Origin of the sequence: Pseudonocardia humida, from assembly GCF_023898865.1 — a bacterium.
In the GTDB taxonomy this organism is placed as follows: domain Bacteria; phylum Actinomycetota; class Actinomycetes; order Mycobacteriales; family Pseudonocardiaceae; genus Pseudonocardia; species Pseudonocardia humida.
This window is the reverse complement of the sequence record NZ_JAGSOV010000044.1, coordinates 1-82,302: the sequence shown is the minus strand read 5'-3', so window position 1 is coordinate 82,302 and position 82,302 is coordinate 1. Positions and strand designations below refer to the sequence as shown.

Annotated in this window: 92 protein-coding genes; 62 read left to right on the top strand and 30 right to left on the bottom strand. The window is 74.5% G+C overall.

All coding sequences use genetic code 11. From position 1 onward, the window contains the following. On the bottom strand, window positions 1–286 hold a 286-nt coding region (locus tag KDL28_RS21555; protein ID WP_252441258.1), incomplete at its 3' end, for a hypothetical protein. Window positions 287–560: 274 nt separating this feature from the next. Between KDL28_RS21555 and KDL28_RS21550 the strand changes: the two genes are divergently transcribed. Together KDL28_RS21550 and KDL28_RS21545 are read left to right on the top strand one after the other, a co-directional pair. Continuing rightward, window positions 561–797 (top strand): DUF8847 domain-containing protein, encoded by a 237-nt coding sequence (locus tag KDL28_RS21550; RefSeq protein ID WP_252441257.1) that lies wholly within the window; start codon window positions 561–563, stop codon window positions 795–797. A 255-nt stretch (window positions 798–1,052) separates the two neighbouring features. Further along, window positions 1,053–1,220, top strand: a complete 168-nt coding sequence (locus KDL28_RS21545) for a hypothetical protein (protein WP_252441256.1) — start codon at window positions 1,053–1,055, stop codon at window positions 1,218–1,220. A 122-nt stretch (window positions 1,221–1,342) separates the two neighbouring features. On the opposite strand, the gene KDL28_RS42160 is transcribed toward KDL28_RS21545, so the two are convergent. Further along, window positions 1,343–1,633, bottom strand: coding sequence for a hypothetical protein (locus tag KDL28_RS42160; RefSeq protein ID WP_372497037.1), 291 nt, complete (start codon window positions 1,631–1,633; stop codon window positions 1,343–1,345). Window positions 1,634–2,137: 504 nt separating this feature from the next. Here KDL28_RS42160 and KDL28_RS21535 point away from each other — a divergent pair. The 4 genes from KDL28_RS21535 (at window position 2,138) to KDL28_RS21520 (ending at window position 5,698) form a co-directional block, all read left to right on the top strand. After that, the gene (locus tag KDL28_RS21535) at window positions 2,138–2,968 is read left to right on the top strand and encodes an SAM-dependent methyltransferase (protein ID WP_252441255.1); all 831 of its coding nucleotides are present in this window, start codon (window positions 2,138–2,140) and stop codon (window positions 2,966–2,968) included. 34 nt (window positions 2,969–3,002) lie between these two features. Beyond that, on the top strand, window positions 3,003–3,470 hold the full coding sequence (locus KDL28_RS21530; protein WP_252441254.1) for an HIT family protein: 468 nt from the start codon (window positions 3,003–3,005) through the stop codon (window positions 3,468–3,470). 507 nt (window positions 3,471–3,977) lie between these two features. Further along, window positions 3,978–4,805: an alpha/beta fold hydrolase gene (locus KDL28_RS21525; protein WP_252441253.1), complete on the top strand. Its 828-nt coding sequence runs from the start codon at window positions 3,978–3,980 to the stop codon at window positions 4,803–4,805. Window positions 4,806–4,831: 26 nt separating this feature from the next. Further along, the gene (locus KDL28_RS21520; RefSeq protein ID WP_252441252.1) at window positions 4,832–5,698 is read left to right on the top strand and encodes an alpha/beta hydrolase; all 867 of its coding nucleotides are present in this window, start codon (window positions 4,832–4,834) and stop codon (window positions 5,696–5,698) included. Between the two features lie 7 nt (window positions 5,699–5,705). On the opposite strand, the gene KDL28_RS21515 is transcribed toward KDL28_RS21520, so the two are convergent. Together KDL28_RS21515 and KDL28_RS21510 are read right to left on the bottom strand one after the other, a co-directional pair. Further along, window positions 5,706–6,671 (bottom strand): helix-turn-helix domain-containing protein, encoded by a 966-nt coding sequence (locus KDL28_RS21515; RefSeq protein ID WP_252441251.1) that lies wholly within the window; start codon window positions 6,669–6,671, stop codon window positions 5,706–5,708. 155 nt (window positions 6,672–6,826) lie between these two features. Beyond that, window positions 6,827–7,594, bottom strand: coding sequence for a TspO-related membrane protein (locus tag KDL28_RS21510; RefSeq protein ID WP_252441250.1), 768 nt, complete (start codon window positions 7,592–7,594; stop codon window positions 6,827–6,829). A 68-nt stretch (window positions 7,595–7,662) separates the two neighbouring features. Here KDL28_RS21510 and KDL28_RS21505 point away from each other — a divergent pair, with 68 nt between their 5' ends. Together KDL28_RS21505 and KDL28_RS21500 are read left to right on the top strand one after the other, a co-directional pair. Next, a complete protein-coding gene (locus tag KDL28_RS21505; RefSeq protein ID WP_252441249.1) occupies window positions 7,663–8,157 on the top strand; it encodes a MarR family winged helix-turn-helix transcriptional regulator in 495 nt (164 codons plus the stop codon). 144 nt (window positions 8,158–8,301) lie between these two features. Next, entirely contained in the window at window positions 8,302–8,880 is a 579-nt protein-coding gene (locus tag KDL28_RS21500; protein WP_252441248.1) for a dihydrofolate reductase family protein, read from the top strand. Here KDL28_RS21500 and KDL28_RS21495 read toward each other — a convergent pair. Genes KDL28_RS21495 through KDL28_RS21485 form a run of 3 tightly spaced genes read right to left on the bottom strand, consistent with a single transcriptional unit; the run spans window position 8,862 to window position 11,061 of the window. After that, complete coding sequence (locus KDL28_RS21495; protein ID WP_252441247.1) at window positions 8,862–9,572, bottom strand: helix-turn-helix domain-containing protein; 711 nt, start codon at window positions 9,570–9,572, stop codon at window positions 8,862–8,864. The genes KDL28_RS21500 and KDL28_RS21495 overlap by 19 nt on opposite strands. Before the next feature lie 47 nt (window positions 9,573–9,619). Further along, a complete protein-coding gene (locus tag KDL28_RS21490) occupies window positions 9,620–10,219 on the bottom strand; it encodes a dihydrofolate reductase family protein (RefSeq protein WP_252441246.1) in 600 nt (199 codons plus the stop codon). Beyond that, window positions 10,216–11,061, bottom strand: a complete 846-nt coding sequence (locus tag KDL28_RS21485; protein WP_252441245.1) for a metalloregulator ArsR/SmtB family transcription factor — start codon at window positions 11,059–11,061, stop codon at window positions 10,216–10,218. The genes KDL28_RS21490 and KDL28_RS21485 overlap by 4 nt, the downstream gene beginning before the upstream one ends. A 152-nt stretch (window positions 11,062–11,213) precedes the next feature. On the opposite strand from KDL28_RS21485, the gene KDL28_RS21480 reads away from it, so the two are divergent. Both KDL28_RS21480 and KDL28_RS21475 read left to right on the top strand, forming a co-directional pair. Beyond that, window positions 11,214–11,570: a YciI family protein gene (locus tag KDL28_RS21480; protein ID WP_252441244.1), complete on the top strand. Its 357-nt coding sequence runs from the start codon at window positions 11,214–11,216 to the stop codon at window positions 11,568–11,570. Next, window positions 11,570–12,805 (top strand): RNA polymerase sigma factor, encoded by a 1,236-nt coding sequence (locus KDL28_RS21475; RefSeq protein WP_252441243.1) that lies wholly within the window; start codon window positions 11,570–11,572, stop codon window positions 12,803–12,805. The genes KDL28_RS21480 and KDL28_RS21475 overlap by 1 nt, the downstream gene beginning before the upstream one ends. On the opposite strand, the gene KDL28_RS21470 is transcribed toward KDL28_RS21475, so the two are convergent. Further along, a complete protein-coding gene (locus KDL28_RS21470; protein WP_252441242.1) occupies window positions 12,793–13,965 on the bottom strand; it encodes an MFS transporter in 1,173 nt (390 codons plus the stop codon). The genes KDL28_RS21475 and KDL28_RS21470 overlap by 13 nt on opposite strands. A gap of 53 nt (window positions 13,966–14,018) precedes the next feature. Here KDL28_RS21470 and KDL28_RS21465 point away from each other — a divergent pair, with 53 nt between their 5' ends. After that, window positions 14,019–14,765, top strand: a complete 747-nt coding sequence (locus tag KDL28_RS21465; RefSeq protein WP_252441241.1) for an AraC family transcriptional regulator — start codon at window positions 14,019–14,021, stop codon at window positions 14,763–14,765. A gap of 39 nt (window positions 14,766–14,804) precedes the next feature. Here KDL28_RS21465 and KDL28_RS21460 read toward each other — a convergent pair whose 3' ends face one another. The 6 genes from KDL28_RS21460 to KDL28_RS21435 form a co-directional block, all read right to left on the bottom strand. Continuing rightward, on the bottom strand, window positions 14,805–15,206 hold the full coding sequence (locus KDL28_RS21460) for a type II toxin-antitoxin system VapC family toxin (protein ID WP_252441240.1): 402 nt from the start codon (window positions 15,204–15,206) through the stop codon (window positions 14,805–14,807). 55 nt (window positions 15,207–15,261) lie between these two features. Beyond that, window positions 15,262–16,050 carry a maleylpyruvate isomerase family mycothiol-dependent enzyme gene (locus KDL28_RS21455; protein ID WP_252441239.1) on the bottom strand — a complete coding sequence of 263 codons (789 nt, stop codon included), beginning with the start codon at window positions 16,048–16,050 and terminating at the stop codon, window positions 15,262–15,264. A 112-nt stretch (window positions 16,051–16,162) separates the two neighbouring features. Next, a complete protein-coding gene (locus KDL28_RS21450; RefSeq protein ID WP_252441238.1) occupies window positions 16,163–17,485 on the bottom strand; it encodes an MFS transporter in 1,323 nt (440 codons plus the stop codon). Between the two features lie 186 nt (window positions 17,486–17,671). Beyond that, complete coding sequence (locus tag KDL28_RS21445; protein WP_252441237.1) at window positions 17,672–18,691, bottom strand: LLM class flavin-dependent oxidoreductase; 1,020 nt, start codon at window positions 18,689–18,691, stop codon at window positions 17,672–17,674. 123 nt (window positions 18,692–18,814) lie between these two features. Further along, the gene (locus tag KDL28_RS21440) at window positions 18,815–18,976 is read right to left on the bottom strand and encodes a hypothetical protein (protein WP_252441236.1); all 162 of its coding nucleotides are present in this window, start codon (window positions 18,974–18,976) and stop codon (window positions 18,815–18,817) included. 180 nt (window positions 18,977–19,156) lie between these two features. Next, a complete protein-coding gene (locus tag KDL28_RS21435; RefSeq protein ID WP_252441235.1) occupies window positions 19,157–19,369 on the bottom strand; it encodes a helix-turn-helix domain-containing protein in 213 nt (70 codons plus the stop codon). 193 nt (window positions 19,370–19,562) lie between these two features. Here KDL28_RS21435 and KDL28_RS21430 point away from each other — a divergent pair, with 193 nt between their 5' ends. The 7 genes from KDL28_RS21430 (at window position 19,563) to KDL28_RS21400 (ending at window position 23,515) form a co-directional block, all read left to right on the top strand. Beyond that, window positions 19,563–19,844 (top strand): hypothetical protein, encoded by a 282-nt coding sequence (locus tag KDL28_RS21430; RefSeq protein WP_252441234.1) that lies wholly within the window; start codon window positions 19,563–19,565, stop codon window positions 19,842–19,844. A 31-nt stretch (window positions 19,845–19,875) separates the two neighbouring features. Further along, window positions 19,876–20,247 carry a hypothetical protein gene (locus KDL28_RS21425; RefSeq protein WP_252441233.1) on the top strand — a complete coding sequence of 124 codons (372 nt, stop codon included), beginning with the start codon at window positions 19,876–19,878 and terminating at the stop codon, window positions 20,245–20,247. A 108-nt stretch (window positions 20,248–20,355) separates the two neighbouring features. Beyond that, window positions 20,356–20,691 carry a YciI family protein gene (locus KDL28_RS21420; RefSeq protein ID WP_252441232.1) on the top strand — a complete coding sequence of 112 codons (336 nt, stop codon included), beginning with the start codon at window positions 20,356–20,358 and terminating at the stop codon, window positions 20,689–20,691. Beyond that, window positions 20,688–21,935, top strand: a complete 1,248-nt coding sequence (locus KDL28_RS21415; RefSeq protein WP_252441231.1) for an RNA polymerase sigma factor — start codon at window positions 20,688–20,690, stop codon at window positions 21,933–21,935. The genes KDL28_RS21420 and KDL28_RS21415 overlap by 4 nt, the downstream gene beginning before the upstream one ends. A 148-nt stretch (window positions 21,936–22,083) precedes the next feature. After that, entirely contained in the window at window positions 22,084–22,497 is a 414-nt protein-coding gene (locus tag KDL28_RS21410; RefSeq protein WP_252441230.1) for a pyridoxamine 5'-phosphate oxidase family protein, read from the top strand. A gap of 110 nt (window positions 22,498–22,607) precedes the next feature. Further along, the gene (locus KDL28_RS21405) at window positions 22,608–23,036 is read left to right on the top strand and encodes a hypothetical protein (protein WP_252441229.1); all 429 of its coding nucleotides are present in this window, start codon (window positions 22,608–22,610) and stop codon (window positions 23,034–23,036) included. An 89-nt stretch (window positions 23,037–23,125) separates the two neighbouring features. Further along, window positions 23,126–23,515 (top strand): ATP-binding cassette domain-containing protein, encoded by a 390-nt coding sequence (locus KDL28_RS21400; protein WP_308216038.1) that lies wholly within the window; start codon window positions 23,126–23,128, stop codon window positions 23,513–23,515. Here KDL28_RS21400 and KDL28_RS21395 read toward each other — a convergent pair. Further along, on the bottom strand, window positions 23,503–24,855 hold the full coding sequence (locus KDL28_RS21395) for a glycoside hydrolase family 16 protein (protein ID WP_252441228.1): 1,353 nt from the start codon (window positions 24,853–24,855) through the stop codon (window positions 23,503–23,505). The genes KDL28_RS21400 and KDL28_RS21395 overlap by 13 nt on opposite strands. Before the next feature lie 217 nt (window positions 24,856–25,072). Next, on the bottom strand, window positions 25,073–26,143 hold the full coding sequence (locus KDL28_RS21390) for a 3-deoxy-7-phosphoheptulonate synthase (RefSeq protein WP_252441227.1): 1,071 nt from the start codon (window positions 26,141–26,143) through the stop codon (window positions 25,073–25,075). A gap of 325 nt (window positions 26,144–26,468) precedes the next feature. Here KDL28_RS21390 and KDL28_RS21385 point away from each other — a divergent pair, with 325 nt between their 5' ends. Then, window positions 26,469–26,690: a hypothetical protein gene (locus tag KDL28_RS21385; RefSeq protein ID WP_252441226.1), complete on the top strand. Its 222-nt coding sequence runs from the start codon at window positions 26,469–26,471 to the stop codon at window positions 26,688–26,690. Window positions 26,691–26,699: 9 nt separating this feature from the next. Here KDL28_RS21385 and ppk2 read toward each other — a convergent pair whose 3' ends face one another. The 5 genes from ppk2 to KDL28_RS21360 form a co-directional block, all read right to left on the bottom strand. Next, window positions 26,700–27,491: a polyphosphate kinase 2 gene (gene ppk2, locus KDL28_RS21380; protein WP_252441225.1), complete on the bottom strand. Its 792-nt coding sequence runs from the start codon at window positions 27,489–27,491 to the stop codon at window positions 26,700–26,702. Between the two features lie 49 nt (window positions 27,492–27,540). Next, a complete protein-coding gene (locus KDL28_RS21375; RefSeq protein ID WP_252441224.1) occupies window positions 27,541–27,864 on the bottom strand; it encodes an ArsR/SmtB family transcription factor in 324 nt (107 codons plus the stop codon). 109 nt (window positions 27,865–27,973) lie between these two features. Continuing rightward, window positions 27,974–28,270, bottom strand: coding sequence for a 4a-hydroxytetrahydrobiopterin dehydratase (locus KDL28_RS21370; protein WP_252441223.1), 297 nt, complete (start codon window positions 28,268–28,270; stop codon window positions 27,974–27,976). Between the two features lie 98 nt (window positions 28,271–28,368). Continuing rightward, complete coding sequence (locus KDL28_RS21365) at window positions 28,369–29,781, bottom strand: sensor histidine kinase (RefSeq protein ID WP_252441222.1); 1,413 nt, start codon at window positions 29,779–29,781, stop codon at window positions 28,369–28,371. Further along, entirely contained in the window at window positions 29,781–30,464 is a 684-nt protein-coding gene (locus tag KDL28_RS21360) for a response regulator transcription factor (RefSeq protein WP_252441221.1), read from the bottom strand. Before KDL28_RS21360 ends, KDL28_RS21365 begins: the two co-directional genes overlap by 1 nt. Window positions 30,465–30,557: 93 nt before the next feature. Between KDL28_RS21360 and KDL28_RS21355 the strand changes: the two genes are divergently transcribed. From KDL28_RS21355 to KDL28_RS21290, 14 genes are all read left to right on the top strand, one after another. Then, a complete protein-coding gene (locus KDL28_RS21355) occupies window positions 30,558–31,646 on the top strand; it encodes a LolA family protein (protein WP_252441220.1) in 1,089 nt (362 codons plus the stop codon). Next, complete coding sequence (locus KDL28_RS21350) at window positions 31,643–32,638, top strand: ABC transporter ATP-binding protein (protein WP_372497036.1); 996 nt, start codon at window positions 31,643–31,645, stop codon at window positions 32,636–32,638. Before KDL28_RS21355 ends, KDL28_RS21350 begins: the two co-directional genes overlap by 4 nt. Beyond that, complete coding sequence (locus tag KDL28_RS21345; protein WP_252441219.1) at window positions 32,635–33,504, top strand: ABC transporter permease subunit; 870 nt, start codon at window positions 32,635–32,637, stop codon at window positions 33,502–33,504. The genes KDL28_RS21350 and KDL28_RS21345 overlap by 4 nt, the downstream gene beginning before the upstream one ends. Window positions 33,505–33,665: 161 nt before the next feature. Beyond that, complete coding sequence (locus tag KDL28_RS41125; RefSeq protein ID WP_308216037.1) at window positions 33,666–34,469, top strand: NUDIX domain-containing protein; 804 nt, start codon at window positions 33,666–33,668, stop codon at window positions 34,467–34,469. Window positions 34,470–34,628: 159 nt separating this feature from the next. Then, the gene (locus KDL28_RS21335) at window positions 34,629–35,603 is read left to right on the top strand and encodes a type IV toxin-antitoxin system AbiEi family antitoxin (protein WP_252441268.1); all 975 of its coding nucleotides are present in this window, start codon (window positions 34,629–34,631) and stop codon (window positions 35,601–35,603) included. Next, the gene (typA, locus tag KDL28_RS21330; protein ID WP_372497035.1) at window positions 35,600–37,528 is read left to right on the top strand and encodes a translational GTPase TypA; all 1,929 of its coding nucleotides are present in this window, start codon (window positions 35,600–35,602) and stop codon (window positions 37,526–37,528) included. The genes KDL28_RS21335 and typA overlap by 4 nt, the downstream gene beginning before the upstream one ends. Before the next feature lie 241 nt (window positions 37,529–37,769). After that, on the top strand, window positions 37,770–39,599 hold the full coding sequence (locus KDL28_RS21325) for an ABC transporter substrate-binding protein (protein ID WP_252441218.1): 1,830 nt from the start codon (window positions 37,770–37,772) through the stop codon (window positions 39,597–39,599). A gap of 230 nt (window positions 39,600–39,829) precedes the next feature. After that, entirely contained in the window at window positions 39,830–41,602 is a 1,773-nt protein-coding gene (locus KDL28_RS21320; RefSeq protein WP_252441217.1) for an ABC transporter family substrate-binding protein, read from the top strand. Between the two features lie 209 nt (window positions 41,603–41,811). Continuing rightward, window positions 41,812–42,792, top strand: coding sequence for an ABC transporter permease (locus KDL28_RS21315; protein WP_252441216.1), 981 nt, complete (start codon window positions 41,812–41,814; stop codon window positions 42,790–42,792). Next, complete coding sequence (locus tag KDL28_RS21310; RefSeq protein WP_252441215.1) at window positions 42,785–43,738, top strand: ABC transporter permease; 954 nt, start codon at window positions 42,785–42,787, stop codon at window positions 43,736–43,738. The genes KDL28_RS21315 and KDL28_RS21310 overlap by 8 nt, the downstream gene beginning before the upstream one ends. A gap of 116 nt (window positions 43,739–43,854) precedes the next feature. Continuing rightward, window positions 43,855–44,856 carry an ABC transporter ATP-binding protein gene (locus KDL28_RS21305; protein ID WP_308216039.1) on the top strand — a complete coding sequence of 334 codons (1,002 nt, stop codon included), beginning with the start codon at window positions 43,855–43,857 and terminating at the stop codon, window positions 44,854–44,856. Between the two features lie 70 nt (window positions 44,857–44,926). Further along, window positions 44,927–45,982, top strand: coding sequence for an ABC transporter ATP-binding protein (locus KDL28_RS21300; RefSeq protein WP_252441214.1), 1,056 nt, complete (start codon window positions 44,927–44,929; stop codon window positions 45,980–45,982). A 19-nt stretch (window positions 45,983–46,001) separates the two neighbouring features. Then, window positions 46,002–46,898 carry an N-acetyl-1-D-myo-inositol-2-amino-2-deoxy-alpha-D-glucopyranoside deacetylase gene (gene mshB, locus KDL28_RS21295; RefSeq protein ID WP_252441213.1) on the top strand — a complete coding sequence of 299 codons (897 nt, stop codon included), beginning with the start codon at window positions 46,002–46,004 and terminating at the stop codon, window positions 46,896–46,898. Further along, a complete protein-coding gene (locus KDL28_RS21290; RefSeq protein WP_252441212.1) occupies window positions 46,895–47,359 on the top strand; it encodes a hypothetical protein in 465 nt (154 codons plus the stop codon). The genes mshB and KDL28_RS21290 overlap by 4 nt, the downstream gene beginning before the upstream one ends. Here KDL28_RS21290 and KDL28_RS41610 read toward each other — a convergent pair. Next, complete coding sequence (locus KDL28_RS41610) at window positions 47,332–48,291, bottom strand: GNAT family N-acetyltransferase (protein ID WP_252441211.1); 960 nt, start codon at window positions 48,289–48,291, stop codon at window positions 47,332–47,334. The genes KDL28_RS21290 and KDL28_RS41610 overlap by 28 nt on opposite strands. Window positions 48,292–48,425: 134 nt before the next feature. Here KDL28_RS41610 and fdxA point away from each other — a divergent pair, with 134 nt between their 5' ends. From fdxA to KDL28_RS21270, 3 genes are read left to right on the top strand one after another with little or no spacing between them, the layout of a single operon-like run. Beyond that, window positions 48,426–48,752 carry a ferredoxin gene (fdxA, locus tag KDL28_RS21280; protein ID WP_252441210.1) on the top strand — a complete coding sequence of 109 codons (327 nt, stop codon included), beginning with the start codon at window positions 48,426–48,428 and terminating at the stop codon, window positions 48,750–48,752. Window positions 48,753–48,803: 51 nt separating this feature from the next. Next, entirely contained in the window at window positions 48,804–49,925 is a 1,122-nt protein-coding gene (gene dapC, locus KDL28_RS21275) for a succinyldiaminopimelate transaminase (RefSeq protein WP_252441209.1), read from the top strand. A 12-nt stretch (window positions 49,926–49,937) separates the two neighbouring features. After that, window positions 49,938–51,173, top strand: coding sequence for an MFS transporter (locus KDL28_RS21270; RefSeq protein ID WP_252441208.1), 1,236 nt, complete (start codon window positions 49,938–49,940; stop codon window positions 51,171–51,173). 37 nt (window positions 51,174–51,210) lie between these two features. Here KDL28_RS21270 and dapD read toward each other — a convergent pair whose 3' ends face one another. Further along, the gene (gene dapD / locus KDL28_RS21265) at window positions 51,211–52,149 is read right to left on the bottom strand and encodes a 2,3,4,5-tetrahydropyridine-2,6-dicarboxylate N-succinyltransferase (protein WP_252441207.1); all 939 of its coding nucleotides are present in this window, start codon (window positions 52,147–52,149) and stop codon (window positions 51,211–51,213) included. Between the two features lie 41 nt (window positions 52,150–52,190). Here dapD and dapE point away from each other — a divergent pair, with 41 nt between their 5' ends. The 9 genes from dapE to KDL28_RS21220 all read left to right on the top strand — a co-directional run bounded on the left by dapE (window position 52,191) and on the right by KDL28_RS21220 (window position 58,424). Beyond that, window positions 52,191–53,264: a succinyl-diaminopimelate desuccinylase gene (dapE, locus tag KDL28_RS21260; protein ID WP_252441206.1), complete on the top strand. Its 1,074-nt coding sequence runs from the start codon at window positions 52,191–52,193 to the stop codon at window positions 53,262–53,264. 42 nt (window positions 53,265–53,306) lie between these two features. Then, window positions 53,307–54,098: an LOG family protein gene (locus tag KDL28_RS21255; RefSeq protein WP_252441205.1), complete on the top strand. Its 792-nt coding sequence runs from the start codon at window positions 53,307–53,309 to the stop codon at window positions 54,096–54,098. 70 nt (window positions 54,099–54,168) lie between these two features. After that, a complete protein-coding gene (locus tag KDL28_RS21250) occupies window positions 54,169–54,744 on the top strand; it encodes an LOG family protein (protein WP_252441204.1) in 576 nt (191 codons plus the stop codon). 88 nt (window positions 54,745–54,832) lie between these two features. After that, the gene (gene folP / locus KDL28_RS21245) at window positions 54,833–55,648 is read left to right on the top strand and encodes a dihydropteroate synthase (protein ID WP_252441262.1); all 816 of its coding nucleotides are present in this window, start codon (window positions 54,833–54,835) and stop codon (window positions 55,646–55,648) included. A gap of 56 nt (window positions 55,649–55,704) precedes the next feature. Further along, window positions 55,705–56,634, top strand: coding sequence for a glucosyl-3-phosphoglycerate synthase (locus KDL28_RS21240; RefSeq protein WP_256502306.1), 930 nt, complete (start codon window positions 55,705–55,707; stop codon window positions 56,632–56,634). 74 nt (window positions 56,635–56,708) lie between these two features. After that, window positions 56,709–57,098 carry a DivIVA domain-containing protein gene (locus tag KDL28_RS21235; protein ID WP_256502305.1) on the top strand — a complete coding sequence of 130 codons (390 nt, stop codon included), beginning with the start codon at window positions 56,709–56,711 and terminating at the stop codon, window positions 57,096–57,098. Beyond that, the gene (locus KDL28_RS21230; protein WP_252441203.1) at window positions 57,095–57,565 is read left to right on the top strand and encodes an SRPBCC family protein; all 471 of its coding nucleotides are present in this window, start codon (window positions 57,095–57,097) and stop codon (window positions 57,563–57,565) included. The genes KDL28_RS21235 and KDL28_RS21230 overlap by 4 nt, the downstream gene beginning before the upstream one ends. Continuing rightward, on the top strand, window positions 57,558–58,115 hold the full coding sequence (locus KDL28_RS21225; protein WP_252441202.1) for a DNA-3-methyladenine glycosylase I: 558 nt from the start codon (window positions 57,558–57,560) through the stop codon (window positions 58,113–58,115). The genes KDL28_RS21230 and KDL28_RS21225 overlap by 8 nt, the downstream gene beginning before the upstream one ends. Window positions 58,116–58,256: 141 nt before the next feature. After that, window positions 58,257–58,424 (top strand): DUF3117 domain-containing protein, encoded by a 168-nt coding sequence (locus KDL28_RS21220; protein WP_075944083.1) that lies wholly within the window; start codon window positions 58,257–58,259, stop codon window positions 58,422–58,424. A gap of 132 nt (window positions 58,425–58,556) precedes the next feature. Here KDL28_RS21220 and KDL28_RS21215 read toward each other — a convergent pair whose 3' ends face one another. Then, on the bottom strand, window positions 58,557–58,745 hold the full coding sequence (locus tag KDL28_RS21215; protein ID WP_252441201.1) for a hypothetical protein: 189 nt from the start codon (window positions 58,743–58,745) through the stop codon (window positions 58,557–58,559). Window positions 58,746–58,788: 43 nt separating this feature from the next. On the opposite strand from KDL28_RS21215, the gene KDL28_RS21210 reads away from it, so the two are divergent. Next, window positions 58,789–59,343: a CGNR zinc finger domain-containing protein gene (locus KDL28_RS21210; protein ID WP_252441200.1), complete on the top strand. Its 555-nt coding sequence runs from the start codon at window positions 58,789–58,791 to the stop codon at window positions 59,341–59,343. A gap of 16 nt (window positions 59,344–59,359) precedes the next feature. Here the strand turns inward: KDL28_RS21210 and glgA are convergent, their stop codons facing one another. Beyond that, a complete protein-coding gene (gene glgA, locus KDL28_RS21205; RefSeq protein ID WP_252441199.1) occupies window positions 59,360–60,529 on the bottom strand; it encodes a glycogen synthase in 1,170 nt (389 codons plus the stop codon). 197 nt (window positions 60,530–60,726) lie between these two features. Here glgA and glgC point away from each other — a divergent pair, with 197 nt between their 5' ends. Continuing rightward, window positions 60,727–61,977, top strand: a complete 1,251-nt coding sequence (gene glgC, locus KDL28_RS21200) for a glucose-1-phosphate adenylyltransferase (RefSeq protein WP_252441198.1) — start codon at window positions 60,727–60,729, stop codon at window positions 61,975–61,977. A gap of 592 nt (window positions 61,978–62,569) precedes the next feature. Here glgC and KDL28_RS21195 read toward each other — a convergent pair. Next, window positions 62,570–63,220 carry an O-methyltransferase gene (locus KDL28_RS21195; protein WP_252441197.1) on the bottom strand — a complete coding sequence of 217 codons (651 nt, stop codon included), beginning with the start codon at window positions 63,218–63,220 and terminating at the stop codon, window positions 62,570–62,572. 228 nt (window positions 63,221–63,448) lie between these two features. Between KDL28_RS21195 and sigE the strand changes: the two genes are divergently transcribed. The 4 genes from sigE to tatB are packed head-to-tail and all read left to right on the top strand — an operon-like array spanning window position 63,449 to window position 66,830. Further along, entirely contained in the window at window positions 63,449–64,072 is a 624-nt protein-coding gene (sigE, locus tag KDL28_RS21190) for an RNA polymerase sigma factor SigE (protein WP_252441196.1), read from the top strand. Beyond that, a complete protein-coding gene (locus KDL28_RS21185) occupies window positions 64,069–64,827 on the top strand; it encodes an anti-sigma factor (RefSeq protein WP_252441195.1) in 759 nt (252 codons plus the stop codon). Before sigE ends, KDL28_RS21185 begins: the two co-directional genes overlap by 4 nt. A 43-nt stretch (window positions 64,828–64,870) precedes the next feature. Next, window positions 64,871–66,358: a S1C family serine protease gene (locus tag KDL28_RS21180; protein WP_252441194.1), complete on the top strand. Its 1,488-nt coding sequence runs from the start codon at window positions 64,871–64,873 to the stop codon at window positions 66,356–66,358. Between the two features lie 55 nt (window positions 66,359–66,413). Further along, window positions 66,414–66,830: a Sec-independent protein translocase protein TatB gene (tatB, locus tag KDL28_RS21175; RefSeq protein WP_252441193.1), complete on the top strand. Its 417-nt coding sequence runs from the start codon at window positions 66,414–66,416 to the stop codon at window positions 66,828–66,830. A gap of 1 nt (window position 66,831) precedes the next feature. Here tatB and KDL28_RS21170 read toward each other — a convergent pair whose 3' ends face one another. After that, window positions 66,832–68,223, bottom strand: coding sequence for an amidase (locus KDL28_RS21170; protein ID WP_252441192.1), 1,392 nt, complete (start codon window positions 68,221–68,223; stop codon window positions 66,832–66,834). Between the two features lie 67 nt (window positions 68,224–68,290). Further along, window positions 68,291–69,439 (bottom strand): Mrp/NBP35 family ATP-binding protein, encoded by a 1,149-nt coding sequence (locus KDL28_RS21165; protein ID WP_252441191.1) that lies wholly within the window; start codon window positions 69,437–69,439, stop codon window positions 68,291–68,293. 87 nt (window positions 69,440–69,526) lie between these two features. On the opposite strand from KDL28_RS21165, the gene KDL28_RS21160 reads away from it, so the two are divergent. Beyond that, the gene (locus tag KDL28_RS21160) at window positions 69,527–70,006 is read left to right on the top strand and encodes a MarR family winged helix-turn-helix transcriptional regulator (RefSeq protein WP_252441190.1); all 480 of its coding nucleotides are present in this window, start codon (window positions 69,527–69,529) and stop codon (window positions 70,004–70,006) included. On the opposite strand, the gene KDL28_RS21155 is transcribed toward KDL28_RS21160, so the two are convergent. Together KDL28_RS21155 and KDL28_RS21150 are read right to left on the bottom strand one after the other, a co-directional pair. Beyond that, window positions 69,984–70,487, bottom strand: a complete 504-nt coding sequence (locus KDL28_RS21155) for a DUF1003 domain-containing protein (RefSeq protein ID WP_252441189.1) — start codon at window positions 70,485–70,487, stop codon at window positions 69,984–69,986. The genes KDL28_RS21160 and KDL28_RS21155 overlap by 23 nt on opposite strands. Further along, complete coding sequence (locus tag KDL28_RS21150; RefSeq protein ID WP_252441188.1) at window positions 70,480–71,829, bottom strand: magnesium transporter MgtE N-terminal domain-containing protein; 1,350 nt, start codon at window positions 71,827–71,829, stop codon at window positions 70,480–70,482. The genes KDL28_RS21155 and KDL28_RS21150 overlap by 8 nt, the downstream gene beginning before the upstream one ends. A gap of 118 nt (window positions 71,830–71,947) precedes the next feature. Between KDL28_RS21150 and KDL28_RS21145 the strand changes: the two genes are divergently transcribed. The 10 genes from KDL28_RS21145 to KDL28_RS21100 all read left to right on the top strand — a co-directional run bounded on the left by KDL28_RS21145 (window position 71,948) and on the right by KDL28_RS21100 (window position 82,251). Continuing rightward, entirely contained in the window at window positions 71,948–72,439 is a 492-nt protein-coding gene (locus KDL28_RS21145) for a MarR family winged helix-turn-helix transcriptional regulator (protein WP_252441187.1), read from the top strand. Next, entirely contained in the window at window positions 72,432–73,589 is a 1,158-nt protein-coding gene (locus KDL28_RS21140; protein ID WP_252441186.1) for an MFS transporter, read from the top strand. The genes KDL28_RS21145 and KDL28_RS21140 overlap by 8 nt, the downstream gene beginning before the upstream one ends. Before the next feature lie 52 nt (window positions 73,590–73,641). Then, a complete protein-coding gene (locus tag KDL28_RS21135) occupies window positions 73,642–74,526 on the top strand; it encodes a PhzF family phenazine biosynthesis protein (RefSeq protein ID WP_252441185.1) in 885 nt (294 codons plus the stop codon). A gap of 179 nt (window positions 74,527–74,705) precedes the next feature. Beyond that, on the top strand, window positions 74,706–75,632 hold the full coding sequence (locus KDL28_RS21130) for an HpcH/HpaI aldolase/citrate lyase family protein (RefSeq protein ID WP_256502312.1): 927 nt from the start codon (window positions 74,706–74,708) through the stop codon (window positions 75,630–75,632). Between the two features lie 46 nt (window positions 75,633–75,678). Further along, window positions 75,679–76,872 (top strand): acyl-CoA dehydrogenase family protein, encoded by a 1,194-nt coding sequence (locus KDL28_RS21125; RefSeq protein WP_252441183.1) that lies wholly within the window; start codon window positions 75,679–75,681, stop codon window positions 76,870–76,872. Window positions 76,873–77,162: 290 nt separating this feature from the next. Further along, on the top strand, window positions 77,163–77,684 hold the full coding sequence (locus tag KDL28_RS21120) for a YflT domain-containing protein (protein ID WP_252441182.1): 522 nt from the start codon (window positions 77,163–77,165) through the stop codon (window positions 77,682–77,684). Between the two features lie 196 nt (window positions 77,685–77,880). Next, the gene (locus KDL28_RS21115) at window positions 77,881–79,239 is read left to right on the top strand and encodes an ABC transporter substrate-binding protein (protein ID WP_252441181.1); all 1,359 of its coding nucleotides are present in this window, start codon (window positions 77,881–77,883) and stop codon (window positions 79,237–79,239) included. Next, window positions 79,236–80,201, top strand: a complete 966-nt coding sequence (locus KDL28_RS21110) for a carbohydrate ABC transporter permease (RefSeq protein WP_252441180.1) — start codon at window positions 79,236–79,238, stop codon at window positions 80,199–80,201. Before KDL28_RS21115 ends, KDL28_RS21110 begins: the two co-directional genes overlap by 4 nt. Before the next feature lie 37 nt (window positions 80,202–80,238). Further along, the gene (locus KDL28_RS21105) at window positions 80,239–81,045 is read left to right on the top strand and encodes a carbohydrate ABC transporter permease (protein ID WP_372497038.1); all 807 of its coding nucleotides are present in this window, start codon (window positions 80,239–80,241) and stop codon (window positions 81,043–81,045) included. A gap of 6 nt (window positions 81,046–81,051) precedes the next feature. Continuing rightward, a complete protein-coding gene (locus KDL28_RS21100; protein ID WP_308216036.1) occupies window positions 81,052–82,251 on the top strand; it encodes an ABC transporter ATP-binding protein in 1,200 nt (399 codons plus the stop codon). Window positions 82,252–82,302: the final 51 nt, after the last annotated feature.

Here is an 82,302-nt window from a genome sequence, read left to right as displayed (position 1 = left end):
GGGCGTGTGGGGTTTGTGTCGCGTCGGCCCCCCCCCCCCCTCCCCCCCCCCCACGACTCCTGACCAGCACCGGCAGGAGCAGCAGTGCCGTGGCGCTGAGGCCCAGCTGCGCGAGCGGCGGACGGGGTCCGAACCAGTCGGTCTCGAACGGCGCGGCTTGCGGGACCACGGCCAGGACCAGCGGCGCGACCACCAGGACGAGGTCCGCGACGAGCAGCAGGCCGGTGGCGGCGCTCGCCCAGGTCAGCAGCAGCGCGTACCCGGCGCGCAGTGGCGGGCAGGTCACCGGGCGGACGGTAGCGGCGGCCGGGGGAGGCGGCGATGGGGCGAGCCCCCCTCTTCCACGGTGCTGAGGGTGGCCAGCAGTGCGCAGCTCGACCGTTCGATCACGGTGCGCCGACTCCGGCGTCGATCGCGGCGAGCGCGTGCTTGGCCACCGCGGCCCCGGTGACCACGGGGCGGCGGGCGATGGCGGGATCCGGGGATCCGCCCGGGAGCGCGACGTTCCGCGTCGCGGCCGGCGATCGCGGCCGAACCGCGCGGTGTGCCACGCTCGTCCCGTGTCGTCGACCGTGGAGGAGACCCCCCGGGGTGCCCTCGTGCGCTTCCGCGGTGGCCCGCTGGACGGCCGGGTCCAGCGCTTCGAGTACCTCGTACACGCCGATGGTCGACCACATGAGCGCCTGGCCAGGCGCGACGGCGGTGGCAGGCACGTCTACCTCGTGTCAGCGGGCCCGCTCGAAGACGGCTCGTGGGAGTTCGCGTTCGCCGGCTCGCGACCGAGGCCGATCGGCTGACCTCCGCCACTCGCGCCGGCTGCTCGAGCTCGAGGGACGTCCCCACGTGCCTGCTGATCTCGTTCCCGACGCGGCCGGGCGTGCGGTCGACCTGCTCGACGTGGGAGCGGTCGCGGCGTCCCTGCGCGACTGCGACGCGATCATCCACTGCGCCGGCGTCCCCAGCCCGGAGGACATCGAGCCGGTCGAACCGGTCCGGATCTCACCACCTTCACCGCCCTGGAGGAGGCGCGGCGGGCCGGTGTGCGCACGGCGGTGCTCGCCTCGAGCGGCTCGATCTACGGCCCCGCCTGGGCGCCGGAGCCCCCCGCCCAGCCCTACCTGCCCGTGGACGAGGACAGCCCGCTGCAGTACGTCGACCCCTACGCGCTCACCGAGGACTTCCTGGAACGCACGGGGCAGATGTACGCGCGGCGGGGATGACGCGGCGTCGCCACCTCGGTGCCGGCGGCCGACCAGGTGCGCCACCTCTTCGGCTACGTCGGTCTCGAGGACGCGGCGAGGACATGCCTGCTCGCACTCCGCCCGCGCCCCGGGACCGGTCCCTACGAGGCGCTCGTCATCGCGGTCGATGACACGACGAGCGAGACCCCGACCGAGCAGTCGCTGGCCCGGTTCTGCCCGCAGTCGGAGGTCCGCCGTCCGATCGCCGGCGAGCCGGGTGCATTCGACGTCAGCAGGGCGAGGGACGCCATCGGATGGGAGCCGCGCGCCACCTGGCGGCGGAGGTGACGTCCCTCCCCGCCTCCGTCCGGCGGCGTGTGCCCGGCCAGCCGGAAGAGGTGGGCCCGCTCGTCGCCGGTCAGCCGCAGCGCCGCCGAGATCGCCGACAGCACGGTCGCCGATGGCCGCGGCCCCGTTCGAGGCGCTCGTAGTAGGTGGTCGACCGGTGGCCAGTGCCGCCACCTCCTCGCGACGCAGTCCCGGTGTGCGCCCCGGCGCCCGCGCGGGCAGCCCGGCCTCCGTCGGCGACAGGCCCTCCCGGCGGCGCCGCAGGAACCCGCCCAGCAGTGCGCGATCGTCCACCGGTCACGCTATCGGGGCCCCGCGGGCGCATCTGGCACCAGATCGACAGTGCTCGGCCGGTGCCTCCGATCCACGCCGCGACGGTCCGGGGACATGAACCGCCCCAGCGCGGCTGATGTCCCCCGACCCATCCCGTCCGTCGGCGCACCGTGCACGGCCTGCTCGTCCTGCGGCGTAGCCCGATCGAGCAATGGAGGCGTCTTCGCGTGAGCCGATCGGGCGCACGCGGTGGCGACCTCGTCACCGTGCGTCAGTGCCGGGCGTAGGGTCTTCACCCTCGAGGCTTTCCTGCATAGGAAGGGCGGCGAAGACCCATGACCATGCCCGACGAGGACCCGGTGGCGGATCTCGACACCACGACGCCGCACTCGGCCCGCATCTGGAACTACTGGCTGGGCGGCAAGGACAACTTCGCGGTGGACCGGAAGGCGGGCGACGAGTACGCCGCAGTCTTCCCGCAGATCATCACCATCGCCCGCGAGTCACGGGCCTTCCTGGGCCGCGCGGTGACCTACCTGGCCGCCGAGGCGGGCATCCGGCAGTTCCTCGACGTCGGCACCGGCCTGCCCATCGCGGACAACACCCACGAGGTGGCCCAGCGGGTGGCACCCGGTTCCCGCGTGGTGTACGTCGACAACGACCCGCTCGTGCTGGCGCACGCCCGCGCGCTGATGGTGCCCACGGGCCACGAGGCGGGCACGACGGAGTACGTCCACGAGGACATGCACAACCCGGAGGTGCTGCTGGACAAGGCGTCGAAGGTGCTCGACCTGACCCGGCCCGTCGCGGTGATGCTCATGGGCTCGCTCGGGCACGTGCAGTCGCTGGAGGAGGCCCGGCGGGTGGTGCGCGTGCTGCTCGACGCGGTCCCGTCCGGTAGCTACCTGGTGGCCGAGGACGGGTCGGCGGCGGAGTCCGCCGAGACGTTCCAGGAGGCGCAGGACGGCTACGACGAGACGGGCGCCACGCCCTACGTCCTCCGCACCCCCGACGAGATCGAGTCGCTGTTCGACGGCCTGGAGTGGGTGCCGCCCGGGTTCACCTCCCTCCCGCTGTGGCGGCCCGACCCCGACCCGGACGTGTCGCGGATCGGGACGTCGGTGGAGCCGCTCGACGTCTACGGCGGGGTGGCCCGCAAGCCGTAGCGCACCGGACTGCACCCCCGGTACGGTCCGAGCGGTGGCCGACTGGCGGGACGACCGCATCGCGTCGGCGTTGCGGGGCGACAACCCCACCGTCCTCGCCCGGATGCCCGGCGGGTTCGCCGTCATGGGGGACCCGCAGTGGCTGCCCGGGTACTGCCTGCTCCTGACGGACCAGCCGGGCGTCGAGCGCCTGTCGGAGCTCTCCCGCGCCGAGCGATCGGACTTCCTGCACAGCATGGCCGACCTCGGTGAGGCGGTGGAGCGGGCCTGTCGCGCGTCGGACCCGGCGTTCCGCCGCGTGAACCTCGAGATCCTCGGCAACGCCGACCCCTACCTGCACGCGCACGTCTGGCCGCGCTACGGCTGGGAGGACGCCGAGCTCGTCGGCCGGCCGGTCTGGCTGTACCCCGCCGGGAAGTGGCGGGATCCGAGCACCCGGCTGGGGCCGCGGCACTCCGCGCTGCGAGCGGCGATCGCGACCGAGCTGCTGGCCATGCGATGAGGATGGGCATGCCACCGCGTCCCCGACCTCACGGGCAGTACAGCCAGTCCACCCGAGCGCCTGGGCTAAGAACGCGCGCAGCCCCGGCTGGTCGAGGTCCCGGTGGGAACCCCAGGCCGAGTCCAGTGCGACCGGCAGCGCGTTCATCGACGATCTCCCGAGGCCGGTCGGGGTGCGGTGGGCTTCGCGGCGGGAGCGGGTCGAGGCGGCTCTGCGTGGTCTGCGACCCACACCGCGTGCGACGGTAGGTGGCCGGGACCGGCCGGTTCGACGTCCAGCCGGCCGGACCGCGCCCGATGCGCGCTGCGGTCCATCGTTCTCCTCCGCCGCCGCCCGTCGGCGCCCGGCGGTGGGAGTAGGCCCGAGGCCGCTTCACGGCCGCTGTGGTCCGCCCTGCACGCTCGGCCAAGAGCCGTGCGTGGTGGGAACAGTCGGCGCCCCCGCTCGGTGCGACGTTGGACCTCGTCGATCCGCACCGCGATCGACCGGGCTCACAGAAGGCGACCCATGCCCTTCATCACCGCCGCCGACGGCGCGCAGATCTACTACAAGGACTGGGGGACCGGCCGCCCCGTCCTGCTCAGCCACGGCTGGCCGCTCAACGCCGACAGCTGGGAGGCCCAGCAGCTGTTCCTCGCCGCGAACGGCTACCGCGCCATCGCCCACGACCGGCGCGGTCACGGACGCTCGTCCCAGACCTGGGACGGCAACGACATGGACACCTACGCCGCCGACCTCGCGGCGCTGCTCGAGGCCCTGGACCTGCGGGACGTGACGCTGGTCGGCTTCTCCACCGGCGGCGGCGAGGTCACCCGCTACATCGGCAACCACGGCACCGGGCGGGTCGCCCAGCTGGTGCTGGTCTCGGCGGTGCCGCCGCTGATGGTCCGGCGCGAGGACAACCCCGCCGGCGTGCCCGTCGAGGTCTTCGACGGCATCCGGGCCGGGTCGCTGACCGATCGCTCCCAGACCTACCAGGACCTCGCCGACGGACCGTTCTTCGGGAACAACCGCCCGGGCGCGGAGGTCTCACGGGGCGTCCGGCAGGCCTTCTGGCTGCAGGGCCTGCAGTCGGGCCACCGCAACGCCCTGGAGTGCATCGCCGCCTTCTCCGAGACCGACTTCCGCGGCGACCTCGGGAAGGTCGACGTCCCGACGCTGGTCATCCACGGCGACGACGACCAGGTCGTCCCGTTCGCCGTCGGCGGCCAGGCATCGGCGCGGCTCGTCGAGGGCGCCCGGCTCGTCACCTACTCCGGCGCGCCGCACGGCATCACCGACACGCACAAGGAACAGCTCTCCCACGACCTGCTCGAGTTCCTCCAGACCGCCTGACCACGCCCGCACCGGAGAGGCCCACCATGACGCACGCCCGCCCGACCCCCGACACGATCGTCCTCGTCCACGGCTTCTGGGTCACCCCGCGCTCCTGGGAGCAGTGGATCGCCCACTACGAGGCCAAGGGCTACCGGGTCATCGCCCCGGCGTACCCCGGCTTCGAGGTCGAGGTCGAGTCCCTCAACGCCGATCCCGCGCCCGTCGCGGCCGTCACGGTCGCCGGGATCATCGAGCACTTCGAGTCGGTCCTGCGGGAGCTGGAGTCCCCGCCGATCATCATCGGGCACTCCGCGGGCGGGGCGTTCACCCAGATCCTGCTCGACCACGGCTTCGGCGCCGCGGGCGTCGCCCTGAACTCCGCGCCGACCGAGGGCGTCCCGGTGCTGCCGCTGTCGCAGGTGAAGGCCACGTTCCCGGTGCTGAAGAACCCGGCCAACCGGCACCGGGCGGTCCGCTACGACTTCGAGCACTGGAACTACGCGTTCACCAACACCTTCCCCGAGGACGAGGCGCGGCGGCTCTACGAGCGATACGCCATCCCGGTGTCGGGCCACATCCTGTTCGAGAGCGCGCTGGCCAACCTCACCCCCGGCCACGGCGGGACGTACGTCGACTACCGCAACGAGGACCGGGCACCGCTGCTGCTGGTCGCCGGCACCTGCGACAACATCATGCCGCCGAAGGTGCAGTGGTCGAACGCCGCGCACTACAAGGCCCGGAACACGCTCACCGAGGTGGTCGAGTTCGGCAGCAAGCCGCACCTGCTGCCGGCCGCGCCGGGCTGGGAGGAGATCGCCGACTTCGTGCTCGCCTGGGCCGTGCGCCACGCGACGACCCCGCCGCCCGTCGTCGATCCCGCTGTCGCGCCGGCCGAGCCGATGACCGTCTGACCGGGCGTCACTCCCCGGCGGTGGCCGAACGGCACCGGCGCACCCACTCCCGCGGCGCGACGCCGTAGGCCGCCCGGAACCGCCGGGTGAAGTGCCCCTGGTCGACGAACCCCCACCTGCGGGCGACGGCGAAGATCGTGGAGTGCGCCGGCATGCGGGCCAGGTCGCGGTGCACGCGCTCCAGCCGCTCCCGGACGATCCACTCCGCCAGGGTCTCGCCCCGGTCGCCCCACACGTTGTAGAGGGTGCGCAGCGAGATGTGGTGCGCCGCCGCGATCCGCGCGGGGGTGAGGTCGCGCTCGTCGAGGTGGGCCCGGATGTGGGCGACGACGCGGGCGCGCAGCGTCTCGTGCAGGACGTCGCGCTCCCGACGGCCGCCGGCCGCCGAGGCGACCACGGCCCGGGTCAGGTCGACCACCGCCGCACCCAGGTCCGTCGCCACGGCGGGGCTGGCGGTGACCTCGTCCATCATCGCCGACATCCGCAGCAGGTGCCCCTGGAGCAGGGTCAGCAGGGGGCTGGCCGCCAGCCGGGGGACGGCGGCCCGCACGACGTCGACGCCCAGGCCGAGGTCGGCGTGGGAGATGTGGGTCGTGAACGCGTGCATCCGCGGACCGGCGTGGGAGAACGCGTACGGCGTGGCGAAGTCGATCAGGGTCAGCCCGTTCGTCCCCAGCACCTGCTCGGCGCCGCAGGCGGAGTACGCGCACCCGCTGCCGGCCAGGGCGATCGCGATGAGCTCGGGTGCGTCCGCCCGCACGTCGCGGGCGGTGCGGGTCAGCGTCATCGACGTGCCCACGGTGCGCAGGACCTGCGTGGGACCCACCGTCCAGGCCTCCACCGTGAGGTCCACCGACTCCGGTGGCCCCTTCAGCTGCAACCGCCGCCGCACGCCGCTGCCGGCGATCACCTCGTGGATCAGGTCGACCCGGTCTCCCGCCGGGTGGTCGGAGGCCTGCAGGACGACGGCCATGCCCGCGCTCCTCCCGTGCGACCGAGCGATGTCCGAGCACGTCGTCGTGGCTCACCGGACGGCGCACCGCCGCCGGGAACCGATGGTAGAGCCGAGCGCGCGGCCCGGGAAGCACTCGTCCCGCGGTGCCGACCCACCTGCTCGCCGGCAGGTCGTCAGCGGAGGGCGGACGCCCGCGCTCCAGCACCGGCGGCCGCGAGCGCGAGGCCCGCGAGGCCGGCCGCGATCGCCACGGGCGTCCGCCGGTGCCGCAGCGCCTTCACCGCGATGCCGCCAAGGCCCCAGCCCGCGGCCAGGGTGAACAACGGGTTGCCGCGCACGGCGACGGTGGCCGCGCTCCCGATGGCCGAGGCCGTCGCGACCAGCAGGACCGCCCGGCGCTCCTCCGCGGCGGCGTCGCGGGGGCGTCCCCGGCGGAGGTTGAGGGTGGTCTCGACGTTGGCGACGCCCGCGACGCAGAGCCATCCGGCGAGGGGGCCGAAGGAGCGGGCGAGGCCGGTGCTCGCCGGGCCGGCGCGGCCGCGTTCGGCGAGGGCCGCTGCCGTGGTCGCCGCGGCGGCCGAGCCGAGGATCAGCGCGACGCTGACCTCGTCCAGCCGGCGGAACTGGGAGTTCAGGCTCCACGCGACGTTCCCGGCCAGAGCCGCGTTCGCCCACCAGCCCGCGGCGCCAGCAGAAGGCAGGCCGGCCCGCACCCGACCGGCTTCGGCGCTCGCGTGGGCGAGGCTCCCGGCGAACAGGGGAGCCCAGATCACGAAGGCTCCGCCCGCGGGCGTGACGGGGCCCTCCGTGGCCGCCGCCTGCTCGACCTCGGGCGTCCCGCGCCCGGTCCACCGGGCCAGCCGCGTCGACAGCGGCTGCGCCACGGCGAGCGCCAAGGCGGTGGCGGCGCGGACGGCGTCCGCCCGGGGATCGGTCGACATGGGCTCGACTCCCTCAATCGCTCGATATCAGAGCAGCGCTGATATCGAGCGAATGTAGGGTGCGGGGCGTGGCTCGGCAACCGAAGGCACCCGCGCCCGGCTCCGCGGGACCAACCGCCGATCAGCTCGCCTGGGCCGTGCACGACCTCGCCGTGGCGATCGCGGAGGCGGACGTCGCGCTGAGCGCCGCGCTCGGGACCACCACCGGCGACTACCTCGCGGTGAAGCACGTCCTGCTGCGCCCCGGCGAGCTGGGCCCGGTCGAGCTCGGGCGGCTGCTGGGCATGTCCTCCGGCTCCGCCACGGCCCTGGTCGACCGGCTCGCCGCGGCCGGCCACGTCGTCCGCCTGCCCCACGACCACGACCGACGACGGCGCGTCCTGCTCGTCTCCGACGGAACGCGGGCGCGGCTGCTCGCGGAGCTGGAGCGGCGAGCGGCCGACATCGAGGACCTCGCCCGCGCCTACGACGACGACCAGCGGCGCGCGATCACGTCCTTCCTCGGCGCCCTCGCGGCGCGCCACCGCGCGCGCCCTGGCCCCAGGGGGCGACCAGGACCGTGATGCCCGTCCGGACCCCCGGTCGGGGACGACGGGCCCGCCGGCTGTCGGTTCTGTGCAAGACCCGGCCGGCACCCGCCGCATAGCGTCCGCATGTCGAGGACGTCGGCGGCAGTGCGTCGCCGGATCGAGGAGGGGAACCGCAAAATGCGCGAGGTCGTCTACACCGCTTTCACGTCGCTGGACGGCGTCGTGGACTCCCCGGGCGGTGGGCCGGGCGAGGAGCACCGCAGCGGCGGGTGGGTGTTCAAGGGCGTCGACTTCCTGCCCGAGGCGTTCGCGCTCAAGGGCGAGGAGCTCGCCGAGACCACGGCGTTGATGTTCGGCAGGCGCAGCTACGAGGCCTTCGCGCAGACCTGGCCCGACTCGCCCGACCACGTGGCGTACAAGGACCTGCCCAAGTACGTGGTCTCCTCGACGATCTCCGAGGACGCCATCGTGCCGGGCTGGGGCGAGACCACGATCCTGCGCTCCGACTCCGACGTCGCGGAGCTCAAGCGGGGCGACGGCGGCGCGATCTTCATCCACGGCAGCGCCGAGCTGGCCCGCAGGCTCTCGGACGCCGGCCTGGTCGACCGCTACCACCTGCTGGTGTTCCCGGTGCTGCTCGGGGCGGGCAAGAGCCTGTTCAGCGCGGCCGACCGCGACAAGCAGATGCTGCGGTTGCGCGAGTCGCAGGGCTACCCGAACGGCATCGTGAAGCTGATCTACGACGTCGTCGGCTGAGGCAGGTCGAGCCCGAGTGCGCCGCCGGTGCCCTCGCGCAGCTGCGTGGCCGTGCGCCCGACGTAGCGCCGCAGCGCCCGCGCCAGGTGCGGCTGGTCGAAGTAGCCCAGCGCGGCGACGACGTCGGTGGGCGCCTTCCCGACGGCCAGCAGGTCGGCCGCGTCGCGCGCCCGCTCGATCTGGCGCACCGCGCCCCGGGTGAGGCCGGTCATGGCCCGGAACCTGCGTTCGAGGGTGCGGTCCGACACCTCGGGTCGGCGGCCCCGCAGCACCTCGCCGACCACCGGGTCGCGGACGATCGCGTCGTCCCGGACGAGGCGCTCGACCAGGGCCTCGGCGTCGTCGCGGCCCGGTGTCGGCCAGCGCGACCCGGCCAGCCGGAAGGATCCCCGCGTCGTGTCCGGCAGCTCCACACCGCCGTCGGTGAGCGAGGAGCCCGGCAGGGCGCGCAGCGAGGTGCCGATCGCGAACTCGATGCCCACGAACGTCGCCCCCTCCGGGACCGGCGCGGTCCCGGCCGCGGTCCCGGGACCGCTCACCGCGGCGTGCGGCCGCCCTCCGCACTCCCAGAAGACCAACCCCCACCGCGCCCCCGCCACCGAGGTCATCTCGTTGACCTCCTCGCTGGTGCAGGTCCACACGAGGTCGACCCACGGGGAGTCCGAGCGGCGCGTGCTGAACCGCAGTCCCATGCGGACAGTGTCGCGGCCCCGGCGCGGCCCGTTCAACGCCCGTGGTGTCAGCGGACCCGGTCGTAGACGAGGGCCAGCTCGCCGTGCTCGCCGGCGGACTGGCCGACCAGCGCCCACTTCCCGGCGGGCAGGCCGTCGTCGAAGAGGCGCGGCCCGTCGCCGAGGAAGATCGGGAAGATCATCAGGGCCAGCCGGTCGACCTCGTCGGCGGCCAGCAGCGCCTTGATGACGCTCGCGCTGGAGAGCACGAGGACGTCGCCGCCCCCGGCCGCCCGCAGGCCCCCGACCACCTCGGTGGCCGGCCCGTCGACGACCGTCGTCCGCTCCCAGGGGGCCTCGTGGAGGGTGGAGGAGAGGACGACCTTGTCGGTGTCGACGAGCCACTTGGCGAAGGCCTCGTCGCGCGGGTCGGCGCCCGGCGCGCCGATCACGGTGGGCCAGAAGCCGAGGAACCCCTCGGCGTTGACCCGCCCGAGCAGGGCCGTGGTCGCCGGCTCCCAGAGACCGGTCAGGTGGTCGCGGGCGACGTCGCTGACGGCGTAGGGCAGCACCCAGCCCATGTCGAGGGCGTCCGTCCGGGCGTAGCGGCCGTCGAGCGAGAGGCTCATGTTGGTGACGACCCGGCGGCCGGTGGTCTGCTCGGTCATGTCGTGCTCCTCGTGTCGGTGGTGTCGGGACCCGCGGCGAGCGCCGCCGCGAGGTTGTCCAGGCTCTGGCCGAAGCCGATCTCGATGCCGGCGACGGCGTCCGCGGAGTCGACGGCGCTGTCGGCGACCCGGCAGTGGACGTCTATCTCGGTGCCGGTGCCGGTGGGGCGCAGGTCCAGCTCGACGTGGGCGGTGAAGGCGGGGCCGCCGTCGGGCAGCAGGGGGGAGAGCCGGTAGGCGAGGCGCTCGCCGGTGCGCACGTCGTCGACGACGCCCTCAGCGCGCCCGACGACCGGGTCGGAGCCGTCGGCGTCGTCGACGTCGCGGTACTCCTGGACGATCCGCCCGCCCGGTCGGGCCTGGAAGACCAGTTCGGAGACGCGGAGGTCGTCGGGGGTCCACCAGCGGGCGAGCAGGGCGGCCTCGGTCAGGTGGCGCCAGACCCGCTCGGGGCCCGCCGGCAGCGACCGGACGAACCGGAACGAGCGCCCGTCGGCCCACCCCGGCGCCGCCGCGGCGAGCCGCTCCGCGCGGAGGCTGCGCCCGTAGCGCTCGTGGGTCTCCTGCGGACCGCCGACCTGCTCGGCGGTGTCGGCGAGCAGGCTCAGCGCGGCGGCGAGGTCCCGCAGGGCGGCGGTCCGCAGCGCGTAGACGCGGCGCTGGCCGATGCGCTCGGAGGTGACCGCGCCCGCGCGCTCGAGGGTCTGCAGGTGCTTGGTCGTCTGCGGCTGGCGGGCCCCGGCGAGCTGGGCCAGTACGCCGACCGAGCGGGGCCGCTCGGCCAGCAGGCGCACGAGGCGCCAGCGGGCCGGGTCGGCCAGTGCGAGGAGGAGGACGTCCACGGGCCATAGTATTCGGGTACAAGCATATTCCTGTCAAGGAATAACTTGGTCCCGGCCGAGTCGGTTGAAGGAACTCGATGCGGCGGTGTCCGATCCGGTCGGACCCGTTCGTCAGGATGATGACCACGAAGACCGACCCCGGAGGTTGCGCCATGGCCCGCTACATGTTCCTCATGTACGACGTCGACGACGGGTTCGACCCCGCCGACGAGCAGGCGGTCCTCGACGAGATGCGGCTGCACGAGGAGTTCATGGCCGCGGTCAGCGCGGCGGGAGCGAGCATCCTCGGCAGCGAGGCGTTGGAGCCGTCGTCGACCGCCAGCACCGTCCGCCGCGGCGGGGACGGCGCGCTGGTGACCGACGGGCCGTTCGCCGACACCAAGGAGGCCCTCGGCGGCTTCTACGTCATCGAGGCCCCCGACCTCGACGTGGCACTGCGCCTCGCGAAGATCTGCCCCGCCGGGAACATCGAGGTGCGCCCGATCATGGAGATGCCCGACGACGCCTGATGGCCGCGATGGAGGAGATCTTCCGCGGGGCGTGGCCCGTGGTGGTCGCGTCCACAGCCCGACTCACCGGGGACCTCGACCTCGCCGAGGACTGCGCGCAGGAGGCCGTCGAGCGGGCACTGCGGACCTGGCCGGCCCGCGTGCCGGACAACCCCGCGGGCTGGCTCACGACGACCGCCCACCGGATCGCCCTCGACCGGCTGCGCCGGGAGGCGACGCTGCGGCGCAAGCTCCCGCTGCTGGTGGAGCCGGCGGGCGGTGGGGACGAGACCGAGCCCACCGACCCGCTCCGGCTCGTGTTCACCTGCTGCCACCCCGCGCTGGCCCTCGAGTCGCAGGTCGCGCTCACCCTCCGCCTGGTGTGCGGGGTGGACGTCGCGGCGATCGCCGCCGTCCTCCTGGCGGGGGAAGCGGGCATCGCCCGGCGGATCACCCGGGCCAAGCAGAAGATCGCGGCGGCGCGGATACCGTTCCGCGTCCCGCCCGACGACGAACTACCCGCCCGGCTGGACGCCGTCCTCACCGTGGTGCACCTCGTGCACACGGCCGGGCACCGCGGGTCGCGGACCGACCTGCGCGACACCGATCTGACCGGGCGCGCCGCGGGTCTGGCCCGCGTGCTCGTCCGGTTGCTACCCGACGAGCCCGAGCCGCGCGCGCTGCTCGGGCTCATCCTGCTCACCGAGGCCCGCGGCGCGGCCCGCACGGACTCCGACGGCGACCTGGTGCTGCTCGCCGACCAGGACCGGTCCCGCTGGGACCGCGCGCTGATCAGGCAGGGGCTCGCCCTCACCACGTCGGCGCTGCGGCACGGGCCGCGCGGGCGCTTCGCGCTGCAGGCCGGTGTCGCCGGGTTGCACGCGATGGCCCCGACCTGGGCCGAGACCGACTGGGCGCAGGTCGTCACCACCTACGACGCCCTGATGCGGGTCTGGCCCTCGCCGGTCGTCGCGCTCAACCGGGCGGCCGCCCGCAGCCGGCTGCCCGGCGCCGACCTGGCCGCGGTGCTGCGCGAGATCGACGACCTGGCGCCCGCCCTCACCGGCTACCCGTACCTCCCGGCCGCCCGGGCCGACGTCCTCGCGCGGCTCGGCCGACCGGCCGAGGCCGCCGCGGTCTACGACGAGGCGCTGCGGCTCACCGCGAACCCGGTGGAGCGGCGCTTCCTCGCGCGGCGGAGCACCGAGCTCGCGGCCCGGTCCGACGCCCGGCCCGAGGGCCGTCAGAGCCGCTGAGCCGGCACCGGTCGGATCGGTTCGGGCTCGCGCAGCCCCCGCAGGAACAGCACCCCGACGACCGGCAGCACGGCCAGCGGCGCCAACGCGACCTGCAGGGTGGTCGCGTCGGCCAGGGCGCCGATCAGCGGGGTGGCCAGGCCCCCGATGCCGGCCGTGAGCCCGAGCGTGACCCCGCCTGCGGTGCCGACGCGGCTCGGCAGGTAGTCCTGGCCGAGCGTCACGTGCAGCGAGAACGGCACGTACAGCCCGGCCGAGGCCAGCGCGACGAAGGCGTAGACGGTCGGGCCGGGCACGACGACCACGCCGGTCACGGCGAGCACGGTCAGCAGCGCCGACCAGCGCACGACCGCGATCCGCCCGTACCGGTCGGCGAGCCGCCCCCCGGCCACCGTGCCGATCGCGCCGCCGAGGTAGAGCACGGCCAGCGCGGCGGTGCCGGCGAGGTCGCCGCCGCCGGTCCGCTGGCGCACGTGCAGCGCCACGAAGGTGCTCAGCCCGACGAAGACGATCGACCGGCAGATCACCGCGGCGGTCAGCCGCCGGAACGACGGCCAGTCGTCCCGGCCGGTCCGGGGGCGCGCGATCGGTGGCGCGTCGTGCGCGATCGTCCGCAGCGCGACGGCCGAGGCGCAGGCGCCGAGCAGCGCGGGCAGGGCCAGCCAGGGCGTCCCGCCCAGACCGGCGCCGGCCATGACCGCGGCCACCAGCAGCGGGGCGGCGGCGAACCCGAGGTTGCCGCCCAGGGCGAACCAGCCCATCGCGCTGTGCCCGCCCCCGCTCGCCGCCCGGGCCACCCGCGCCGACTCCGGGTGGTAGGCCGCGACGCCGATCCCGGACACCGCGACCGCGGCCAGCGTGAGCGCGTAGGACTGCCACAGCCCGGACAGCGCGACCCCCACCCCGCTGACCAGCGTGCTCGCCGGGAGCAACCAGCGCACGGAGCGGCGGTCGGCGAGCGCGCCGAACAGCGGCTGGGCCACCGACGACAGCAGCGACGCGGCCAGCACGACGCCCGAGACCGCCGCGTAGCCGTAGGCGCGCTCGGCCACGAAGTACGGCACCAGCGCGGCGACCGAGCCCTGGTAGACGTCCACGCAGGCGTGCCCGGCCGACAGCAGGGGGATCGGCGGGACGCGGCGCTCCCGGTTCCTCGACACCGGTCGATCGTCGGCGCCCAACGGCCGGCCGACTTCCGATAATCTGCCAATTGATGCCGGAAGTCCGCCACATCCCGCGCGCGCCCGTCCGCACCCGGACGCTGCGGGTGGGCGAGAGCATCGACCCGCACTGGCACGACGACCACCACCTGGTCTACGCGGGCGCCGGCGTCGTGGCGGTCACCACCGACGCCGGCACCTGGTTCGCCCCGGGCACGCGGGCGATCTGGGTGCCGGCCGGTTGCGTCCACGCGCACCGCGCGCACGGCGCCCTGGAGCTGCACTTCGTCGGGCTGCCGGTCGCCGAGGACCCGCTGGGGCTCGCCGGGCCCACCGTGCTCTCGGTCGGTCCGCTGCTCCGCGAGCTGATCATCGAGTACGTGCGGGGCGCGGGCGACGAGCGCCCGGAGCTGGACCGGCTGCGGGCGGTGCTGTTCGACCAGGTCCGGGTGGCGCCGCGGCAGGAGGTGCAGCTGCCGGCCCCGCACGACCCGCGGCTGCGCGCGGTGTGCGACCTGCTGCGCGCCGACCCGGCCGACCCCCGGTCGCTGGCCGCGCTGGGCCGCGAGGTCGGCGCGGCCGAGCGCACGCTCAGCCGGCTGTTCCGCCGGGAGCTGGGGATGACCTTCCCGCAGTGGCGGACCCGGCTGCGGCTCTACACCGCGCTGCAGGTGCTCGCCGACGGCGTCCCGGTCACCGCCGTCGCGCACCGCTGCGGTTGGGCCTCCACCAGCGCGTTCATCGACGTCTTCCGCCGGGCGTTCGGCCACACCCCGGGCAGCCACGTCCGCCGCGACTGAACCCGGCGCGGGGCACCGGTACGAGCGCGGCTCCCGGCGTCAGCCCGCGACCAGCGCCTCCCACGGCGCGACCGGCACCACGCCCTCGGCCGCGGCGGCGAGCCGCGGGTCGAGGGTGACGAGCGCGTCGGCCTGCAGCCGGGTGAGCGCGAGGTACTCGGCGTCGAGGGTGTCGGGCCAGCCCAGCCCGTCGGCGATGGTCCACGCGACGCGCTGCAGGACGCGGTCGCCGAGCAGCCGCAGGCGCAGCCCGCGCACGGCGTCCAGCCTGCGGTCGGCGTCCTGCCTGGTCAGCCCGCCCTCCCGGACCTCGCGGTAGAGCTGGGACAGCACCTGCGAGCGGAGCAGCGTCGGCGCCAGCAACCGGTGCCCGTCGGCGACCCCGGTCGCGTCGGCGGCCAGCCGCAGGGCCACCGCCGGGGTGATCACGTACCTGGTCATGGGCTGTCGCCTCCGTGGTCGTCGGTGCTGCTGGTGGGCGGGGAGCGGCCGCGCGTCAGCGGATGATCGAGACGATCCGCAGGACCGCGTCCGCCGCCGCGCCGTCGACGACCGATCGTGCCCGGGCCTGGTCGGGCTCGACCATCCGCACGCACAACCGCCACAGCGTCGCGGAGTCGATGCGCAGGACCGCGCCGTCGGACGTCGACGCGACGCGCGCCCATCCCGCACCGCGGCGCTCCCAGGACCAGGTTCCGAGCTCGGTCTCGATGCGCAGCGCCGTCCCCGGCTGGTCCCGGAGGGTGAACGGGACGGCGTGCAGGAAGGTGTCGAGCACGGCGCGGACGGTGGCCGGCCCGGTGTCGGCCGGGCGGCCGGTCGCCTCCCGGATCTGCTGGTGGTGGACCCAGTACTCGGTGGTGTCGCGGGCGCAGTCCAGCCGCACCGGGGCCGGGTCCGGGCCGGCCCAGGAGACCGGCTCGCCGAGCGCGTCCAGGTCCTGCGCCCGCCAGAACGCGAGGACCTGCGGCGACACCGCGGCGAGCAGGTCCACCAGCAGCGTTGGGCTGATCCGCTGCGCGGCCTCGACCCACTGCGCGTTGAAGCGGTCGAGGAACCGGGCCAGCGGCTCGCCGGGCCGGGGACCGTTGCCGTGGTGGCCGTCGCGACCGCGGGCGAGGCGGCTCAGGTCGTCGGCGAGCACGTGCGCGACGACGTCGCGCACCAGCCACGGCGCGGCGGCGGTGGGCAGGCGCCAGTCCGCGGGTGGCAGCTCCCGCAGGAGGTCGAGCAGGGCTGCGCGGTCGTGTTCCATCAGCGGGCGGAGGTCACCGCGTGCGTCCACCCGTGGATGACACCAGAGCCGGGGCCTTCGCACGAGGTGGTTCCCGGTCGGAGCCGGCGGTCCCGGCTTCGCCTGCGAGGTGCGGGGTCGGCCCGGCTGAGCGCCGTCCGCGTCACGCCCCGGCCGCGGCGTCGGAGTCGTCGGCCGGCTGGTCGAGGGGGTGGGCGAGCTCGTCGCGGGGCATCGCGCCGGCGAACACCGCGAGCACGGCGACGACCGGGGGCAGCGCTGCGGCGACGACGAACACGACGGGGATCGGGACCACCGACGCGACCGGGCCGGCCAGCGCCATGGACAGCGGCATGAGGGAGATCGAGACGAAGAAGTCCAGGCTCGCGACCCGGCCCATCATCGCCGGGGGCACCCGGCGCTGCAGCAGGGTCCCCCAGATCACCAGGCCGGCGCCGCTGGTCGCGCCGACCACGAACAGCGCGGCGACCATGACGGGGAACGACCCGGTGACGCCGACGAGCGCCAGCGGCAGGGTCCCGGCGCCCCAGAGCAGCACCATCGCGCTCAGGTAGCGGCGGGGCAGGCGCAGTGAGGACATGGCCAGCGACCCGAGCGCGCCCCCGACCCCGAACGCGGTCAGGAGCAGGCCGAAGGCCTCGGCGCCGCGGTCGAACCGGGCGCGGGTGACGAACGGCAGCAGGACCTCGATCGGGCCCATGATGACCAAGGACGTCAGCGCGGCGAAGAGCAGCGTCCAGAGCAGCCACCGCGTGCCGAGCACGAACAGGACGCCGGCGCGGAGGTCGGCGAGCACACCCGGCCGCGCCTCGTCCGCAGCGCTCGGGCGGGGTACCTCGACCGGCCTGACCAGCACCGTCAGCACCAGCGCCGAGGCCGAGAGGGCCGCGACGACGACCGCGCCGGCGGCCGGGAAGAGCGCCCCGACGATCACGCCGGCGATGGCCGGGCCCAGGGCGGCCTGCATGGTCGGGCGGAGGGCGCCCTCGAGCCCGTTCGCGGCGAGGAGCTCCTCGGGCGGCAGGATCTGGGGCAGGAACGCGGTGTAGGCGGGGTAGTAGAAGGCGCTGCCCGCGCCGAGCACCGCCGAGGCGACCGCCAGGTGCCACAGCTGGATCGCGCCGCTGAGCCCGAGCACCGCGACGGCCGCGGTGGCGACCGTGTTGGCCAGCTCGACCATGATCAGCACGGCGCGGCGCGGGCACCGGTCGGCGGCGATCCCGCCCACGATCGCGAAGGCGAGCAGGCCCGCGCTCAGGCACGCGGCGACGGCGGAGAGCGCGGTGGGGCTGTCGTCGACGGCCAGCACCTGGAACGTCAACACGATCGTCCACATGCCGCTGCCGCAGATCGACAGCGCGACCGCGCCGATCAGCAGCCGGTAGTCGCGGTGGCGCAGGGGCCGCAGCGCGCGCCACCGCGACGCGGAGGAACGGGGGTTCGAGGTTTCGGGGGAGTGGGGCACGGGGACGCTCCGCGGCTCGACGTCGGACCGGGCAGCACGGTGCGGCCGCCCGGCGGGGACCGGGACGGCGAGCGCGGATCAGGTCACGGGGCGCCGCCGTCAGCGGGCGGCGCGCACCTTCTGGGACCACAGACCGGAGGACATGCCGGGGACGCTACCGACACCGCCCCCGGCGGGCGACCGCATTCAGCGCCAGCCCAGCTCCGGCGCGAGGTGGGTCAGCACGCTCTCGACGACGTGCGCGTTGTACTCGACGCCGAGCTGGTTCGGCACGGTGAGCAGCAGCGTGTCCGCGGCGGCGATCGCCTCGTCCTCGGCCAGCTCGGCCACCAGCTTGTCCGGCTCGCCGGCGTAGGTCTTGCCGAACCGGGCGTTGCCGCCGTCGATGAAGCCGACCTGGTCGGTGCTGCCGCGCTGCTGCCAGAACAGCTGCTTGTCCAGGTCGTTGACGATGGGGAAGATGCTGCGGCTGACCGACACGCGCGGCTCGCGCTCGTGCCCGGCGGCCGCCCAGGCGTCGCGGAAGCGCTGGATCTGCTCGGCCTGCAGCTGGTGGAACGGCACGCCGGTGTCCTCGGTGAGCAGGGTCGAGCTCATCAGGTTCATGCCCTGCTCGGCGGTCCACTCCGCGGTCGCCCGGTTCCCGGCGCCCCACCAGATCCGCTCGCGCAGCCCCGGCGAGTGCGGCTCGACCCGCAGCAGGCCCGGCGGGTTGGGGAACATCGGACGCGGGTTCGGCTGGGCGAAGCCCTCGCCCTTGAGCACCTCCAGGAACACCTTGGTGTGCTCGCGGGCCATGTCCGCGTCGCTCATGCCCTCCGGCGGCACGTGGCCGAAGTAGTGGTAGCCGTCGATCACCTGCTCGGGCGATCCCCGGCTGATCCCCAGCTGCAGCCTGCCCCCGGAGATGAGGTCGGCGGCCCCGGCGTCCTCGGCCATGTAGAGCGGGTTCTCGTACCGCATGTCGATCACGGCGGTGCCCAGCTCGATGCGGCTGGTCCGGGCCGCGGCCGCGGCCAGCAGCGGGAACGGGGAGGCGAGCTGCTGGGCGAAGTGGTGCACGCGGTAGTACGCGCCGTCGGCGCCCGCCTCCTCGGCGGCCACCGCCAGCTCGATCGACTGCAGCAGGGCGTCCGCCCCAGACCGCACCCGCGAGTGCTGCGACGCCGACCAGTGCCCGAAGGACAGGAAGCCAATCTTCTTCACGACTCAACCAACTCGGCGGCCGCGAGCGGCATTCCTCGCCCCGCCCCGCCCCACCCGCAACCGGGCTGCCGGGTCGGGGGTCATCGTGCCGTCACGGCAGGCGCGCCGGCCCACCGCCGGCCGTCACTGGTCCTCGTCGGGATCGTCGTTGCGCCGCGGCATGGCCGCCGCGGCCTGCGGCTCGTCCGGCGGCTCGGGGTCGTCCCCGGCGCCGGTGAGGGTGGCGTCGCGCACGGTGCTCTCGATGAAGCCCTCGTCGTCCTGGTCCCGTCGCTGGTCTCCCATGGCGGGGGAGTGCTCCGGATCGACGCGTCCAAACCCACCGGACGTCTGCCGGTCGCCGGCGCTGGCTCGCGGTACTGCCGCATCTGCTCGCGGACGTCCTCCTCGACCCAGCGCGCCCGCCCGCTCACCGGTGATAAGCCCGCGGTTCTCGGTCACGCGATCACGATCACGCGATCACGGTCAGGACTCCGGGTCCTGCTCACGGCTCCGGCGGTACATCTCGGCCATCTGTTCGCGGACCTCGTCCTCATCCCAGCGGGCGTGGCCGGTCGGTGTCACGAGCGCCGGCTTGATCCAGCCTTCCTTCCGGTAGCGCTGAAGGGTCCGGTCGCTCAGGGACAGCGCCTTCGCCAGCTCACCGGTGGTGAGCAGGCGCTTCCGGGCTGACGACACATGATCACGCTATGTCGCCCATGGCGGGGGTGTGGCACTCCTGTCGCATCTGACGGTGCTCTTCGTGCGTCACCGGTATCTGTCGGTAATTGTCCGTTTTCTGGTCCTGCTAGCTCGTGCAGAGAGTGCGCATCGAGCTACGCAGTCGCACCTGGCGTCGCGGTCAGGTTCGCAACCCATGAGGAGATCGCCGGTGACCGATGATCGCGACCACGGCTTCGCCGAGGAGCTGGCTCGCTGCGGGGCGCTCCCCACCCGGATCATCGAGACCCACGTGGACGACGGCACCGGCCATTGCGTGCGCTGTCCCGCCGGACCGCAGGCCGATCGCCTCACCCACCCCTGCAACCTGCGCGCCGTCGCCACGGAGGCCCTGGTCATCCAGGCCCGGCTGCAGATGCGCAAGAACGCCGAGGGCATCGGGTGGCTGGAGAGGGGGGAGGGACCCGAGCGGCCGGAGCGGGGCAGGGCCTGAGGCTGTCGGGGGGAGCCGCCACCATCGGGGCATGCTGCGTGGACGGATCCTGCTGGAGAGCCTCCGGGTGGGGGTCGACGTGACGGTGCCCGACGTGCGGGTCGCCCGCTTCGGGCGCCACGACGTGTCGGCCTCGACGGTCGCCACCCAGCCCGACGTCTGGACCTTCCTCGACTTCGAGGCCCCGGACGAGCGGACCGACGAGCTGGCGGAGGCGCTGGCCGCCGCCCTGCTGCCCGACGACGGCTGGTACGCCGACTTCCAGTCCGCGGCCGAGCACGTCGTCGTGTTCGCTGGCCGCGTCTTCCGCTACCGCAAGGGCGATGCGGACGCCCGCGCCGACGTCGTCGCGTACGGGCGGTCGGTGGGCACACCGGAGCACCAGCTCGACTGGGGTGAATGATCGTCTCGAAGTTCTGCGCCGGAGGTGTCGATCCCGCGGGTCGCCGGTTGTCGTACTGACGAGCGCGCGGGCCGGCCCGGCCCGCCGCCGCACCCGAGGAGGAACCCCATGCGCTACATGCTGCTGATCTGCGCCACCGACGGCGAGGACGCCGGCCCCGATGACGGCACCGGCATGACCATCGAGCAGTGGGTCGAGGAGTACGACCGGCGCGGCATCCGGCTGGAGGGCGACCGGTTCGCCGAGCCGTCCGACGCCACCACCGTCCGCGTGCGCGGCGGGGAGGTCCTGCTGACCGACGGCCCGTTCGCCGACACCAAGGAGCGGATCGCCGGGTACGACCTGCTGGAGTGCGCCGACCTCGACGAGGCCATCGAGGTGGCGTCGAAGCACCCGATGGCGCGGGCGGGGATGGTCGAGGTGCGGCCGTTCTGGACGGGGTGAACGGCGCCGAGTCGGCGGTCGTCACGGTGTTCCGGGAGGAGTGGGGGCGCATCGTGGCCACGCTCATCCGGACCACCGGCGACTGGGACCTCGCCGAGGAGTGCGCGCAGGACGCCGTCGCGCAGGCCGTGGCCCGCTGGCCGCGCGACGGCGTCCCGCGCAACCCCGGCGCCTGGCTGACCACCACCGCCCGCAACCACGCCCGCAACCGACTGCGGCGCGCCGGGATCGAGGCCGGGAAGCTGCGCGAGCTGGCCGCCCTGCCCGACCCGGAGGCGCCCGTCGACGAGGCCGCGGACAGCGGCATCGACGACGACCGGCTCCGGCTGATGTTCACCTGCTGCCACCCGGCGCTGCCGCTGGAGGGGCGGGTGGCGCTGACGCTGCGCACCCTGGCCGGGCTGACCACCGCCGAGATCGCCAGGGCGTTCCTGGTGCCGGAGGCGACGATGGCCCAGCGGCTGGTGCGGGCCAAGAAGAAGATCCGGGCGGCCGCCATCCCGTACCGGGTGCCGCCGGCGCACCTGCTGCCCGAGCGGCTCGGGGGCGTCCTCGGCGTGGTGTACCTGCTGTTCAACGAGGGGTACGCGGCCGCGACCGGGTCGCAGGCCATCCGCGGCGACCTGTGCGCGGAGGCCGTCCGGTTGGCCCGCACCCTGGCCCGGTTGATGCCCACCGCGCCGGAGGCGCTCGGGCTGGCGGCCCTGCTGCTCCTGCAGGACTCGCGCCGCGCGGCGCGCACCGACGCCGACGGCGAGCTGGTGCCGCTCGACGAGCAGGACCGGTCCCGCTGGGACCGGGAGATGATCGAGGAGGGCACCGCCCTGCTCGACGCCGCGCTGGTCCGGCGGGCGCCGGGGCCCTACCAGGTGCAGGCGGCCATCGCGGCCTGCCACGCCACCGCACCCACCTCGGACGAGACCGACTGGGTGCAGATCGCCGCCCTGTACGCGCGGCTGGCCCGGATGGTGCCGTCACCGGTGGTGCGGCTCAACCGGGCGGCGGCGGTGGCCATGGCCGAGGGGCCCGCGGTGGCGCTGGAGCTGGTCCGCGAGCTGGACGGTTCCGGCGAGCTGGCCGGCTACCCGCTGCTCGCCGCCACCCGCGCCGACCTGCTCAGCAGGCTGGGGCGCACGGCGGAGGCCGCGCGGGCCTACCGGGCCGCGATCGACCAGGCCGGCACCGACGCCGAGCGCAGGCTGCTGGCCCGCCGCCTCGCCGACCTGGGCCCCGAGGAGCCGTGAGAGGGTGCCACGACCGCGGCCGTGGCACCCGCTCCCGTCCTCGTCGGAATGCCGTCGAGGACGCCGGGGTTGGCGCAGGCAGCACTGTTGTCGGATTCGTCCGGGGCGGGCGGCCCGCCCCGTCGGGGGGTACGCGATGTCCTTGGTCATGACCGAGCAGGAGCGCCAGGAGTTCCTGGCCGGGGTCCACGTCGGCGTGCTGGCCGTGGAGCGCCCCGGACGGGCTCCGCTGGCCGTACCGATCTGGTACGACTACACGCCGGGCGGGGAGGTGCTGCTCTGGATCGACCGCGGGTCGGTGAAGGAGCGGCTGCTGCGGGAGGCGCGCCGGTTCAGCCTCAACGCCCAGGTCGAGACGCCGCCGTACAAGTACGCCACCGCCGAGGGCCCGATCGTCGCGATCGACGGGGCGCCGACCGAGGAGCAGGCGCTCGGCATCGCCGGGCGCTACCTGCCCGCGGACGAGGCGGCCGCGTGGGTGCGGGACAACCTCGGCGACAGCTCGCTGCTCGTGCGCATGCGCCCGGAGAAGTGGCTCAGCACGGACTACGCCAAGGCCTGACCCGCGCCGGTCGGCCGGGGGACGACCCCCGGCCGCCGCTGCCCGGCGGAGCCGGTGGCGCGTTCGGTCTCCGGGGGGCGGTGCGGGGCCCCCGCGATTACGGTCTGCCGATGCAGACGGTGCGGATCCACGTACGGGGTGTGGTGCACGTGTTCGACCCCGACGAAGCGGACGCCCCGCCGCTGCCGTCCTGGCTCCCGCCCGGCCCCTACCGCCCCGCCCGGGTGGAGATGGCGACCGGCTCGGCCACGCGGACGTGGGACGCCGTCGCGGTCTGGCCGGAGGGGCAGTGCCCGCCCCCCGCGGCGGGCGCGGACCCGTGGAGCGACGAGCAGGCCGGGGACGTCGTCGTGGCCAAGGCCACCGAGCAATTCCGGTGCCGGGCCTGCGAACGGCGGGTGAACGCCCTCTACCCGGAGCCCGCCCTGCTGCACGCCCACCTGGGGCGGCACCGCACCGCCAGCCGCTGCCCGCTTTGCGCGGCACCGGTCGACACCGCCCGGCTGCACGCCCTCGCCCTGTTCGCCCCCGACGCCTGACGCGGCCCCGCGGACGGTCCATCCGGCCCCGGTAGCGTGCCGCGGGTGGACGGGGTGGTCGCGGCCGGGGGCGGGGTGCGGTTCGACGAGTGGCTGTTCGGGGCATCGACCTGGAGGTCCGGCCCGGCGAGTGCTCGGTGGTCGTCGGCGCCGACGGGACCGGCGAGTCCACCCTGCTGCGCTGCCTGCGCGGCGAGGAGCCGGTCACCGAGGGCGCGGTGCTGGTCGACGGAGCGCCGCCGGCTGCTGCTGGTCGGGGCGACCGCCCGTCCGCACTCGGTGCTGCTGATCGACGAGCCGGAGCGGGCACTGGACGTCGAGGGGGCGGCGCTGGCTGGTCGGGCTGCTGGGCGCGGCGCGCTCGCGGGCCGCCGTCGCCATCAGCAGCCACGACCGGCCGTTGGTGCGCGCGGTGGCCGACCGGGTCGTGGAGCTGCCGTGAACCGGGGCCGCCGCCCCGGCCCCGTCAGATGTCGTAGATCCGGACCCAGGCCACGTTCATCCTCGACTCCGTCGTCGGGGTCGTGCCGTTGGGGAACCAGTCGAGCTGGATGGTCTGGTGCATCGACCGCGGCGGCAGGTGGGCCGGGTTGGTGTCGGAGAAGAACTGGACGCCGTCGACGAAGCCCTTGATGTGCGTCGGCGTCCACTCGACCGCGTAGTTGTGCCACTGGGTCAGGTCCAGCACCTTCGAGGCGTGCGTGGTCTTGTTCTGCGCGCTGTAGTGCAGGAAGAAGTCCACGTCGGAGGCCGCCGCGTTGGTCTCGGCGTAGTCGACCTCGCCGCCCACCGGCCAGTCCTCGGCCTCCGGCCACAGCAGCAGCACCGGGTGGTAGCGGCTGTCGCCGCGCGGGATCTGCATCCGCGCCTCCCACCGGCCGTGCAGGCGGCCGTCGCGCATCGCCATTCCGCCGGTGGTCCCGACGGAGTTGCCGGTGATCGTCAGCACGCCGTTGTTCACGGTGATCTGCGACGGACGGCGCAGGCCCTTCCCGTTGTGCCCGGGGCTGTTGTAGACGCCCCACTTCGCGGTGTTCACGGCGGTCCCGTCGAACTCGTCGCCGTCGACGCGGGGCCCCCAGCCCCGCAGGGTCGCGGCCTGGGTGCCGTCGCCGGGCCCGTTCGGGGGCGCGGTGGTGGTGGTCGGGGGGACGGTGGTCGTGGGCGGGACCGTGGTCGTCGGCGGGACCGTCGTGGTCGGGGGCACTGTCGTGGTCGGGGGCACCGTCGTGGTGGTCGGCGGGACGGTCGTCGTCGGCGGCACCGTCGTGGTGGTGACCGGCGGGGCGGCCGTCGTCGTGTAGGTGCAGGCCGTCGCCTTCAGCCAGCTGGCGTACTGCGGGTTCGCGGTCAGCGTGACGACCGCCCGGGTGGCGCCGGCCGGGGCCGCACCGGTGACGGTGGCGCGGGTCCAGCTGGTCTGGGTGCCCGTCACGGGCGCGCCGTCCGCACCGGAGATCCGGGCGCCGCTCGCGGTGAACCAGGCCACCGCCGCCCGGACGCTGCCGCCGAGCTGCACGTCGGCGGCGAACGAGCGCTGCTGGCCCGCGCTCACCTGCTGCGCGGGCAGCGTCACGACGACGGTGGGGGACTGGGCCAGCACCCAGAACGCGAACTGCGCCGTCGGGTGCCCGGAGGCGCTGCTGCGCAGGGTCAGCCCGCCGGTGGCGCTCCAGCCGGTCGTGCCGGTGGCGAGGACGGGGTTGGCGCAGGTGTTGGTGGTGCCGGTCTGCGCCGGGGCCGGCGCGGCGACGGCCGGGCCCGCGGTGATGGTCATCGCGGCCAGCGCCGCGACGGCGACCACCAGTGGTCTGAACATGTCCGGGACCGTCCTCGGGGAGCTCGATGCCGATCCGGTGCGTGATCGGTCGCTCACTTTTCGTGCCCGGCGCCCGGTCGTTACCGGCGCTACGGGGCGTCGGCACCGGATTCGCTCGAACCGGTGACGGCCCCGACCGCCCGGCGCCACGCCCGGGTGAACACCCGCTCCCGGGCGCGCGGCCCAGCCCGGACCGTGCCGCGCGCCCGGGTCGCGGTCAGCGGCGGGCCTCGACCGCGGCGGCCAGCTCGTCGAGCAGCCCGGCGGTGGTGTCCCAGCTCATGCAGGAGTCGGTGACGCTCTGCCCGTAGGTCAGGTCGCCGGTCAGCTCCTGGCGCCCGGCGACCAGGAAGCTCTCCATCATCAGCCCGACCACCCCGGTCTCCCCGGCGGCGATCCGGCCGGCCAGCTCGCGCACGACACCGGCCTGGCGGAGGTGGTCCTTGCCGCTGTTGCCGTGGCTGGCGTCGACGATCACCCGTGCCGGCAGCCCGGCGGCGCGCAGCCGGTCGAGGGCCGCGGCGACCGAGACCGGGTCGTGGTTCGGGCCGGTGGCCGAGCCGCGCAGGATCACGTGGCAGTCCGGGTTGCCCGTGGTGGTGATCAGCGCGGCCAGGCCGTCGGGGTTGATCCCCATGAACACGTGCCCGGCCGCGGCGGCGCCGACGCCGTCCACGGCGACCTGCACGTCGCCGTCGGTCCCGTTCTTGATCCCGACCGGCATGGACAGCGCGCTGCACAGCTGGCGGTGCACCTGGCTGGCCGCGGTCCGCGCGCCGATGGCGCCCCAGCTCACCACGTCGGCCAGGTACTGCGGGGTGATCGGGTCGAGGAACTCGCAGCCCACCGGCAGCCCGAGCGCGCTGACCTCGAGCAGCAGGCCGCGCGCGGTGCGCAGCCCGGTGTTGACGTCGAACGTGCCGTCCAGGCCGGGGTCGTTGATCAGGCCCTTCCAGCCCACCGTCGAGCGCGGCTTCTCGAAGTAGGTGCGCATGACGATGCGCAGCTGCCCGGACAGGCGCTCGGCGTGCGCGGCGAGCAGGTGCGCGTAGTCCATCGCGGCGGCCGGGTCGTGGATCGAGCACGGCCCGACGACGACGAGCAGCCGGTCGTCGCGGCCGTCGAGGATGTCGACGGCGTCGGCCCGCGCGCGCACGACGGTGTCGGCGACCGCGTCGTCGACGGGGAGGTCGTGGCGCAGCAGCGCGGGGGAGATCAGCGGGCTGATCCGGGTGGTGCGGTGCTCGTCGAGCGCCGGGACGGCGGTGACGGACGGGATGGCAGGCATGGCGGGCGGTCTTCCTGTTCGGGACGAGCCCGGCCCGCGCGTCCGCCCGAGCCGGTTCGTCCTCCGGCTCGGGGTGGGGGTCAGCGCGGCGCTACGCCGGCCGACCCTCTCCGGGCCGGTCGCGTAAACCAGTACAGCCGCTGCACGACGACGACCCTAGCAGCCCGCTGAGCAGGGCTGCGGTGACCGCCGCGTAGCGCGAAGTGATGAACGGCGGACCAGGGGTGATACGAAACCCGGCGCATCGGCGAGATCACGTGTGTCCGGCCTCCCCGACCGGGCACTCCCGCTCCGCCTCCCCGATCGACCCACAGGAGTACACCTGATGAGCACCCGCACCGCGGTCGCCGCCGCCCGTTGCCGCTGCGGACACGACGTCGACGCGCACGAGCACTTCCGCGCCGGTCGCGACTGCAGCACCTGCGGCCCGGAGGTCTGCCGGCGCTACTCCGGGCGCCCCGGCGCGGGCCTGCCCGCCGTCCTGCGGCTGGGGTCCCAGCCGACCGCGTCGCGTCCGGTGTGGACGCGGCTGCGCGCTCGCGGCTGAGCCCCGCCGTCAGACCAGGCTGTCGGCGTGGTCGGGCACGTAGGTGAACTGCTCGCGCGGCGGTCGCCGGTAGCCGCGCACGGGTGGCCGCTCGGGCAGGACGAGCTCGCGCGAGGGCACCGGTTCCCAGGGCACGCTGGACAGCAGGTGGGCGATCGTGTTGATCCGGGCCCGGCGCTTGTCCTCGGACTCCACCACGAACCACGGCGAGTTCTCGGTGTCGGTGTGGGCGAACATGTCGTCCTTGGCCCGTGAGTAGTCCTCCCAGCGGGTGATCGACTCCAGGTCCATCGGGGAGAGCTTCCACTGCTTCATCGGGTCGTTCATCCGGTCGCGGAACCGCCGCTCCTGCTCGGCGTCGCTGACCGAGAACCAGTACTTGCGCAGCATGATGCCGTCCTCGAGCAGCAGGTCCTCGAAGGCCGGGCACTGGCGCAGGAAGCGCTCGTACTCCGCGGGTGTGCAGAAGCCCATGACGCGCTCCACGCCGGCGCGGTTGTACCAGGAGCGGTCGAGCAGCACGATCTCCCCGGCCGCCGGCAGGTGCGGGACGTAGCGCTGGAAGTACCACTGGGTCCGCTCGCGCTCGGTGGGCGCGGGCAGCGCGACGACGCGGCAGATCCGGGGGTTGAGGTACTCCGAGATCCGCTGGATCGCCCCGCCCTTGCCGGCCGCGTCGCGGCCCTCGAACACCACGACGAGCCGGGCGCCGCTGGTCCGGACCCACTCCTGCATGTGCACCAGCTCGCCCTGCAGGCGCAGCAGTTCCTTCTCGTACGGCTTGCGCGGCAGCTTCTCCATCCGGGCATCGTGGGCGATGCGGCCGGGTCGGGCCAGCGGGGGCCCCCGGTCAGTGGGGTGCGCCGAGGACGCCGTCGAGCAGGCCGGGGTAGAGCGCGTCGAGGTCGTCGCGGCGCAGGACGGCGATGCGCCGGGTGCCCTCGGTGCGCATGGTGATGACGCCGGCCTCGCGCAGGATCCGCAGGTGGTGGGTGCGGGTGGACTTGGTGACCGGCAGCGGGACCGCGCCGCAGGCGATGCCGACGGCCGGACCGGTGGCCAGCGCCCGCACCAGGGTCAGCCGGACCGGGTCGCCCAGGGCCTGCAGCACCTGCTCGATGCGGATCTCCGCGCGCGACGGCTGCGGCAGCACGGTCTGCTCGGCGGCGGGCACGCGGTCAACAGTACGACGGGTGTCGAAGTTCGACGAGCATCGTAGAACGGTGACCGTCGAACTCCATGCCGCTGGAGGCCGTCCCGTGCACGTGGTCGGGCTGCTGCCCTCACCCGCCCGCGGAGCTGATCTCGTCCTCGATGGCCTTCGCGAGCACGACGTCGAGCTGGGTCAGCCCGCCGGCGGAGTGCGTCGAGCAGCGGAACGTCAGCGTGCGCCAGCGGATGTCGATGTCGGGGTGGTGGTCGCGCTGCTCGGCGAACGCGCCCACCCGGCCGACCACCTCGATGGCCTTCGGGAACGAGGGGAGCTCGGCCCTGCGCACGAGGGCGTCGCCATCGCGCTCCCAGTCGGGCAGGTCGTGGAGGGCGGCGGAGACGGCGGCGTCGTCCAGCAGATCGGCCATACCGGGCATCCTGCCCGCCCGGACGACCCCCCGCCTCCCGGCAGCCGGCCCCCGACCCGACCGGAGGTTCAGGAAAGCCACGATGCTGCCCGCAGAGTTCAGGAACGTGGCTTTCCTGAACCGGCGGGCGGGGCGGACGGGCGGTCGGGGGGAGAGGGGGGAGCGGGGGGTGGGGATGGAGCGGGGGGTGGGGAGGGCCAGCGGACCTCGAAGCGGGCGCCGCCGCCGTCGCGGGCGCCGACGGTCACCGTCCCGCCGCGGCCCTGCACGAGCGCCGCCACCAGCGGCAGACCCAGCCCCGCCCCACCGCCCGCCTCCGGGTTGAGCCGCAGGAAGCGGTCGAAGATCCGCTCCCGGTCGGCCTCCGGGATGCCCGGGCCGTCGTCCTCGATCACGAGCCGGGCCGTGGTGCGCCCGGCCGGCAGCACCGAGATGCGGACCAGCGAGTCGGCGTGCCTGCGGGCGTTGCCGACCAGGTTGTCCAGCACCGTCGCCACCTCCGACGGGGTGGCCGCGACGACCGCGGGGGTCGGCGCCACCAGTTCGAGCGCGGGCCCTTCGACCGCCGTGCCGTTCGCCCGGGCGATGGCCTCCGCGGCCGCGGCCACCAGGTCGACCGGCCGCGCGGGCGGGCGGCGCCCGGCGTCCGCGCGGGCCAGCGCGAGCAGGTCCGACAGCAGCGCGGACAGCCGGGCGGCCTCCTCGGCCACCGAGCGCAGCGTCTCCTCGACCAGCTCCGGGTCGGGGTGGGCCACGGCGACCTCGGCCTGGGCCCGGATCGCGGCCACCGGCGAGCGCAGCTCGTGCGCGGCGTCGCCGGTGAACCGCTCCAGGCGGGCGACGGCGTCGTCGCGGCGGGCCAGCAGCAGGTTGAACTCCTCGGCCAGCGCCCGCAGCTCGTCGAACGGCGCCGGGACGGGCAGCCGCTCACCGGGCGGCAGCGCCGCGGCGGAGAGCCGCATCCGGTCGACCGGGCGCAGCGCGGCCCGGGTGGCCGCCCACGCGGCCAGCGTCACCACGCCGGCCAGCACCAGCCCGGCCAGCACCAGGCCGATCGCGGCGTGGCCGAGCAGCGTCGTGGCCCCGACCAGGTCGCCGACGACCACGACGAGCCGGGTCGAGCCGTCCGGGACGACCACCGACACCGCCAGCCAGCGCCGCACGTCCGGGTAGCCGCCGACGATCAGCGCGTCGCCCGCGGCCAGCGCCCGGACCTGGCGCGGGCGCAGCGGCAGCGCGGGGCCGCCGTCCACCGGCGTGCCCGCGGTGTCCACGACCCGCGTCTGCGCGCCGCGCACCACCGCCGGCGGCGAGCCCGCCACCAGCTGCGACGCCGCCACGTCGGCCTGCTCGCGCAACTCGCTGTCGGCCGCGCTGATCAGGCCGTTGGTCAGCAGCTGCACGCCCAGCCTGCTCAGCGCCAGCAGCGCCAGCAGGGCGACCAGCCCGACCACGATCGTGATCCGCAGCCGCAGGGTGCGCCCGCCCCACCAGCGGCGCAGCCCGCGCATCACGGGGACGCGACGATGTAGCCGTAGCCGCGCACGGTCTTGAGCACGTGCCCGGCGCCGACGGTGTCGAGCTTGCGGCGCACGTACCCGACGTAGACCTCGACCACGTTGCGGCTCACCGCCTGCTCGTCGCCCCAGACCAGGCGCAGCAGCTCGTCCTTGGCCACGGCCGTGTCCGGGCGGCTGGCCAGCGCGTGCAGCAGCGCGAACTCCCGCGGCGAGAGCTCGATCGAGTCGCCGTCCCAGCTGACCGCCCTGGCCACCGGGTCGACGATCAGCGAGCCCAGCCGCACCCGCTGCCCGGTGCGGCCCAGGGCGGCGTCGCGGCGCCGCAGCATCGCCTTGAGCTGCGCGACCAGCACGACGAACGCGAACGGCTTGACCAGGTAGCCGTCGGCGCCGAGGTCGAGGCCGTCGGCCTGGTCGAACTCGCCGTCCTTGGCCGACAGCAGCAGCACCGGGGTGTCGACGCCGGCCGCGCGCAGCTGCTCCAGCACCCGGTAGCCGGACAGCCCGGGCAGGATGATGTCGAGCACGATCGCGTCGAAGCCGCCGGTGAGCGCGGCGTCCAGGGCGGAGCGCCCGTCGCCGACCGCGACGACCTCCATGCCCTCCGCGGTCAGGCCGCGGGCCACCGCCGTCCGGATGCCCGGCTCGTCGTCGACCACCAGTACGCGTGCCATCGCCGCGGACGCTACCCACCCCGGCGACCACGCACCTCAGGGCACTCTCAGCACCTCAGAACGCTCTCAGCGGCGATGGGTCAAGCTGAACCCATGACAGCGCAGGACAAGACCTCCGGCCAGGGCACGACGGGACGCCGGGTCGCCGCCGGAGTGGCGGTCGCCGGCGCGGTCGGGCTCGGGCTGCTGGCCCTCCCCGGCGGCGCGGGCGCCGCCCCCGAACTCCCCCCGGTGAGCGCGGAGGAGCTGGTCTCCTCCGTGCTCACCGCCGACATCGGCGCCTTCGACGGCACCGTCGAGCTCGACAACGCCCTCGGGCTCCCGGCGCTGCCGGGCATGCCGCAGGCCGCCGACGGCGACAGCACCGCCCGCGTCTGGTCCGACGGCGAGGGCCGCGGCCGCGTGCAGCTGCCCACCGACTCCGGCGAGCGCACCCTCGTCTCGGACGGCGAGACGTTCTGGGCGTGGAACTCCGAGGACCAGACGGTGCACACGGCGCCCGCGGACGGCGGGCCCGCCGAGCGGGAGTCGGCCGTGGCCGACCCGACCGCCGCCGCCACCGAGGCCCTCGACGCGCTGCGCACCAGCAGCGACGTCCGGGTCGACGGCACCGCCGAGGTCGCCGGGCGGGCCGCGTACGAGCTCGTGCTCACCCCGGCCGCCAGCGAGCGCACGCTGCTGCGCGAGGTGCGCCTGGCCGTCGACGCCGAGCACCGGGTGCCGCTGCGGCTCACCGTGCTGGCCAACGGCTCCACCGAGCCCGCCCTGCAGCTCGGCTTCACCGAGCTGCGGTTCGGCCCGCAGGACGCGTCGCTGTTCACCTTCACCCCGCCGCCCGGGGCCACCGTCGAACCGGCGCCCGCGCACGCCGGCCCGATGGCGGGCAAGCCGGAGCGCCTCCCGGACGGCGTCGAGCCGACGGTCGTCGGCGACGGGTGGGACACCGTCGTCGTGGCCTCCGGGGGCGACCTGGCCGGAGCCCTGGACGACCCGTCCCGCGAGGGCCGGGGCGAGGGGCGGCCGAACATCGACCTCTCCGCACTGGGCACGCCGGTGAGCGGGCCGTGGGGCAGCGGCACGCTGATCAGCACCGCGGTGGCCAGCGCGATCATCACCGACGACGGCCGGGTGGCCGCGGGCGCGGTCCCCGAGCAGGTGCTCACCGAGGCACTGGGGCAGTGACCAGCACCGACCAGACCACCGACCGGACCACCGAGGTCCCGACCGACGACCCCGCCACCGCGGCCACCGCCGCGGCGGCGGGGTTCGCCGCCCGCGCCGTCGGGCTGCGCAAGGTGTTCGGCCCGACCGTCGCCGTCGACGGCGTCGACCTCGACGTCCCGACCGGCTCCGTGCTCGGGATGCTGGGGCCCAACGGCTCGGGCAAGACCACCCTCATCCGCATGCTGCTCGGGCTCACCCGGCCCACCGCCGGGCGCGCCGAACTGCTCGGCCACGACGTCGGCGCGGCCGCAGCCGCCGCCCTCCCGCACGTCGGGGCGCTGGTCGAGGGACCGGGGTTCCACCCGTTCCTGTCCGGGCGGGCCAACCTCAGCCGGGTGGCGGCCGCCGAGCCGCTGCTGGGCGGGCGACCGCTCGCGCCGGTCGTCGACGACGCGCTGGAGCGCGTCGGGCTGGCCGCCGCGGCCGACCGCCGCTACCGCGGCTACTCGCTGGGCATGAAGCAGCGCCTCGGGCTGGCCGCCGCGCTGCTGCTGCCCCGCAGGCTCGTCGTGCTCGACGAGCCCACCAACGGCCTCGACCCCGCGGGCACCCGCGACGTGCGGCGCATCATCGGCGAACTGCACGCCGGCGGCGCCACGGTGATCGTCTCCTCGCACCTGCTGGCCGAGGTCGAGGCCACCTGCACCCACGTCGCCGTGCTGCAGTCCGGCTCGCTGCTGGCCGCGGGGGAGCTGCGCACCCTGCTGGACACGGGCGGCTCCGGGCTCGTCGTCAGCACCCCCGACGTCGAGCTCGCCCTGCGCACCCTGCGCGAGGTCGGCGTCACCGCCTACCGCACCGAGGACGGCGTCGCCGCCGCCGACGACGGCCCGCCCGCCCCCGAGGTCATCGCCCTGCTGGTGCGGGCCGGGGTGGCCGTGCACGAGGCCCGCCGCAACCGCACCAACCTGGACGAGCTGTTCGCCCGGCTCACCGAGGAGACCCCGTGACCACCGCCGTGCTGCCCGCCGGGGCGGCCACCGCCCCTCGATCGGCGCCGCTGGGCCGGCTGCTCGGCGCGGAGCTGACCTGGGTGCTGCGCAGGCCGCGCACGCTGGTGATGCTCGGCGTGCTGGCGCTCATCCCGGTCGTCATCGCCATCGGGGTCACCGTCGTCGGCGGCGACGTCCCGGGCCCCCGCGGCGGCCCCGGCCTGATCGGTGCGATCGCCGGCAACGGACTGGTCCTCCCGGTCGCCTCGATCACCCTCGCGCTGGCCCTGCTGCTGCCGATGGCGGTCACGACGGCCGCCGCCGACGCCATCGCGGGCGAGGCCGCCAGCGGCACGCTGCGCGGGCTGCTGCTGGCCCCCGTCGGCCGGCTGCGGCTGGTGGTGATGAAGGCCTTCGGGGTGCTGGTGGTGGCCACGCTGGCGGTGCTGGTCATCGCGGTCGCGGGGCTGCTCGCCGCGCTGGTCGTCGTCGGCTCCGCGGACGGCCAGCTCGTCACGCTGTCGGGCACCACCATCGGCCTGGGCGAGGCACTGGGCCGCGTGCTGATCATGGTGGTGTGGACGGTCGGGCAGCTGGCCGCGGTCGGCGCGGTCGCGCTGGCGCTGAGCTCGCTGACCGAGCACCCGATGGTCGTGCTGGCCTCGGTGCTGGGCGGGCTGATCGTGTTCGGCGTGCTCAGCGCCATCCCCGCGCTCGACTGGCTGCAGCCCTACCTGCTCACCAGCGGCTGGACGGCCGGGGCCGACGTGCTGCGCGACCCGATGGTCTGGGACGGTCTGGTGGAGAGCTCGCTGCGGGCGCTCTGCTACACGGCGGTGGGCGGCGGGCTGGCGACCTACCGGATGCTGCGCCGCGACGCCTGAGCGCGCCCCGTGCTCGGGTGGTTCGTCCCCGGGCCGGGAAGTTCAGGAAGGCCACCTTCATGGACCCCCGGGTTCAGGAGGGTGGCCTTCCTGCCCTGTGCGGACCTGAAGGTGGCCTTCCTGAACCCGGGCGGCGCGGCGGGGCTGGGAGGATCCGCGCCGTGGTGTGGGTGGACGCGGAGGCGCGGACGGTGGCCGGGCTGCTACGCGACGCCGATCTGCTCGACGACGTACTGCGCGCCGCCGGGCACCGGGTGCGGCGCCGTCCGGGGCGCTGGCTCGGACCGGGCGACCTGCTGACGATCGGGGTGCGGGTGCTGCCCGGGCTCCGCGTCCCGGTGGTGGTCGAGGTGCGGGCGGTCGGGCCGGCGGAGCTGTCGGCCGAGGTGCGGTCGCGGCCGTGGCGCGGCAGCCGGTGGTCGGCGCGGCTGGTACCGGTCGGCACCGGCACCGAGGTCCGCGACGGGTGGCGGGCCGGTCCGCTCACCCGGCTGCTGGCCCGGCGCCCCCTTCGCCGGCTGCGCAGCGCCCGGGCGGAACGGCTGGTCGCGGCGGCGACGGCGGTCGGGGCCGGCGCCGTCGTGGTGGCCACGGCCCTGGTCCGCGACGGCGCCGTGCTCGCCGCCCAGCGCACCCGTCCGCCCGCGCTCGCCGGGCGCTGGGAGCTCGCCGGCGGGCGGGTGGAGGCGGGGGAGGCCGAGGAGGACGCGGTGGTGCGGGAGTGCCGCGAGGAGCTCGGGTGCGCCGTCTCCCCGACCGGGCGGGTGGGCACCGACCTGCTCATCGACGCGGGGGTGCTGCGGGTGCACGCCGCCGTGCTCGTCGACGGCTCCGCCCCGACCGCACTGGAGCACGCCGGGCTGCGCTGGGTCGGCCCCGCCGAGCTGGAGGCCGTCGACTGGGTCGACGCCGACCGCGCCGTGCTCCCCGACCTGCGCGCCCTCCTCGGCCCCTCGACGACCTGAGCGGCACGGTCCGCGTCCGTGCGGCTCGGCGGGGGCAGGTCACCGCGGATGGGCGGGAACGCGCCGATCCCCTTCGCGATCGCAACGGATCCGGCCCGTTCGTTGTCGATCGCACACGAGCGCGGAACCGTTCCGTGGCCGTCGTCGTCAGTGGCGGGCATGCACCCCGATGCCGCCGCCCCGCCCGCCGCCGATCCCCGCCCCGACCCCGATGCTCTGCGCGCGCTGCTCGACCGCCAGGCCGGCGTCCTCACCCGGGAGCAGGCCGTGGGGGTCGGCTTCGCCCCGGCCGCGATCGACGACCGGCTCCGGTTGCGCCGCTGGCTGCCGCTGCACCCGCGCGTCTACCTGGTCCGCGGCTCCCTCGACCCGGCGGCGGCGGGGTGGGCGGCGCTGCTGTGGGCCGGGCCCGCCGCCGTGCTGTCGGGGCCGTCCGCGGCCTGGTGGCACGGGCTGCTCGACGAGCCCCCGGACGTCGTGACGGTCACCGTCCCGGCGGTGGGGCGCCGGGGTCGGCCGCGGGTCGGGGTCGCCGTGCGAGTGCGGGAGCTCGGGCGGGTCGACGTCGCGCTGGTGCGGGGCGCGCCCGTCACGGCCCTCCCGCTGACCGTCCTCGACGCCGCCGTCGCGCTCGGCGCGCGGGGCCCTGCCCTGCTCGACGGGGCGCTGCGCGGTCGGGTCCGGTTCCCGGCCGTGCGGGCCGCCCACCGGCGGATGCGCGGCACGCCGGGGGCCGCCCGCGCGGCGCTGCTGCTGGAGTCCGCGGCCGACCGCTCGGCCACCGAGGCCGTGCGGCTGCTGGCGCGGCTGCTGCACCGGGCGGGCCCGCCGGGATGGCGGCTGGAGAACCCCGCGGCGGGAGGCCCGCCGCGGATCACCTTCCCGGCCGCCGACCTGGCGATCGAGGCCCGCGGGATGGCCGGGCCGGCCGCCGTCCGGCGACCGGGCGGGAAGGTGCTCGTGTACACCTGGCACGACCTCGTCGAGCGGCCTAGCATCGTGCTCGCCGAGATCGCGGGGGCCGTCGTCGTCGGGCCGGACGGCCACCCGCCGGTGATCTCCGCCACGAGCGGGCGCCCCGGAGGGCCCCTCGGGGAACAAGCGCGCCCTGCGGCGGGCTACCCTGAATCGTGAGCTCACCAGCATCCACCCTCGCCGCCCCCGCGGATCGAGCCGGCGGAACCCGCCGCTCCGGGGCGCAACTGCGCAACGTCGCCATCGTGGCGCACGTCGACCACGGGAAGACGACCCTGGTCGACGCGATGCTGCGCGCTTCGGGTGCGTTCGGTGAGCGGGCCGCCGTCGTCGACCGGATCATGGACTCCGGCGACCTCGAGCGCGAGAAGGGCATCACGATCCTCGCCAAGCACACGGCGATCGACTGGAACGGGATGACGGTCAACGTCGTCGACACCCCCGGTCACGCCGACTTCGGCGGCGAGGTCGAGCGCGGGCTGTCCATGGTCGACGGCGTGGTGCTGCTGGTCGACGCCAGCGAGGGCCCCCTCCCGCAGACCCGGTTCGTGCTGCGCAAGACGCTGGCCGCCGGCCTGCCCGTGGTGCTGGTGGTCAACAAGACCGACCGCCCCGACGCGCGCTGCGCCGAGGTCGTCGACGAGTCGCTGGAGCTGCTGCTGGAGCTGGCCGACGAGCTGGAGCTCGACGAGGCCACCACCGCAGGCCTGCTCGACCTGCCCGTCGTCTACGCCAGCGGCCGCGCCGGGCGGGCCTCGCGCGTGCGCCCCGGCGACGGCGAGCTGCCCGACGAGCCCGGCCTGGAGTCGCTGTTCGACGTCATCGCCGAGACGGTCCCGCCGCCCTCGGACGACCCGGACGCCCCGCTGCAGGCCCACGTCACCAACCTCGACGCGACCAGCTTCCTGGGCCGCATCGCGCTGTGCCGGGTCCGCGCCGGCGTGATCCGCCGCGGCCAGCAGGTCGCCTGGTGCACCGCCGACGGCAAGACCACCCGCGTCAAGATCTCCGAGCTGCTGCGCACCGAGGCGCTGACCCGCGTCCCGGCCGAGTTCGCCGTGGCGGGCGACCTGGTCGCCGTGGCCGGCATCGCCGAGGTCACCATCGGCGACACCCTCGCCGACCCGGACGACCCGCGCCCGCTGCCGCGCATCAACGTCGACGAGCCTGCCATCTCGGTCACCATCGGCATCAACACCTCCCCGCTGGTCGGGCGCGACCCGCACCCGGGCGGCAAGCTCACCGCCCGCCAGGTGAAGAACCGGCTCGACCAGGAGCTCGTCGGCAACGTGTCGCTGCGGGTGCTGCCCACCGAGCGCCCCGACGCCTGGGAGGTCCAGGGCCGCGGCGAGCTGGCGCTGGCCGTGCTGGTCGAGACCATGCGCCGGGAGGGCTTCGAGCTCACCGTGGGCAAGCCCGAGGTGGTCACGAAGATCGTCGACGGCAAGGTCCACGAGCCGTTCGAGAACCTGTCCTGCGACGTGCCCACCGAGCACCTGGGCGCGGTCACCCAGCTGGTCGCCGGGCGCAAGGGCGAGCTGATCCAGATGGTGCACGGCGCCAGCCGCGTCCGGATGGACTACCGGGTCCCCAGCCGCGGCCTGATCGGCTTCCGCACCGAGTTCCTCACCGTCACCCGCGGCGCCGGCATCGCCAGCCACGTGCACGACGGCTACGGCCCCTGGCTGGGCGAGATGCGGATGCGCCAGCGCGGCTCGCTCGTCGCCGACCGCACCGGCCCGGTCACCGCCTACGCGGTCGACCAGCTCGCCGACCGCGGCGTGCTGTTCGTCGGTCCCGGCACCCAGGTCTACGCCGGGATGGTGATCGGCGAGTACACCCGCGGCGAGGACCTCGAGGTCAACATCGTGCGCGAGAAGAAGCTCACCAACATGCGCATGTCCACCAGCGACGAGCTGGTCAAGCTGACCCCGCCGACCATCCTCAACCTGGAGCAGGCGCTGGAGTTCTGCGCGGGCGACGAGTGCGTCGAGGTGACGCCGGAGTCGGTGCGGCTGCGCAAGACCGTGCTCGACTCGCACGCCCGGGCCCGGGCGCGCTCCCGGGCGAAGTCCGCCGTCTGAGGCCCGGTCCGCTCGGCGTTCTGGCGTCTCGCAGCCGGGGGGTCGTCCTCGCAGCCCGCCGGCGCGCTGCGAGGACCCAGGCAGCGCTGCGAGGACCCTCCGGCCCGCCGCGAAGGCGCCGCCGGAGGCGCGGTTCAGTCGAGTGCAGGTCGCCGGAACGGGGGGTGAGCGCGGGCGCCGCGCCCGGTGCGAGGATGGCCGTCGCTCGCCGGCGTGCGCCCGGCGACGGGCAGGGGGACAGGTGAGGCGCAGGCGGGCCGGGGTGGTCGTGCTGCTGGCGGGGGTGCTCGCGGGGCTGCTGACGGCCTGCGTCAACGAGCCCGTGCCGCAGCCGTCCGAGCCGGTGCCGACCGCCCAGCCCGACCCGACGAAGCTCGTGGTGGCCGTGGGCGACATCCCGGCCGGGTTCAACCCGCACCTGCTGGCGCACCTGAGCCCGGTGACCACGGCGCTGGCCACGCTGGTGCTGCCCTCGGTGTTCCGCCCCGACGCCGACGGCGCCATGCAGATCGACCAGACGATCGCCACCAGCGCCGAGGTGGTCGCGACCGAGCCGTTCACGGTGAGCTACGAGCTCAACCTGGAGGCGTCCTGGTCGGACAACGCGCCGATCGCCGCCGAGGACTTCGTCTACCTGTGGGAGCGGATGCGCGAGGAGCCCGGCGTCGCCGACGACGCCGGCTACCGGCTGATCACCGACGTGCGTTCGCGCGCCGGGGGCAAGGCCGTCGACGTCGTGTTCGCGCACGCCTACCCGGCGTGGAAGGAGCTGTTCACCGACCTGCTGCCGGCGCACCTGCTCAAGGACGCACCCGGCTCCTGGGTCGGCGCCACCACCGGTGGCCTCCCGGCGTCGGGGGGCCCGTTCCGCATCGGCACCATCGACCGCGACCGCGGCCTGGTCGAGCTGACCCGCAACGACCTGTACTGGGACGCCCCGAGCGTGCTGGACGTGCTGGTCCTGCAGCGCCTCGACGACGCCCAGACGGTGGCCGGGCTGGCATCCGGCGACGTCGACATCGCGCTCACCGAGGCCGACGCCGACATCCGCACGGCCCTCGGCGGCCTGCAACCCGCACCCCACACCCAGCCCGCGCCGCAGCCGGTGGTGGTCCAGCTGGGCATGCGGGGCGACGGGGGCCCGCTGGCCGACCCGCGGGCCCGGCAGGGCGTCGCGGCGCTCGTCGACCGGGAGGCGGTCCGGGCCCGGGCCGCGCCGGACGCGCTGCCCGCCGACGCGTTCGGCCTGGCCCCGTCCGAGCCCGGCTACCAGGCCACGGCGCCGCAGGGCGCCCCGGCCCGCCCCGACCCGGTGGTCGCCGGCCAGCTGCTGGCCCAGGCCGGGTGGTCGCGCGACCTGACCACCGGCCGCTGGGCGGTGGCCGGCGCGCCGGTGCGGCTGGTGCTGGGCGCGGCCGCCGAGCGCCCGGACGACCTGCGGGTCGCCCGCATCGTGGCCGAGCAGCTCGACCAGGCCGGCATCGACGTCGACATCGTGGCGCCGGGCGCGGTCGCGCTGTTCGGGCAGGAGGCCGTGCCGGCCACGCCGCCCAGCCCCCCACCGACCACACCGCCCGCGCCGACCCCGTCGACGGCACCGGGTGGACCGTCGGGGGTCGCCACCCCCGCTGCGCCCACCCCGGAGCCGAGCACCGCGCCCCCGAGCAGCTCCACGACGAGCGCGAACCCGACCGCGCCGGGGACCGTCGAGCCCGACCTGATGGTCCTGCCGCGCACGACCGGTGGTGATCCGGGCACTGAACTGGCCTCCGACTACGGCTGCCCGTCGCCGAGCGCCGCGGTGCCGTTCCCGCCGCGCCCGCCGACCGGATTCTGCTTCGCCGCGCTGCAGCCCGCCCTGGACGACCTGGTCTCGCCCACGCCGCGGGCCGACGCGGCACTGCAGGTCGAGCGGGTGCTCTGGCAGCAGCTGCCGGCGCTGCCGCTCTTCCAGCCGGTCACCCTGGTGATCAGCACGTCGGCCGCGGACGCCGCGACCGGCGTCGGGCCCGGGCCGCTGCGGACGGGGCCGGTCACCGGAGCGCAGGAGTGGCGCCCGCCGAACGGGTGATCCAGGTCACCCGCAGCGCGTTGTTACCGAGAGGTAGCCCTAGTGTGTCCGGAAGCTTCGCGCCCGGTCACCCTTTGGTCACGATCGAAGGGTCGCCGGTGACGGTGAGGTCAACCGGTTTCTACGGTGCCTTGGTTCGGGGGATGCCGGTCCGTCGACATGGACGGAGTCCTCCGCCGGAGTCCGGGCGTCCGATCAGGACACCCAGTAGAGGAAAGGGTCGGGAGTCGATGAGGAGAACACGGGCAGCGTCCCTGGTCGCGCTGAGCGCGGCCGCGACGCTGTTGCTCGCCGCGTGCGGGGGTGGCGGCGGCAACGCCGGTGGCGAGGGTGGTGGCGGCGCGGCCGAGCAGACCTCCCAGGGCGGCGTCCTGGCCGACTGCGCCGACAACCCCAACGACTGCAACTCGGTCCCCGCCGACCAGCTGCAGCAGGGCGGGGAGATCACGGTCGCGCTCGAGAAGAACATCGACAACTGGATGCTGATCCACAGCGACGGGAACGTCTCGCCGCAGTCGAACGCCATCAAGACCTGGCTGCCGTTCACGTTCGCGACCCTGCCCGACCTGTCGGTCGCGCTGAACGAGAACGTCTTCACCTCCGCGGAGCAGACCAGCGCCTCGCCGCAGACGATCGTCTACGAGATCAAGCCGGAGGCGGTCTGGAACGACGGCACCCCGATCTCGGCCGAGGACTTCATCTTCACCTGGAAGTACCAGGACGGGAAGACCTGCCCCGACTGCACGCCGGCCAGCACGTCCGGCTACGACAAGGTCGCCTCGGTGGTGGGGTCGAACAACGGCAAGACCGTCACCGTCACCTTCGCCGAGCCCTTCACCGACTGGAAGAACCTCTGGAGCGCGGGCGCGCCCCTCTACCCGGCGCACATCGCCGCCCAGCAGGGTGACTACAACACCGGGCCGGGCCTGAAGGCGGCCGAGACCTACTTCGTCGGCACGGTCCCCACCTACTCGGGCGGGCCCTACCAGGTCGAGAACTGGGAGCCGAACACCGCGCTGACCGCCGTGCCCAACCCGCAGTGGTACGGCGCGGTCAAGCCCAAGCTCGACCGCGTGGTCTACCGGATCATCACCGACGCGACGCAGGAGCCGGTGGCCCTGCAGAACGACGAGGTCCAGGTGATCATGCCGCAGCCGCAGGTCGACCTGGTCGCCCAGGTCGCCAACATCCCGGGCGTCTCCCAGCAGCAGTCGCTGGGCCTGTCCTGGGAGCACATCGACTTCAACGCCGACAACCCCTTCCTGGCCGCCGAGCCGCTGCGCGACGCGCTCGCCACGGCGACCAACGTCCAGGACATGATCGACAAGACCGTCGGCCAGTTCAACGACGAGGTCGAGCCGCTCAAGAGCACGATGCTGCTGCCGGGCCTGGAGGGCTACCAGGACAACATCGGCGACTCCGGCAAGGGCTCCGGTGACGTCGAGGCGGCCAAGAAGATCCTGACCGACGCCGGCTACACCGGTGTGGGCACCGCGCTGGTCGCCCCGGACGGCCAGGCCGTCCCGCCGATGCGCATCGTCTACACCGTCGGCAACGCCATCCGGCAGACCCAGTCGGAGATCTTCGCCGCGGCGGCCCAGCAGCTCGGGGTCACCTTCCAGCCCACGACCACCGACTCGCTGGGCACCTCGCTGGGCGCGGGCGACTACGACGCCATCGTCTTCGCCTACATCAGCTCGCCCTTCCCGTTCAGCAACGCGCAGCAGAACTTCGTCTCCACCTCGGCGAGCAACTACACCAAGACCCGCATCCCCGAGCTGGACGCGCTGCTCAACCAGGCCGCCGCGTCGACCGACGCCGCCGACGCGCTGGCCAAGCTGAACGAGGCCGACAAGATGGTGCTGGACGTGTCGGCGATGCTGCCGCTGTACCAGAAGCCGACGTACCTGGCGATCAAGGACAACATCGGCAACGCTCGGGACAACGCCAGTCTCGACAGCGCCACGTACAACATCGCGGAGTGGGGTCTGCGGCAGGGCTGACGCCGCGCACCACCCCGGCCCCGGCCGGGTTGAACCTCGCAGTCCGGTCCGGGGGGCCCCCCCCCCGGCCCCCCCGCCCCGCGCCCCCCCCCCCCGGGGCCCCCCCCCCCCCCCCCCCCCCCCCGGGGGGGGGCCCCCCCCCCGGGGGGGGGGGGCGGCCCCCCCCCCCCCCCCCCGCACCGGTCCCACCGCCTGCAGGGAAGACCTCCATGCTCGCCTTCACCCTCCGCCGGATCGCGATATCGATCCCGGTGCTGCTCATCTCATCCTTCGTGGTGTTCGTGCTGGCCTCCGCGGCAGGCGACCCGCTCGACCCGCTCCTCGCGCGCAACCCCCCACCACCCCCGCAGACGATCGCGAACGAGACCGAGCGGCTGCGGCTGGACGACCCGCTGCTGTCGCGCTACTGGCAGTGGCTGACCGGGATCTTCCAGGGCGACTTCGGCCCGTCGGTGAACCCGGCCCGGGTCATCGGCGACGAGATCGGCGACCGCTTCCTGGTCACGCTGCGGCTGATCGCGCTGGCGATGATCGTCGCGCTCGTGCTGGCCGTCGTGGTCGGCGTGGTGAGCGCGGTCAAGCAGTACTCGCTGGTCGACTACGGCGCGACCTTCTTCGGCTTCCTGTTCCTGTCGATGCCGGCGTTCTGGCTGGCGATCCTGCTCAAGCAGGCAGGCATCGAGTTCAACCTGGCGGTGGGCGACTCGGTCATCTACACGATCGGCGAGGCCACCCCGAACTTCCAGGGCTCGTTCGGGGAACGGCTGGCCGACATCGCCGGGCACATGGTGCTGCCCACCATCTCCCTGGCGCTGATCTCCTACGCGGCCTGGAGCCGCTACCAGCGCGCCTCGATGCTCGAGGTGATGAACTCCGACTACATCCGGCTGGCCCGGGCCAAGGGCCTGCCCCAGCGCACGGTGACCGTCCGGCACGGGCTGCGCAACGCGCTGATCCCGCTGACCACGGTCACCGCGCTCGACCTCGCCTCCATCATCAGCGGTGCCGTGGTCACCGAGCGGGTGTTCCAGTGGCGCGGGATGGGCGACTTCCTGCTCAACGCGATCGCCACCGACGACGTCTACGCGACGATGGCCTGGTTGCTCGTCACCGCCACCGTGGTGATCCTGTTCAACCTGATCGCCGACCTGCTCTACGCAGTCCTCGACCCGAGGATCCGATATGCCTGAGCCGACCACCACCACGACCACCCCCGCACCGGGGGCGCCCGCCGGGGGCGCGCAGCCGGGCCCGAGCGGGCGGGCCGAGCGCGAGTTCACCGTCGCGGAGCGCAGCCAGTTCCAGTTGGTGCTGCGCCGCTTCCTGCAGCACCGGCTGGCGATGGTCAGCCTCGTCGTGCTGGTCCTGCTGGTCCTGCTGGCCTACGTCGGCGGCGCGCTGTGGAAGTACAAGTTCGGCGAGTACACCCCCGACGAGTCCGAGCCCCCCTCCTGGGAGCACCCCTTCGGCACCGACTCCGCCGGCCGCGACCAGTTCGCCCAGGTGCTGCGCGGCACCCAGATCTCGCTGCAGATCGCGGTGCTGGTGGCGCTGTTCGCCACCGTCGTCGGCACCATCTGGGGAGCGGTCGCCGGGTACTTCGGCGGGCTGGTCGACACGCTGATGATGCGTGTCTCCGACCTGATCCTGACCCTGCCGCTGATCGCGGTGGCCGCCATGCTCGGGCACAACTTCGGCGGCACCTGGTGGCTGATCGCGCTGGTGATCGCCGGGCTGTACTGGGCCTACGTCTCCCGCGTCGCCCGCGGCGTCGTGCTCTCGCTGCGGGAGAAGGAGTTCATCGAGGCGGCCAGGGCGCTCGGGTCCAGCGACGTCCGGATCATCCTGCGCCACCTGGTGCCCAACGCGCTGGGCGCCATCATCGTCAACGCCACCATCCTGATCGCCGTCGCGATCCTGCTCGAGACCGCGCTGTCCTACCTGGGCTTCGGGGTCACCGCGCCGGACACCTCGCTGGGCCTGCTGGTCAGCGAGGCGCAGACGGCGCTGTCCACGCGTCCGTGGCTGTTCTACTTCCCGGGGTTGTTCATCATCCTGATCGCGCTGTGCATCAACTTCATCGGCGACGGGCTGCGCGACGCGCTCGACCCGCAGCAGACCAAGGTCCGCCGGTGACCGCCGAGGACGTGCTGGCGGGCGGCAGGCCCGAGGGGGCCGCCGAGCCCGTCCGCCCGTCGGACCCGGTGCTGGAGGTCTCCGGCCTCACCGTCGGCTTCCCGAGCGAGGACGGCATGGTGCAGGCCGTCCGCGGGGTCGACTACTCGCTGCGCGGCGGCGAGGTGCTCGGCATCGTCGGCGAGTCGGGCTCGGGCAAGTCGGTCACCTCGCTGGCGGTGATGGGGCTGCTGCCCCGCACGGCGAAGGTGTCGGGCTCGGTGCGCTTCCGCGGCCGCGAGCTGATCGGGATGAGCGAGGCGGAGCTGAACAAGGTCCGCGGCCGCGACATCTCGATGATCTTCCAGGACCCGATGACCTCGCTGAACCCGGTCTACTCGGTCGGGTACCAGATCGCCGAGGCGGTCCGCGCGCACCACGGCGTGTCCAAGGCCGCCGCGCTCGACCGCGCGGCCGACCTGCTCGAACTCGTGCGCATCCCGAACCCGGGGCAGCGGCTCTCGGCCTACCCGCACGAGCTCTCGGGCGGCATGCGCCAGCGGGTCGTCATCGCGATCGCGATGGCCAACGACCCCGACGTGATCATCGCCGACGAGCCGACCACCGCGCTGGACGTCACGGTGCAGGCGCAGATCATGCAGTCGCTGCAGGCGGCCCAGGCCGAGACGGGCGCGGCCATGGTGCTGATCACCCACGACCTCGGGGTGATCGCCGGCCAGGCCGACCGCGTCCTGGTCATGTACGCCGGCAAGCCGGTCGAGATCGGCACCGCCGAGGACGTCTTCTACACCGCGCGGATGCCCTACACCTTCGGGCTGCTGGGCAGCCTGCCCCGGCTCGACCGGCCCAGCGAGCGGCTGACGCCGATCCCGGGCTCGCCGCCGTCGGTGGTCAACATGCCGCCGGGCTGCCCGTTCACCCCGCGCTGCCCGCTGGCCATCCCGCTGTGCGACGAGCGCGAGCCCGAGCTGGAGCCCACCACCGACGCCGGGCACCTGGCCGCGTGCCACCGCTCCGACGAGCTGGTCGGCAAGTCGCCCGGCGACGTGTTCACCACCGGGGTCGCCGACACCGAGGCGCTGGCGCACTTCGTCGAAGAGAGCGAGGAGCTCGCATGAGCGAGCCTGCGAGCGAATCATCAGCACAGCGCCTTCGCGAAGCGCCGGCCGAGCGCTGCGAGGCCGTGCGATGAGCGCGCCGGCGGTGAGCAAGGGCGGCGGCGGCGCGAGCGGCGCCGAGCCCATCCTGAGCGCCCGCAACCTGGTCAAGCACTTCCCGGTGCGCTCGACCGGGCTGATCCGCCGCCAGGTCGGCGTCATCCACGCGGTGTGCGACGTGTCGTTCGAGCTGCTGGAGGGCGAGACGCTCGGGCTGGTCGGCGAGTCCGGCTGCGGCAAGTCGACGACGGCCCGGCTGGTGCTGAACCTGATCAAGGCGACCTCGGGCGAGGTGTTCTACGGCGGCAAGGACGTCACGGCGCTGTCCCCGAAGCAGCTGCGGACGCTGCGCCGCGACCTGCAGATCGTCTTCCAGGACCCGTACGCCTCGCTCGACCCCCGGATGCCGGTCAACGAGATCGTGGCCGAGCCGCTGCGCATCCACGACATGTACGACAAGGGCGGCCGCGAGCTGGTGCGCGACCTGCTGCGCACGGTCGGGCTCAAGCCCGAGCACGGCAACCGCTTCCCGCACGAGTTCTCCGGCGGGCAGCGCCAGCGCATCGGGGTGGCCAGGGCGCTGGCCCTGCGGCCCAAGGTGCTGGTGCTCGACGAGCCGGTGTCCGCGCTGGACGTCTCGATCCAGGCCGGCGTGCTCAACCTGCTCGACGAGCTGCAGGCCGAGCTGGGCCTGTCGTACCTGTTCGTGTCGCACGACCTGTCGGTGGTGCGGCACACGGCCGACCGCATCGCGGTGATGTACCTGGGCCGCATCGTGGAGACCGGCCCGGCGGCCGACCTGTTCGAGCGGCCGGGGCACCCCTACACCCAGGCCCTGATCTCGGCGATCCCGCTGCCCGACCCGCGCAAGGAGCGGGCCAGGGAGCGGATCACGGTGGTCGGCGACCTGCCCAGCCCGGCCGACCCGCCTAGCGGCTGCCGGTTCCGCACGCGCTGCCCGAAGTTCGCCGCCGAGCTGACCGAGGACGAGCGCCGCCGCTGCGTCGACGACATCCCGGAGCTGGTCGGCCGCGGCCAGGGGCACCCCGTCGCCTGCCACTACGCCGAGCAGAAGGTGCTGATCTGACGGCCGTAGAGTTGCCGGCGTGACCAGTGCCCCGACGGCCGCGGGCCGCAGGCTGCTGCTCGTGCACGCCCACCCGGACGACGAGACGCTGAGCACCGGCGGCACCATCGCCCGCTACGCCGCGGAGCCGGACACCGCGGTCACCCTGGTCACCTGCACGCTGGGGGAGCAGGGCGAGGTCATCCCGGCGGAGCTGGCGATGCTGGAGGCCGGGCAGGCCGACCAGCTGGGCGGTTTCCGGATCGGTGAGCTGGCCGGGGCCTGCGCCGCGCTCGGCCCGGTCGACCACCGCTTCCTGGGCGGGGTGGGCCGCTGGCGCGACTCGGGCATGGCGCTGGCCGGGCACGGTGTGCGGGCGGCGACGCCGGAGGTCCTGCACCCGCGGGCGCTCGCCCGGCCGGAGGCGTTCGACGCGCAGGTCGAGGCCCTGGTCGCGGTGCTGGCCGAGGTGCGCCCGCAGGTGGTCGTCACCTACCCGGCCGACGGCGGCTACGGCCACCCCGACCACGTCCGCGCCCACGAGATCACGGTGGCCGCGGTGGCGGCCGCGCCGGTGCCCGCGCGGCTGGCGTTCACCGCGGTCTCGCGGTCGGCGCTGGCCACCGGGCTGGCCCGGATCTCGGCGCTGCCCGGCCTGCCGTTCCGGCTGCCCGCCCCGCGGGAGCTGCCCGCGGTGGCCGACGCCGAGATCACCGCCCGGATCGACGTGACCGGCGCGCGCGCGGCCAGGGTCGCCGCGCTGCGCGCGCACGCCACCCAGGTCGAGGTGTGGACGCCGGCCGCACCGGACGAGGACACCGTGGTGTGGGCGCTGAGCAACGGCATCGCACAGCCGCTGCTCGACGCGGAGGAGTTCACCGTGCCCGACGCCGCACCGGGCCTGCTCGACGACCTGTTCGCCGGGCTCGCGGCATGAGCGAAGCGCCGTACCCGCCGAAGGGGCGCGCCGTCCCGCCGCCGTCCGATGCCGCGCTGGAGGGCGGGCTGCTCGGGCTGCTGCTGCTCGACGCGATCCTGCTGGCCGGCATCGGGCTGGTCTTCACGCCCTACTACGTCGGGTCGGTCCCGGTCCCGATCGGCGCGGTCCTGGTGGTCCTGGTGCTGCCGTGGCTGGTGCTGCGGGCCGGCGAGATCGACCCGCGCCCGTCGGTGGCGGGCGCGCCGCTGTGGGTGTGGTTGCTCGTCACGCTGGTGCTGGGCCTGTGGGGTCCCGGCGGCGACGCCATCCTGCCGATGGCTCCCACCACCGTGTGGACGTCGCTGGTGCTGGTCGGCGGTGGCCTGCTGGCCGGCGTGGTGACGCTGCGGCTGCGCGCGGCGCCCTCCCCGGCGTCGGCCGGGGCATCCGGTCAGGACGGCGGCACCAGGTACCGGTAGCGGTGGTGCTCGACGAAGCCGAGCCGTCCGTACAGCGCCCGAGCCCCCGTGTTGTGCAGCGCCACCTGCAGCACCGCCCAGCGCGCCGCGGCGGCCCCGCCCCAGTCGGCGGCCACCCCCACCAGCGTCGTGGCCAGGCCCTTGCGGCGCTCGGTGGGCAGCACGTCGAGCACCGACAGGTGCAGGTGGTCGGCGACGGCGGTGGCCCGCAACCGCCCGACCGGCTCCCCGTCGGCCCCGCGGGCCAGCAGGAACGCCGTGCGCGGCGAGCCGCCGGGGTCGAGCACGTGCCGCTTCGCCGGGCTCGGCTCGCCGTCCCCGCCCAGGCCCCACCACTGCGCCGACGGCCGCTCGGGCACCTCCACGACCGGCCCCGGCCTGCGGGGCAGCGCCGCGAGGTCGGCGACCATCACCGAGACCTCGGCCCCGGCCTCGTGCCCGCTGTCGAGGACCCAGCCCTCCCGGGCGACCGCCGCGTCCCACGGCGAGCCGATCGGCGCCTGCACCCGCGCCGGGATGGCGTGCTCGACGGCGAACCCGCGCAGCACGTCGAGGGCGGCCGCGACCGGCATCCCCGGGTCGCCGACGGCCAGCGCGGAGTTGGCCCGGCCGGTGTAGCCGCCTGCCGCCCGCAGCCGCCAGCCGCCCAGCGGGCGGTCCACGACGGCGGGCCAGGCGTCGGCGCACAGCTCCTCCAACCGGGTCACCGCGGCGAGCGGGGCCCGGCGCGGCACGGCAGGCGGCACCGCACGGACCGCGACCACCGCCGTTCGGGCGGCGCGCACCGGGCCCTTGCGCGTGGAGACGACGAGCTCGTCGCCATCGGCGCTCAGCTCGCCCACCGCGTCGCGGTAGAGCGGGCGGCCGTCGCGCTCGCCGATCCGGAACCGCAGGGCCACCCGCCGACCGATCAGATCCCCGCCGATGCGCACCCCCGCATCGTGCCCGGAACCGGGCTTCCATCCCGGGAGGAGGGCGCGGGTCACACCGCCCCCCATACCGTACGGTCGGGATCGGGATACATACTGGGACCTTCCCTGAACTGCCAGAATCGTGAGGACCGTCCGTGACCTACGTGATCGCCGAGCCCTGCGTCGACCTCCTCGACAAGGCGTGCATCGAGGAGTGTCCGGTGGACTGCATCTACGAGGGCGGCCGGATGATGTACATCCACCCCGACGAGTGCGTCGACTGCGGGGCATGCGAGCCGGTGTGCCCGGTCGAGGCCATCTACTACGAGGACGACGTGCCCGAGCAGTGGGCCGCCTACACCAAGGCCAACGTCGACTTCTTCGACGAGCTGGGCTCGCCCGGCGGCGCGTCCAAGATCGGCAAGATCGAGCGCGACGTCGAGCCGGCCGCCAGCCTGCCCCCGCAGGAGCACGACGAGTGACCCTCGTCGGGCGCACGGGCCGCGCGGCCCAGCCGGTGTGATACTCGCGCCGTGACGCCCGCCCCGACCCTGCCCGACTTCCCCTGGGACTCCCTGGCCGGCGACAAGTCGCTGGCCGCGGGCCACCCGGACGGGATGGTCGACCTCTCGGTCGGCACCCCGGTCGACCCGATCTCCCCGGCGGTGCGCGCCGCGCTGGCCGGCCCCGCCGCCGACGACCCCGGCTACCCCACCACCCACGGGCCGGAGTCGTTGCGCGAGGCCGTGGCGGCGAGCCTGCACCGCCGCTTCGGGGTGCGGGTCGACCCCGCCACCGTGCTGCCCACGATCGGCTCGAAGGAGCTGGTGGCCTGGCTGCCCACGCTGCTGGGCCTGGGGCCCGGGGCCACCGTGGTCGTGCCCCCGCTGGCCTACCCCACCTACGAGGTGGGCGCACTGCTGGCCCGCGCCGAGGTCGTCCGGTCCGACTCGACGACCGCGCTCGGCCCCCGCCGCGTCGCCCTGGTGTGGGTGAACTCACCCTCCAACCCGACCGGGCGCGTGCTGCCGCCCGAGCACCTGCGCAAGGTGGTCGACTGGGCCCGCGAGCGCGGCACGGTCGTCGCCTCCGACGAGTGCTACCTGTCCCTGTCGGACGGGGCCACCTCGATCCTGCACCCCGAGGTGTGCGGCGGGTCGGCCGATGGCCTGCTGGCCGTGCACTCGATGTCGAAGTCCTCCGGGCTCGCCGGCTACCGGGCCGGGTTCCTCACCGGCGACCCGCAGCTGGTGGCGGGCCTGCTGGAGATCCGCAAGCACGCCGGCATGATCGTGCCGCGGCCGGTGCAGGCGGCGATGGCCGCGGCCGCCGCCGACGACGACGGGGTCGCCGCACAGGCGGCTACGTACGCCGCACGCCGCTCCCGGTTGCGCGCGGCCCTGGAGTCCTACGGGATGACCATCGAGCACTCCGAGGCCGGGCTCTACCTCTGGGCCACCGACGGGCGGCCCTGCCGGGAGGTGGTGCACGAGCTGGCCGGGCTGGGGATCCTGGTCGCCCCCGGCGAGTTCTACGGCCCCACCGGGGGGCGGCACGTGCGCGTCGCGCTCACCGCCACCGACGAGCGGATCGACGCGGCGATCGGCCGACTGGCCGAGGCGCGGGCGGCCACCGGATCGGCGGCGACCGGCTGAGATGACCCCGAGTTGACCCCGCCGTCGGGGCGCGCCGCGGGCGCGGCTCCCGCCGTGCGCCCGCTGACCGTGCTGCTGGGCCTGCTCGCGCTGGCCGTCAACCTGCGCGCGGCGCTGGCCGGTTACCCGCCGCTGCTGGAGACCGCCCGCGAGGACCTCGCCCTGTCCGCGGGCGCGGCCGGGCTGGTGCAGTCCGGGGCGGTGCTGATGATGGCGGTCGGCTCGTTCGCCGGCTCCGCGGTCGGGCTGCGGTTCGGCCGCGAGACCGCGCTGGGCGTCGCGGTCGGCCTGGTCGCGCTGGGCAGCCTGGTCCGGGGGGTGCCTGCGCTCGGCGCGCTGGTGGCGGGCAGCCTGGTGCTGGGGCTGGGCGTGGGGCTGGCCGGGGTGCTGCTGGCCGGCGTGGTCAAGGAGCACCTGCCCGATCGGGCGGGCGCGGTGACCGGCGGCTACACGGTGTCGATGATGATCGGCGCGACGACGGCCGGGGCGGTCGCGGTGCCGCTGGCGGTGGTGCTGGGCGGCTGGTCGTTCTCGCTCGCCGTCTGGGCCGCGCCTGCGGCGCTGGCCCTCGGGCTGTGGGTGCCGGTGGCCCGACGGGCCGGGCGCCCCGCCCCGGGCTCCGCGCGGCCGGCGCCCGCGGCGCCGTGGCGCAGCTCGTTCGCCCGCCGGGTCACGGTCTACCAGCTCGGCACGTCGTCGATGTTCTACGGGGGCCTGACCTGGCTCGCGCCCTACTACGAGGGCCTGGGCTGGAGCCCGCAGGGCGCCGGGCTGCTGATCGCGGTGTGGAGCCTGGCGCAGATCCCGTCCGCCCTGGTGGTGCCGGTGCTGGCCGAGCGCAGCCGCCGCTGGCGGTTCTGGTCCGGGATCACCCTGGCCTGCGCGCTGGTCGGCGCGGTGGGGGTGCTGGCCTGGCCGCAGCCGCCGCTCGTCGGTCCGTGGGGGTGGATCGCGCTGATGGGCTTCGGCCTCGGGGCCGGCTTCCCGCTCGGGCTCAGCGTGATCGCCTGGCGCACCGCCGACGGCGCGGCCAGCGCGGCCACCAGCGGGCTGGCCCTGGGCACCGGCTACGTCTGCGCCGGGCTGGTGCCGCTGCTGATGGGCGTGCTCATCGACCTCACCGCCGGATTCGCGGCCGCGCTCGCCGTGCTGCTGGTGGCCGGGGCGGTCCAGGGCGCCGGGATCATCGCGATCGGCGACCGCCCCCCACCCGTCGAGAACGACGGGGCGGGATCACCATCGCACTGATCGATCCCCTGTCGTCGTTCTCGACGGGGAGGCGGGATCAGTTCGCGTGCAGCGCGGAGTTGAGCGCGATGCCCTCCCCGGTGCGGGCGAGCACCTCGACCGCGCCGGAGACCGAGTTGCGCCGGAACAGCAGCCCGTTGTGCCCGGACAGCGTGCGCGCGGCCACCACGTCGCCGCCGTCGACCAGCGTGACCTTGGTGCCCGCGGTCACGTAGAGGCCGGCCTCGACCACGCAGTCGTCGCCGAGGGAGATGCCGATGCCGGCGTTCGACCCGATCAGGCAGCGCCTGCCGACGGAGATGACCTCCTTGCCCCCGCCGGACAGCGTGCCCATGGCCGCCGCGCCCCCGCCGAGGTCGCTGCCGTCGCCGATCACGACCCCGGCCGAGATCCGGCCCTCGATCATGCAGGTGCCCAGCGTCCCGGCGTTGAAGTTGACGAAGCCCTCGTGCATGACGGTCGTGCCGGGGGCGAGGTGCGCGCCCAGCCGGACCCGGTCGGCGTCGGCGATCCGCACGCCGGTGGGCAGCACGTAGTCGACCATGCGGGGGAACTTGTCGACGCTGTGCACGGTCACCGGGCCGGTCGCGCGCAGCCGGGCCCGGGTGAGCTCGAAGTCGGTCACGGCGCACGGGCCCCGGTCGGTCCACACGACGTTGGCCAGCAGCCCGAACTGGCCGTCCAGGTTGGCCTCGTGCGGCGCGATCACGCGGTGGCTGAGCAGGTGCAGCCGCAGGTACACGTCGTGCGCGTCGACCGGCGGGTCGGCCAGCGACTCGATCGCCGTGCGCACAACCACGGTCTCGACGCCGCGCGCCGCGTCGACACCGGCCAGCGGCTCCAGGTCGGCCGAGCGGTCGGGCGCGTCCCGGCCCAGCGCGGGCGCCGGGAACCAGGTGTCCAGGATCGTGCCGTCCGCGGCGGTGGTGGCCAGGCCGGTCCCCGATGCGCCTTCCGGGCGCGGTGCGGTAGTCACCGCACCATCATCCCGGGTCCCCCGCGGGTACCGTGCCTGCGGTGACCGACGCCGTCATCGACCTCGACCTCACCGCCGACCCGATCGACCTCTGCGCCGCGCTCGTCGACGTCCCGAGCGTCTCCGGCGAGGAGGGGGCGCTCGCCGACGCGCTGGAGCGGGCGCTGCGCGCGCAGGCCCCGCACCTGGAGCTGCTGCGCTCGGGCCACGCGGTGCTGGCCCGGACGAACCTCGGCCGCGCGCAGCGGGTGCTGCTGGCCGGGCACATCGACACCGTGCCCATCGCCGACAACGTGCCCAGCCGGCGCGAGGGCCACCTGCTGCACGGCTGCGGCACCACCGACATGAAGTCCGGCGACGCCGTCATCGCCCACCTGGCCGCCACCCTGACCGAGCCCCGCCACGACCTCACCCTGGTCTTCTACGACTGCGAGGAGGTCGAGGCCGACCGCAACGGCCTGGGCCGCATCGAGCGCGAGCACCGCGACTGGCTCGACGCCGACCTGGCCCTGCTGGGCGAGCCGACGGCGGCCACGATCGAGGCGGGCTGCCAGGGCACGCTGCGCGTCGAGGTGACCACCCGCGGCAGGCGCGCCCACTCGGCCCGCTCCTGGCTCGGCGACAACGCCGTGCACGCCGCGGGCGGGATGCTCGACCGGCTCGCCCGCTACCGGCCGCGCCGGGTCGACATCGACGGCTGCGAGTACCGCGAGGGCCTGCAGGCCGTGCGGATCACCGGCGGGGTGGCCGGCAACGTCGTCCCCGACGAGTGCGTGGTGACGGTCAACTTCCGGTTCGCCCCCGACCGCGACGTCGCCGCCGCGGAGAAGCACGTCCGGGAGGTCCTGGACGGCTTCGACGCGGTCGTCACCGACAGCGCCCCCGGCGCGCTGCCCGGCCTGGGCGCCCCGGCCGCCCGCGAGTTCCTGGCCGCGGCCGGGGGGGCCCCGCGGGCCAAGTTCGGCTGGACCGACGTCGCCCGCTTCGCCGCGCTCGGCATCCCGGCCGTCAACTACGGCCCCGGCGACCCGAACCTGGCCCACACCCGCGAGGAGCACGTGGACACCCGGGAGATCACCGAGGTGACCGCCACCCTTCGCCGTTTCCTCACCTGACGGCGACGGGGGCGCCCCGCGGGGCCTCACTACCCTGGGCCCATGAGTGAGACCGGGGCGCCGCGCCCCGAGCAGAGCCGAGCCGCGCGCCACCCGCAGGAGAAGCAGCGCGGCCCGGTGGTGCTGCGCGGCCTGTACCGCGACGAGCCGACAACCACCGACCAGCGCCTGCTCGACTCCCGCGGGCCCAGCGACTGGGTGCACACCGACCCCTGGCGCGTGCTGCGCATCCAGGCCGAGTTCGTCGAGGGCTTCGGCGGGCTGGCCGAGGTGCCCCGGGCCGTCACGGTGTTCGGCTCGGCGCGCACCCCGCGCGACCACCCGGAGTACCAGCAGGGCGTCGTGCTCGGCGCGGCGCTGGCCGAGGCGGGCTACGCGGTGATCACCGGCGGCGGGCCGGGCGTGATGGAGGCGGCCAACCGCGGCTGCAAGGACGCCGGCGGCTTCAGCATCGGGCTGGGCATCGAGCTGCCCTTCGAGCAGGGCCTCAACGACTGGGTCGACCTGGGCATCAACTTCCGGTACTTCTTCACCCGCAAGACGATGTTCGTGAAGTACTCGCAGGCGTTCGTGTGCCTGCCCGGCGGCTTCGGCACCCTCGACGAGCTGTTCGAGGCGCTGACCCTGGTGCAGACCAAGAAGGTCACCAAGTTCCCGGTGGTGCTGCTGGGCAGCGAGTACTGGGGTGGGCTCTACGACTGGATCGCCGACAAGGTGCTCGGCGGGGGCAAGGTCGGTGAGAAGGACCTGGCCCTGCTGCACGTCACCGACGACGTCGACGACGCCGTGAAGGTCGTGCACGAGGCCTACCGGGCGTGGGAGGAAGCGCATTGAGCGAGCTTGCGAGCGAAACCTTCGACACAGCGCTCCGCGAAGCGCCGACCGAGCGCGGCGAGGGAGAGCGTTGAGTCTCTCGGTGTGCGTCTACTGCGCATCGATCGAGGGCATCGCGCCGGAGAACCGGGAGCTGGCCGCGGCGGTCGGGCGCGGGATCGCCGAGCGCGGCTGGGCCCTGGTGTCCGGCGGCGGGCGGCACTCGATGATGGGCGCCGTCGGCGCGGCGGCCCGGCTGGGCGGCGCGCGCACGACCGGGGTCATCCCGCACGCGCTGGTCGACCGGGAGTGGGCCGACCACGAGTCCGACGAGCTGCTGCTGGTCGACACCATGCGCGACCGCAAGGCGCTGATGGAGGCCCACGCCGACGCCTTCCTCGCGCTGCCCGGCGGCCTCGGCACCTGCGAGGAGCTGTTCGAGGTGTGGACGTCGGGCTACCTCGGCATGCACGCCAAGCCGGTGGTCCTGCTCGACCCGTACGGCCACTACACCGGCCTGCTCGAGTGGGTCGGCGGGCTGCGCGACCGCGGCTTCGTCGTGCCCGCGGCGATCGAGCGGCTGATCGTCACCACCGACGTCGACGCCGCGCTGGACGCGTGCGCGGCCGAGGTCGGCGAGGCCGACGTCTCGCGCATGGTCCGATGACGGCCCGGCGACGGCACGGGTGACGGCCGGGCAGCCGCCACGGCTGCGGTTCGGCACCCGGGAGCCCGCCCAGGACCGGGCGCTGGTCATGGCCATCGTCAACCGCACGCCCGACTCGTTCTACGACCGGGGCGCCGCGTTCGCCGACGACGCCGCCATGGCCAGGGTCGACGCGGTGGTGGCCGAGGGCGCCGACATCGTCGACATCGGCGGGGTCAAGGCCGGTCCCGGCCCCGACGTCGACGTGGGCGAGGAGATCCGCCGGGTGGTGCCGTTCGTGGCGGCCGTCCGCGACCGCCACCCCGACCTGGTGATCAGCGTGGACACCTGGCGCGCCGAGGTCGGCAGGCTCGCCGTGGCCGAGGGCGCCGACCTGCTCAACGACACCTGGGCCGGGCACGACCCCGGCCTGGGCGAGGTCGCCGCCGCGACCGGCGTCGGCATCGTCTGCTCGCACACCGGGGCCGCGCGGCCGCGCACCCGGCCGCACCGCGTCCGCTACGCCGACGTCGTCGCCGAGGTGATCGACGAGGTGTGCGGGCAGGCGGAGCGGCTCGCGGCGCTGGGCGTGCCGCGCGAGGGCATCCTCATCGACCCCACCCACGACTTCGGCAAGAACACCTTCCACGGCCTGGCCCTGCTGCGCCGCTGCGCCGACCTGGTCGCCACCGGCTGGCCGGTGCTGATGGCCCTGTCGAACAAGGACTTCGTCGGCGAGGCGCTGGGCGTCACGGCCGTCACCGACCGGCTGGAGGGCACCCTGGCGGCCACCGCGCTGGCCGCCGCGGCCGGCGCCCGGATCTTCCGCGCGCACGAGGTGACCGCGACCCGTCGTACGGTGGACATGGTCGCCGCCATCACCGGCACCCGTCCGCCGCGGCGGACGGTGCGCGGGCTGGCCTGACGCGCCCCGGCAGCGCCGCCGGTCTCCCCGGACCGGACGAGCAGCCAGGAGTGCCCATGGACGCCGTGACCGAGCAGTGGTTCGCCCGCCGCACGTGGCAGGAACCGTCGTGGACCGTCGACGAGCTGGTGGCGGCCAAGGCGGGCCGCCGGGTGTCGGTGGTGCTGCCCGCGCTCGACGAGGAGGCGACGGTCGGCGCGATCGTCGCGGCCATCGTCGGGCTGACCACGGGCCCGGCCCCGCTGGTCGACGAGCTCGTCGTGGTCGACTCCGGCTCGACCGACCGCACCGTCGAGGTGGCGGCCGCGGCAGGCGCGCGCGTCGTGCTGCGCACCGACGTCCTGGCCGACCTGGAGCCGCGCGAGGGCAAGGGCGAGGTGCTGTGGCGCTCGCTGGCCGCCACCACCGGCGACGTCATCTGCTACATCGACTCCGACCTCGTCGACTTCGACCCCGGCTTCGTCCCGGCGCTGCTCGGCCCGCTGCTGGTCGAGACGGGCGTCGAGCTGGTCAAGGGCTTCTACCGGCGCCCGCTGCGGCTGGAGACCACCCAGGCCGACACGGGCGGCGGCCGCGTCACCGAGCTGCTGGTCCGCCCGCTGCTGGCCGCGCTGCGCCCCGAGCTCGCCGGCGTCGTTCAACCGCTGGGCGGCGAGTACGCCGGCACCCGCGCGCTGCTGGAGTCGGTGCCGTTCGCCGCGGGCTACGGGGTGGAGATCGGCCTGCTGCTCGACACCTTCGAGCGCACCGGCGTCGACGGCATCGCCCAGGTCAACCTGGGGGTGCGCAAGCACCGCAACCGGTCGCTGGTGCAGCTGGGCGCGATGGCCCGCCAGATCCTGGCCGCGGCGCTCGGCCGGCTCGGCGTGCCGGACGCCGGCGGCGCACTCGTGCAGTTCCTGCAGGTCGACGGCGAGTGGCTGGCGACCTCCACCCCGGTCGCCGTGGCCGACCGACCCCCGATGCGCGAGGTCCTCGTCCGCTGAGGCCGGCGGGCGGCGCCATCCGGGCGGGCGACGGGCCGCGCGTTCACACCGGCTTGTCAGGTGTCCGTGGTGAGATGAACACCGTGGGTACGGCGCTGATCTACCTCCTGGTCATCGCCGCCGTCGCGGCGGCGGTCTTCGGGCTGTCCGCGCTCGTGTTCGGGCGGGGGGAGGAGCTGTCCGCGCTGCCCCCCGGGGCCACGCCCACCCGGCTGCCCGCGGGAGAGGTCCACGGGCGCGACGTCCGCGACCTGCGCTTCCAGCAGGTCGTGCGGGGCTACCGGATGGACGAGGTCGACTGGGCCCTGGGCCGGCTGGCCGACGAGCTCGACCGGGGCGCCCTGGAGCGGGCCGAGCTGGCGGCGCGGGTGCGGGAGCTGGAGTCGCGGGTGGGCGCGGAGCGCAGCGCGGCCGTCAACGGAACGACGAGCGCCCACCGCGCGGGCGAGGAGGGCGAGGCGTGAGACGTCCCGCGGAGATCACCGTCACCGTCGACGTCGACGCCCCCGCCGAGGCCGTCTGGGACGCCGTCACCGACTGGCCCGGTCAGGGCCGCTGGATGCTCGGCACGCGCGTCTCGGTCGACGGGCCCGGCGACGGGCGCCACCTGGGGGCCCGGATGACCGCGGTCACCGGCGTCGGCCCGCTCGGGGTCGCCGACCGGATGGAGATCGTGCGGTGGGAGCCGCCGCACCGCTGCGACGTGCGCCACCTGGGGCGCGTCATCCGCGGCGAGGGCGTCTTCGAGGTGGTGGAGCTGGCGCCGGAGCGGTCCCGGTTCGTCTGGACCGAGCTGCTCGACCTGCCCCTCGGGGCCCTGGGCCGGCTGGGCTGGCCGGTCGTGCGGCCGGCGATGCGCTGGGGGGTGCGGTACTCGCTGCGCCGGATGGCCCGCCAGGTCGAGGCGGCGCGGAGGGCGCCCGGTGGGTGAGCCGCAGCGCTGCGCCTGGGCGACGAGCGCCCCGGACTACATCGCCTACCACGACGACGAGTGGGGCCGACCCCTGCACGGGGTCACGGCGCTGTTCGAGCGGCTGAGCCTGGAGGCCTTCCAGTCGGGGCTGTCCTGGCTGGTCATCCTGCGCAAGCGCCCGGCGTTCCGGGCGGCCTTCGCCGGGTTCGACCCGGCGGTGGTGGCCGCGTTCGGGCCCGCCGACGTCCAGCGCCTGCTCGGCGACGCCGGCATCGTCCGCAACCGGGCCAAGATCGAGGCCACGATCCACAACGCCGGGCGGGTGCTGGAGCTCGACGTCCCGCTCGACGAGCTGCTCTGGTCGTTCGCGCCCGACCCGACCACACGCGTACGACCCGCCGCGATGGGCGACGTGCCGGCGACCACACCGGAGTCGACGGCGATGGCCCGCGAGCTCAAGCGCCGGGGGCTGCGCTTCGTCGGACCGACCACCTGCTACGCGCTGATGCAGGCCGCCGGCCTGGTCGACGACCACGTCCAGGGGTGTTGGCGCGCAGTGACGCCGTAGTCGCAGAGGGTGAACGCTTCGGCGAGTTGATCGCTCCCGCTTCGCCCGCGTCCGACTGATGGGGAAAGATGTTCGCAGCATCCCCGCCGCGCGCTCTCCCCGCGTTGCGGCACCCTGCAACGACGATGGAGGAGGCAGGAGATGGCGGCGATGAAGCCCCGGACCGGTGACGGTCCCCTGGAGGTGACCAAGGAGGGTCGGGGCATCGTGATGCGCGTTCCCCTCGAGGGCGGAGGTCGACTGGTCGTCGAGATGTCGGCCGAGGAGGCCAGCGACCTCGGCGACGCCCTCAAGGCCGCTGCCGGCTGAACGACCCCGGGCCCGCGGCGGTGCGGGCTCCCACGACACGTTAACGGCACTCCCGTGCGGTTCGCCCGCGCGGGGGTGCCGTTCGCGTTTGCCCCGGCCGGTCGGTCGGTTCGATCGCAGGTCCGGCGCGCGTCAGGCGTGGACGGTGCGGCGCTCGTCGAGCTGTACGAGCTCGATGGTGACCGAGCCGCACGGGCAGCGCCGGTAGCGCACCCACCCCTCGGACGTGTGGTGCGTCGAGAGCACGGCGCCCTCGGTCGTCGGCCATCCGCACCGCGCGCAGGACGCTGCCGCGGGCTCCTCCCGGTAAGCTGTGTTCACTCTTCACATCTTACATCCATCGGCGCCCCGGAGTAATTGTTAAATGGACTTCATCGGTTACCGCAGCGACGCGCTGGGAGCCGCCGTCGCGCTGGTGAACGCGATCTCGCGGACCCGCGGCGAGCCGGCCGAGGACAAGCCGGCCCCCGACCGCATGCGCGCCGTGCTGCGGGAGGCCAACTTCCTGGCCGCGCGGGCGCCCGCCTCGGTCGAGCCCGCCATGCGGGCATGGGCGCGCCGGCTGCGCACCGTCTTCGACGCCCCCGACCTGGACGCCGCCGCGGCCGCGGTCAACGGGCTGCTGGCCGACGTCACCGTCGAACCGCACCTGTCCGGCCACGACGGACAGCCGTGGCACCTGCACTACTCGCCGCCGGAGGCCGACCTCGTCGAGCGGGTCCGGGCCACCACGGCGTTCGCGCTGGCGATGCTGGTCTCCGAGTACGGCGTCGACCGCCACGGCAGGTGCGCGGCCGATGGCTGCGAGCGGGTCTTCGCCGACACCTCCCGCAACGCCGCCCGCCGCTACTGCTCCGGGCCCTGCGCCAACCGCTCGGCCGTGGCCGCCCACCGCGCCCGGGTCAGGGGCCGGGCGTGACGCCCCGCCCACGACCTCAGGGCAGCAGGCCCCGGTAGATCTCCACCGTCCGTGCCGCCGCCTGCGTCCAGGCGAACTCCCGCACGGCGCGCTCGCGGCCCGCGGCGCCCATCGCCGCCGCCCGCGCCGGGTCGGCCAGCAGCGCGTTCACCGCGGCGGCCAGCCCCGAGCGGAACTCCTCGACCCCGTGCTCGTCGAAGTGCACCAGCAGCCCCGTCTCGCCGTCGGCCACCACCTCGGGGATGCCGCCGACGTCGGAGGCCACCACCGCGGTGCCGCAGCCCATCGCCTCCAGGTTGACGATGCCCAGCGGCTCGTACACCGACGGGCACACGAACACCGTCGCCGCCGACAGGAGCTGGCGGACGTCGGCCGTGGGCAGCATCCCGCGCACCCAGACGACGTGCCGGCGGGCCGCGCTCAGCTCGGCCACCGCCCGCTCGGTCTCCTCGGCGATCTCGCGGGTGTCCGGGGCGCCCGCGCAGAGCACGATCTGCGCCTCGGGGTCGATGTGGTGGGCCGCGGCCACCAGGTGGCCCACGCCCTTCTGGCGGGTGATCCGGCCCACGAACACCACGCTCGGGCGGTCGGGGTCGACGCCGGCGCGCAGCAGCGCGTCCCGGGCCGGGTCGGGCTGGTAGAAGCCGGTGTCGATGCCGTTGTGCACGACGTGCACGCGGGCCGGGTCGAGCGCCGGGTAGCAGTCGAGCACGTCGCGGCGCATGCCCTCGCTGACCGCGATCACGGCGTCGGCCGACTCGTAGGCCGTGCGCTCCACCCACGACGACAACCGGTAGCCGCCGCCGAGCTGCTCGGCCTTCCACGGCCGGCGCGGCTCCAGCGAGTGCGCCGTCACGACGTGCGGGACGCCGTGCAGGACCTTGGCCAGGTGCCCGGCCATGTTGGCGTACCAGGTGTGCGAGTGGGCCAGGTCGACCCCGCCCAGCCCGGCCACCATCGACAGGTCGACGCCGAGGGTCTGCAGCGCCGGGTTGGCCTCCTCCAGCGCGGACGGCGGCTGGTAGGCGCGCACCGCGATCCCCGGCGGCGCCGGGCGCGGCTCGCCGAAGCAGTGCACCTCCACGTCGACCAGCCCGGCCAGGGCCGGCGCCAGGTACTCGACGTGCACTCCCGCCCCGCCGTAGACGTCCGGGGGGAACTCTCGGGTGAGCAGGCCGATCCGCACGCGGCGACGGTAGCCCCTGGAGGGTGCCGCGAGGGGGGGTTTGCCCGCACCGAGTTCGCCCACCCGACATCCGCTCCGTGTGGCCCTCCCGCACGGTCGCGCACTACTGTCGGCCAGGTGACGACGCTGCCGACCGGTCCGGAACCCGCGACGAGCGCGGTGAGCACCACGGGCCCCGTCATCGTGGGGTGGACCGCATGACCGGCGCACGCACCACCGTCGCCCTCCCGCAGGGCTTCTCGGCCAACGTGCTGGGCATCGTCCTCGCCGGTGGCGAGGGCAAGCGGCTGTGGCCGCTCACCGCCGACCGGGCCAAGCCCGCCGTGCCCTTCGGCGGCAACTACCGGCTCATCGACTTCGTGCTGTCCAACCTGGTCAACGCCGGGCTGCACCGCATCTGCGTGCTCACGCAGTACAAGTCGCACTCGCTCGACCGCCACATCTCCACCACGTGGCGGCTGTCCAGCGTGCTGGGGCAGTACATCACCACCGTCCCGGCCCAGCAGCGGCTCGGGCGCCGCTGGTACACCGGCAGCGCCGACGCGATCTACCAGAGCCTCAACCTCGTCTACGACGAGCACCCCGACTACATCGCGGTGTTCGGCGCCGACCACGTCTACCGCATGGACCCCAGCCAGATGCTGGCCCAGCACGTGGCCAGCGGCGCCGGGTGCACGGTGGCCGGCATCCGGGTGCCGCGCGCCGAGGCCAAGGCCTTCGGCGTGATCAACTCCGACGCCGACGGGCACATCACCGAGTTCCTGGAGAAGCCCTCCGAGCCGCCCGGCACCCCCGACGACCCCGACGTCACCTTCGCCTCCATGGGCAACTACATCTTCACCACCGAGGCCCTGCTCGACGCCCTGCGCGCCGACGCCGAGGACGACGACTCCGACCACGACATGGGCGGCGACATCATCCCGCGCATGGTCGACCAGGGCGACGCGTACGTGTACGACTTCGCCGACAACGTCGTCCCCGGCGCCACCGACCGCGACGCAGGCTACTGGCGCGACGTCGGCACCCTCGACGCCTACTACGAGGCCCACACCGACCTCGTCTCGGTGCACCCCATCTTCAACCTCTACAACGAGCGCTGGCCCATCCGCACGGCCTCCGCCCCGCTGCCCCCGGCCAAGTTCGTCGAGGGCGGCATCGCCCAGGACTCGATCGTCGGCGCGGGCACGATCATCTCCGGCGCCATCGTCCGCCGCTCGGTGATCAGCCCCAACGTCCGCATCGAAGCCGGCGCCGAGGTGTCCGACTCGGTCGTCCTCCCGGGCACCCGGGTGGGCCGCGGGGCCGTGGTCCGCGGGGCGATCCTGGACAAGAACGTGTCGGTGCCCGACGGAGCCCTCGTCGGCGTCGACCTCTCCCTCGACCGCGCCAGGTACACGGTCAGCCAGGGCGGCGTCGTCGTGATCGGCAAGGGCGCCACCGCGCTCTGAGCCCTCCGCACGCACGAGAGCGACTCTCGTTGCGCTGGGCGGGACGAGAGCCACTCTCGTCCGCTTTGGTGGGGTGCGCTCCGCGACCGCGGACCGCGCACACCCACCGGCCACCGCGCGCCCCTACTCTCCACCGCGCACATGTCGGGACGTGTGCGCGGTGGCCACCCGGTGCGCGCGGTGCCCCGGGACCCCCGCCGAAGCCCGCCATCTCCCCCGGCAGCCCCCCGGAGAAGTGCCCCCTGCTGGAGCCGAGGCCCGCCGGAGGCGCTCTTCACCCCGCCTTCGACGCGCTCTTCTCCCGGAGCGGACCCGCGCGGACGCCTTCAGTAGGCAGGGACGTTGCGGGGTGGCGTGCCCAGCCTCGGGCGAGCGAGTGGGTCGAAGGCGGGGTGAGAGGCGCTTACGCGGCGGGCGACCTCAGATCAAGCAGGGGCCTCGGGAGGGGAGTGGCGCTGCGCGCCGTCGCGCCTGGCCTCACCTCGCGCCGCTGGCGCGGCGCATCGGCCGAGCGAGAGGGGCACTCGGCCAACCCCGTTGAGCGAGGTGCGCGCTCGCTCAACGTCCGTCGGGAAGGCGGGGGTGGGGAGGGTCAGGTCTTCTTGACCGCGGCCAGGAGGCCGTTGCCCAGCGGGAGCAGCATCGGGACCAGGCGGTCGTCGCTGCGGACCTGGCGGGCGGCTTCGCGCAGCAGGACGGGGGCGGGGGCGTCGGAGTCGGGGTCGGGGACGCCGGTCGCCAGGGCGTGGTTCAGGACCACGATGCCGCCGTTGCGCAGCAGGCGCACGGCCTCGTCGAGGTAGCGGGGGTGGTCGGTCGGGTCGGTGTCGATGAAGACCAGGTCGTAGCCGCCGTCGGTGAGGCGGGGGAGGACCTCCAGGCCCAGGCCGTTGATCAGCCTCAGCCGGGACGGGCCGTGCCCGCCCGCGGTGAACGCCCTGCGGGCCACCCGTTGGAACTCGGGGTCGATGTCGATCGAGGTGAGGACGCCGTCGGGGGTCATGCCGCGCAGCAGCCACAGGCCGCTCAGGCCGGCCCCGGTGCCGATCTCCACGACGGCCTTGGCGTTGATCGTGGCGGCGAGGAACCGCAGGCCCGCGCCCGCCCCCGGGCTCACCGGGGTGCTGCCGAGCTGGGTGGCGGCGTCGCGCGCGGCGAGCAGCACCTCGTCCTCGGCGAGGTAGTCCTCGGTGTGGTCGCGCAGCGACCACGGGTCGACGGACCCGTCCGGATGGCCGGTCATGGTCGAAGGCTACTGCCCGGTCCCCCCGGGACCCGCGCAACCTGGCCCGGACGGGTGCATCTGTGACTTCACAGGTTCCTCTCAGACCGTTCTCACCCTCCCATCACGGGGAACGGGCAGTCTGATGGCATCGGTCGGGGTCGTCGACCGGTGAGGGGCCGGGGAACAAGTGTGGCCGGTCCTTCGTTCGGCGGATGGCACGACCCGCTGCAGGAGGTGCGACCCAGGATGATCGAGGGCCCCGTCACGGCGCCGAGCGGCGTCGTGTTGCCCGGCGAGGACGCCGAATGGACGCCGCCGAGCTGGGACGAGGTCGTCCGGGACCACGCCGACCGCGTCTACCGGCTCGCCTACCGGCTCACCGGCAACCCGCACGACGCCGAGGACCTCACCCAGGAGACGTTCGTCCGGGTGTTCCGCTCGCTGGCGTCCTACCGGCCCGGCACGTTCGAGGGCTGGCTGCACCGGATCACGACGAACCTCTTCCTCGACATGGTCCGCAGGCGCACGCGCATCCGCATGGAGGCGCTGCCCGACGACTCCGACCGCATCCCGGGCCTCGGCCCGGAGCCCGAGCAGGTCTTCTCCGACACCCACCTCGACCCGATGCTGCAGGCCGCGCTCGACGAGCTGCCGCCGGAGTTCCGGGCCGCCGTCGTCCTGTGCGACGTGGAGGGGCTGTCGTACGAGGAGATCGGCGCCACCCTCGGGGTGAAGCTGGGTACCGTGCGGAGCAGGATCCACCGCGGCCGGGCGGCGCTGCGCGCGTCGCTGGAGCGCCACCGCGCCGCGGCCGCGAGCGAGTCGGGGAAGTCCGCCGAGGAGCCGGAGCTGGAGGAGGTCCACGGGTGAGCGAGGGGCGCTGGCGGATCACGGTCACGGCTCCGGACTGGGGAGAGGACCACCTGACCCTGGACGCCATCGTGGCCTTCGTCGACGACGAGCTCGACGCGGGCCCCCGCGAGCGCGCCACCCGGCACGCCGCGAGCTGCCGCGAGTGCGCGGCCGAGGTCGTGGCGCAGACGCAGGCCCGCGTGGCGCTGCGCACCGCGGCCGGGCCGCAGCTGCCGTCCTCGCTGCTGTCGTCCCTGCGCTCCATCCCGCAGCACGCCGATCTGCCCGCCGCCCCCGCCGACCTGGCGCTGAGCGAGGACGGCCAGTTCGTCACCCGTGCGCGTCCCGAGCGGCCCGAGCGCGCCGCCATTCGCACCCGTTCCACCGCGCTCTCCGCGCAGCGCGCGACACCGCCCGCCGCGCAGACCGACGTCGTCGAGCCCGCGGAGCACGTCGCCCCGGCCGGCCTGGACCGGCGCACCGCCGCCGACCACGGCAGGCGCCGCCCGGTCCCGCGCGGCATCCGGCTCGGCACCGGCGTCGCGGTGTCCGGGCTCGCGCTCGGCGCGCTGGCCTTCGGCGCCGGGGGCACCGCCTCGTCGTCGACCCCCGCGCCCCCCACGGAGCGCGGCGTGCTGGGCGGTTCGGTGCTCGGCCCCGGGGTCGTCGACGCGCGGCTGCGGTTCGGCAGCCAGTCCTCCCGCGGCGAGGCCACCCTCGACGGGCGGGGCGAGGTGCCCGACGGGCCCGCTGCCCTGCGCGCCATCTGGTAGTCGGCTACGCGGACTTCACCGCCGCTGGGGCAGTGTTGGCCCCATGACGGAGTGGGAGTCCGGTGAGCCCCCGCGGCTGGGCCCCCGCCCGCTGGAGCGCCCCGCCGTCGATCCCGAGAGCGCTGCGGTCTTCGGCCGCCCCGACGGCGTCGACGGCGCGTTCGCCGCGGCCCGCGGCCGGGCGCCCGCCCGGGCGGTCTCCTCGGCTCCGCCCCCGCCGCCCGCGCTGGCCAGCGCCTTCGGCCGGCCGGAGGACACGACGGTCGACCTGCAGCGGCCCCCGTCCACGAACGGCTCCACCCCCGTCGAGCCCGACCCGCTGTGGGCCGGCGGCACCGGCGACCCCTGGCGCGACCCGGAGAGCTCCGTCGGCCTCGGCCCGCCCGCGGCCACCGAGCAGGCCACCACGACCACCCGCGGCGAGGGCGCCCGGCTCAGCCTGCGCGAGGTGCTGTTCGGCCGGCGGGTGCACCCGCGCGCGCTGGCCGTGCTCGCCGTGCTCGCGCTGGCGGTCGGCGCGGTCGGCGGCCTGGTCGGCAGGCTGACGGCGGAGGGCGCGGCCAGCCTGACCACCCCCGACCCGACCATCGCCGAGGCCGTCGCGGCCAAGGAGCGCCCGGCCGGGTCGGTGGCCGACATCGCCGCGCGCACCGTGCCGGCCGTCGTCTCCATCGAGGTCCGGGTCGGCGAGGAGGCCGGCACCGGCTCCGGGGTGGTGATCGACCCCGCCGGCTACGTCCTGACCAACAACCACGTGATCGCCCCGGCCGCCGAGGCCAGCGGCGCGCAGGTGGAGACCGTCTTCCACGACGGCACCCGCAGCGCGGCCCAGATCGTGGGCCGCGACCCGAAGACCGACCTCGCGGTCATCAAGGTCGAGGTGTCCAACCCGGTGGTCGCCTCCCTGGGCACCGCGGGCGACCTCGCCGTCGGCGACGGCGTGCTCGCCATCGGCTCCCCGCTGGGCCTGGTGGGCACGGTCACCGACGGCATCGTCAGCGCGCTCGACCGGCCCGTCCGGCTCGACGCCGCGGGCACCGACTCCAACGCGGTGATCGACGCCATCCAGACCGACGCCGCGATCAACCCCGGCAACTCCGGCGGCCCGCTGGTCGACGCGACCGGCGCCGTGGTGGGCATCAACACCGCCATCCGCAGCCTGGGCGACGGCGAGAGCGGCGGGTCCATCGGGCTGGGCTTCGCCATCCCGATCGACGCCGCCCGCGGCATCGCCGAGGAGCTGATCCGCACCGGCAAGGTCGTGCACGCCGAGATCGGCATCAACGCCCGCTCGGTCAGCGACAGCACCACCGACGGCGCGCAGGTGCAGAACGTCCAGCAGGGCGGGGCGGCCGCGCTGGCCGGGATCGTCGAGGGCGACGTGATCGTCAAGGTGGGCGAGCGGAGCATCGCCGGGGCCGACGAGCTGGTCGTGGCGGTGCGCGAGCGCAACCCGGGCGACGTCGTCCCCGTCGAGCTGATCCGCGAGGGCCGCCCGCTGACGGTTTCGGTCACGCTCACCTCCGACTGACGCCGCAACGGCCGACACACAGGGGGCGCACATCCGGCTGACGTAGTCTGGTCGGGTGTTCGACAGCGTGGGCTGGGGCGAGATCGTGGTGCTGATCGTGGCCGGGCTGTTCATCCTCGGCCCGGAGCGCCTGCCGGGCGCCGCGGCCTGGCTGGGGCGCACGATCCGCCAGGTCCGCGAGTACGCGACCGGCGCCCGCGACCAGCTCAAGGGCGAGCTCGGCCCGGAGTTCGACGAGCTGCGCAAGCCACTGGAGGAGCTGCGCGGCCTGCGCAGCTTCAACCCGCGCACCGCGGCCACCACCGCCCTGTTCCGGGACGACCCGGTGGAGAAGCCCAACGGCCACGCCCCGGGCGCGGGCCTCGACCTCACGAAGGGCTCGAACAGCACCCCGGCTTCGCTCAGCAAGCCCGCCGCCCAGCCGAAGCTGGAGAAGAACGAGCGGCCCCCGATCGACCCCGACGCGACCTGACCTACACCGGCGGGCCGACCCGGTGGAAGCCGGTGGCCTGCTGGAAGGCGTGCGCCGCGGCCAGCACGGCGGCGTCGGCGTGCCGCGGCCCGACGATCTGCAGCCCGATGGGCAGCCCCTCGGACGTGCGCCCGCACGGCACCGTCGCGGCCGGCTGCTGGGTCAGGTTGAACGGGTAGGTGAACGGCGTCCACGACGTCCAGCGCTGCGACGGCCGGTCCGGCGGGGCGTCGCGCCCGGCCTCGAAGGCGGCGATGGGCATGGTGGGGGTGAGCAGCAGGTCGTGGCGCTCGTGGAAGGCGCCCATCAGCGCGCCGAGGTCGTTGCGCACGGCCGACGCCTCCAGGTACTCCACGGCGCTGACCCCCGCGCCCACCTCGGCCGCGGCGACCAGCCCTGGGTCCATCTCGTCGTGGCGGTCGCGCAGGGGCTCGAGCACCGCGGCCGCCCCGCAGAACCAGAGCACCTGGAACGCCGCGATGGGGTCGTCGAAGCCGGGGTCGACCTGCTCGACGGTCGCGCCGAGCCCGCCGAAGACCCGCACGGCGGCGGCGACCGCCGCCGCCACCTCGGGGTGCACGTCGACGTGGCCGAGGGTGGGGCTGAAGGCGATCCGCGCGCCGGTGACCCCCTCGACCAGCTGCGGGCCCGCTGGGCGCGCCGGGGGCAGCGCCCACGCGTCGCGCGGGTCGGCTCCGGAGACCACGTCGAGCAGCAGCGCGGCGTCGGCGGCGGACCTGGTCATCGGGCCGACGTGCGACAGCGTGCCGAACGGGCTGGCCGGGTACAGCGGCACCCGCCCGTAGGTGGGCTTGAGCCCGGTGATCCCGCTGAACGCGGCCGGGATGCGCACGGACCCGCCGCCGTCGGTGCCCAGGCTGAGCGGTCCCATGCCCAGCGCGACCGCCGCCGCGCTGCCCCCCGACGAGCCGCCGGGGGTGCGCGAGTGGTCCCACGGGTTGCGGGTGATCCCGGTCAGCGGGGAGTCGGTGACGCCCTTCCAGCCGTACTCCGGGGTGGTGGTCTTGCCCAGCAGCACGGCGTCGGCCTCGCGGAGCCGGGCCACCGACGGGGCGTCGGCGTCGGCCGGGGCGTCCGGGTCGGTGGTGCGGGATCCGCGCCGGGTCGGCCACCCCCTGGTGACCAGCAGGTCCTTGACCGAGGCGGGCACGCCGTCGAGCGCGCCGCGCGGCTCCCCGCGCCGCCAGCGCTCCTGCGACTCGGCGGCCGCGGCCAGCGCGCCCTCCTCGTCGACCAGGCAGAACGCGTTGACCCGCCCGTCGAGCGCGCGGATCCGGTCGAGCGCGGCGGAAGTGGCCTCCACCGGGGAGAACGCGCCCTCCCGGTAGCCGGTGAGCAGCTCGACAGCCGTCAGGTCCGCGAGCTCACTCATGCACGACCTCCGTCGGGGCGCGGCGACGCGGGAACGCGATCACCGTAACCCCGGACCGGGGCGGGGGTCAGCGGCGAACGGGCGTGATGTTGAGGCTCATGCCGGCCAGGCCGCGGGCCCGGGTGGTGAGCTTGTCGGCCACCGCGAGCAGCGCCTTGGCGCTCGCCGAGGACGGGTCGGCCAGCACGATCGGGGTGCCCGAGTCGCCGCACTCGCGCAGCTTCGGCTCCAGGGGGATCTGGCCCAGCAGCGGCACGGGCGCGCCGAGGGCGCGGGTCAGCGAGTCGGCGACGGTCTGGCCGCCGCCGGAGCCGAAGACCTCCATGCGGGTGCCGTCGGGCAGCTCCATCCAGGACATGTTCTCCACCACGCCGGCCAGCCGCTGGCGGGTCTGCAGCGCGATCGAGCCCGCCCGCTCGGCGACCTCGGCCGCGGCCTGCTGGGGGGTGGTGACGACCAGCAGCTCGGCGTTGGGCACGAGCTGGGCGGTGGAGATGGCGATGTCGCCGGTGCCCGGGGGCAGGTCGAGCAGCAGCACGTCCAGGTCGCCCCAGAACACGTCGGCCAGGAACTGCTGCAGCGCCCGGTGCAGCATCGGCCCGCGCCACACGACGGCCTCGTTGCCCGGCGTGAACATGCCGATCGAGATGACCTTGATGTCGTGCGCCTGCGGCGGCATGATCATGTCGTCGACCTTGGTGGGGCGGGTCGTGACGCCCAGCATCCGGGGCACCGAGTGCCCGTAGATGTCGGCGTCGACGACGCCCACCGAGAGCCCCTTGGCCGCCATCGCCGCGGCCAGGTTGACCGTCACCGAGGACTTGCCGACCCCGCCCTTGCCCGACGCCACGCAGTAGACGCGGGTGAGCGAGCCGGGCTGGGCGAACGGGATGACCGGCTCGGCGCTGTCGCCGCGCAGGCCGCGGCGCAGCTCCGCGCGCTGCTCGTCGCTCATGACGTCGAGGGTGACGCCCACCGAGCTGACGCCGGCGACCGCGGAGACCGCGGCGGTGACCCGGTTGGTGATCGTCTCGCGCATCGGGCAGCCGGCCACCGTCAGGAAGACCGCGACCTCGGCCCGCCCGTCCGGGGAGACGGCCACGCTCTTCACCATGCCCAGCTCGGTGATCGGCTTGTGGATCTCCGGGTCCTCGACGGTGGCGAGCGCGGCGTGCACGGCCTGCTCGATGGTGGTCGTCTGACCGGTGGTGGACATGGGTGCCTTCCTGCAGCGACGGGGGTGGGTCCCGCCGCCATGCTACGTCCGTGCCGACGTCGGACTCGTTCCGTAGCATCCTGCGGTGTGACGCACACCGCCGCGCCCGCGGACGTGCCCGACGCGCCTGCACGCCGATCGGTGCCCACTCGCGCCCAGCTCGCCTCCTGGCGCACCTTCCTGCGCGCCCACGCCCTGGTGATCCGGTCGCTGGAGGCGGAGCTGCTCGCCGAGCAGCAGCTCTCACTGGCCGCCTACGACGTGCTGGTGCAGCTGGTCGAGGCCCCCGGCCACCGGCTGCGGATGACCGAGCTGGCCGACGCGGTGCTGCTGTCGCGGTCGGGGGTCACCCGCCTGGTCGACCGGCTGGAGAAGGCGGGGCTGGTGTCGCGCTGCCCGGTCGCAGGCGACGGGCGCGGCGTGGCCGCGGAGATCACCGAGGCGGGCGTCAACCGGCTGCGCACCGCCTCGCGCACCCACCTGACCGGGGTCATGCGCCACTTCGTCGACCCGCTCGACGACGACATCGACGAGCTGGAGCGGATCACTCGTCGGCTGGCCGACTGACCCGCAGCCGCACCGGGCGGTCCTCCAGCTTCACGGCCAGCTTCTCCAGCTCGCCGCGCAGGTAGTCGCGGGTGGCCACCTCGCCGATCGCGATCCGCAGCGCGGCCAGCTCGCGGGCCAGGTACTCGGTGTCGGCCTTGGTGCGCTCGGCGCGCTTGCGGTCCTCGTCGAGGGAGATCCGGTCGCGGTCGTCCTGCCGGTTCTGGGCCAGCAGGATCAGCGGCGCGGCGTAGGCGGCCTGGGTGGAGAAGGCCAGGTTGAGCAGGATGAACGGGTAGGGGTCCCACCGCAGGGACACCGCGGTCAGGTTCAGCGCGATCCAGATGATGACGATCACGGTCTGGATGGCCAGGAACCGCCCGGTGCCCATGAACCGGGCGACCTTCTCCGACAGCCGGGCGAACCAGTCCGGGTCGACCTCGAACCGGGTGCGGCCCAGCCGCGGCTGGTCGAGCCGGCGGCTCGCGGTGTTCTCAGGCATCGCCCACCTCGCTGTTGCGCCCGGCCGTGCTGGACCGCCCGGCGTCGTCCGGTTCGGCGATCTCCTGCTCGACGACGATCCGCTCGGGCTCGTCGGTGCCCTCCTCGGGATCGGTGAGCCGGTCGCGCCAGTCGACCGGGAGCAGGTGGTCGAGCACGTCGTCGACGCTGACCGCGCCGAGCAGGTGGTCCTCGGTGTCCACCACCGGCCCGGCGACCAGGTTGTAGGCCGCGAAGTACCGGGTCACCTCGCCCAGCGAGGCCTCCGGCGACAGCCGTGGCAGGTCGGTGTCGACGACGCCGGCGACCAGCTCGAACGGGGCCTCGCGCAGCAGCCGCTGGGCGTGCGCGCAGCCCAGGTAGCGGCCGGTGGGCGTCAGCGACGGCGACCGGCAGACGAACACCATGCTGGCCAGCGCGGGCGGGATGTCCGGGTTGCGGATGCGGGCCAGCGCCTCGGCCACCGTGGCGTCCGGGCGCAGGATGATCGGCTCGGGTGTCATGAGACCGCCCGCGGTGCGCGGCGCGTAGCTCATCAGCCGCCGCACCGGTTCGGACTCCTGGGGCTCCATCAGGGCCAGCAGCGCGTCGGACTCGCCGGTGGGCAGCTCGTGCAGCAGGTCGGCGGCGTCGTCGGGGGACATCGCCTCCAGCACGTCGGCGGCGCGCTCGTCTTGCAGGTGGCGGAGCAGGACGCGCTGGTCGGACTCGGCGAGCTCCTCGAAGACGTCGGCCAGCCGCTCGTCGTCGAGGGAGTCGACGACCTCGAAGCGGCGCTTCTCGGGCAGCTCGGCCAGGGCAGCGGCCACGTCGGCCGGGCGCATGGTTTCGAAGACCGACAGCAGCCCGGCGGTGCCCTGGCGGTCGGACAGCGTGAGGCCGGTCACCGCGCGCCACGGCACGACCTGCACCTGGCCGCGGCGCGACAGCCCGTGCCTGCGGGCCCGCACGGCCAGCCGGCTGACGATCCAGTCGCGGGAGCGGGTCTGCTCGATCGCCGCGTCCACGACGACGTTCTCCGCGCCGGTCTCGATCAGCCGGACCGGAGCGTCGAGCAGCTGGCCGACCAGCAGGGTCTCGTTCGGCCGCTCGACGAACCCGCGCAGGCTCACCGACCCGGTGGCCAGCGTGACCGCGGACCGGTCGATGCCGGCGACCCTGAGCATCGGCACGAAGATCCGCCGCCGGGTGACCATCTCGATCACCACGCCGAGCACCCGGGGCGGGCTGGCGTCCACGCGCAGCGTGGCGACCAGGTCGCGGACCCGGCCGATCCGCTCGCCGTCCGGGCCGAACACCGCCAGGCCAACCAGCCGTGCCACGAAGATGAGATCGCTCGCCACCCCGCACCTCCCCCTCGGCCGCGCTCCCCGCAGAGGGTAGGGGGCGCGGGTGGCCGCCGCCGACCGCTTGATCAGCCTACGAATTGCCTGAGTCAGTCACATATCGGATGCTGTCGTCGTGGACCGGTTGACGAACCTGGTCGGCGCCCTCGCCGTCGCGCTGACCGACCGGATGGCCGCGACCAACTCGGAGCGGGCCGCGCTGGTCACGCTGCTCGCCCACCCGGGCTGCACGGTCTCCTGGCTGGCCGAGGTGCTGGACCTGACCAGCTCGGGGGCGACGCGGCTGGTGGAACGGCTGGCAGCGGCCGGGTGGGTGCGGCGCAGCCCCGGCCCCGACGCCCGCCAGCGCCGGCTGACCCTGACCATCGACGGCGCCGCCCGCGCCGCCGACGTCCTGGACGACCGGCGGGCCCGGGTGGCCGCGGTGCTGGCCGGGCTGTCCCCGATCGAGCGGCGCGGGTTCGAGACCGTGGTCGAGAAGCTCGTCGCCGGCCTGACCGCCGACCGCACCGCGGCCCTGCGGATCTGCCGGCTGTGCGACCGGGACGCGTGCTGCGGCGCCCGCGGCGACGGCTGCCCGCTGCGGCACGTCGAGCGCGATGGTTGAACCGGCGGTCCGCGCGGCCGTCGTCCGGGTCGCCGTGCCGGGCGCCGCCCTGGTCGCGGTGACGTTCGGCCTGGCCCGCTACGGCTACGGCCTGCTGCTGCCGGACATGCGGGCCGAGCTCGGGGTCGGGCCGGACGCCGGCGGCGTCATCGCCTCCGGCTCGTACGCGTCCTACCTCGTGGCCACCGCGGCGGTGGTCTGGCTGACCGGCCGGTTCGGCGCCCGGGTGCCGCTGGGGCTGGCCGCCGTCGCGGCCACCGCCGGGATGGTGCTCATCGCCCGGGCGACGGGGGTCGTCGGGCTGGCCGTCGGGGTGGCGCTGGCCGGGACGGCGGCCGGGCTCGCCTTCCCGCCGTACGCGGACGTGATCGAGCGCGCGGTCCCGCCGCGAGCGCGCCCGGGCGTCCTGTCCGCGGTGAGCTCGGGCACCGGGTGGGGTGTCGCGGTCGCCGGGCCCATCGCGATCGTGGCGGGCGAGCACTGGCGGACCGCATGGCTGCTGTTCGCCGGGCTGGCCGCGGTGGCCGGTGCGGCCGCCGTCCTCGCGGCGCCCCGGGGCCGCGCCACCGGTGCCGCTCCGCCGGTCCGGATCAGCCCGTCCTGGCTGGTGTGCCCCCGGTCGCGGCCGCTGCTGGTCGCGGCGGCGCTGGTCGGGGCGGGCAGCTCGGTGTGGTGGACGTTCGGCGTGGACGCGCTGGTCGCGGCCGGCCTCGGCGAGGACCGGGCCCGCGCGGCGTTCGCCCTGTGCGGCGCCGCGGGCGTCCTGGCCTCGGGCAGCGGGGCGCTGGCCGCCCGGCTGGGGCTGCGCCGGGTGCACGTCCTGGGCTGCGTCGCCCTCGCCGGCGCGCTCGCCCTGCTCGGCCTGGCGCCGGGGGACACGACCGTCGCGCTGCTGGCCGCGGCGGCGTTCGGCGTGACCTACAACGGGGTGATCGCCGCGCAGGGGCTGTGGAGCGCCGAGGTCTTCCGGTCGCGGCCCTCCGCCGGGCTCGCCGCGGTGAACACGGCGCTGACCATCGGCACGATCACCGGACCGGCCGCGGCCGGGTTGACCGTGCGGGCGTTCGGCCACCCGGTCGCCATGGTGGCCGCGGCCGGCCTGGTGGCGCTCGCCGTGACCCAGGCGCCGCCGCGTCCGGCCCGGTCCTGAGTGGAGGGGTTCTCGCTGGGCCCGCCCGGCCGATCGTTCTAGCGTTGTCCGCGTGACCGCCCTCAAGTACGAGATCGTCGACGTGTTCACCGACCGGGCCTACGCCGGCAACCCGCTCGCGGTGGTGCACGGCGGCTCCGACCTCTCGACCGAGCAGATGCAGGCGATCGCCAACGAGTTCAACCTGTCCGAGACGACCTTCGTGCTGCCACCGGCCGGCCCGGACGCCGACTACCGGCTGCGCATCTTCACCCCGTCCGTCGAGCTGCCCTTCGCCGGCCACCCGAGCGTCGGGTCGGCGTGGGTGCTTTCCCACGCGGGGCTCATCGGGACCGGCGACGTGGTGCAGGAGTGCGGGGCCGGGCTGCTCCCGGTGCACGTCGACGCCGACGGCGCCCGGGTCACCGGCGGCGCGCCCTGGGTGGGTGGCGACCTCGACGGCGCGGCGCTCGCGGCCGCGGTGGGACTGGGCCCCGCCGACCTCGACGGGGACGTGCCCGCCGGGGCGGCGGGCGCCGGTGTCCCGTACGCGTTCCTCCCGCTGCGCCCGGACGCGGTGGCCCGGTGCGACGTGAACCCGGCCGCGCTGCGCCGCGCGTTCACCGACGCCGCCCTCCCCGGCAGCCCCGGCCTGCACGTCTTCTCCTTCGACCGCGCACGATCCCACGCGCACGCGCGCATGTTCGCCCCCGAGGCCGGGGTGGTCGAGGACCCGGCCACCGGCTCGGCCTCGGTCGCGCTGGCCGTGTTCCTCGTCGCCCGCGGCGTGCTCCCCGGCGACGGCGAGGCCGCGTTCACCGTCGACCAGGGCATCGAGATGGGCAGGCCGTCCCGGATGGACGTCACGGTGCGGGCGGAGGCCGGCGCCGCGGTCCGGACGACCGTGGGTGGGCGGGCCGCACTGCTGGCGCGGGGCGAGCTGGTCGCGCTGCCGTAGGGCCGGTCGGACCGCGCCCGGGTGGTTGAGAAACCAGTCACGCCAGGTCCCACGACCGGCGGGCCCGTGCCAGCATCGTGGCACCCGTGCCGTGTCGATTCCAGTGCCCTGTCGATTCCAGAGCCGATCTCGATGAGGAGTCCGCCGTGACGACCCAGCTCCGCGCCCGCCGGTCCTGCATGGCCGTGCCCGGGTCCAACCAGAAGTTCATCGACAAGGCCCGCACGCTGCCGGTCGACCAGTTCTTCCTGGACCTGGAGGACGCCTGCGCGCCGCTGGCCAAGCCGGGCGCGCGCAAGACGATCGTGGCGGCCCTGAACGAGGGCGGCTGGGGCGACAAGCTCCGGGTCGTGCGCGTCAACGACTGGACCACCGAGTGGACCTACCGCGACGTCACCGAGGTGGTCGAGGGCGCGGGCGCCAACCTCGACGCGATCATGCTGCCCAAGGTGCAGACGGCCGAGCAGGTCGTCGCGCTCGACCTGCTGATGACCCAGATCGAGAAGGCCACGGGCCTCGAGGTCGGGAGGATCGGCATCGAGGCGCAGATCGAGAACGCGCTGGGCCTGATCAACGTCAACGCCATCGCCACCGCGTCGCCCCGGGTGGAGACGATCATCTTCGGCCCGGCCGACTTCATGGCCTCGATCAACATGAAGTCGCTGGTGGTGGGGGAGCAGCCGCCCGGCTACGACGTCGGCGACGCCTACCACCACATCCTGATGAGCATCCTGATGGCCGCCCGCGCGCACGACAAGCAGGCCATCGACGGGCCGTACCTGCAGATCAAGGACGTCGACGGCTACCGGCGGGTGGCCGGGCGGGCCGCGGCGCTGGGCTTCGACGGCAAGTGGGTGCTGCACCCGGGTCAGATCGAGGCGGCCAACGAGGTGTTCTCGCCCTCGCAGGCCGACTACGACCACGCCGAGAACATCCTCGACGCCTACGACTGGTTCACCTCCGAGGCCGGCGGCAAGCGGGGCGCGGCGATGCTGGGCGACGAGATGATCGACGAGGCCAGCCGCAAGATGGCGCTGGTGATCTCGGGCAAGGGCCGGGCGGCCGGCATGACCCGGGGCGAGCGGTGGACCCCGCCGACCGACTGAACCTCGGTCATACTCGCCGGTAACCTTGCCTCAGCAGGAGGAACGCATGGCCCGCCTCGCCCAGACCGCCGGTCTGACCGACATCCAGCAGGAGATCCTCGGCACCGTCCGCACGTTCGTGGACAAGGAGATCCTGCCGCACGCCACCGCCCTCGAGCACGCCGACGCCTACCCGCAGGACATCGTCGACGGGATGAAGGAGATGGGCCTGTTCGGGCTCACCATCCCGGAGGAGTTCGGCGGTCTCGGCGAGTCGCTGCTGACCTACGCCCTGGTCGTGGAGCAGATCGCGCGCGGCTGGATGAGCGTCTCCGGCGTGATCAACACCCACTTCATCGTGGCCCACATGATCACCCATCACGGCACCGACGAGCAGAAGCAGCGCTACCTGCCGCAGATGGCGCTGGGGGAGACGCGCGGCTCGTTCTCCATGTCCGAGCCCGACCTCGGCTCGGACGTGGCCGCGATCAGCACGAAGGCCGTCCAGGACGGGGACGACTTCGTCATCGACGGCGCCAAGATGTGGCTGACCAACGGCGGCACGTCCAACCTGACCGCGGTCCTCGTGCGCACCGACGAGGGCGCCGAGCGGGCGCACCGCAACCTCACCTGCTTCCTCATCGAGAAGCCGGTGGGCTACGGCGAGGTCGCGCCGGGCCTGACCATCCCCGGCAAGATCGACAAGATGGGCTACAAGGGCGTGGACACCACCGAGATGGTGTTCAGCGGCCACCGGGTGCCCGCGGACCGGATCCTGGGCGGCAAGCGCGGCGGCGGCTTCGCGCAGATGATGGACGGCGTCGAGGTCGGTCGGGTCAACGTGGCCGCCCGGGCCTGCGGCATCTCCATCCGGGCCTTCGAGCTCGCGGTGGAGTACGCCCAGCAGCGCCGCACGTTCGGCAAGCCGATCGCCGAGCACCAGGCCATCGCGTTCAAGCTGGCCGAGATGGCCACCAAGGTCGAGGCCGCGCACCTGATGATGGTCAACGCCGCCCGGCTCAAGGACTCCGGCGAGCGCTTCGACGTCGAGTCCGGGATGGCCAAGCTGCTGGCCAGCGAGTACTGCGCCGAGGTCACCCAGGAGGCGTTCCGCATCCACGGCGGCTACGGCTACTCCAAGGAGTACGAGATCGAGCGGCTCATGCGCGAGGCGCCGTTCCTGCTGATCGGCGAGGGCACCAGCGAGATCCAGAAGACGATCATCAGCCGGGGCCTGCTGAAGGAATACCGCTCGCGCTGAGGGGCCCCCAGGGGCCCCGTGTCGGGAGGCGGGCAGGCCACGCCCGCGATCCGACGGGTGACCGCGCACACCGGTCGGCCACCGCGCGCACGTCAGGACATGCGCGCGGTGGCCAGAGGGTGTGCGTCGCCCCGGTCCAGGCCGGCGCAACCCGTCGACCCGCCTCCCCCACGTGTGACGATCGTCCGGTTCGGGCACCCTCGTGCTGGTCAGGACGTTGTCACAGTAGGTTGTGGGCGCGGCCGGCCGGATCGGTACCCGGCGCGCCCGCACACGACTAGGAGGCCCCCGTGAGCACACCATTCGGCGGGCCCGCGCGCAGTGCGCCCGGCCTGCCCAACCTCCCGACCCCGCCCACCGGCTGGCCGGTCGGGTCCTACGCGACCTACGAGGAGGCGCAGCGCGCCGTCGACTACCTCGCCGACGAGGACTTCCCGGTCCGCGACGTGACGATCGTCGGTGTCGACCTGATGCTGGTCGAGCGCATCGTCGGGCGGCTGACCTGGGGTCGGGTGCTGTTGTCCGGCGCCGCTTCGGGCGCCTGGTTCGGCCTGTTCGTCGGGCTGCTGCTGGGCCTGTTCAGCCCCACCGGCACCGGCTTCGGCCCGATCCTGGTCGGCCTGGCCAGCGGCATCGTGTTCGGCCTGGTGTTCGCCGCCGTCGGGTACGGCGCCTCGCGCGGTCGGCGCGACTTCACCTCGGCCAGCCAGATGGTGGCCGGTCGCTACGACGTGCTGTGCCAGCCGCGCAACGCCGAGAAGGCCCGCGAACTGCTGGCCAAGCTGGCCATGGGCACCAAGACGATCACCTGATCCCCGGCCGGCGGCGCCACCCCCGGCGCCGCCGAACCTGAAGGCCCCCCTAAAGGTGTTGAACCCTGGGCTACCTGAATTGCGGGTAGTCGCGGGCGGGCATACGTTGACCTCACCAGGTCAGTGATCGTGACCTGGGTCACTCTGATGGCAACGATGCCGGACCCCGAGCGGGCCCGGGGACGGGGGGTCACGGATGCCCGAACCGCTCCGATCCAGCGCCAGGAGGCCCCGCGGGAGACCGCTGCTGGCCGGGACCTGCGCGCTGCTCACCGCGGCCGCGGTGGCCGGGTGCGGTTCGGCCGCGGTGGGGCCGCCGGTCCTGAACTTCTACACCCCGGCCGACAACGCCGAGGGCTACGCCGCGGCGGCCGAGGCGTGCACCGCCGAAGCCGGCGGGCGCTACAGCGTGGTGCAGCAGACGCTGCCGAAGTCGGCCGACGACCAGCGCCTGCAGCTGGCCCGCAGGCTGGTCGCCGGCGACACGGCGGTCGACCTGCTCGGCATCGACGTCACGTGGACCGCCGAGTTCGCCGAGGCGGGCTGGGTCCAGCAGCTGCCCGACGACGTGGCCGCGCAGGTCACCGACGGCACCCTGGAGGGGCCGCTGGCCACCGCGACCTACCAGGACGCGCTGTGGGCCGCGCCGCTGAACACCAACACCCAGATCCTCTGGTACCGCAAGGACCTCGCGCCGACCCCGCCGGCGACCTGGGACGAGATGATCGACGCCTCGGAGCGGCTGGGCGAGCAGGGGCTGCCGTCCTACATCGAGGTGCAGGGCGCCCAGTACGAGGGCATCACGGTGTGGTTCAACACCCTGATCAACAGCGCCGGCGGGCAGATCGTCGACGAGGACGGCAACGTCCGCATCGGTGAGGGCCAGGCCGCCCAGCAGGCCCTGGACATCATGCAGCGGGTGGCCGCCTCCCCGGCGTCGGACCCGTCGCTGTCGGTCAACAAGGAGAACGACGGCAGGCTGGCCATGGAGGCCGGCACCGCGGCCTTCCAGATCAACTACCCGTTCGTCTACGCCTCGATCAACACCCCGCCCCCCGACGGCGGCGGTGGCGGCACGTTCATCGACGACCAGGGCAAGCCCTCGGCCACCGACACCGGTCGCCGGGTGATCGACGAGTTCGCCTGGGCGCCGTACCCGGCGGTGAACGCGGGCGAGCCGGCCAAGCCGACCATCGGCGGGCTGAACATCGCGGTCAGCGCCACCAGCCTGCACAAGGACCTGGCGTTCGAGGCCATGCAGTGCCTGCGCAACCGCGACAACCAGCTGCGCAACGCGACCGAGGGCGGGGTGCCGCCGACCCTGGAGGCGCTCTACTCCGACCCGTCGTTCCAGGCCGAGTACCCGGCCTGGGAGGCGATCAAGAACTCGCTGGACAACGCCAGCGTCCGCCCGCAGACCCCGGCCTACACCAGCATCTCGATCGTGCTGTCGGACATGCTCAACCCGCCCGCCGCGATCGACCCCGCTGCCCTCGCACCGCAGCTGGTCGACCAGGTCGAGGCCGCCGTCAAGTCCGAAGGGCTGGTGCCATGAGTATCGAGAGTGCTCCCGCACCCACCACCGGCAGCACGCAGGTCGGAGCGCCGCAGGGGCGCAAGGGCAAGCCGGTGCGGTCGGAGGGCAAGCGGGCCGAGCGCCGGCTGGGCCTGCTGCTGGCCGCGCCGGCCGCGATCATCATCGTCGGGGTCACCGCCTACCCGATCCTGTACGCGATCTGGCTCTCCCTGCTGCGCTACGACCTGCGCTTCCCCGCCGACCAGGCGTTCGTCGGGCTGGCCAACTACGCGACCGTGCTGACCTCGGGCTACTGGTGGTCGGCGTTCGGCGTCACGATGCTGATCACGATCGTCTCGGTGGCGATCGAGTTCGTGCTCGGCCTCGCGCTGGCCCTGCTCATGCACCGCACGCTGGTGGCCAGGGGCCTGGTCCGCACGGTCATCCTCATCCCGTACGGCATCGTCACCGTGGTCGCGGCGTTCAGCTGGCAGTTCGCCTGGACGCCGGACAAGGGCTACCTGGCCGCGCTGCTGCCCGACGGCAGCGCCCCGCTGACCGACTTCGCCTCGGCGATGGCGATCATCATCGTGGCGGAGGTCTGGAAGACCACCCCGTTCATGGCCCTGCTGCTGCTGGCCGGCCTGGCCCTGGTGCCCGACGACCTGCTCAAGGCGGCCCAGGTGGACGGGGCGGGCGCCTGGCAGCGGCTGACCCAGATCATCCTGCCGATGATGAAGCCGGCGATCCTGGTGGCGCTGCTGTTCCGCACGCTGGACGCGTTCCGCGTGTTCGACAACATCTACATCCTCACCCAGGGCTCCAACGGCACCGGGTCGGTGTCGATGCTCGGCTACAACAACCTGTTCAAAGCCTTCAACCTCGGCATCGGCTCGGCGATCAGCGTGCTGATCTTCCTCTGCGTCGGCCTGATCGCGATCTTGTTCATCAAGCTGTTCGGCGCCTCCGCGCCGGGCTCCGAGCCGACCGGGAGGCGTTGAGATGGCGACCACGGGTTCCGAGGACACCCGGACGCGGATGTGGTGGGGGATCGCCGGGCTGGTGGTGATCCTCTACGCGCTGATCCCGGTGCTGTGGATCGTCAGCCTGTCGTTCAAGACCACCGACACCGTCACCGACGGCAACTTCATCCCGCGCAGCTGGACCCTGGACAACTACGCGCAGATCTTCTCCCTGGACATCTTCACCAGCGCGCTGGTGAACTCGATCGGCATCGCCATCATCTCCACGGTGCTCGCCGTGGTGATCGGCACGATGGCCGCGTACGCGATCGCCCGGCTCGACTTCCCCGGCAAGAAGACCCTCGTCGGGGTGTCCCTGCTGATCGCGATGTTCCCGCAGATCTCGCTGGTCAGCCCGCTGTTCGACATCGAGCGGGCGATCGGGCTGTTCGACACGTGGCCGGGGCTGATCCTGCCCTACATCACCTTCGCGCTGCCGCTGGCGATCTACACGCTCTCCGCGTTCTTCCGGGAGATCCCGTGGGAGCTGGAGAAGGCGGCCAAGATGGACGGGGCCACCCCGCTGCAGGCGTTCCGGTCGGTGATCGTGCCGCTGGCCGCGCCGGGCGTGTTCACCACGGCCATCCTGGTGTTCATCTTCTGCTGGAACGACTTCCTGTTCGCGGTCTCGTTGACCTCGACCCAGCGGTCGCAGACGGCGACGGTGGCCATCGCGAACTTCACCGGCGCCTCGCAGTTCGCCGAGCCCACCGGCTCGATCGCGGCGGCCGCGGTCCTGCTCACCATCCCGATCATCATCTTCGTCCTGTTGTTCCAGCGCCGGATCGTGGCCGGCCTGACCTCCGGCGCAGTGAAGGGCTGAAATCCAGTGGCTGACATCGTTCTGGACGAGATCACCAAGCGGTACCCGGACGGCACCATCGGCGTCGACAAGGCCAGCTTCACCATCGAGGACGGCGAGTTCATCATCCTGGTCGGGCCGTCGGGCTGCGGGAAGTCCACGACCCTCAACATGATCGCCGGTCTGGAGGACATCTCCGAGGGCGAACTGCGCATCGGCGGCGAGCGGGTCAACGAGAAGGCGCCCAAGGACCGCGACATCGCGATGGTGTTCCAGTCCTACGCGCTCTACCCGCACATGAGCGTGCGGGAGAACATGGCCTTCCCGCTCAAGATCGCCAAGGTGGACAAGGCCGAGATCAACCGCAAGGTCGAGGAGGCCGCGCAGATCCTCGACCTGACCCAGCACCTCGACCGCAAGCCGGCCAACATGTCCGGCGGCCAGCGCCAGCGGGTCGCCATGGGCCGGGCCATCGTGCGCCAGCCCAAGGCGTTCCTGATGGACGAGCCGCTGTCCAACCTGGACGCCAAGCTGCGCGTGCAGATGCGCACGATGGTGTCAAAGCTGCAGCAGCGGCTGCAGACGACCACCGTCTACGTCACCCACGACCAGACCGAGGCGATGACCCTCGGCGACCGGATCGTGGTCATGCGCGGCGGGCTCATCCAGCAGATCGGCTCGCCGCAGGCGCTCTACGACACCCCGGCCAACCTGTTCGTGGCCGGCTTCATCGGCTCGCCCGCGATGAACTTCCTGCCGGCCAAGGTGGAGGACAACACGCTGAGGACGGCGCTGGGCCCGCTCGAGCTGACCGACGAGCTGCGCCGCAAGCTCGAGGCGGGCGGGGCCTCCCGGGAGATCATCGTCGGCATCCGGCCCGAGCACTTCGAGGACGCCGCGCTGGTCGAGGACCACCAGCGTGCTCGCGGCGCGGTGTTCACCGCACCGGTCGACGTGCTGGAGTCGATGGGCTCGGACAAGTTCGCCTACTTCTCCGTGGAGGGCGAGCAGGCCGTCTCCGACGACCTGGCCGACCTCGCCGCCGACGCCGGCACCGCCGACGTCCCCGGCGGCGACACCGGGACCCTCACCACCCGGCTCAACGCCGCCTCGACGATCAAGGAGGGCGAGCGCTGGGAGGTCTGGGTGGACACCTCCAAGATCCAGGCGTTCGACCCGGCCAGCGGCCGGAACCTCACCGCCGCCGCCGAGAAGGTCACCGCCTGACAGTGGTCGTGGGTGAGCATCACGGTCCTGACCGTGATGCTCACCCACGAC

Excerpts from the sequence above, each read along its gene's own strand:
- KDL28_RS21290 (WP_252441212.1), top strand. The coding sequence starts at position 46,895 with ATGAGCGAAGCGCCGTACCCGCCGAAGGGGCGCGCCGTCCCGCCGCCG.
- KDL28_RS21300 (WP_252441214.1), top strand. The coding sequence starts at position 44,927 with ATGAGCGCGCCGGCGGTGAGCAAGGGCGGCGGCGGCGCGAGCGGCGCC.
- KDL28_RS21520 (WP_252441252.1), top strand. The coding sequence starts at position 4,832 with ATGACGCACGCCCGCCCGACCCCCGACACGATCGTCCTCGTCCACGGC.
- KDL28_RS21510 (WP_252441250.1), bottom strand. The coding sequence starts at position 7,594 with ATGTCGACCGATCCCCGGGCGGACGCCGTCCGCGCCGCCACCGCCTTG.
- KDL28_RS21490 (WP_252441246.1), bottom strand. The coding sequence starts at position 10,219 with ATGACCGAGCAGACCACCGGCCGCCGGGTCGTCACCAACATGAGCCTC.
- KDL28_RS21180 (WP_252441194.1), top strand. The coding sequence starts at position 64,871 with ATGACGGAGTGGGAGTCCGGTGAGCCCCCGCGGCTGGGCCCCCGCCCG.
- KDL28_RS21440 (WP_252441236.1), bottom strand. The coding sequence starts at position 18,976 with ATGGGAGACCAGCGACGGGACCAGGACGACGAGGGCTTCATCGAGAGC.
- KDL28_RS21320 (WP_252441217.1), top strand. The coding sequence starts at position 39,830 with ATGAGGAGAACACGGGCAGCGTCCCTGGTCGCGCTGAGCGCGGCCGCG.
- KDL28_RS21220 (WP_075944083.1), top strand. The coding sequence starts at position 58,257 with ATGGCGGCGATGAAGCCCCGGACCGGTGACGGTCCCCTGGAGGTGACC.
- KDL28_RS21210 (WP_252441200.1), top strand. The coding sequence starts at position 58,789 with ATGGACTTCATCGGTTACCGCAGCGACGCGCTGGGAGCCGCCGTCGCG.
- KDL28_RS21170 (WP_252441192.1), bottom strand. The coding sequence starts at position 68,223 with ATGAGTGAGCTCGCGGACCTGACGGCTGTCGAGCTGCTCACCGGCTAC.
- KDL28_RS21360 (WP_252441221.1), bottom strand. The coding sequence starts at position 30,464 with ATGGCACGCGTACTGGTGGTCGACGACGAGCCGGGCATCCGGACGGCG.
- KDL28_RS21315 (WP_252441216.1), top strand. The coding sequence starts at position 41,812 with ATGCTCGCCTTCACCCTCCGCCGGATCGCGATATCGATCCCGGTGCTG.
- KDL28_RS21425 (WP_252441233.1), top strand. The coding sequence starts at position 19,876 with ATGCTGCGTGGACGGATCCTGCTGGAGAGCCTCCGGGTGGGGGTCGAC.
- KDL28_RS21125 (WP_252441183.1), top strand. The coding sequence starts at position 75,679 with ATGGCCCGCCTCGCCCAGACCGCCGGTCTGACCGACATCCAGCAGGAG.
- KDL28_RS21115 (WP_252441181.1), top strand. The coding sequence starts at position 77,881 with ATGCCCGAACCGCTCCGATCCAGCGCCAGGAGGCCCCGCGGGAGACCG.
- KDL28_RS21385 (WP_252441226.1), top strand. The coding sequence starts at position 26,469 with ATGAGCACCCGCACCGCGGTCGCCGCCGCCCGTTGCCGCTGCGGACAC.
- KDL28_RS21110 (WP_252441180.1), top strand. The coding sequence starts at position 79,236 with ATGAGTATCGAGAGTGCTCCCGCACCCACCACCGGCAGCACGCAGGTC.
- KDL28_RS21165 (WP_252441191.1), bottom strand. The coding sequence starts at position 69,439 with ATGTCCACCACCGGTCAGACGACCACCATCGAGCAGGCCGTGCACGCC.
- KDL28_RS21255 (WP_252441205.1), top strand. The coding sequence starts at position 53,307 with ATGAGTGAGACCGGGGCGCCGCGCCCCGAGCAGAGCCGAGCCGCGCGC.
- KDL28_RS21155 (WP_252441189.1), bottom strand. The coding sequence starts at position 70,487 with ATGCCTGAGAACACCGCGAGCCGCCGGCTCGACCAGCCGCGGCTGGGC.
- glgC (WP_252441198.1), top strand. The coding sequence starts at position 60,727 with ATGACCGGCGCACGCACCACCGTCGCCCTCCCGCAGGGCTTCTCGGCC.
- KDL28_RS21395 (WP_252441228.1), bottom strand. The coding sequence starts at position 24,855 with ATGTTCAGACCACTGGTGGTCGCCGTCGCGGCGCTGGCCGCGATGACC.
- KDL28_RS21410 (WP_252441230.1), top strand. The coding sequence starts at position 22,084 with ATGACCGAGCAGGAGCGCCAGGAGTTCCTGGCCGGGGTCCACGTCGGC.
- KDL28_RS21495 (WP_252441247.1), bottom strand. The coding sequence starts at position 9,572 with ATGGGACTGCGGTTCAGCACGCGCCGCTCGGACTCCCCGTGGGTCGAC.
- KDL28_RS21515 (WP_252441251.1), bottom strand. The coding sequence starts at position 6,671 with ATGGCCGTCGTCCTGCAGGCCTCCGACCACCCGGCGGGAGACCGGGTC.
- KDL28_RS21465 (WP_252441241.1), top strand. The coding sequence starts at position 14,019 with ATGCCGGAAGTCCGCCACATCCCGCGCGCGCCCGTCCGCACCCGGACG.
- KDL28_RS21335 (WP_252441268.1), top strand. The coding sequence starts at position 34,629 with ATGCACCCCGATGCCGCCGCCCCGCCCGCCGCCGATCCCCGCCCCGAC.
- ppk2 (WP_252441225.1), bottom strand. The coding sequence starts at position 27,491 with ATGGAGAAGCTGCCGCGCAAGCCGTACGAGAAGGAACTGCTGCGCCTG.
- folP (WP_252441262.1), top strand. The coding sequence starts at position 54,833 with ATGGCCATCGTCAACCGCACGCCCGACTCGTTCTACGACCGGGGCGCC.
- sigE (WP_252441196.1), top strand. The coding sequence starts at position 63,449 with ATGATCGAGGGCCCCGTCACGGCGCCGAGCGGCGTCGTGTTGCCCGGC.
- KDL28_RS21390 (WP_252441227.1), bottom strand. The coding sequence starts at position 26,143 with ATGCCTGCCATCCCGTCCGTCACCGCCGTCCCGGCGCTCGACGAGCAC.
- KDL28_RS21480 (WP_252441244.1), top strand. The coding sequence starts at position 11,214 with ATGGCCCGCTACATGTTCCTCATGTACGACGTCGACGACGGGTTCGAC.
- KDL28_RS21500 (WP_252441248.1), top strand. The coding sequence starts at position 8,302 with ATGCGCGAGGTCGTCTACACCGCTTTCACGTCGCTGGACGGCGTCGTG.
- KDL28_RS21235 (WP_256502305.1), top strand. The coding sequence starts at position 56,709 with ATGAACACCGTGGGTACGGCGCTGATCTACCTCCTGGTCATCGCCGCC.
- KDL28_RS21405 (WP_252441229.1), top strand. The coding sequence starts at position 22,608 with ATGCAGACGGTGCGGATCCACGTACGGGGTGTGGTGCACGTGTTCGAC.
- KDL28_RS21370 (WP_252441223.1), bottom strand. The coding sequence starts at position 28,270 with ATGGCCGATCTGCTGGACGACGCCGCCGTCTCCGCCGCCCTCCACGAC.
- KDL28_RS21105 (WP_372497038.1), top strand. The coding sequence starts at position 80,239 with ATGTGGTGGGGGATCGCCGGGCTGGTGGTGATCCTCTACGCGCTGATC.
- KDL28_RS21365 (WP_252441222.1), bottom strand. The coding sequence starts at position 29,781 with ATGCGCGGGCTGCGCCGCTGGTGGGGCGGGCGCACCCTGCGGCTGCGG.
- KDL28_RS21195 (WP_252441197.1), bottom strand. The coding sequence starts at position 63,220 with ATGACCGGCCATCCGGACGGGTCCGTCGACCCGTGGTCGCTGCGCGAC.
- KDL28_RS21140 (WP_252441186.1), top strand. The coding sequence starts at position 72,432 with ATGGTTGAACCGGCGGTCCGCGCGGCCGTCGTCCGGGTCGCCGTGCCG.
- KDL28_RS21310 (WP_252441215.1), top strand. The coding sequence starts at position 42,785 with ATGCCTGAGCCGACCACCACCACGACCACCCCCGCACCGGGGGCGCCC.
- KDL28_RS21355 (WP_252441220.1), top strand. The coding sequence starts at position 30,558 with ATGACAGCGCAGGACAAGACCTCCGGCCAGGGCACGACGGGACGCCGG.
- KDL28_RS21525 (WP_252441253.1), top strand. The coding sequence starts at position 3,978 with ATGCCCTTCATCACCGCCGCCGACGGCGCGCAGATCTACTACAAGGAC.
- KDL28_RS21130 (WP_256502312.1), top strand. The coding sequence starts at position 74,706 with ATGGCCGTGCCCGGGTCCAACCAGAAGTTCATCGACAAGGCCCGCACG.
- KDL28_RS21535 (WP_252441255.1), top strand. The coding sequence starts at position 2,138 with ATGACCATGCCCGACGAGGACCCGGTGGCGGATCTCGACACCACGACG.
- KDL28_RS21460 (WP_252441240.1), bottom strand. The coding sequence starts at position 15,206 with ATGACCAGGTACGTGATCACCCCGGCGGTGGCCCTGCGGCTGGCCGCC.
- KDL28_RS21420 (WP_252441232.1), top strand. The coding sequence starts at position 20,356 with ATGCGCTACATGCTGCTGATCTGCGCCACCGACGGCGAGGACGCCGGC.
- KDL28_RS21240 (WP_256502306.1), top strand. The coding sequence starts at position 55,705 with ATGGACGCCGTGACCGAGCAGTGGTTCGCCCGCCGCACGTGGCAGGAA.
- KDL28_RS21305 (WP_308216039.1), top strand. The coding sequence starts at position 43,855 with ATGGTGCAGGCCGTCCGCGGGGTCGACTACTCGCTGCGCGGCGGCGAG.
- KDL28_RS21475 (WP_252441243.1), top strand. The coding sequence starts at position 11,570 with ATGGCCGCGATGGAGGAGATCTTCCGCGGGGCGTGGCCCGTGGTGGTC.